The 112557-nt window shown below is 50.4% G+C and carries 125 protein-coding genes and 6 tRNA genes (1 of these 131 only partly in view); 47 read left to right on the top strand and 84 right to left on the bottom strand.

The window, feature by feature from the left end; genetic code table 11:
• The 11 genes from AB4876_RS09790 to AB4876_RS09740 form a co-directional block, all read right to left on the bottom strand.
• A protein-coding gene (locus AB4876_RS09790) for a DUF3369 domain-containing protein (protein ID WP_368381471.1) crosses the window boundary here: on the bottom strand, positions 1–507 show its 5' portion. It extends 474 nt beyond the left edge of the window; only the first 507 of its 981 coding nucleotides appear in the window; its start codon is at positions 505–507; the stop codon falls past the left edge of the window.
• Complete coding sequence (locus AB4876_RS09785; protein ID WP_368381470.1) at positions 494–2077, bottom strand: sensor histidine kinase; 1584 nt, start codon at positions 2075–2077, stop codon at positions 494–496. Before AB4876_RS09785 ends, AB4876_RS09790 begins: the two co-directional genes overlap by 14 nt.
• A gap of 233 nt (positions 2078–2310) precedes the next feature.
• On the bottom strand, positions 2311–3678 hold the full coding sequence (locus tag AB4876_RS09780; RefSeq protein WP_368381469.1) for an ABC1 kinase family protein: 1368 nt from the start codon (positions 3676–3678) through the stop codon (positions 2311–2313).
• Positions 3679–3993: 315 nt separating this feature from the next.
• Positions 3994–4659, bottom strand: a complete 666-nt coding sequence (locus AB4876_RS09775) for a MarC family protein (RefSeq protein ID WP_368381468.1) — start codon at positions 4657–4659, stop codon at positions 3994–3996.
• Positions 4659–5684: a quinone-dependent dihydroorotate dehydrogenase gene (locus AB4876_RS09770; RefSeq protein WP_368381467.1), complete on the bottom strand. Its 1026-nt coding sequence runs from the start codon at positions 5682–5684 to the stop codon at positions 4659–4661. Before AB4876_RS09770 ends, AB4876_RS09775 begins: the two co-directional genes overlap by 1 nt.
• A 90-nt stretch (positions 5685–5774) precedes the next feature.
• Entirely contained in the window at positions 5775–6404 is a 630-nt protein-coding gene (locus tag AB4876_RS09765) for a phosphoadenosine phosphosulfate reductase domain-containing protein (RefSeq protein WP_368381466.1), read from the bottom strand.
• Between the two features lie 124 nt (positions 6405–6528).
• Positions 6529–9198, bottom strand: a complete 2670-nt coding sequence (gene pepN, locus AB4876_RS09760; RefSeq protein WP_368381465.1) for an aminopeptidase N — start codon at positions 9196–9198, stop codon at positions 6529–6531.
• An 18-nt stretch (positions 9199–9216) separates the two neighbouring features.
• The gene (locus AB4876_RS09755; RefSeq protein ID WP_368381464.1) at positions 9217–10056 is read right to left on the bottom strand and encodes a DUF2797 domain-containing protein; all 840 of its coding nucleotides are present in this window, start codon (positions 10054–10056) and stop codon (positions 9217–9219) included.
• A 4-nt stretch (positions 10057–10060) separates the two neighbouring features.
• The gene (locus AB4876_RS09750) at positions 10061–10339 is read right to left on the bottom strand and encodes a YeaC family protein (protein ID WP_301030287.1); all 279 of its coding nucleotides are present in this window, start codon (positions 10337–10339) and stop codon (positions 10061–10063) included.
• Positions 10340–10377: 38 nt separating this feature from the next.
• On the bottom strand, positions 10378–11226 hold the full coding sequence (locus AB4876_RS09745) for a rhomboid family intramembrane serine protease (protein WP_368381463.1): 849 nt from the start codon (positions 11224–11226) through the stop codon (positions 10378–10380).
• Entirely contained in the window at positions 11219–12112 is an 894-nt protein-coding gene (locus AB4876_RS09740) for an NAD(+) kinase (RefSeq protein ID WP_368381462.1), read from the bottom strand. Before AB4876_RS09740 ends, AB4876_RS09745 begins: the two co-directional genes overlap by 8 nt.
• A gap of 166 nt (positions 12113–12278) precedes the next feature.
• Here AB4876_RS09740 and AB4876_RS09735 point away from each other — a divergent pair, with 166 nt between their 5' ends.
• Positions 12279–13169, top strand: coding sequence for a DUF1853 family protein (locus AB4876_RS09735; protein ID WP_368381564.1), 891 nt, complete (start codon positions 12279–12281; stop codon positions 13167–13169).
• Here AB4876_RS09735 and AB4876_RS09730 read toward each other — a convergent pair.
• The 5 genes from AB4876_RS09730 to AB4876_RS09710 form a co-directional block, all read right to left on the bottom strand.
• On the bottom strand, positions 13156–14061 hold the full coding sequence (locus AB4876_RS09730; RefSeq protein ID WP_368381461.1) for a 1-aminocyclopropane-1-carboxylate deaminase/D-cysteine desulfhydrase: 906 nt from the start codon (positions 14059–14061) through the stop codon (positions 13156–13158). The genes AB4876_RS09735 and AB4876_RS09730 overlap by 14 nt on opposite strands.
• Positions 14058–15422: a hypothetical protein gene (locus AB4876_RS09725; RefSeq protein ID WP_368381459.1), complete on the bottom strand. Its 1365-nt coding sequence runs from the start codon at positions 15420–15422 to the stop codon at positions 14058–14060. Before AB4876_RS09725 ends, AB4876_RS09730 begins: the two co-directional genes overlap by 4 nt.
• Positions 15423–15610: 188 nt before the next feature.
• Positions 15611–15687 (bottom strand) — tRNA-Asp (locus AB4876_RS09720).
• 80 nt (positions 15688–15767) lie between these two features.
• Positions 15768–15844: transfer RNA gene (locus AB4876_RS09715), tRNA-Asp, on the bottom strand.
• 19 nt (positions 15845–15863) lie between these two features.
• Positions 15864–15939 (bottom strand) — tRNA-Val (locus AB4876_RS09710).
• Between the two features lie 292 nt (positions 15940–16231).
• Here AB4876_RS09710 and queD point away from each other — a divergent pair.
• A complete protein-coding gene (gene queD, locus AB4876_RS09705; protein ID WP_438273408.1) occupies positions 16232–16588 on the top strand; it encodes a 6-carboxytetrahydropterin synthase QueD in 357 nt (118 codons plus the stop codon).
• Between the two features lie 827 nt (positions 16589–17415).
• Complete coding sequence (locus AB4876_RS09700) at positions 17416–18843, top strand: OprO/OprP family phosphate-selective porin (RefSeq protein ID WP_368381457.1); 1428 nt, start codon at positions 17416–17418, stop codon at positions 18841–18843.
• Between the two features lie 105 nt (positions 18844–18948).
• On the opposite strand, the gene AB4876_RS09695 is transcribed toward AB4876_RS09700, so the two are convergent.
• Both AB4876_RS09695 and AB4876_RS09690 read right to left on the bottom strand, forming a co-directional pair.
• Positions 18949–20592: a SulP family inorganic anion transporter gene (locus AB4876_RS09695; RefSeq protein WP_368381456.1), complete on the bottom strand. Its 1644-nt coding sequence runs from the start codon at positions 20590–20592 to the stop codon at positions 18949–18951.
• Positions 20589–21242 (bottom strand): carbonic anhydrase, encoded by a 654-nt coding sequence (locus AB4876_RS09690; protein WP_368381455.1) that lies wholly within the window; start codon positions 21240–21242, stop codon positions 20589–20591. The genes AB4876_RS09695 and AB4876_RS09690 overlap by 4 nt, the downstream gene beginning before the upstream one ends.
• A gap of 81 nt (positions 21243–21323) precedes the next feature.
• Between AB4876_RS09690 and AB4876_RS09685 the strand changes: the two genes are divergently transcribed.
• Entirely contained in the window at positions 21324–22307 is a 984-nt protein-coding gene (locus AB4876_RS09685) for a hydrogen peroxide-inducible genes activator (protein WP_368381454.1), read from the top strand.
• A gap of 50 nt (positions 22308–22357) precedes the next feature.
• On the opposite strand, the gene AB4876_RS09680 is transcribed toward AB4876_RS09685, so the two are convergent.
• The 7 genes from AB4876_RS09680 to AB4876_RS09650 form a co-directional block, all read right to left on the bottom strand.
• Positions 22358–24514 (bottom strand): PQQ-dependent dehydrogenase, methanol/ethanol family, encoded by a 2157-nt coding sequence (locus tag AB4876_RS09680; RefSeq protein ID WP_368381453.1) that lies wholly within the window; start codon positions 24512–24514, stop codon positions 22358–22360.
• 124 nt (positions 24515–24638) lie between these two features.
• The gene (locus AB4876_RS09675) at positions 24639–25220 is read right to left on the bottom strand and encodes a lysophospholipid acyltransferase family protein (RefSeq protein ID WP_301030331.1); all 582 of its coding nucleotides are present in this window, start codon (positions 25218–25220) and stop codon (positions 24639–24641) included.
• Positions 25221–25336: 116 nt separating this feature from the next.
• Positions 25337–26167: a crotonase/enoyl-CoA hydratase family protein gene (locus AB4876_RS09670; protein WP_368381452.1), complete on the bottom strand. Its 831-nt coding sequence runs from the start codon at positions 26165–26167 to the stop codon at positions 25337–25339.
• A 2-nt stretch (positions 26168–26169) separates the two neighbouring features.
• Positions 26170–26727 carry a nitroreductase family protein gene (locus tag AB4876_RS09665; RefSeq protein WP_368381451.1) on the bottom strand — a complete coding sequence of 186 codons (558 nt, stop codon included), beginning with the start codon at positions 26725–26727 and terminating at the stop codon, positions 26170–26172.
• On the bottom strand, positions 26727–27245 hold the full coding sequence (locus AB4876_RS09660; RefSeq protein ID WP_368381450.1) for an SRPBCC family protein: 519 nt from the start codon (positions 27243–27245) through the stop codon (positions 26727–26729). Before AB4876_RS09660 ends, AB4876_RS09665 begins: the two co-directional genes overlap by 1 nt.
• Before the next feature lie 123 nt (positions 27246–27368).
• Entirely contained in the window at positions 27369–27791 is a 423-nt protein-coding gene (locus AB4876_RS09655; protein ID WP_368381449.1) for a PilZ domain-containing protein, read from the bottom strand.
• 100 nt (positions 27792–27891) lie between these two features.
• Complete coding sequence (locus AB4876_RS09650) at positions 27892–29769, bottom strand: beta-ketoacyl synthase (RefSeq protein ID WP_368381448.1); 1878 nt, start codon at positions 29767–29769, stop codon at positions 27892–27894.
• A 106-nt stretch (positions 29770–29875) separates the two neighbouring features.
• Here AB4876_RS09650 and AB4876_RS09645 point away from each other — a divergent pair, with 106 nt between their 5' ends.
• The 3 genes from AB4876_RS09645 to AB4876_RS09635 all read left to right on the top strand — a co-directional run bounded on the left by AB4876_RS09645 (position 29876) and on the right by AB4876_RS09635 (position 32450).
• Positions 29876–30865: a GlxA family transcriptional regulator gene (locus AB4876_RS09645; protein WP_368381447.1), complete on the top strand. Its 990-nt coding sequence runs from the start codon at positions 29876–29878 to the stop codon at positions 30863–30865.
• Between the two features lie 305 nt (positions 30866–31170).
• The gene (locus AB4876_RS09640) at positions 31171–32001 is read left to right on the top strand and encodes a CvfB family protein (protein WP_368381446.1); all 831 of its coding nucleotides are present in this window, start codon (positions 31171–31173) and stop codon (positions 31999–32001) included.
• Between the two features lie 32 nt (positions 32002–32033).
• Positions 32034–32450 carry a hypothetical protein gene (locus AB4876_RS09635; protein ID WP_368381445.1) on the top strand — a complete coding sequence of 139 codons (417 nt, stop codon included), beginning with the start codon at positions 32034–32036 and terminating at the stop codon, positions 32448–32450.
• A 39-nt stretch (positions 32451–32489) separates the two neighbouring features.
• On the opposite strand, the gene AB4876_RS09630 is transcribed toward AB4876_RS09635, so the two are convergent.
• Both AB4876_RS09630 and AB4876_RS09625 read right to left on the bottom strand, forming a co-directional pair.
• A complete protein-coding gene (locus AB4876_RS09630) occupies positions 32490–35606 on the bottom strand; it encodes an efflux RND transporter permease subunit (protein ID WP_368381444.1) in 3117 nt (1038 codons plus the stop codon).
• On the bottom strand, positions 35603–36778 hold the full coding sequence (locus tag AB4876_RS09625) for an efflux RND transporter periplasmic adaptor subunit (RefSeq protein WP_368381443.1): 1176 nt from the start codon (positions 36776–36778) through the stop codon (positions 35603–35605). The genes AB4876_RS09630 and AB4876_RS09625 overlap by 4 nt, the downstream gene beginning before the upstream one ends.
• A 122-nt stretch (positions 36779–36900) precedes the next feature.
• Here AB4876_RS09625 and AB4876_RS09620 point away from each other — a divergent pair, with 122 nt between their 5' ends.
• A complete protein-coding gene (locus tag AB4876_RS09620; RefSeq protein WP_368381442.1) occupies positions 36901–37512 on the top strand; it encodes a TetR/AcrR family transcriptional regulator in 612 nt (203 codons plus the stop codon).
• A gap of 18 nt (positions 37513–37530) precedes the next feature.
• Here the strand turns inward: AB4876_RS09620 and AB4876_RS09615 are convergent, their stop codons facing one another.
• Positions 37531–39903 (bottom strand): CHASE domain-containing protein, encoded by a 2373-nt coding sequence (locus tag AB4876_RS09615; RefSeq protein ID WP_368381441.1) that lies wholly within the window; start codon positions 39901–39903, stop codon positions 37531–37533.
• 410 nt (positions 39904–40313) lie between these two features.
• Here AB4876_RS09615 and AB4876_RS09610 point away from each other — a divergent pair, with 410 nt between their 5' ends.
• The 3 genes from AB4876_RS09610 to AB4876_RS09600 are packed head-to-tail and all read left to right on the top strand — an operon-like array spanning position 40314 to position 43120.
• Entirely contained in the window at positions 40314–41447 is a 1134-nt protein-coding gene (locus AB4876_RS09610; protein WP_368381440.1) for an NAD(P) transhydrogenase subunit alpha, read from the top strand.
• Between the two features lie 9 nt (positions 41448–41456).
• Positions 41457–41747 carry an NAD(P) transhydrogenase subunit alpha part 2 gene (locus tag AB4876_RS09605; protein WP_344933101.1) on the top strand — a complete coding sequence of 97 codons (291 nt, stop codon included), beginning with the start codon at positions 41457–41459 and terminating at the stop codon, positions 41745–41747.
• Positions 41747–43120 (top strand): NAD(P)(+) transhydrogenase (Re/Si-specific) subunit beta, encoded by a 1374-nt coding sequence (locus AB4876_RS09600; protein ID WP_368381439.1) that lies wholly within the window; start codon positions 41747–41749, stop codon positions 43118–43120. The genes AB4876_RS09605 and AB4876_RS09600 overlap by 1 nt, the downstream gene beginning before the upstream one ends.
• 78 nt (positions 43121–43198) lie before the next feature.
• On the opposite strand, the gene AB4876_RS09595 is transcribed toward AB4876_RS09600, so the two are convergent.
• Together AB4876_RS09595 and AB4876_RS09590 are read right to left on the bottom strand one after the other, a co-directional pair.
• Positions 43199–43669 (bottom strand): MarR family winged helix-turn-helix transcriptional regulator, encoded by a 471-nt coding sequence (locus tag AB4876_RS09595; RefSeq protein ID WP_368381438.1) that lies wholly within the window; start codon positions 43667–43669, stop codon positions 43199–43201.
• A complete protein-coding gene (locus tag AB4876_RS09590; protein WP_368381437.1) occupies positions 43666–44148 on the bottom strand; it encodes a glutathione peroxidase in 483 nt (160 codons plus the stop codon). The genes AB4876_RS09595 and AB4876_RS09590 overlap by 4 nt, the downstream gene beginning before the upstream one ends.
• 205 nt (positions 44149–44353) lie before the next feature.
• Here AB4876_RS09590 and fliK point away from each other — a divergent pair, with 205 nt between their 5' ends.
• A complete protein-coding gene (gene fliK, locus AB4876_RS09585) occupies positions 44354–45688 on the top strand; it encodes a flagellar hook-length control protein FliK (protein WP_368381436.1) in 1335 nt (444 codons plus the stop codon).
• The gene (locus AB4876_RS09580; RefSeq protein ID WP_368381435.1) at positions 45685–46011 is read left to right on the top strand and encodes an EscU/YscU/HrcU family type III secretion system export apparatus switch protein; all 327 of its coding nucleotides are present in this window, start codon (positions 45685–45687) and stop codon (positions 46009–46011) included. Before fliK ends, AB4876_RS09580 begins: the two co-directional genes overlap by 4 nt.
• A gap of 23 nt (positions 46012–46034) precedes the next feature.
• Here the strand turns inward: AB4876_RS09580 and AB4876_RS09575 are convergent, their stop codons facing one another.
• The 3 genes from AB4876_RS09575 to AB4876_RS09565 are packed head-to-tail and all read right to left on the bottom strand — an operon-like array spanning position 46035 to position 49563.
• Positions 46035–46805, bottom strand: a complete 771-nt coding sequence (locus AB4876_RS09575) for an energy transducer TonB (RefSeq protein ID WP_368381563.1) — start codon at positions 46803–46805, stop codon at positions 46035–46037.
• A 33-nt stretch (positions 46806–46838) separates the two neighbouring features.
• On the bottom strand, positions 46839–47786 hold the full coding sequence (locus AB4876_RS09570; RefSeq protein ID WP_368381434.1) for a response regulator: 948 nt from the start codon (positions 47784–47786) through the stop codon (positions 46839–46841).
• A 1-nt stretch (position 47787) separates the two neighbouring features.
• Positions 47788–49563, bottom strand: a complete 1776-nt coding sequence (locus AB4876_RS09565; protein WP_368381433.1) for a DAHL domain-containing sensor histidine kinase — start codon at positions 49561–49563, stop codon at positions 47788–47790.
• Between the two features lie 303 nt (positions 49564–49866).
• On the opposite strand from AB4876_RS09565, the gene AB4876_RS09560 reads away from it, so the two are divergent.
• The 4 genes from AB4876_RS09560 (at position 49867) to AB4876_RS09545 (ending at position 52846) form a co-directional block, all read left to right on the top strand.
• Complete coding sequence (locus AB4876_RS09560) at positions 49867–50652, top strand: tyrosine-protein phosphatase (RefSeq protein ID WP_368381432.1); 786 nt, start codon at positions 49867–49869, stop codon at positions 50650–50652.
• Positions 50653–50854: 202 nt separating this feature from the next.
• Complete coding sequence (locus tag AB4876_RS09555; RefSeq protein ID WP_368381431.1) at positions 50855–51979, top strand: beta-ketoacyl-ACP synthase III; 1125 nt, start codon at positions 50855–50857, stop codon at positions 51977–51979.
• 321 nt (positions 51980–52300) lie between these two features.
• On the top strand, positions 52301–52636 hold the full coding sequence (locus tag AB4876_RS09550; protein ID WP_368381430.1) for a hypothetical protein: 336 nt from the start codon (positions 52301–52303) through the stop codon (positions 52634–52636).
• Between the two features lie 39 nt (positions 52637–52675).
• Entirely contained in the window at positions 52676–52846 is a 171-nt protein-coding gene (locus AB4876_RS09545; RefSeq protein WP_368381429.1) for a carbon storage regulator, read from the top strand.
• Positions 52847–52951: 105 nt separating this feature from the next.
• On the opposite strand, the gene AB4876_RS09540 is transcribed toward AB4876_RS09545, so the two are convergent.
• The 38 genes from AB4876_RS09540 to AB4876_RS09355 form a co-directional block, all read right to left on the bottom strand.
• Positions 52952–53659 carry a LamG-like jellyroll fold domain-containing protein gene (locus AB4876_RS09540; RefSeq protein WP_368381427.1) on the bottom strand — a complete coding sequence of 236 codons (708 nt, stop codon included), beginning with the start codon at positions 53657–53659 and terminating at the stop codon, positions 52952–52954.
• Positions 53656–55677: a sialate O-acetylesterase gene (locus AB4876_RS09535; RefSeq protein ID WP_368381426.1), complete on the bottom strand. Its 2022-nt coding sequence runs from the start codon at positions 55675–55677 to the stop codon at positions 53656–53658. Before AB4876_RS09535 ends, AB4876_RS09540 begins: the two co-directional genes overlap by 4 nt.
• Before the next feature lie 4 nt (positions 55678–55681).
• Complete coding sequence (locus AB4876_RS09530) at positions 55682–56143, bottom strand: hypothetical protein (RefSeq protein ID WP_368381425.1); 462 nt, start codon at positions 56141–56143, stop codon at positions 55682–55684.
• Positions 56143–58638, bottom strand: coding sequence for a host specificity factor TipJ family phage tail protein (locus AB4876_RS09525; RefSeq protein WP_368381424.1), 2496 nt, complete (start codon positions 58636–58638; stop codon positions 56143–56145). The genes AB4876_RS09530 and AB4876_RS09525 overlap by 1 nt, the downstream gene beginning before the upstream one ends.
• Positions 58638–59030, bottom strand: a complete 393-nt coding sequence (locus tag AB4876_RS09520; RefSeq protein ID WP_368381423.1) for a hypothetical protein — start codon at positions 59028–59030, stop codon at positions 58638–58640. The genes AB4876_RS09525 and AB4876_RS09520 overlap by 1 nt, the downstream gene beginning before the upstream one ends.
• Positions 59023–59526 (bottom strand): DUF1833 family protein, encoded by a 504-nt coding sequence (locus tag AB4876_RS09515; protein WP_368381422.1) that lies wholly within the window; start codon positions 59524–59526, stop codon positions 59023–59025. The genes AB4876_RS09520 and AB4876_RS09515 overlap by 8 nt, the downstream gene beginning before the upstream one ends.
• The gene (locus AB4876_RS09510) at positions 59526–61613 is read right to left on the bottom strand and encodes a phage tail length tape measure family protein (protein ID WP_368381420.1); all 2088 of its coding nucleotides are present in this window, start codon (positions 61611–61613) and stop codon (positions 59526–59528) included. Before AB4876_RS09510 ends, AB4876_RS09515 begins: the two co-directional genes overlap by 1 nt.
• A complete protein-coding gene (locus tag AB4876_RS09505; protein WP_438273409.1) occupies positions 61606–61857 on the bottom strand; it encodes a phage tail assembly protein T in 252 nt (83 codons plus the stop codon). Before AB4876_RS09505 ends, AB4876_RS09510 begins: the two co-directional genes overlap by 8 nt.
• A 29-nt stretch (positions 61858–61886) precedes the next feature.
• Positions 61887–62258 carry a hypothetical protein gene (locus tag AB4876_RS09500; protein WP_368381418.1) on the bottom strand — a complete coding sequence of 124 codons (372 nt, stop codon included), beginning with the start codon at positions 62256–62258 and terminating at the stop codon, positions 61887–61889.
• The gene (locus AB4876_RS09495; protein ID WP_368381417.1) at positions 62258–62698 is read right to left on the bottom strand and encodes a hypothetical protein; all 441 of its coding nucleotides are present in this window, start codon (positions 62696–62698) and stop codon (positions 62258–62260) included. Before AB4876_RS09495 ends, AB4876_RS09500 begins: the two co-directional genes overlap by 1 nt.
• A 3-nt stretch (positions 62699–62701) precedes the next feature.
• Positions 62702–63079 carry a hypothetical protein gene (locus tag AB4876_RS09490; protein WP_368381416.1) on the bottom strand — a complete coding sequence of 126 codons (378 nt, stop codon included), beginning with the start codon at positions 63077–63079 and terminating at the stop codon, positions 62702–62704.
• The gene (locus AB4876_RS09485; protein WP_368381415.1) at positions 63076–63546 is read right to left on the bottom strand and encodes an HK97-gp10 family putative phage morphogenesis protein; all 471 of its coding nucleotides are present in this window, start codon (positions 63544–63546) and stop codon (positions 63076–63078) included. The genes AB4876_RS09490 and AB4876_RS09485 overlap by 4 nt, the downstream gene beginning before the upstream one ends.
• Positions 63527–63853, bottom strand: a complete 327-nt coding sequence (locus tag AB4876_RS09480; protein ID WP_368381414.1) for a phage head completion protein — start codon at positions 63851–63853, stop codon at positions 63527–63529. Before AB4876_RS09480 ends, AB4876_RS09485 begins: the two co-directional genes overlap by 20 nt.
• Positions 63850–64185 carry a head-tail connector protein gene (locus AB4876_RS09475; RefSeq protein ID WP_368381413.1) on the bottom strand — a complete coding sequence of 112 codons (336 nt, stop codon included), beginning with the start codon at positions 64183–64185 and terminating at the stop codon, positions 63850–63852. Before AB4876_RS09475 ends, AB4876_RS09480 begins: the two co-directional genes overlap by 4 nt.
• Complete coding sequence (locus tag AB4876_RS09470) at positions 64175–64762, bottom strand: hypothetical protein (RefSeq protein WP_368381412.1); 588 nt, start codon at positions 64760–64762, stop codon at positions 64175–64177. The genes AB4876_RS09475 and AB4876_RS09470 overlap by 11 nt, the downstream gene beginning before the upstream one ends.
• The gene (locus AB4876_RS09465) at positions 64741–65310 is read right to left on the bottom strand and encodes a class I SAM-dependent methyltransferase (RefSeq protein WP_368381411.1); all 570 of its coding nucleotides are present in this window, start codon (positions 65308–65310) and stop codon (positions 64741–64743) included. Before AB4876_RS09465 ends, AB4876_RS09470 begins: the two co-directional genes overlap by 22 nt.
• Positions 65295–65882 carry a motility associated factor glycosyltransferase family protein gene (locus AB4876_RS09460; RefSeq protein ID WP_368381410.1) on the bottom strand — a complete coding sequence of 196 codons (588 nt, stop codon included), beginning with the start codon at positions 65880–65882 and terminating at the stop codon, positions 65295–65297. The genes AB4876_RS09465 and AB4876_RS09460 overlap by 16 nt, the downstream gene beginning before the upstream one ends.
• Positions 65870–66307: a hypothetical protein gene (locus tag AB4876_RS09455; protein WP_368381409.1), complete on the bottom strand. Its 438-nt coding sequence runs from the start codon at positions 66305–66307 to the stop codon at positions 65870–65872. Before AB4876_RS09455 ends, AB4876_RS09460 begins: the two co-directional genes overlap by 13 nt.
• 8 nt (positions 66308–66315) lie before the next feature.
• On the bottom strand, positions 66316–66600 hold the full coding sequence (locus tag AB4876_RS09450; protein ID WP_368381408.1) for a hypothetical protein: 285 nt from the start codon (positions 66598–66600) through the stop codon (positions 66316–66318).
• Between the two features lie 65 nt (positions 66601–66665).
• On the bottom strand, positions 66666–68039 hold the full coding sequence (locus AB4876_RS09445) for a phage major capsid protein (RefSeq protein ID WP_368381407.1): 1374 nt from the start codon (positions 68037–68039) through the stop codon (positions 66666–66668).
• Between the two features lie 3 nt (positions 68040–68042).
• The gene (locus tag AB4876_RS09440) at positions 68043–68750 is read right to left on the bottom strand and encodes an HK97 family phage prohead protease (RefSeq protein WP_368381406.1); all 708 of its coding nucleotides are present in this window, start codon (positions 68748–68750) and stop codon (positions 68043–68045) included.
• A complete protein-coding gene (locus tag AB4876_RS09435; RefSeq protein WP_368381405.1) occupies positions 68737–70023 on the bottom strand; it encodes a phage portal protein in 1287 nt (428 codons plus the stop codon). Before AB4876_RS09435 ends, AB4876_RS09440 begins: the two co-directional genes overlap by 14 nt.
• Positions 70020–71771 carry a terminase large subunit gene (locus AB4876_RS09430; RefSeq protein ID WP_368381404.1) on the bottom strand — a complete coding sequence of 584 codons (1752 nt, stop codon included), beginning with the start codon at positions 71769–71771 and terminating at the stop codon, positions 70020–70022. Before AB4876_RS09430 ends, AB4876_RS09435 begins: the two co-directional genes overlap by 4 nt.
• Positions 71749–72219, bottom strand: a complete 471-nt coding sequence (locus AB4876_RS09425) for a P27 family phage terminase small subunit (protein WP_368381403.1) — start codon at positions 72217–72219, stop codon at positions 71749–71751. The genes AB4876_RS09430 and AB4876_RS09425 overlap by 23 nt, the downstream gene beginning before the upstream one ends.
• A 91-nt stretch (positions 72220–72310) precedes the next feature.
• Complete coding sequence (locus tag AB4876_RS09420; protein ID WP_368381402.1) at positions 72311–72691, bottom strand: HNH endonuclease; 381 nt, start codon at positions 72689–72691, stop codon at positions 72311–72313.
• Positions 72691–72996, bottom strand: a complete 306-nt coding sequence (locus AB4876_RS09415) for a hypothetical protein (RefSeq protein ID WP_368381401.1) — start codon at positions 72994–72996, stop codon at positions 72691–72693. Before AB4876_RS09415 ends, AB4876_RS09420 begins: the two co-directional genes overlap by 1 nt.
• The gene (locus AB4876_RS09410; protein WP_368381400.1) at positions 72996–73358 is read right to left on the bottom strand and encodes a hypothetical protein; all 363 of its coding nucleotides are present in this window, start codon (positions 73356–73358) and stop codon (positions 72996–72998) included. The genes AB4876_RS09415 and AB4876_RS09410 overlap by 1 nt, the downstream gene beginning before the upstream one ends.
• A 29-nt stretch (positions 73359–73387) precedes the next feature.
• A complete protein-coding gene (locus AB4876_RS09405; protein WP_368381399.1) occupies positions 73388–73660 on the bottom strand; it encodes a hypothetical protein in 273 nt (90 codons plus the stop codon).
• Between the two features lie 32 nt (positions 73661–73692).
• Positions 73693–74160, bottom strand: a complete 468-nt coding sequence (locus AB4876_RS09400) for a hypothetical protein (RefSeq protein WP_368381398.1) — start codon at positions 74158–74160, stop codon at positions 73693–73695.
• A 257-nt stretch (positions 74161–74417) separates the two neighbouring features.
• Positions 74418–74933 (bottom strand): hypothetical protein, encoded by a 516-nt coding sequence (locus AB4876_RS09395; protein ID WP_368381397.1) that lies wholly within the window; start codon positions 74931–74933, stop codon positions 74418–74420.
• Positions 74930–75808, bottom strand: coding sequence for a DnaT-like ssDNA-binding domain-containing protein (locus AB4876_RS09390; protein ID WP_368381396.1), 879 nt, complete (start codon positions 75806–75808; stop codon positions 74930–74932). Before AB4876_RS09390 ends, AB4876_RS09395 begins: the two co-directional genes overlap by 4 nt.
• Complete coding sequence (locus AB4876_RS09385) at positions 75808–76155, bottom strand: hypothetical protein (RefSeq protein ID WP_368381395.1); 348 nt, start codon at positions 76153–76155, stop codon at positions 75808–75810. Before AB4876_RS09385 ends, AB4876_RS09390 begins: the two co-directional genes overlap by 1 nt.
• Positions 76152–76409, bottom strand: a complete 258-nt coding sequence (locus tag AB4876_RS09380) for a hypothetical protein (RefSeq protein WP_368381394.1) — start codon at positions 76407–76409, stop codon at positions 76152–76154. The genes AB4876_RS09385 and AB4876_RS09380 overlap by 4 nt, the downstream gene beginning before the upstream one ends.
• Before the next feature lie 28 nt (positions 76410–76437).
• Positions 76438–76659: a hypothetical protein gene (locus tag AB4876_RS09375; RefSeq protein WP_368381393.1), complete on the bottom strand. Its 222-nt coding sequence runs from the start codon at positions 76657–76659 to the stop codon at positions 76438–76440.
• Positions 76652–77089, bottom strand: a complete 438-nt coding sequence (locus AB4876_RS09370) for a hypothetical protein (RefSeq protein WP_368381391.1) — start codon at positions 77087–77089, stop codon at positions 76652–76654. The genes AB4876_RS09375 and AB4876_RS09370 overlap by 8 nt, the downstream gene beginning before the upstream one ends.
• A gap of 301 nt (positions 77090–77390) precedes the next feature.
• Entirely contained in the window at positions 77391–77636 is a 246-nt protein-coding gene (locus AB4876_RS09365) for a hypothetical protein (protein ID WP_368381390.1), read from the bottom strand.
• An 86-nt stretch (positions 77637–77722) separates the two neighbouring features.
• On the bottom strand, positions 77723–78022 hold the full coding sequence (locus AB4876_RS09360) for a hypothetical protein (protein ID WP_368381388.1): 300 nt from the start codon (positions 78020–78022) through the stop codon (positions 77723–77725).
• Positions 78023–78125: 103 nt separating this feature from the next.
• Positions 78126–78341, bottom strand: a complete 216-nt coding sequence (locus tag AB4876_RS09355) for a helix-turn-helix domain-containing protein (protein WP_368381387.1) — start codon at positions 78339–78341, stop codon at positions 78126–78128.
• A 103-nt stretch (positions 78342–78444) separates the two neighbouring features.
• Between AB4876_RS09355 and AB4876_RS09350 the strand changes: the two genes are divergently transcribed.
• The 21 genes from AB4876_RS09350 (at position 78445) to AB4876_RS09250 (ending at position 88516) form a co-directional block, all read left to right on the top strand.
• On the top strand, positions 78445–79131 hold the full coding sequence (locus AB4876_RS09350; RefSeq protein WP_368381386.1) for a helix-turn-helix domain-containing protein: 687 nt from the start codon (positions 78445–78447) through the stop codon (positions 79129–79131).
• Between the two features lie 19 nt (positions 79132–79150).
• Complete coding sequence (locus AB4876_RS09345; protein ID WP_368381385.1) at positions 79151–79729, top strand: hypothetical protein; 579 nt, start codon at positions 79151–79153, stop codon at positions 79727–79729.
• 204 nt (positions 79730–79933) lie between these two features.
• The gene (locus AB4876_RS09340) at positions 79934–80116 is read left to right on the top strand and encodes a hypothetical protein (protein ID WP_368381384.1); all 183 of its coding nucleotides are present in this window, start codon (positions 79934–79936) and stop codon (positions 80114–80116) included.
• Positions 80113–80589, top strand: coding sequence for a response regulator transcription factor (locus AB4876_RS09335; RefSeq protein ID WP_368381383.1), 477 nt, complete (start codon positions 80113–80115; stop codon positions 80587–80589). The genes AB4876_RS09340 and AB4876_RS09335 overlap by 4 nt, the downstream gene beginning before the upstream one ends.
• The gene (locus AB4876_RS09330; RefSeq protein ID WP_368381382.1) at positions 80586–80993 is read left to right on the top strand and encodes a hypothetical protein; all 408 of its coding nucleotides are present in this window, start codon (positions 80586–80588) and stop codon (positions 80991–80993) included. Before AB4876_RS09335 ends, AB4876_RS09330 begins: the two co-directional genes overlap by 4 nt.
• Positions 80993–81283, top strand: a complete 291-nt coding sequence (locus AB4876_RS09325; RefSeq protein WP_368381381.1) for a hypothetical protein — start codon at positions 80993–80995, stop codon at positions 81281–81283. Before AB4876_RS09330 ends, AB4876_RS09325 begins: the two co-directional genes overlap by 1 nt.
• Positions 81255–81560 carry a hypothetical protein gene (locus AB4876_RS09320; RefSeq protein WP_368381380.1) on the top strand — a complete coding sequence of 102 codons (306 nt, stop codon included), beginning with the start codon at positions 81255–81257 and terminating at the stop codon, positions 81558–81560. Before AB4876_RS09325 ends, AB4876_RS09320 begins: the two co-directional genes overlap by 29 nt.
• A complete protein-coding gene (locus AB4876_RS09315; RefSeq protein WP_368381379.1) occupies positions 81557–81748 on the top strand; it encodes a hypothetical protein in 192 nt (63 codons plus the stop codon). Before AB4876_RS09320 ends, AB4876_RS09315 begins: the two co-directional genes overlap by 4 nt.
• Positions 81749–81860: 112 nt before the next feature.
• Positions 81861–82625, top strand: a complete 765-nt coding sequence (locus tag AB4876_RS09310) for a hypothetical protein (protein WP_368381377.1) — start codon at positions 81861–81863, stop codon at positions 82623–82625.
• Positions 82622–82900, top strand: coding sequence for a hypothetical protein (locus tag AB4876_RS09305; RefSeq protein ID WP_368381376.1), 279 nt, complete (start codon positions 82622–82624; stop codon positions 82898–82900). Before AB4876_RS09310 ends, AB4876_RS09305 begins: the two co-directional genes overlap by 4 nt.
• A 94-nt stretch (positions 82901–82994) precedes the next feature.
• Positions 82995–83225 carry a hypothetical protein gene (locus tag AB4876_RS09300; RefSeq protein WP_368381375.1) on the top strand — a complete coding sequence of 77 codons (231 nt, stop codon included), beginning with the start codon at positions 82995–82997 and terminating at the stop codon, positions 83223–83225.
• The gene (locus AB4876_RS09295) at positions 83225–84019 is read left to right on the top strand and encodes an HNH endonuclease signature motif containing protein (protein WP_368381374.1); all 795 of its coding nucleotides are present in this window, start codon (positions 83225–83227) and stop codon (positions 84017–84019) included. Before AB4876_RS09300 ends, AB4876_RS09295 begins: the two co-directional genes overlap by 1 nt.
• A 2-nt stretch (positions 84020–84021) precedes the next feature.
• Entirely contained in the window at positions 84022–84273 is a 252-nt protein-coding gene (locus AB4876_RS09290) for a hypothetical protein (RefSeq protein WP_368381373.1), read from the top strand.
• Positions 84270–84695 (top strand): DUF7673 family protein, encoded by a 426-nt coding sequence (locus AB4876_RS09285; RefSeq protein ID WP_368381372.1) that lies wholly within the window; start codon positions 84270–84272, stop codon positions 84693–84695. The genes AB4876_RS09290 and AB4876_RS09285 overlap by 4 nt, the downstream gene beginning before the upstream one ends.
• A gap of 78 nt (positions 84696–84773) precedes the next feature.
• On the top strand, positions 84774–84956 hold the full coding sequence (locus tag AB4876_RS09280; RefSeq protein WP_368381370.1) for a hypothetical protein: 183 nt from the start codon (positions 84774–84776) through the stop codon (positions 84954–84956).
• A gap of 86 nt (positions 84957–85042) precedes the next feature.
• Positions 85043–85273, top strand: a complete 231-nt coding sequence (locus AB4876_RS09275) for a hypothetical protein (protein ID WP_368381369.1) — start codon at positions 85043–85045, stop codon at positions 85271–85273.
• Between the two features lie 80 nt (positions 85274–85353).
• On the top strand, positions 85354–85701 hold the full coding sequence (locus AB4876_RS09270; RefSeq protein WP_368381368.1) for a ParB N-terminal domain-containing protein: 348 nt from the start codon (positions 85354–85356) through the stop codon (positions 85699–85701).
• 379 nt (positions 85702–86080) lie between these two features.
• Positions 86081–86365 (top strand): hypothetical protein, encoded by a 285-nt coding sequence (locus AB4876_RS09265; protein WP_368381367.1) that lies wholly within the window; start codon positions 86081–86083, stop codon positions 86363–86365.
• 177 nt (positions 86366–86542) lie between these two features.
• On the top strand, positions 86543–86725 hold the full coding sequence (locus AB4876_RS09260) for a hypothetical protein (protein ID WP_368381366.1): 183 nt from the start codon (positions 86543–86545) through the stop codon (positions 86723–86725).
• A gap of 201 nt (positions 86726–86926) precedes the next feature.
• On the top strand, positions 86927–87226 hold the full coding sequence (locus AB4876_RS09255; RefSeq protein WP_368381365.1) for a hypothetical protein: 300 nt from the start codon (positions 86927–86929) through the stop codon (positions 87224–87226).
• 15 nt (positions 87227–87241) lie between these two features.
• Positions 87242–88516 carry a tyrosine-type recombinase/integrase gene (locus tag AB4876_RS09250; protein ID WP_368381363.1) on the top strand — a complete coding sequence of 425 codons (1275 nt, stop codon included), beginning with the start codon at positions 87242–87244 and terminating at the stop codon, positions 88514–88516.
• 145 nt (positions 88517–88661) lie between these two features.
• Here AB4876_RS09250 and AB4876_RS09245 read toward each other — a convergent pair.
• From AB4876_RS09245 to thrS, 9 genes are all read right to left on the bottom strand, one after another.
• Positions 88662–88738 (bottom strand) — tRNA-Pro (locus AB4876_RS09245).
• A 43-nt stretch (positions 88739–88781) separates the two neighbouring features.
• Positions 88782–89138: a MerR family transcriptional regulator gene (locus AB4876_RS09240; protein WP_008247201.1), complete on the bottom strand. Its 357-nt coding sequence runs from the start codon at positions 89136–89138 to the stop codon at positions 88782–88784.
• Positions 89119–89421 (bottom strand): integration host factor subunit alpha, encoded by a 303-nt coding sequence (gene ihfA / locus AB4876_RS09235; RefSeq protein WP_008247199.1) that lies wholly within the window; start codon positions 89419–89421, stop codon positions 89119–89121. The genes AB4876_RS09240 and ihfA overlap by 20 nt, the downstream gene beginning before the upstream one ends.
• Positions 89422–89425: 4 nt before the next feature.
• Positions 89426–91792, bottom strand: a complete 2367-nt coding sequence (gene pheT, locus AB4876_RS09230; protein ID WP_368381362.1) for a phenylalanine--tRNA ligase subunit beta — start codon at positions 91790–91792, stop codon at positions 89426–89428.
• 36 nt (positions 91793–91828) lie between these two features.
• A complete protein-coding gene (gene pheS / locus AB4876_RS09225) occupies positions 91829–92845 on the bottom strand; it encodes a phenylalanine--tRNA ligase subunit alpha (protein ID WP_301030302.1) in 1017 nt (338 codons plus the stop codon).
• A gap of 143 nt (positions 92846–92988) precedes the next feature.
• Positions 92989–93345, bottom strand: coding sequence for a 50S ribosomal protein L20 (rplT, locus tag AB4876_RS09220; protein WP_008247192.1), 357 nt, complete (start codon positions 93343–93345; stop codon positions 92989–92991).
• Positions 93346–93376: 31 nt separating this feature from the next.
• Positions 93377–93571, bottom strand: coding sequence for a 50S ribosomal protein L35 (gene rpmI / locus AB4876_RS09215; RefSeq protein ID WP_008247190.1), 195 nt, complete (start codon positions 93569–93571; stop codon positions 93377–93379).
• A gap of 56 nt (positions 93572–93627) precedes the next feature.
• The gene (infC, locus tag AB4876_RS09210) at positions 93628–94164 is read right to left on the bottom strand and encodes a translation initiation factor IF-3 (RefSeq protein ID WP_081482597.1); all 537 of its coding nucleotides are present in this window, start codon (positions 94162–94164) and stop codon (positions 93628–93630) included.
• A gap of 2 nt (positions 94165–94166) precedes the next feature.
• Complete coding sequence (thrS, locus tag AB4876_RS09205) at positions 94167–96092, bottom strand: threonine--tRNA ligase (protein ID WP_368381361.1); 1926 nt, start codon at positions 96090–96092, stop codon at positions 94167–94169.
• A gap of 279 nt (positions 96093–96371) precedes the next feature.
• On the opposite strand from thrS, the gene AB4876_RS09200 reads away from it, so the two are divergent.
• On the top strand, positions 96372–97049 hold the full coding sequence (locus tag AB4876_RS09200; RefSeq protein ID WP_368381360.1) for a DUF2780 domain-containing protein: 678 nt from the start codon (positions 96372–96374) through the stop codon (positions 97047–97049).
• A 360-nt stretch (positions 97050–97409) separates the two neighbouring features.
• On the opposite strand, the gene AB4876_RS09195 is transcribed toward AB4876_RS09200, so the two are convergent.
• Together AB4876_RS09195 and uvrB are read right to left on the bottom strand one after the other, a co-directional pair.
• Positions 97410–97486, bottom strand: a tRNA-Val gene (locus AB4876_RS09195).
• 56 nt (positions 97487–97542) lie between these two features.
• Positions 97543–99576 carry an excinuclease ABC subunit UvrB gene (uvrB, locus tag AB4876_RS09190; RefSeq protein ID WP_368381359.1) on the bottom strand — a complete coding sequence of 678 codons (2034 nt, stop codon included), beginning with the start codon at positions 99574–99576 and terminating at the stop codon, positions 97543–97545.
• Between the two features lie 199 nt (positions 99577–99775).
• Between uvrB and AB4876_RS09185 the strand changes: the two genes are divergently transcribed.
• From AB4876_RS09185 to AB4876_RS09150, 8 genes are all read left to right on the top strand, one after another.
• Positions 99776–99851, top strand: a tRNA-Asn gene (locus AB4876_RS09185).
• Between the two features lie 147 nt (positions 99852–99998).
• Entirely contained in the window at positions 99999–101075 is a 1077-nt protein-coding gene (locus tag AB4876_RS09180) for a tyrosine-type recombinase/integrase (RefSeq protein WP_368381358.1), read from the top strand.
• Positions 101068–101547, top strand: coding sequence for a hypothetical protein (locus tag AB4876_RS09175; RefSeq protein WP_368381357.1), 480 nt, complete (start codon positions 101068–101070; stop codon positions 101545–101547). The genes AB4876_RS09180 and AB4876_RS09175 overlap by 8 nt, the downstream gene beginning before the upstream one ends.
• 122 nt (positions 101548–101669) lie before the next feature.
• Entirely contained in the window at positions 101670–101927 is a 258-nt protein-coding gene (locus AB4876_RS09170; protein WP_368381355.1) for a hypothetical protein, read from the top strand.
• 65 nt (positions 101928–101992) lie between these two features.
• On the top strand, positions 101993–103492 hold the full coding sequence (locus AB4876_RS09165) for a hypothetical protein (protein WP_368381354.1): 1500 nt from the start codon (positions 101993–101995) through the stop codon (positions 103490–103492).
• An 888-nt stretch (positions 103493–104380) separates the two neighbouring features.
• On the top strand, positions 104381–104647 hold the full coding sequence (locus AB4876_RS09160; protein WP_368381353.1) for a hypothetical protein: 267 nt from the start codon (positions 104381–104383) through the stop codon (positions 104645–104647).
• Between the two features lie 167 nt (positions 104648–104814).
• A complete protein-coding gene (locus tag AB4876_RS09155; protein ID WP_368381352.1) occupies positions 104815–105306 on the top strand; it encodes a JAB domain-containing protein in 492 nt (163 codons plus the stop codon).
• 118 nt (positions 105307–105424) lie between these two features.
• Entirely contained in the window at positions 105425–105595 is a 171-nt protein-coding gene (locus AB4876_RS09150; protein WP_368381351.1) for a hypothetical protein, read from the top strand.
• A gap of 317 nt (positions 105596–105912) precedes the next feature.
• On the opposite strand, the gene AB4876_RS09145 is transcribed toward AB4876_RS09150, so the two are convergent.
• Together AB4876_RS09145 and AB4876_RS09140 are read right to left on the bottom strand one after the other, a co-directional pair.
• A complete protein-coding gene (locus AB4876_RS09145; RefSeq protein WP_368381350.1) occupies positions 105913–109248 on the bottom strand; it encodes a DEAD/DEAH box helicase family protein in 3336 nt (1111 codons plus the stop codon).
• 12 nt (positions 109249–109260) lie between these two features.
• Positions 109261–112359, bottom strand: a complete 3099-nt coding sequence (locus AB4876_RS09140) for a site-specific DNA-methyltransferase (RefSeq protein ID WP_368381349.1) — start codon at positions 112357–112359, stop codon at positions 109261–109263.
• Between the last annotated feature and the right edge of the window lie 198 nt (positions 112360–112557).

Genomic DNA, 112557 nt, shown 5'->3' with positions numbered 1-112557 from the left:
ATTCTCAAGGGCAATTAAATCTCGGTAAGAACACAAGCTGGTGTATACCGTTGAAAACAGCTTTTGCCGAGTTAACTCGGTTTTCTCTTTATAATCGTTAATATCATACTGGGTAATCACCTCCAACTCGGGCGCCTGCCCAGGTTGGCCGGTGCGCAACACAATACGAACAAATTTGTTCTTCAAGTCACGGCGAATATAGTGCACCAAATCTAAGCCCGCATGGTCGGTTTCCATCACTACGTCTAGTAAGATTAAGGCTATATCATCATGCTGACTAAGGTGTTGCCTAGCCTCCTCAGCCGAATAAGCATTGATAAAACTTAATCCGCGCCCGGCAAGTTCAAAACCGTCTAAAGCCAGCCGTGTTACCGCGTGCACAACTTTTTCATCGTCCACAACCAGCAATTTCCATGGCTTTAAACCAGGGATCAAGGCTTGGTTCGTCGGCTCTGCGGCCAAATTCAGACTGTCATTATCACTTGCGGGGCGATCAAACGTGCTCATAAAAACCTACCTTGGCAACATCCGGGGGAAAGTAAAGGTTGATTGATGTCCCCTTCCCTTCCTCACTGTCAATTTTTATTTTTCCACATAGCTGCTGTGTCACCAGATTATACACAATATGTAAGCCTAGACCGCTGCCGCCACGACCTCGCCGAGTTGTGAAAAACGGATCACACACTCTCGACAAATTCTCTAAGGGAATACCAACACCATCATCGCTAAATTGAAGATTGATTTCACCGCCAGCTAAAACCTGAATTTTCAAACTTAAGTGGCCGGTCTCTCCCTCAGGGTAAGCATGGTGTATCGCGTTCATCACCAAGTTTGTCACAATTTGTGACAGTGCACCGGGGTAAGAGCAAATAAATATGTCATCTTCGCATTCTAAGTGACACTCTAAGCCCGCTTTCCGAATTTGGGGGTTAACGCTGAGCAGCACTTCGTTGACATAGGCTTTAATATTAAAACGCCGGACGTCGCTACTACTTTGATCAACCGCTACTAGCTTAAAGCTCTGGATCAAGCCCGCTGCACGCTCCAAGTTACCCAAAATCATTTGACTTGCCGCGGCGGTCTGCTCCCAATACAACTGCAACGCAGACTGGGTTAGATCACCTTGCTGGTAGCGCTTTTGCACTTCGTCAGTATTTGCCTTTAAGGTCGACGCAGCTGTCACACCAACCCCTATCGGCGTATTTATCTCGTGGGCAACACCCGCAACTAAGGCGCCAAGAGAAGCCATTTTTTCAGTATTAATTAGCTGCTGCTGAGTTTGCTTTAATCTCTGCAAGGTGCCATTTAGCTCGCGATTACTGACATCGACCTCACAGACCCGAAGCTCTAATTCACGTCGCGCGCTCAGTACCTCGCGATCTCGGCGCTCGACATTCGCAATCATGTCGTTGAAGTTATCGTAAAGCTCGCCAAATTCATCATTTGCAAATTTCTCAGCGCGAATACTGTAATCTTGATTACGCCTAACCACGCCGATCACTTCAAGGAGACTATAAATAGGCATTAGTAACTGTTTGCGCACCCAAGACGAAAACAAAAAGGCGAGCAGCACACTCAGCAGTACAATCAAGCCTAGCACCCACCAGCTCGATTGCAGATAGAGATTAAGGCACTGGCTTGAACTGCGCATTACAATGTGCAGCGGCGCATGACCATCTCTATCAATACTGTAGATCAGATCCTCCTCCGCCAAGCTAGCCGCATTCGGGAGTGTCGACGAGCATTTAACGTCGCTGGGCTGTGCATGATATTCAAACATCAGAGTTGCGGTAGTCTCACCGGAGTAAGCACATACCCGACTTATATCACTGTCAACGCCTAGCCCTTGCCGCACAACAGCAACATTTTCGCTACTTGCATTTGCCAAAAACTGGGCCATTAGATTAGCAACCACAGCGTACTTTTGTTGTCGGCTCTTGTGCGCCGCGTTTACCGCGAGCATCGTGCACAAACTGATGCTCAGCACACCAATAAGCATACAGCTAGCGACCATAGACCAAGCGAGCTTGCGATCAAAAGCAATGGAGCTAAAATAGCCGCGCAACTTAGTTGCCATGCCTATAGAACCCCATTACTACCTCCTCAGACCCCGCGTTTGCCTGCGAAGAACCCACATATTAGCCGCCAAATGCCAGCCACTGACTCACTCTACTGGCAAACACCTTGCGTTGATAATAGTGTCATCTACCTACAGTTAAACGCATACTTTTAAAAGCGAAGTTATTGATTTACAAAGTAGTTATTATAATCCGTAAACCGTGATTAGATCGTCTAGTTAACGGCACGCCACTAGCGCAAATAAAAATCCACTCGATCATCTTGGAAAAGATCGGCGCCAGGCGCCAATAATTCCATATAGCGATCAAAATACAAGAACTGCTTTAGCAGCATGGTGAAGGCGCGGGGAAAGCGGATACCGTAGTTTCTCGCGATATCCCCTAGCTCGCTCAATAGTGAGTTAATACCGTCGCCTTGGCGATTTTCGAGCACATGCTGGGGGTCTAAGGCATTTAAGCCTTCGAATACTTTACGAATATCAGCCGTCAGCGCCGCCTCGTCCACCGCGTCGCGGGTAATCCCTACACTCACCATAGATTGTGCCATCAAGGTGTAGTTTTGCTCGCTTATCGCCATAAACAAGCTAAATATTGCCTGCCAGGCCTCGGGCTGGATACGCCCGACCATGCCAAAATCAATAAACCCGACTCGGCCATCTTTGAGCAATAGCAAATTACCGCTATGTAAATCCGCATGAAAAAATGGGCACTGGGTCAAACTGGCAAACCAAGTATTTAAGGCATTGAACAAGCTGCTTGCGGGGTCAAAAGCGCCGTCACGCATCGCCGTTTCATTAGTTAGAGCCGAGCCGTAGAGACGCTCCATGGTCAGTACCCGCGAGCCAGAGGCCTGGGTATAGGGCTTTGGTGCAACAACATGGTCATTGCCACTCTGGGCGAGAAAAGCCCGAAACTGGCGTAAATTTTCGGCTTCTTTATGGAAATCGCACTCGTCGATCATCGACTGATACATTTCTTCGACCAAGCCCGCCACAGCGTCTTTATCGGTATTAGGTAAGATCAGTTCAAATAGCCGAATGAATAAATAGACCGCGTTCATATCGGTGGTCAAAATTGCCTGCACACCTGGCTTTTGTACCTTTACAACCACATCTTCGCCGCTGATTAGCCGCGCAGCGTGTACTTGGGCAATAGATGCCGATGCCAAAGCGGTTTCGTCAATGTGAGCGAAAACCGCGCTCACTGCACAGCCAAGATCGGCCTCGATAATTTGCTTAATTTTGCTAAACGGCAAAGACGGGGTTTGATCTAAACAAAGCTGAAATTCATCAACGTAGGCCTTGGGGAAAATAGACGGCGAACTGGCAATAAACTGACCAAACTTAATATAGGTTGCACCCAAATCTTCAAACAGTTCTCGCAGCTCGCGCGGACTGGGCTTGCGCCGCTGCAAAAGGCACTTTAGTGCTCGCGGCGATATTGCCGTTGCCGTTTGCCAAACCCGCCACGAGCCCCTAAGACCGAACTCGGCCAAGCTAATGCGCCGCCCAGAGGTATCTGCTGCCGCACTCAAAATTCGAGCCTTTGAGGCCGCAAACATCACTTTATCTCTAACACTAGCAGACAATATCTTTGCCATATCCCTTATACCCTCAGCGAGTTATTGCCATGATAAACATTATGTGAAGCTGCTACGTTGGCACAGCACTGAAACCGTAGCAAAGAATGATACTTTTTGCAGAATACCCGAATTGTAGGCCTGTAACCTCCAATCTCAAGCCAGAATAGATATATTACCGAGCAACAGCAGTACTACTTATTGTGGTGATAATGGCATCCAAACCGATCGCGAATATTAATTCCCATGGTTAAAGACTAAAAGCAGCGGCGCCCGAGCCTTAAGCCAGATGGCAAAATACCGCACTTAAGAAGAGCAGGCTCGATTCGGCGCGGCCTAATTGGCTGCGGCTATGCCCGCCAGCAAGCCACTCTGGGCAATGCCATCAAACAAGAATTGCATTGCCAAGGCGCATAGCAACACACCAAATACCCGGCTAATCATATGCATACCAGTTACCCCCAGCCAGTTTTGGAGGCGACTGGCCAGCAGCAAGCAGCCTAGGGTCAGCGCCATAACCAACACTAAGGCAGTGACTACTGCCGTCTGCTCTAAAAAATTACCTTCGGCGTGAGCCATTAATAATATCACCGCACCAATGGCGCCAGGACCGGCTATCAGTGGCGTAGCCAGCGGAAATACCGCGATATCAGTTTTTTCCTCGGCCTCTAAATCTTCATCGCTGGTCGTCGTGGTCGCGCCACTGCCCTTCACCGTCACCAGGTCAATACCGATCAACAGCAACAAAACCCCACCTGCAGCCCGCAGCGCCGCCAAGGATATGCCAAGAGCGTTAAGAATCATCTCGCCCAATACCGCAAAGGCCAGTAAAATACCGCCGGCAATCAACACCCCGCGCATTGCAGTTTTAGCTCGTTTGCGCGCCGACAAGCTACCGGTAAGCGCGGCGAACATCGCCGCCACATCAATAGGTCCAATAGTGGCGAAAAAAGTGGTTAACGAAACACTAAACGCTTCAATAACAGCGCTGCTTAAGGCCATCAGCTTGCCTCGTATTGCGCTATTGCTGCCGCTGCCTCGGCAATTAAGACCGGGCCCTGATAGATAAAGCCGGTGTAAACCTGCACCAGCGCCGCGCCAGCCGCCATTTTCTCGGCCGCTGAGGCGCCATCGCTAATACCGCCCACGCCAATAATAGGTAGGCGTCCTTGCAGGGCGTCAGCCAGTATTCGTATCACCCGTGTTGAGCTTTCACGTACCGGGCCACCACTCAAGCCACCCATTTCGTCGCCGTGCTTAAGACCGGTAACGGCATCGCGAGCAATGGTAGTATTAGTGGCAATTACGCCATCAATACCCTGTTCAACAAATACCTCGGCTACATTGCGAATATCTTCTTCGGCCATGTCGGGGGCAATTTTTACCGCCATTGGCACGTATTTACCATGGCTCTGCGCCAAACTCAGCTGCTCCTTTTTCAATGCCGCAAGGAGCGCGACCAAGGGTTCGCCAAATTGTAAATCACGCAGGCCTGGCGTATTCGGCGACGACAAGTTCACGGTAATGTAACTGGCATGAGGGTAAACGCCGCGTAAACCCAGCAGATAATCATCCACTGCGCGCTCGGCGGGAGTGTCTTTGTTTTTACCAATATTAATGCCCAGCACGCCCTTAAAGCCGCTGCTCTTCACCTGCTCAATTAAATGCTCTAGCCCCAGATTATTAAAACCCATGCGGTTAATAATGGCCTGAGCCTCTGGCAGACGAAACAAACGCGGCTGAGGATTGCCCGGTTGGGGCAAAGGCGTGACGGTGCCCACCTCAATAAACCCAAAACCCAGCGCCGCTAGGCCGTTAATATGCTTGGCGTCTTTGTCTAAACCCGCAGCCAAACCCACGGGATTCGGAAACTCGATCCCCATTACCGTGCGAGGCTTATCTGGAATTGAAGGAGCGATTAAAAAACTCAAACCCACTTTCTCAAGTAGTGAGATTAACGCCAATGAAACGTGGTGAGCGCGCTCAGGGGACAAACAAAACAATAGCCGGCGGAGAACTGAATACATGGGTGCGGGACCTTTTTGCAGAAGGCGCAGAATACCGGAAACAGCGAAGCGGAGAAAGTCGGAAAGCGGCCTCTAATCCTTGATTAGCCGCTACGCCGAAGTATGTAAGCCGCACTCTCGGTTTTCAGCAACCTTGGTGGGGTCAAAGTAATGTTTGCAACTGGGCAGATTGTGCTCGCTCATATAGCGTTCCACATCAGTTTCATTCCAGTAAAAAATTGGCGCAACTTTGAGAATGCCGCGGCCATCCCAAGACAAAACATCTAGATTTTGGCGAAAGGCGGTTTCTTCTTTGCGAATGCCGGTCACCCAAATTTTTGGCGCTAACTCCGCAAACGCGCGATTAAAAGGCTCAAGTTTCACTTGGCGGGTAAACTCGCGATGTAACTCAAGGTTATCATCGGGGTGGGGAATCCCACCCATAATCGCATTGCGATGCTCCGCCGTCATCAAGGGCACATACGTCTTTAAATTGGGCTTTAGTAGCTTTATCAATTGCTCCGCCACGCGATAGGCGTCGGGCACATTGTAACCACTATCAGCCCAAACCACCGGCATCTCAGGAGCGACATCGGTCACCAGTTTTAGCATTACCGCCGCATTGGGCGAAAAACTGGTAGAGGCCATGATCGGCTCATTTAAAGACACCGCCCAGCGAATAATCTCCTCGGCAGAGGCATTTCGCAGTGTGGCATTTAAGGCGTCGAGATCAAGATCCATAATTTTGTCTATAAAACGTTAACTGGGTGGCGACTTTAGCACACTCAGCCCAATTACATGAATAAAAATCTTTAAAATCATGCACTTATAACATATGCGAATATGGTTATAACAAAAGTAATGCTTATTCCATATCGTAATCTTGCAGACTCTTCGACACCACCTCGTACACATCGCTGGACAAATCTGGTTCAGCGAGAATTCGCTGCAATTCCGCACACATTAACTGCTGGGCGGCAGGCAAATATTTGCGCCACTTGGTTAGCGGCACCAGTAAGCGCGAGGCTATCTGCGGGTTGCTGCGATTCAGGATAATGACCTGATCGCCCAAGAACCGATAACCCGCACCATCCTCGCGATGGAAATTGACACCATTCTGACCACAAAATGCACCAATCAAAGCCCTTACTTTATTTGGATTGCGAATATCAAAGGCAGGATGGTTCATTAAGCCCTGCACGGTTTCCAAACTGCCAGGCAGACGACACATTGCCTGCACTTGAAACCACTGATTTATGACTAACGGCTCGTGCTGCCAGTTTTGATAAAAACTTTGTAAGGCTTTAGCCTTATACGGCGCTGCGCTATTAACCAGTGCATTGAGCGCGGCAAGGCGGTCCGTCATATTCTCACTATTTTCAAACTGAGCGGTTGCGAGCTCTCGTGCCGACTCATTATCCAAAAGCATCAAATACGCCAAAGCGGTATTTTTTAAGCTGCGCTGAGCGATTTGCTCGGCATCCGCGGCATAAGGCGCATCGCTGCAGCAGCGATTGTAGCAGTCTAGCAGCTCAAGCTGTAAGGCTGTGGCGATAGCTAAACGCAGCGCCTCACGCGCGTGGTGAATTGCCAAAACATCGACCGGATGGAAGATTTCAGCCAAATACGCCTCAGATGGCAGTTGCAACATCATTGCCACCATTGCTCCGTCGAGGCTCCCATCGCTAAGTAAATCGCGACAAGCTGCTAGGTAAGCGGCATCGGGCGCCACGTTTTGCCCAGCAGCCACATCGGCAAGCGCGCGCTTAATCTCCGCCAGACCAAGTTGCTGACTGGCATCCCAGCGACAAAAGCCGTCGCTGTCACCGCGCATTAAGCGCAGCAATTGCTCACGACTGTAGTCAAAGTCCAGTTTTACCGGTGCAGAGAAGCCACGCAGCAAGCTCGGTACCGGCAGTTCATTAATGCCAGTGAAAGTAAAGCTCTGCGTTTGCTCCGTCACGTTTAATACCATTTCGGTATTATCGGCACTCTCGACATTGGCCGACTCGCCCAGTAATTGCAAAGGCAGCTGCCCCGCCTCACCCAGTAAAGCAACCTTAAGCGGGATATGAAATGGCGCCTTACTGCTCTGACCCGGCGTCGCAGGGCAGGACTGGCTAACATTCAGGGTATAGCTTTGTTGCTCGGCATCGTAATCACCGCTCACCGACAATTTGGGTGTACCGGCTTGCGAATACCAGTTGCGGAATTGGCTCAGGTCAACGCCACTCGCCGCTTCCATGGCCAACACAAAATCTTCGCAGGTAACGGCTTGGCCGTCGTGGCGTTCAAAATACAGATCGCTGCCTTTACGGAAGGCATCGGGACCCAATAAGGTGTGGATCATCCGCACCACTTCGGCGCCCTTTTCATACACAGTTACCGTGTAAAAATTGGAGATTTCAATAAAGGAATCTGGGCGAATGGGGTGGGCCATTGGGCCGGCGTCTTCGGCAAATTGCGCGGTGCGCAGCAGAGTAACGTCTTCTACCCGCTTCACTGTTGGCGAGCCCATATCGGCAGAAAACTCCGAGTCGCGAAATACCGTAAAGCCTTCCTTTAAACTTAGCTGAAACCAATCGCGGCAGGTAACTCGGTTACCCGACCAATTGTGAAAATACTCGTGAGCAACCACGCCTTCTACCCGCTGAAAGCCGGCATCGGTAGTGGTTTCTGGCTTAGCCAAAACACAGGAGGTATTGAAAATATTAAGGCTCTTATTCTCCATTGCCCCCATATTAAAATCGTCAACCGCGACGATATTAAAAATATCGAGATCGTATTCTCGGCCGTAAACTTCTTCATCCCAACGCATGGCATTTTTAAGCGAGGCCATGGCGTGATCACACTTATCGAGATCTTTGTCTTCAACATAGATTTTTAAATCTACATCGCGACCATTCATGGTGCGGAAACTGTCGCTTACGCACGACAATTTGCCTGCCACCAAGGCGAACAAATAAGCTGGCTTCGGGAAGGGATCTTGCCAAACGGTTTTATGACGACCGTCAGTTAGGGTCTCGGTAGCCACTAAGTTGCCGTTAGACAGCAATACGGGGTAGCGCTGGGCATCGGCAGTTATCTCAACAGTAAACACCGACATCACATCTGGGCGATCTAGATAGTAAGTGATTTTGCGAAAGCCTTCGGCTTCGCATTGGGTACAAAACATGCCGCTGGATTTATACAAACCTTCTAAGGAGGTGTTTTCCTGCGGACGAATACGGGTCTCGCAACGCAGCACGAAAGCCTCGGGCACGTCGGCAATCACCAATTGCTCACCGCTTTGGCTCCACTCGCTGGCGGTAAGCACGCGGCCATCAATCGCCAGCGACAACAACTCAAGCTCAGTGCCGTGTAAAACCAAGGCCGCGCCCAGCTGATTCGCAGCAGGGTTGCGACGAATATGCAGCAGGGAGGTGACCAAGCTGCTGTCTTCACCTAATTCAAACGCCAGCTCCGTGGTATCAATCAAATACGCTGGCACTTGGTAATCACTTAAATAAATCGTACTCGGCTGCGCGTCGCGCATGAAACAACTCCTGAGCCGCTAAGACTCGCTACTTAATTCAATATGGTAACCGGCGTATTTCCGGATATTTATTACCCCAGTATCAAAAATCAAGTACTGACCTTTGATACCCATCAAGGTGCCTTCTAACTCAGGCACCTTGTCTAAATTAAAGGATTTTACTTTAAGCGGATATTCGCTAACGGGGTAGTCAATGTTCTGCACCACCGCCGTATTGAGGGGTTGAATAGCTTGCAAACCAAAACGCTGCTGTAGTTCCGCGATCTCGTCGGCGCAAGCTTCGGCCAGTGCGTCGCGTCGCGCAAACAAATCCTGATCGTCCGGCGAGCCCTTTAGCATGGCCTGCCAGCTAGTTTTATCGGCAACATGATTTTTGTAAATGGTCTCAACCAAACCCGATTGCAAACGGGTACTAACGCGGTAAATTGGCAGCGCGCTCACTGCGCCCTGATCTATCCAGCGGGTAGGCACTTGGGTTCCGCGGGTGATACCCACCTTCAAGCCTGAGGAATTTGCCAAGTACACCACATGATCAATCATGCAGTGACTTTCGCCCCACTCCGGTTCACGGCAAGTGCCCGCCGCATAATGACATTTCTCGGGACTAACAATGCAAATATCGCACTGCGCCAAACGCTGAAAACAGGGGTAGCAATGGCCCTGATTAAAGCTTTTTTTGGTCAGCCGCCCACAGTGTACGCAGTTAATTTGCTGCTTAAACACCATCTGCAAGCGTTTGCCAATCAGCTCGTTCATTGGCAGTAACTGCTCGCCAATCGGCATGGTGTAACAGGCTAAATCCCCATCTAAATGGGTCTTCATTTTAGCCACGGCACCCGCCATTACAAACTCAGTCATGGGCCTATTCCGCCCACTTTAAAATTTGATCGGCATCATTGTCGCTGTGATCATGGTCGTCACCACAGACTTCGCCCTCGGCCTTTTTACCGCGATCAATATAGCCAACCCGCTCATTCTCAGCGCGGCTCTTTAAGTCGTAAGCAATCACCCCAGCCATACAGTGCTCGCGCTGCTCTTGCGTTAACACGCGGCCATCGGGCCACTTACCAATTTCTATCGCACGCTTAAGCCCTTCATAAATTGCCGGGCTAATATTGTCAATCAACTGCTCAAAATCCATCACTACACTCACTTAAATTAGTTTTCACCAACCACACATTATGCCGGCTTGCGATCTAGCAAGGCCGCCGCCAAGCCCAAGATCAAGCCTAAAACCAAGCCACTGAGATGGGCAGTATTGGCCACCGCGCCGAGCCCAAGCAGCTCGGTAAAACCAGCCATACACACCAGTAGCCAAACCACCATGACTACCGCCACTCCATTAACTAGGGGAAAAGGCGTTGCCGGCCGTAAGCGATTCCACACCACGATATAACCCAACAGGCCGTATATTACACCCGACATCCCCCCAAACAGTGACACCCCAGTCATTGCCTGGGCAATATTCGAGCCCGCGGCAATCAGCAGCACCAAGCCCAATATCCGCACCATGCCTTGGCGCCGCTCGATCATGCCGCCCAGCTCCCAAAGCCATAGACTGTTAAAAACAATATGCATCAAGCCAAAGTGCAAAAAAGCGGGGGTAATTAAACGCCACAATTGCCCCTTAGGCCAGTCGCCCTGCAACTCGCCACCTACGACATGCAGCTGATAAAAACTAAGCAGCGGTAAGATCTCAAACTGACGATCGAGATAAGGCAAAATACTGCCTGCCAAACTTAAGAGTAATAGCGCCACCACCACCGGCACCGTCGCTAAATTGCGATACCAGCCCCCGGTTTTTTTAACGGCGATCGGCTGGGGCGCCTCACTAAGTTGCAGCTCGCCAGACTCTAGGCGCTGATACAATTCTTTAACCTGCTCAACATGGGCGGTCGAGCCCACCCACAGCACCAGCATGCCCTTTTCTTCGGCAATGCGATGGGGGAGCGACAACTGCCACAACAAAGCTGAAAATTTTTCTAAATTTGCCGTCAACGGCAAGCGCAAACCAATATACTCAGACATCCTCATCCTCTTTACCAATCTGCCCACCCCAGCCCAATTTATCTCGGCAACTGGCGTAAAAGCTGTGGTCTAGAGGGTGTACCAAACGCATTTTATGGGGTTTTTTACGCACGTAAATACTGTCGCCCGGCTGCGAGGTAATACGCAATTGGCCATCGCAGGTCACCGGCGGCTGCACAACATTGTTTTTGCCCACCACCATTTTAATTTCACTTTTGCCGTCAATCACAATCGGCCGGCTACTTAAGGTATGGGGAAACATGGGCACGATAACGATGGCATCTAAGCGCGGATGCATTATTGGCCCACCGGCCGATAAGGAATACGCGGTGGAACCCGTCGGCGTGGCAATAATTAAGCCGTCAGAACGCTGGCGATAAACAAACTCGCCATCAACATAGAGTTCAAACTCCATCATATGGCCCGATGTGCCCGAGTTAAGCACGACATCATTGAGTGCATCGCCCTTGCCCACAGGCTGACCGTCGCGAATCACTTCAACATCAAGCAAGAAACGCTTTTCAAGACGGTAGTGTCCGTCCAATACCGCGCCGACTTGAAGCTCTATTTCGTCTGGAGAGATATCGGTCAAAAAACCGAGCCGGCCACGGTTTACACCCAATACCGGCGCATTGTGACGCGCCAGTGTACGGGCAGCCCCAAGCAAGCTGCCATCGCCCCCAACCACAATAATCAGGTCGCAAACTTCGCCGATCATTCGCCGCGAGCTCACCCGCAAATCATGCCCAGGCAATAATTCAGAAACCGCTTCATCGAGCACAACGCTGAGTTCTCGGAGCAACAGAAAGTCGAGTAAGCGACGCAGGGTATCCGCCACGCCATTGCCTTCCCGCCCTATCACACCTATATTGCGAAACTGTTCCATAATACCTACTGCTTATCTTGGGGCGCCTATTATACAGAAGCGCGCCAAATATGACCCCTGCAGTGGAGTTTGAGACACAACCGCGCCTAATCGCAAGTTAAACACCGCGTATTAACGCTAATGCCGCTATCAGCGCTCTTCGGCCTATCCCACAAGGAGGCACGCTATTATTTTTTCCGATTGCAGCAGTTTTAAGTCACCACTCGTATCAGCCCTAGCGTGGAGCTGTTTCAGCCCACCGCTATTAAATTCAATACAGAGCGGCGGCCGCAACATCACCACGCCCCAACTCTCACTAAATACAGCGCGCCGCGATTGGCTCAACACCCTAGACCACGACGACCAACCACTGCGCCGCTATTTACACGAACACTGCCACAGCAAGCGCCTCGGCCTCGTCTTTGAAAGCCTGTGGCATTTCTTTTTGCGCGAAGATCCCGCCACAGAGCTCATCGCCCACAACATTCCGGTGCGCGATGGCAATACAACCCTAGGTGAGTTTGACGTGCTGTATTACTGCCACCACACTGGCCAAGCAATACACTTAGAGCTCGCCGTAAAGTTTTTTCTCAACCTCAACATAAATCAGCAAGCCGCCTCACTCAAACATTGGTTTGGCCCCAATCGCGCCGACCGCCTAGACCGCAAACTCGCGCGTTTAACCGAGCATCAGCTGCCCCTCGCCAATACCGACGCTGGCCGCGACACCCTGCGCCAATACAATATTGAAAAACCAGCACAACAACTGCAAATTAGCGGTATGCTTTTCTATCCCCTCGGTACCGGCGACCAGCAACAAGCTCTGAACCCCCACCTCAATCCACTGCACCAGCGCGGCCACTGGCAAACCCTTAGCGAATTCATTGCAGCCAATCAGACCGAGCCCCAGCTATGGCGCTATCTTGCCAAACCAAGCTGGCTAGAAAACCACTTTTCCTCGGCCAGTGAACTAAGCGAAGAGCAACTCAACAGCGCCCAAGAGCGACCAATTATGATTATTAATGCCGCCGAGCAGCGCTGTTTCTTGGTGCCCGACCGCTGGCCTACGACGCCTTGAGCAAACTCGGAAAGCCGCGGCGCCCCTGCAAACCACCACTGTGAACAGCCAAGACGCGGCTACCTTCTGCAAACTCACCCTGCTGGAGCATATGCTCCAGCCCCCACATCATCTTGGCGGTATATACCGGATCGAGGACGACGCCGTGCTCGGCCTCAAAGCCCAGCATATAGTTGCGCAATTCATCCGATAAACGCGCGTAGGCACCACCGTGAAAGCGAAAATCTAAGCGCCAATTTCGGCGCTCGCTGCCCATGGTCGTCAGCAATTTACTGATATCACCGGCCATATAAGCCTCCGCTTTTAGCACGGGAATACCGATTAACTGAACCGAATCGACAACCTTCGCCGCCAATCCGGCCAAGGTTGTGCCGGTGCCGCAGGCAACAACTACGGCGCCGTAATCGCGCCCAAAATTTGGAATCAATTCGGCAATAGCAGCGCAGCCCTCAGCCCCCAAGGAATTGGCACCACCTTCGGGTATCAGAAAAGGCTGTTCATACTGCGCCAGAATTTCAGCAACAAACTGCGGATCATGGCGCCGCCGGTAGTCCGTGCGACTCAGGTAATGTAAGCGCATCCCCCATGCCTCGGCATCTTGTAAAGTTGGGCTTAACGCGACACCTTCATCGGCGCGCACGCAGCCTACGGTTGCCAGACCACAGGCCTTACCCACCGCCGCTAAAGCGTGAAGATGATTGGAATAAGCACCACCAAAACTCACTAGAGTCTCACAACCCATTTGCTGCGCCGCCGCCAAGTTAGGCGCCAACTTAAACCATTTATTGCCCGGCGCAAGAGCATCGAATTTATCGAGACGCAATATATCCACCGCCACACCGTCGCGGCAGTATAGCGGCTCGATCAAACTACCCGATGTGAAATCGCTCAACGCAGCGAGGCGCTGTGTTCATGGCAGCGATCGCTCTCACCAGGCCTAAACAACATTGGCCTCATAACCTTGGTGACTGGCTCGCCGCAATACTGACCGCTGTGATCACGCTGCCGGCAAATTGGCAAACGATAGTGAGCCAACCATTCATGATACTGCCCATCGGGCACTTCACAGCGCGAGGCAACGTAGGCCAGTGGGTTATTTAAGTACTCCGGCATCTCATCTTGGCTAATAACCAAATGCTCAACACCGGGATGATAAGCCACAAAAACCACGCCTTTTTCCGACATGTTCTGCAGCAGCTGATTATCACTACTCAACATAAGTCCGCGATTTTGCTCGCGCAACACACTAAGCTCACGACGTAAATCAACAATTTCCTTCGCCCGCAAATACAACTCGCGTTCGCGGCGGTGCAGCGGTTCACCCAGCTTGATTGCCTGCTCTTTTAGTTGGCGCTCAAGGCTCTCGGCGTGCTCTGCACGGAGCACGGCAATCTGCTGCTTGTGATCTTGACCGCCGCGCTCTAACAGTGCTTCTATCTCATCGGTTTTCTGGCTAATGAGACGGGTTTGCGCCTCGAGCAGACTCTGCAGCTCTTTATGCTGCTGATTCATTTCGGCAAGACGCTCTTTCTGCGCCTTAATCAGCGCCTCGCGCTCACGGAGCTGACGAGTTAAGTCCTCTGCCTGGCGATCAATGGTGCTTTGAAATGCCTCCGCTTGCGTAAGAAGGTTCAGCTTTTCTGCACTGCGCAAAGCCACTAATTTGGCACGATAACGACGATTAAATGCCGTGGCCGGCGGCGTGCTTGGCGATGGAGCGGGTTTCCCAGCGGCACGATCCACAGGCGCCGCTAGTGGCTCGTTGCCGGCTGCCGGCCTAAAAAAATCGGCGACATTACTCTGCGGCGCAGATCTGTCGCTGCGCTCACTGATAATGCCTAGGCGATTGCGCTCGGCGGCAATACTCATCCTTTGAAAGGTGCCGCCGCTATTCATATCGGGATCCCACAGCTGGCGGCGGTACCACGCAACTGGGCACGCACTGCGACAAGCCACCCGAATAGGCCCTGCACCGAGATCTGGCCCAAGGCTAGCGTGGTCTAATAAATGCCGTAGCGGGATATTCCAATTACCAGCGACTCGGCCTCTGGCATCGAAACTAATGGTAAAAAACACCGCGCCTAAAATTTTCAGACTACCTTCTATTTGAACAAAGGCCGCCTGCACTTCATCGCCAGCAAAGTCGGGGACGCCTACAACATCATCCAATACCGCTTCAAACTCGGCAAAAAACATTTCTTTAACAACATTACCGTCGTTAAAGAAAACAATGGCTTCAGATAGCGCCCCCAATTGAACCTCCCAAGCGAACTGCAATTCACCGCGGTGACCGCTAAAAAAGGCGGTCTATAACAAATCATTATAGGAAGACTAAGGGTGGGCTGATAGTAAAACTGTATTTAAATATGCGTGCAGAAAATAAGGTGTAGATTAAGAAGGCTTTAACAGAGACAAACTAAGGAGGATATAAACTGAATAGTTGGCGGACCGGACGGGACTCGAACCCGCGACCTCCGGCGTGACAGGCCGGCATTCTAACCAACTGAACTACCGGTCCAGAAACAGCATCAAACCTAATGCGATGCTAGCGCACCAATTAGGCAAGATAAAAAAACAGGGGAGGTCTAAATAAAAAGTTGGCGGACCGGACGGGACTCGAACCCGCGACCTCCGGCGTGACAGGCCGGCATTCTAACCAACTGAACTACCGGTCCGCATACTTTTACACGATAATGGTGGGTGATGACGGGATCGAACCGCCGACCCTCTGCTTGTAAGGCAGATGCTCTCCCAGCTGAGCTAATCACCCCTCTCATCGATCGAGTGAGGCGCATTCTACAGTAACCACTCCCCCTGTCAAACGCTCTGGCCGTTTTTTTTACATTTTCTTTAAAAAAAAGCTATAACACTGATTTTGCTCATTTTTTATACAGAAAAAACAGCCAAACCGGTAAAGAAGCCCCCTCCATAGCTCGCAAAATTAAAGCAAGCTGTACAGCACCCCCAGAGCTGATTACCATTGGCGCAAATTCGACCGGCCAATACACTAACACCTTATGCCAGTCGCACCACTAATTTCGAAACCACCCTTGGAGCCGCCCGTGGAAATTTACAAAGACTTCACTTTTGAGGCAGCGCACCTGCTCCCTAATGTACCCGCCGGCCACAAATGTGGCCGCCTACACGGCCACAGCTTTTTAGTGCGCCTATATATAGCTGGCGAAGTTGATCCACACACTGGCTGGTTTATGGACTTTTCCGAACTCAAGCAGATATTCAAGCCGATTTACGATCGACTTGATCACTACTACTTAAACGACATCCCCGGCCTCGAAAACCCAACTAGCGAAAATTTAGCTATCTGGATCTGGGATCAACTCAAACCAGGCTTGGGTGCACTAAGTAAGGTCGAGATCCGGGAAACATGCACCAGCGGATGCATATACCGAGGCGACTAAACAAGCAACTGCGCACTAAGCAGGGGCAAGTTGAAACGAAAAACGAAGCATAAGGGAAAATACGTAACACGTAACAATACTTAGCCCTTGACGTAACACTTATTCACAGATAGGGCTTGAGGGTCGAAGTTTCATAACTTAGCCATTAATAGTTAATTAAAATACTCTAAAAATCACATAACATATTGATTATTATAGGCTTTATTAAAATGACTATTTTTTGAACAATTTGTTAAAGCCCCGATACAGCCGCCCTCTCAAGGCACAATCGACAAGTTACCCACCAAGTTATCCACAGATACTGTGGACAACCTTAAACCACCCAGGTACTAAAAGACTGTTACCTAACAAATAGCGCTAGGAAATGACCCAACCAAAAGCCTCGCTTAAAAAAGCAAGCTTTTCCCACCGACATTTTGATTTCACGCGACTATATTTTTACAGCAAAGACCTGTAAGTCCAGCCAAGTACCCGCAACAGAAGCCTATTAGCCAACGTCGCTTTCAAGCCCTTAGACAGCACCTCATCACAGCAGCCCCTTACCCGCCCACTTTAATCTACGAGCCCCATTATATTTACCGGCCTAGATTTCAGAAGCGCGACATTTTCCAGCTGGCGGGCAGTAAAACTTAGGACACAAGCTATTTCGTCATATATATGCAATATCAATGAAGCATTACCGTCACAAATTACAGTGCTTGTAATATTTTTGTCATAAACTGCCCGCACAATAAGCCCAACCTAAAAAACGGCCGGCCGCGCGCTCGCCATCAACACCTATAAAGCCCAACCAAATACCTTATTATTGCTTTTACGGAGAGACATCAATGAAGCGCCTATTACTGCCAGCAAGCATCCTACTAGCCAGTGGTGCCCAGTTAGCATTAGCCGATCTTAGCGTTAATGGCAAAGCCTCTATTCAAAGCCCCCAACAGCAACAGCGGGAACTAAATCTTTATGTCGACCGTGAAACCAAACAAGTCTTCACTGAGCCAGGCGCCAACAGAATTCAGCTCGGTACGTTTGAGCCAGTAACAGAAGAAACTAAGCGCTCAAGCACGACATCCACTGCTGAGGTCGTTAATAAAGGCTTAGTGGTCTCCTCAGAAAATGGCGATTTCACCATGAATCTCGGTGGACGTATTCACGCAGACAGCACCACTCACATGAACGATGATCTGCAAAAGCGCAGTAACGGCGACCCAGCGCAAGCCGTCTCTGGCACCGAACTTCGCCGGGTGCGATTGGCACTACGAGGCAAATTCAACCGCGACTTTTCTTATAATATTGAAGCAGATTGGGGCGGCAACAGTGTCTCCCTAAAAGACGTGCTAGTTGCATATGACGCCACGCCCAATTTAGAAATAACCGTTGGTAATCAGAAACACTCCGTCAGCATGGAAGTCGAAGAAAGTTCAAACGACATTATGTTTAACGAGCGCTCACTGCTCTCAGCACTAACCCTGCCCCATTTTGACCGCGCGATGGGTATTAACGTCAAAACAATGGGACAGAACTGGTCGCTCAAAGGTGGCGTCTACGGCGACGCAGTTTCGGCCAGTGGCAACGGCGCCGATGAAGGCGGCGGCTTCGGGGTTAGAGCAACCTTTGCTCCCATTAACGAGTCAGGACAATTACTTCACCTCGGCGCCAGCCTTGGTCTACGCAAGGCCAATGACAATAACAGCCTGAGCAATGGTAAAACACCGCGCTTGCGCTACGAAACCACCAATATGTCTGACCTATATCTCAGTGATACCGGCAGTATTGCTGGCTTTGAGGAAATCCAACTATCAGGGCTTGAACTCGCCGCCATGCACGGCCGTTTCTCAGCACAAGCCGAATTGGGGCAAGCCGACATCCAGCGCGACGGCGGTTCTGACTTACGCTTTAACGCCCACTATCTCCAGCTTGGCTGGACATTAACAGGGGAAGCACGCAACTATAAAGGCTCAGACGGCGAATTCAAAATGCTCAAACCTCGCAATAATTTTGATCTATCGCAAAATCACTGGGGCGCATGGGAGCTTGCTTTACGACTTGATGAAGTAGACCTTGAAGATGCCGATATCCAAGGTGGCAGCCAGCAACGTGTTAGTCTCAATCTAAATTGGTACCTAAACGCCAACCTACGCATACTGTTCGGTTACAGCCGCGCCTACGAAGTAGAGTCAGGCCCACTGATTCAAAACGGCGGCAGCGAAGAAGCCGATAATGTCGATGTTGTAGCCTTCCGCGCACAAATGGCACTATAAAAAAAGGCGGCCTCATATGTGAGGCCGCCTTTTTAGTACTTCCACTTGAAACAAGTAATTCAACTGCCGCGGGCGAATAAACAAATCCACCCGCCGCAGAACCCCTCACTCCATAACAAGCGCACCAGTTACGGTACTATTGTTATTCACCTCACTCGACTTAACTAGGCTTTCAGCGGCTTTCAAAGCCTGCAAGCGCGTAGTATAAACACCGTCGCCAGGAACACCGCTGTTCATACCCGCAAGCACCTTCTGCACGTCAGCGTTCATGCCTGCTAAGTACAGAAATTTATTACTACTGGCAGCGTCACTAGCAATAGTTTCGACCGCCAATACGGCAGACACATCGAGAAATGGAACACGAGAGAAATCAAGAATAAGCACCCTTGCACCGACTTCACTGTGCTCCCGCACGTGATGACCAAGATCAGCCGCAGCACCAAAACTTAATGGGCCGCTAAACTCGAAGAGCGCAACGCGATCCCCGCACTCCGCCAAACACGCTTTTTCTACATCGGAATCAAGATGCTCAGGCGTATTTTTCAAGCTGGCAATCTGCAATTGACCGACTTGTTTCACAAATGCTAATGCCGCCAAAACCACACCAGCTGCCACCGCGGTAATCAAATCTACAAACACAGTTAACGACAGCACTAACAGCATTAAGGCAAGATCCCAGCGCGGGCCGTGATTTGCGCGCTTGATATAGCTCCAGTCGATAATATCTAAACCAACCTTTACCAAAATACCCGCTAACACCGCCAAAGGAATATTCGAGGCTAATGGCCCCAAACCAAGCACAATCGCTAAAAGTAGTAGCGCGTGAACCATTCCCGACACACGGGTACGACCACCAGAGCGAATATTCACCACCGTCCGCATGGTTGCACCAGCGCCCGCAATGCCACCGATCAAGCCTGCGACAGTATTACCGATACCTTGACCAATCAGCTCTCGATTACTGTCGTGGCGCTCACGGGTCATATTGTCTGCCACCAAAGAGGTCAGCAAACTGTCTATTGAACCTAGCACTGCCAAAATAAAAGCAGCCTCGAGGATCAGCAAGGCTTTACTTTGCTCAAAGACCGGCCAATGAATACTCGGTAGCCCTGACGGAATCTCGCCAAGAACCGGCACATCAAAAAGAAAAAAGGCAATTAAGGTACCCGCAATCAGCGCTGCTAGCGGTCCAGGTAAATATTTACCCGCCCGAGCCGGCCAAAAGAACACCAGCGCTAAAGTGCCCAAACCGAGCGCAAGATTAGCAAAATTGATATCCATCGCCGCATTCGGCAGCTTCGCCAAAGCACCTAAGGGATTTCCTGGGGAATCATGCCCCAATAGCGGACCCAGCTGCAGAATAATAATTATCGCGCCAATCCCCGTCATAAACCCCGAGATTACGGGATAGGGAACGAGACGGATATATTGGCCAACACCCAGAAAGCCAAAGACAATCTGCATTACTCCCGCCAACATTACCGTGGTAAAAATCAGCGCAGCGTCACCAGACAAGCTGGCAAACAGCCCCGCCAGCACCACCACCATTGGGCCCGTAGGACCGGAGATTTGCGAATTTGTACCGCCAAACAAGGCGGCAAAAAAGCCGACTGCAATGGCGCCATAGATACCCGCCATTGGCCCCAAACCCGACGCCACGCCTAGCGCCAAGGCGAGTGGCAGGGCCACCACCCCAGCGGTAATACCACCGGTAATATCGCCCCGGATGTTATCGCGAGCTAACTTCATACCGCCACTCCATGCTCGGCAAATAAATGGCTGTAAGCCGAGTCCATAAGCTCAAACTGTTGACGCTGGTCGTTGTAGCACTCCACCTCACCACTGGCAATATTGTAAATCCAGCCATGCAGACGAACTTTCCCACTCGCCAGCTTTGCTGCCACAGCAGCATGAGTGCGCAGATGCTGTAACTGCAGAAGGACATTCTCTTTCGACACTTCATCTAAGTGGCATTTATCAACATGGCCGTGACGCTCTTTTACAATCTCGCGCGCTGCACGGCAATGGCCCAGCCACTCCTTAACATGCGGAAGATCTTCTAAGCCACTGGGATCTATCGCACCCTTCATTGCACCACAATCACTGTGGCCACATACCACAATGTGCGATACCCCAAGAGCAGCAACAGCGAACTCGATTGACGCCGTCATGCCACCAGTCTGGTTGCTATGGGGCGGCACGACATTACCTGCATTACGGCAGATGAACAAATCGCCTGGTTGGGTTTGCGTTAGCATGCCAGGGTCGATCCGTGAATCGGCACAGGTGATAAACAAAACATCCGGATTTTGCCCATTCGCTAATTTGCGAAACGCAGTCTCCTTTCCCGGATAAACCTCATTTTGAAATTTAGCAACACCTTGAATAATATCTTCCACAGGTACTTCCTCGTTAATGAACAATCTAGGATCAATATGGATTCAATTATCCTTTGATAGTTTAATAATAAGGTATAGTATTTGCTGATATCTTTAAGTTATAAGAAAATAGGCACAATTGTGGCATCAAAAACAAGCTCACCAAGCATAAAGCAACTAAGTTATTTTGTTGCAGTAGCAAAACACGCAAACTACCGACGCGCCGCCGAAGAACTGGGAATGAGTCAACCCGCCCTCACAAATCAAATTGCGATTCTTGAGTCCACGATAAATACCTCTCTCTTTGAGCGCTCCCGAGCCGGCACCATACTCTCCCCTAGCGGGCGAGACTTACTTGACGGCGCACGCCAAGTTTTACTAAGTATGAAAGAATTTGAGGATATGGCCGCCGCCAAAAGTGACGGCCACCAAATAACTTATCGCTTAGGTGTACCACCCACTGTCGGCCCATATTTACTGCCCCATATACTACCTGACCTGCATGATCTCCACGCAAGTTTAAAACTATACGTTCGCGAAGCGACCCACCGCGAGTTGCAAAAAGATTTATTAGATGGCGTCTATGACGTAGCTATCGTTCCGTTACCTCTGACAATTACTCAACTAGCAATGACGCCATTATTTATTGAGCCACTAAAATTTGTGGTGCCAATAAACCATCCGCTTGCCGGGCAGAAAAGCATTACACCGAGCAAATTACGAGGCGAAAAAATATTAACACTAGAAGAAAAACACCACTTTCATTTACAGGTTCAGGAAATATGCGAGCGCTGGGGAGCCGACCTACAAAGAGATTACGAAGGCACAAGCTTGGATACCTTGCGCCAAATGGTAGTAATGGGAATGGGGGTCGCCTTCTTGCCAGGTTTGTATGTACACTCCGAAATGCACGACCCAGAAGCACTTTATGTTTGTGAGCTACACAATATTTCAATCCTTAGGAAACACGCTTTAGTTTGGCGACCCAACTCCCCGAACAGAGTATTCTATCGAGAGCTAGCCGCCGATATTCGCACCATCATAAACAAACGATTAAGTGGCATTATTACAACTACCGATAGCTGAGGCCCAAAGCAAAAGCCCCCAAACCAAACACCTCTCGGTAAGCAATATTTTTACATTAGCAAACTCATTACCGTTGCCACCAGGGAAAAAAGCCACGTCTTTAGCGTAGTCCACCACGACGATTGCGCCCGCAACTCGCGATCTACATTTGCTCGCTCTAAAATATAGGCGTGCAGCGCATAGGCATCATCCTCAGTTAAAACATCGCTAAAGCCAACCATACCCGCCTTGCTCATCATTCCGTCCAAAACAATAGCATTGAAACTGTTGTGAAATGCCGTGGGCAAATGACGCAAATCCGGTATTGCGCCATTGGAAATCACTTCGGTGCCATGACACGCGGCACAGTAGGCGTAGTAAAGATCGCGGCCTTTGGTCAAGACTGTTTCCTCTGAGGTCAGGCGTGCTGGCGGCTCGTGCAATTGCTTGAGGGGGTTCTCGGGCAAAACACCATTTGCACTTAGCCTGAAGGTCAATACTCGGCTCGGTGGCGGCGCCACATCGCGTTCTAAACCTGCCGTCAACCCAAATGTACCACCCCAGCCCGCTAACACCGTTACATACTGTTCACCATCAACCTCATAACTTACTGGCGGCGCCATCACCCCGGTGCGCGCGTCAAACGACCAGACTTTATCGCCATTATCAGCCCGAAAAGCCAATACCTCGCCCTCTGCCGAGCCCTGAAACACCAAACCGCCAGCGGTCGCGAGCAAACCGCCATTCCAAGTCAATTTATGAGGAACCTGCCAAGCCGCCTGCTGTTTGACAGGGTCCCACGCGAGAAGACTTCCCTGAACGAGTTTTTGGGTTAGTAATTGCGCCAGTATCGGATCGACAACCGAGCCCTGCTTTAAATAAACGCCGACATTCCACTGCCCCCACTGGTGCAAATACTCTTCCACTGAGTTGTATTCAAACAAACTACCAATAGCGGGAATATAAACCAAACCAGTCTGGGGGCTATAAGCCATTGCCTGCCAGTTATGAGCACCAAGCGCCGATGGTCGAATTACTTCAGCACCATCGCGATAGCGCGCTTTGTCGGCCTCTACCGGCCGCCCCGTTGCCAAGTCGTAATGGCTGGCCCAGTTCACCTCTGCATAAGGCTCAGCAGAAATTAATTCACCGGTATGGCGATCGATAACAAAGAAAAAGCCATTCTTCGGCGCGTGCCAAATAACCTTGCGCTGCTCACCGGCAACTGCCATGTCAGCCAGCATAATGTGCTGGGTTGCAGTGTAATCCCAAGATTCTGCAGGGGTTTCCTGATAGTGCCAAATATACTCGCCAGAGTCGGGGTTAAGCGCAACAATTGAGGACAGATATAGATTGTCACCACCCTCTGGGCTGCGAACTTTCGCATCCCACGGCGAGCCATTACCTACCCCAATATAGAGTTGATCTAGTTCGTCGTCGTAAACAATAGCATCCCATACCGTGCCACCACCGCCGTACTCCCACCATTTACCGGTCCATGTCTCTGCCGCGCGCGCCATTGCCTCGCTTTCAAAACCATCAGCAGGGTTGGCCGGCACCGTATAAAACCGCCAAAGCTGAGCGCCAGTATCGACGTCATAGGCGCTAACATAGCCACGCACGCCGTATTCGGCGCCGCCATTACCGATAAACACCTTGCCCTTGGCCACTCGCGGCGCACCGGTGATGGTATAGGGATAAGCGCTTAAATCTGCCGTGCTGGTTTCCCAAACCGGCTTGCCCGTAGTGGCGTCGAGAGCAATTAAGCGAGCATCAAGGGTGCCGAAAATGATCTTGCCTTCATAGACCGCAACCCCGCGATTAACCACATCGCAGCAGGCCATTTTCGCCCACTCTTTTGGCACCTTAGGGTCATATTTCCACAATAGTTGGCCATCTCTGGCATCTAGCGCATATACCACGCTCCAGTTGCCGGTCAGGTAGATAACCCCATCAACTACAATTGGCGTTGCCTCTAAGCCACGATTAAAATCGGTATCAAAGGACCAAGCCAAGCCCAGTTTGGCCACATTACCAACGTTAATTTGGTCTAACTCGCTGTAGCGCTGCTCTTTGTAGTCTTTGCCATAGGACAGCCAGTTAGCACTGTCGTTACGCACAATGCTCTCGGTGTTTATTGCGCCAATGGGCTCGGCACCCGCACTTAAAGAGACAATTAAAAGAAAAGCGGCAGCCAGCGAATTGGCTAAACCAAACAGCGTTTTCATATTGTTTTCCATTTATTATGTTTTTAACTGTCTGCCGCACAGTTAAGCGGCAACCGATTTTTATTTTAATATTGCTAAATATTTTCTAAACGCAGACCAATTCCTACAGCGGCGCAGCAATCACTTAATCGCTGTGCGGATTAAAGCCTCTTTTATCCGCGTAGAAAGCTCTGATTTCGAGAATATCTTTATCGAAATCCCCCGTGGGGTAAAACGCCGGCCCCATTCCCACATGCTTTAATTTGGTATCCACATAGGCCATATAAATCGGCACCCCAGCGCCAACCGCAATATGGTAAAAGCCGGCCTTCCAATAATTCACCTTGCTGCGTGTGCCCTCTGGCGTAATGATCACCACCAAATCTTCACGCTGATTAAAATTATCTACCATCTGCTCAACAGTATTATGGCTTTTGCGACGGTCGATACCGATACCACCAAACCAGCGCATAATCGCCCCCAGCGGCCCGGCTGGAAACAGGGTATGCTTGCCCATCCAGTGCACATCAAGCCGCAAGATAAACGAGGCTGCCATCATGGTAGGAAAATCCCAATTACTGGTGTGCGGCGCAGCAATTAATACGTATTTTTTATCAGTTGGCTTATCACCGATAATGCGCCACCCGCGCAGGCGAGTGAGGCCTATAAAAACCAACCGAAAAAAACCACTAAGTAATGGCGTTTTAAAAATAGTTCGAGCTTGCATAGAATAAAAACACCTTAACGCGGCGCGTTAAACCGCGCGCGATGTTGCTTAAGGGAGGTTGTGCACCAAGTAAAATCAAAACCCCATTTACTTAGTGCTTGGCAGTACAGCTGAGTTTAATCTTTATAATCTGCTGACTTGCCTTCACTGCTAGCGCCGATCGCCAGCATTACATCTTCAAAACTGAGCATGCCCGCATTCCAGGTGGCCTGGTAATTAAGGGCATCTGCCACGCTGTGATCGCGAGTATAAATCAGCATTTGCTTGGTACCGCGAATCGCCAAGGGCGATTTACGAGCAATGTCTTGCGCAAGCTCAGAGACCGCTTCAATCATTTCTTCATACGATGCATAGGCACGATTGACCAAACCAATTTTCTCGGCCTCTGCGGCGTATACATTGCGACCAGTATAGGCCAGTTCGCGCACGATTCCTTGCGGCACAATATGCGGCAAGCGCTGTAAAGTGCCAACATCGGCGACCATACCAATATCAATTTCTTTTATTGAAAACTTCACGCCTTCGCAGCAAAAACGCATATCGCAGGCACTGACAATATCAACGCCACCACCCACACAACTGCCCTGTATTGCAGCTATTACTGGTTTACGACAGCGCTCTATCGCGGTGAGATTACCCTGCAAACGCAGAATGACACTGCGAAACTGTTCCACAAAACGAGATTTTTCGACGCTTTCTGCACCCTGCCCCAAGCCAGCAAACATGGCCAGGTCGATACCCGCGCAAAAATGCCGCCCCTCTCCGCACAGCACAATCGCGCGGACACTTGGCTCGCTATCCAACCATTCAAAGCAGGTTTGAATCTCGTTCCACATAGGCTCATTCATGGCATTGGCTTTTTCGGGCCGATTTAAGGCAACCCAAGCGACATGTTCTTCTAAACGCACAGCTAAAGTGCTGTAGGTTGGGGGGCTGACAGTATTCATTATTATCTCCAGTCTTTTACGTAATCGGCCATTGCTATCTCAGGTAAGGGCTTAGCGCGCCCTTCTCGACTGCCAATATAAAGAAAACCACTTACCTCTTCATTGGCCGAAAGTCCCAAGCCAGCCATAACATGGGCATCGAATGCATTGGCACCGGTGCGCCAAATACCGGCATAGCCCAAGGCCTCAGCAGCGAGGAGCATACCGTGAGCGGCACAACCCGCCGACAACTGTTGTTCTATTAGCGGGATTTTTGGGTGGTTTTGCAGGCAGGCAACAACCACAATAATTAATGGCGCACGCAAAGGCTGTTGTCGAAAACGTGCAAGCTCAGGCTCGCCCAACGTCGGCTCCCGGCGCAACGCAGCCTCCGCAAACAAATCACCCAGTGCAGACAAACCATTATCGCGAATTAATAAAAACCGCCATGGCCGCAAGCGGCCATGGTCAGGCGCGCGGCTTGCCGCCGCAAACAACTCGGCCAATTCGCTATCGCTTGGTCCTGGTGCCGCCAATTTTGCTGCCGAATTTCGTGTTGTAAGTAGGCTTAGGGCTTCCATTAAACTTCTTGCCTCGCGCCAATGCGCAATTGCTTTAATTGATGACTATTCACTACTTCGCCAGATTCATAATATTGTTTCATGCCCAGCGCAATATCACTGATTATGCCGCGAAACACATAATGCAAAATGCGTTCGTATAGCAGTTGCCCAAAATAACCCCAGCGCATATCAAAAATGAGGCTAGTGGTTAGCGCAGTGCGGCTGTGACCAGCATCTTCAAGCCGATAGCGGAATGCGGCGCGTCGAAACGGCAGCGGTGCGCCTTTTTCGCCTTTATGTAGGCGAATAACAAAACCATGGCCCTCGTTCCACTCGGTTATTGTTTCATCAACACCTTTACCCGAGCGTTGATAAATCCGGCGACTAGCGCCTAAGCCATCTGGTTTATCGCTGGTGATTTCGGTGCGAACAGCCGCGGGAACATAATTATGGGCGAGCGAGAGATCCCTTAACAATGCCCACGCCTCTGCCTTTGGCAGATCGATGACTACGCGAGCCGTCGCCTCGTGTTTCATGGTGTATTTCCTTTACGCAAAAAAAATCCCCCGACATAGCGGGGGATATATTCAACCACGAAACTGACGCCCTGTCTTGAGCAACCGAACTGCTAGCGGCTAAAAAATTATCACTGAAAACATTTACTCGCCGGAAAACAGTCTATCAAAATCAGCGGCATAACGAGCAATCCACTCTTCAGCAGCCTCATCGCTGTCAAGAATACGCCCCTCCAGCTCCTCTACTTCACGGCGATAGTGTTCGATTTGGCATAGCTGCTCAACTATCCGCGCACGGAAGGCATCTTTACCAGGGTTAAACTGTATACCCAGCTGAAACTTCTCGCGTTTAGGCCTGCACCACATTACCGTGCCGCGACCGCTAGACTCTTCGGTAATAGATGGTACATAAAACTCTATTTTACTACCGGGTTTAATCTCTCGGGCAACTAAACAGGACAAGCCGGCCATACTCACATCATGCAAGTGGCCTCGGCGCGAGCCTGGCTCGCTAAGTACCTTGACATCCATATGAATGTCACTTGGATGGCGAACAAACTCTCTCATGACGGCGACTCCCACTCCTTCTAATTTCAGCACTAGTAGTAAGCCACAGGAGAACCACAGTCCATATCCGTAATTACCCTGAATTCAGCCCGTATTATCCTTATTTTTCGCTCTCAAGCCATGCCGAGAAGGGCGATTCGCGAGTCAGCTGTACTTTTGTTGCCCAACCTTTAATACCAATACCGTCACGACTCATGTCCAAATCATCGCCGTCCAATACGTTTTCACCAAATTTATACAGGGCGCTAAAGCCCGTTTCACAGGCCTTATCGTCATAGGCCGCCGCGCTGGCCCGAGTGCTTTCCTGACGTTCTAGGTAGCCCTGCCACGCTTTGCTACCGTGTCGGCCACGCAGTAATTTCTGACTTAACAGCGGCGACAATAAAGTTGCCGAGGCGTTATTACCGCCAAAACCTTTGGCATTCAAAATGGCGACATCTAAGCTGTCTGACTCGAACTCCATATGTTCTTTTTGCAAACGTAGATTGCTGCTGTGCACATCATCGGCGATATGATCAATAGTGCTAATTCCAGGAATGATATTGTCATTCCAAACGCCGAGACTCGCAATAAGTTGATCTCCTGATGAGGCGCCAATGCTATGACCGATATACGCTTTTATTGCAGCTACTGGCCACTTCTCAATACCAAAGGTTTTTGCTGTTTCATTCAGTATATGGGATTCAGTAACACGATTTTGCGGTGTACTAGTACCATGGGACTGCACAAAGCTGCGGTGTTTAATCGCGTCTTCGCCAATGATCCCCGCCGCTGAAGCCAAGGCTTTCGCCACCGTAAGGTAGTTGCCAACCCCTGGCGATGAAATGGACTTTTTGTAGCCATCTGCATTCACAAAAACATCTGGTACAGCGCCGTGAATTTGGGCCCCGAGCTCCATAGCAAGCTCATCGTCAAACAGCACTATAAATTGCGAGGCCTCAGAGATGGTAAAGCCACAATTACTACTAAAAGGTCGGCTCGCTCGACGGTGGTCCGGCTCGCTCAAGCCCTTGGCCGCATCCAGCTTCAGTAAATCTGCGTCAGAGGCCAATGCCCCCATAGTGTAGTAACCATCAATAATTCGGGGGTCAACACCCGACTCAGCTACGCCAACAACCGCCACCCGCACACTGCCACTGCGGATTTCATTAACCGCTTGACGCAAATTGTAAAAGAAGGTCGCACAGGCGCCCAAGCTCGGCCCGCTCGTGCCGACACTGCCCAAAACATAGGCGCTAACAAAATCGGCGGGCATATCTGCCAAGCCCAGCGCGAGGTTTTTAGAACTTACTCGCCCGCCATTGGCCCGGGCGCCAAGCAGACCACCAAAACCATTATCGTCTAGCTGAGCCATCGCTGAACTCGCATAAACCCCCATTTGGTCCGGTCTTATACGATCCATAACCGTTTGCCACTCTATACCCATTGAGTTCAATGCGTCGGAAACACCGCAAATCGCCAACTGCAAGCCACGAGGATGGCTGCGCGAAGCATATAGCGCTGCCGGATCAAAACCCGTTGGAAACTGACCTGCGGATGACACTTCAATTTTTCTAGTGGTCGGTAAGAGAATATTACAGGAGTCTGTAATATGGACAGACACATTGCCGTCACCCAAGGCTTGCACCCGCCACCCCGCAGGCAGCTGATCCGGTAAATCTCGCGACCGCGTAACAAACTGCAAGTCACCGCCCTGCCCACTCAGTGCCATGCGTTTATTCCATGGCACCTGATCGACATCAAAAATATTGCCTTCAATTTTACGAATTAAGGTGTGCTCGCGGATATAGCGACGCTGAGCTTCGTCGTCAGCCTGCGCCACAGGCAGCCCCATAATAGCAGCCAAACTGCGGTAGGTACGCGCCGCTTTCACTTCTGGCAATGCATCGACCACCATCCGTCGATAACCGTGATGAAAGGAGCTGCGACCCGCAGGATTAACGCCGCCAAAACCAACTACTACTGGGAGCTTACTCACACCAATTCCTTAATTTATTAGCAAAGATTACCGGTGCTCAGTCTATTCCTGTCAGCATAATTAAAATAGAATATTACTGCCAATAAACCAGTTGATTACGCCAACCATGAAACAAGTCGCCCTGCTCGCCTTTCACGATGCACTCGCCACCAGCATCAGCCTGCCAATGGAATTACTCACCGCCGCCAATAGTGTTTCGCGGCTCAATCAGCGCGCCCCCCTAATGAAAGCCCACATTGTTGGACTCGACCCGGCCCCCATTCGCGTCTCTGGGGGCATGCAAATACTGCCCAGCGCGGCGTTAACGACCGATGACCACTACGACCTAATCATCATCCCCAGCCGCTGGCGTCACCCCCATCGGGGCGCCCCAACTCGACCCGAAGTTATTCGCTGGTTGCGCGAGCACGAACAGCGCGGCGCCGATATTTGCGCTGTTGGCAACGGCAGCTATTTTTTGGCCGAGGCGGGGCTACTTAAGCAGCGGGTTGCCACTACGCACTGGCACTATTTTGACGATTTCGCCAGCCGCTACCCCGACGTAGCTTTACAGCGAGACTACCTGATCACCCAAGCTGACAACATTTACTGCACGGGTAGTGTTAACTCCGCTGCCGACCTTGTCATTCACTTGATCGATCGCTATTGGGGAGCGTGGGTGGCGCGCCGCGTTGCCCAGCAGTTTTCACCAGAAAGTCGCAGACCCTTTTCCCGCAATAGTTATCGGGTCGATCGCAGTGATTTGCACAGGGACGAGGTTATTGCCCTCGCCCAAAACTGGTTGGCTAGGCATTTACAAGAACCGCAAAACATTCGGGATTTAGCCAGCCAAAGCGGGCTTAGTGAGCGCAGTTTCCACCGGCGCTTCCGCCAAGCTACTGGCCTGCCTCCACTGCAATATATGCAAAAAATGCGCATTGAATTAGCCCAAGATTTACTCCAAAACAGCAATCTTACCGTTGAGGAAATCGGCCAGCAGTGTGGCTATACCGACAGCAGCTATTTTTGTCGATTGTTTAAAAACCACTGCACAAGCAGCCCCGGCGAATACCGCCGGGCCGTACGGCGTAAATTATTTGACGTAAACGAGCCCTAAAAGGCCCTACCGGGGGCCGCAACATACGGTATTTTCTTGAAAAAACGCCTATTTTATGGCTAAATCCACCGCTTGTTTGCAGCCCCATTTCCGCGCAAATCAAAATACTAGCCCACAGCAACTACGCCCAGCTGAGTACGCTAACAGGCTAGTTTATGCGCTGACTGTAAAGCCCCTGCGGCCACCATTGATCTAAGTTTTACAACACTGGCAGCCGACCCTAGTCGGTCGCGCAACCCCTAGTACTGCGCTATTCTATTAAGTTCACTGCATAGCCAATCACAAAGCCCCACAAGGAGTTTTCAATGCCCGACATCGGTCGTGTAAACCGGCTTACCGTTAGCCGCCAATCTCAGGCCGGTTTCTATCTTGACGGTGGCAGTCTCGGTGAAATTTTTCTGAGCCGCAAGAATGCTCCCGAAAACTGCCAAATTGGCGATGTCATTGACGGTTTTATCCATCACCACAGCGATGGCAGTTTAATCGCTAGCAATAAGACGCCACTAGCGCAGCTCGGCGATGTAGCCATGCTTAAAATCGCGCAGATCAATGACACTGGCGCATTTTTAGACTGGGGCTTAGACAAAGAATTACTCCTGCCCTACGCCGAACATATGGGTGAAATCACCGCCGGTAAAAAAGCCCTCGTCAAAATTTATCTAGATAAAAGCTATCGCATTGTGGCCTCGATGAAGCTTGACGAGTTTATTGAAGACACCGCACCGCACTTAGAACGCGGCCAACGTTTCGAGGTGATTGTTGCCGGGAAAACTGAGCTCGGCTTCAAAGCCGTTATTGATAATGAATACTGGGGACTGCTCTACGATAGCGACTTAGTAAGACCGCTACGCAAAGGTGAAACACTAACAGCCTATGTTAAAAAAGTACGCGATGACGGCCGCGTCGACCTCAGCATTCAACCCATCAATATTGGTGGCAACGATATAAGCGCGAAAATAATTGCCCAACTTGAGGCCAATGACGGTTTCATCGCCATGGGTGACAAAAGCCCACCAGAGGCAATTTACAGTGTATTTGGGGTCAGTAAAAAGATCTTTAAACAAGCCATTGGTCGGCTTTATAAGCAAAAACGTATTAGCATTGAAGGTCAAGGCATACGATTACTAAAGCCCTAACACCATGTTTAGCGCACCACAGGGGAAGTCATATGGATAGCATCCAGTTTTTAAATGACAGTGTCATTCCCGTGCGACTGGCCGCGATCGACAAAGACGGTTTCCCCCTGATCTGCTCCCTGTGGTTTATCTACCAAGATGGCGAATTGCTTTGCGCAAGCCATGCCTCGGCAAAAATCATCCGCGTATTAAAAGTGAACCCGAACTGCGCATTCGAAGTTTCTGTCAACGCGGTGCCCTATAAAGGGGTGCGCGGCAAGGCTATTGTCACGTTAAAAAGCGACGCAGACGGATTAGTGTTAAGCAGCTTAATAGCCCGCTATTTGGGTGATAGCCAACCGAGCTTGAGCAGCTGGCTGTTGAGTAGACGCAAGGATGAATACGCGATTCATTTAAAAATAGTTTCGCAATCAAATTGGGATTTTAGCGATCGAATGAAAGGCGCTTAGAAACCACTAAACATCGCCTTTCATCCAAGCTACGCACTATTATTTACTGCGCTTGAATTTTTCACCAAGGCTGGCAAATAACACAAAGAACAAGGGTACAAAAACTGTGGCCACAAAGGTCGCCAGCAACATACCACCAATAACACCAGTGCCCAATGACACTCGGCTAGCCGCCCCCGCACCGCTGGCCAAAGCCAAAGGCAAGCAACCCAGAGTAAAGGCCAGTGAGGTCATTACAATGGGACGGAAGCGCAGGCGAATCGCGTCTATAGCCGCATCAACAACAGACATCCCCTGCCGTTGCTTTTGCATAGCAAATTCAACAATCAAGATCGCATTTTTACTCGCCAAACCAATCAAACACACTAAGCCGATTTGGAAATAAATATCGTTTTCTAGGCCCCGCATCCACGTTGCGGCAATCGCGCCCAAGATGGCAAAAGGCACCGCTAATATTACCGCAGCGGGTACCATCCAGCGCTCGTATTGCGCCGCAAGAATAAGAAAAACCATTAACAGTGCTAAGACAAAAGCTTGCCCACCAGAACCGCCGGAGGCCTTTTCTTGGAAAGAGCTTCCCACCCACCCCAAAGTAAAGTTACGACTCAGCTCTTGCGCTGCGACCCGCTCCAGCGCGGCAATCGCATCGCCTGAGCTAAAGCCTGGCGCGGGATTACCTAATACTTTCGCTGCTGGAAATCCGTTAAACCGACTCACAGTATCGGGCCCAACGATACGCTCCACTCGCAGCAAGGTTCTTAACGACACCAAACTACCGCTTACCGAGCGCACAAAAACTTTACTCAAGTCGTCTGGACTACCGCGAAAATCTTCTTCAGATTGCAAATTCACCTGAAAACTACGACCAAACAAAGTAAAGTCGTTTACATAAAGACTGCCAAAAGTTGCCTGCATGGTGCTGAACACGTCCGCAATAGGCACCCCCAGACTCAGCGCTTTCTCCCTGTCTAGAAACAAACGATATTGCGGGGTATTTATATCGAAGGTACTGTAGACCCCACGCAGTTCCGGTTGGGCATTCGCTTTTTGCAGAAACCGCGTCAACTGCTCATCCATAACAGCCATATCACTGTCACCGCGATTTTGCATATACAGCTCAAAACCACCCGTGGTGCTTAAACCAATAATGGGCGGCGGATTAAACGCAAACATGACACCATCGAGCAAGTCTTTACCCAAAGCCGGCAAGCGCTGCGCTACCGCCACCGAGCTCTGCTCAGGCGCGGTGCGCTCAGACCAGTCTTTAAGCATCACGAAGGAAACCCCAGAATTGGTCTTCTGCGCCGAAGACAAAATATCAAAGCCTGCAAACGTCATCAGCCCATTAACTTCATCTTTCTTAAGAATACGTTGATTCATTACATCGGTTACCGCCACCGTGCGCGACAGCGAAGCCGCCGGCGGAGTTTTGTAGACCATAATCACATAGCCTTGGTCTTCTGCTGGCACCAAGCCTTTCGGTACCGTTTGAAACAAAAACCCCATTAAGCCCATCAGCGCCGCAAACATCAGCAAGCCCAAAGTGCGATGGCTAAGCACCCACGTCGTCGCCGCTACATAGCCATTGCGAAGGCCGTTAAATCCGCGATTAAAGCCACCTAAAAATCCACGCTCAGCCGGTTTGTGATTTTTAGTTGTCAACATCATTGAGCACAAGGCTGGGGTCAGTGTTAGGGCGACAATACCCGACAAAATAACCGAAACCGAGATCGATACTGCAAACTGCCGATACATCTCACCCGTTAGGCCGGCCATAAAGATAACCGGAAGGAACACTGCGCACAGCACTAATACAATTGCAATTAAGGGGCCCGACACCTCCTCCATTGCCCGCTTAACCGCGGTATTTGCATCCACATGCTGCTCTTCCATGATGCGTTCGACGTTCTCAATCACAATAATCGCGTCGTCGACCACGATCCCGATAGCCAAAATAAGCCCAAATAAGGTCAACAGGTTTATGGAAAAACCGACAATATACAGCCCCGCAAAGGTGCCTATGATCGAAACCGGAATAGCTAATAACGGAATAATGGTTGCCCGCACGTTTTGCAAAAACAAAAACATAACCAACACAACCAGTAGCAGCGCCTCAAAGAAGGTCGCCACCACTTCTTTAATTGAATGTTCTACAAACACGGTAGTATCAAATGCGAGATCGAGATGAATCCCCTCTGGCAGCTTAGCCCGCACGGCGGCGATTACCGCTTGCGCCTCGGCGCCAGTCTCTAGGGCATTGGCGCCAGGCTGTAAATACATGGCCACTGGCACCGCTGGCCGGCCATTAAATGCCCCCTGAAAAGCATAATCTTTGGCGCCCAGTTCGACCCGCGCCACATCACCAAGGCGCAGCGTGGCACCGGAGTTACTCGAGCGCAAAATAATGTGTTCAAACTCCGCCACCGTCGCTAAGCGGCCCTGAGTGGTTACGGTATAGGTGAATGGCGCATCTTTCACCATTGGCTCCGCCGCAAATTTACCTGCGGCAAAATTAGCATTTTGCTCACTCACCGCGCGCGCCACATCTGCCGGTGTTAAGGAAAATTCAGCAAGACGATCCGGCTGCAACCAAATGCGCATTGAATAATCTTTGGCGCCCAAGAGCCGCGCATCACCAATTCCGGGCAGACGGCGCAGCTCGTCGACAATATTTAACAGCGCGTAGTTACTCAGGTAAATCGCGTCGTACTGGGGATTGTCTGAGGTCAGCGCGTAAATCATCAAAATGCTGGTCGATCGCTTGCTCACCTGAATACCGAGGCGCTTCACCGCCTCAGGTAAACGGTTCTCCGCAACCGCCACTCGGTTACTGACGTTAATCGCAGCCTGATCAGGGTCTGTACCGGTGGCAAACACAACACTGATACTTACCACGCCCGAGCTAGATGCTTGGGTAGACATATACAGCATGCCGTCTACACCATTTATTTGCTGTTCTAGTGGCGCAGCGACGGTCTCGGCAATCGTTTCAGCATTCGCACCAGGGTAACTGGCAGTAACGACAATTTCTGGCGGTAAAAACTCAGGGTACAAGGCAATAGGCAATCGCCCCATTGCGGTTGCACCAGCCAATAAAATCATTAGGGATAGAACGATCGACAGTACCGGGCGGTCGATAAAAAAGCGGGCGCTCACTTGGCTTCGCCCTCCGCAATCGAGTCTTTAGAAGCTGGCTGCTTGGAAACGTCCGTTGGCGCCAACAAGGCACCGGCCTGCACCCGCGACACGCCGTCAATAACAACCAAATCGCCAACATTCAGGCCCGATTCAATGATCACACCCTCTTCTGACTCCAAGCCCAAGCTTACATTCACAATTTCAGCGTGATTATCTTTGTCAACTCGGAACACATAAATACCCTGCGCACTTTGCATAATTGCCCGCGCTGGTACTACCATCGAATCTAAACTAACCAAACCATGCAAACGCACGCGTAAAAACTGGCCAGGCAAAATAAAGCCATCGGGGTTTGGTACTGTTGCACGCAGCTGCACAGTACCAGTCAACTTGTCGATTGCGCTTTCGGTAAAGTCGACCTGCGCGAGGTGAGGATAGGTGTCATCAGGCCCGAGGATGATTTCTACCTCACGCTTACCATCCTGAAATTCAATTTCACCGCTGCTAACCATACGACGAATATTCAACACTAATTTATCCGGCAGCGAGACATTGACTAAAATAGGGTCTAGCTGGGTAATTTCCGTCAACAAGCTATTGCTCGGGCCAACCAAACTGCCCTCCGAAAGCTGCTCTCGACTGGTAATACCAGCAATAGGCGCCCTTACTTGGGTGTAATCCAAATTAATCTGCGCGGCTTCAACTTCGGCTTTTGCGAGCTGCACTGCCGCTTTTGCAAAATCTAAATCAGATTCAGCATCGTCGCGCTCACGGCGGCTAATAGCATTAGTTTTAATCAGTTCGCCGGCGCGCTCCCAGCGTCGAGAGGCTGAAGCCAAGCCAGCATTGGCTTGCGCCAACTGGGCTTTGGCGCGGTTTAGCGCAACCTGAAAAGGCGCGGCATCAATCTGAAACAGCAGCTGGCCGGCTTTCACGGTCTGGCCTTCGGTATACGTTCTGCGCAATAAAATACCTTCTACTCGCGCTCTAATTTGCACTTCTTTTGAGCCCATAGCGCGACCGGGATACTGACCGCCAATAGGCACCGCATGGGCCTCCATGCGCTGTACGTTGACCGCGACAGGATTACTGCTGACGGCTGCCGGCGGCGCATCATCGCAGGCACTTAAGACCAATAAAGACATCGGCACGAGGAAGAAGAACTTAAAAAACGGAAGAGAAAATCGCACACCAAGAACCATCTGCTACCTCTGACGGAGAATTCGCATAATTCACACACTTTACATACATACCTGCATGTATGTAAAGTGTGTGAATTGAAATAAATAAACGATGACGACACCACGCCATTATGAGACGTTCAAAAGCCGACGCTGAGATAACCCGCTGCCGTATTCTAGAAGCCGCAGCAGACCAATTTGCCAAACAGGGCATTAACCGCACCCGTTTAAGCGACATCGCCACTGCCGCAGGAGTAACTCGCGGCGCGATTTACTGGCATTTTTGTGACAAAGAAGCTCTAATTACCGCGATGATCGACAGTGTGAGCGCACCGACTGAAGCGGCGATGATGGCGCTAAACAGCACCGACAACGAAGAGCTATCCTTAGAAACATTAAAAAAAGTCGTTGTCGACGCATTTACTCGTGTCTACGACATCCCCGCCTCGGCCCAAATCACCCGATTTATACTGCGTTACGCCCTGAGCGAGGAAGCCGAGTCATTAAAAACTCGAATCAATAACGATCGCAACATAGCAGTCAGTCGCATTAGCCAATTTATTGATAACGCTCAGCAAGCCGGACTGGTGAAACCAGAACTGTCAGCAGCCTGTATCGCCAATCATATTCGCGCCCACATCATCGGGCTTTTTCACCATCATCTCAGCATCCCCGCGCCCGGCCTTAAGCCCCAAGATGTCGCCGCATCAATGGATTTACTACTTAGCGGGCTCCGCAACTAAAAGCAGTCTTAACAAAAACTAAGCGCGCCCATCTGACACAACAAATTTATTAATTGCCAAAGGTAGCAATATTTCAAATGCCGCACCGCTGCCAAGCACACTACTCACCTTAATTTGGCCTTGTAGCTGCTGCCGAACAATATTATAGACCAAGTGCAAACCTAAGCCGGTGCCGCCGCCGCCTCGCCGAGTGGTAAAGAACGGCTCAAAAACTTTATTAACCGCATCTGCTGGGATACCCACGCCATTATCACTAAACAACAATACTATCTCTGAATCGCGCTTGGTGACAGTCAAGGTAATACGCCCGCTCTCCCCCTCAGGAAAAGCGTGAATCAAACTATTATTTAATAAATTAATAACAACCTGCGCCAAACCGCCTGGCACAGTGCGCAGACCAACCCCTTTAGGGCACTCCAACACAACTTCATGACCACTGCGTCGATAACTTGGCGACAAATGCGTAAGCACATCACTAAGGTATTCATGCAAATTTATGTCGCGGGTTTCAGCGGTAGCCTGATCAACAGAAACTTGTTTAAAGCTGCTAATCAAGCCACCGGCACGCTGAATATTTGCCAATACGATTCGTGATGCTTCCTGCAAACGCTGCAACAAGGGCCGCAAATCATCGGAATCCGCAAACATTTCATCTAAGCGCCGCAAATCAGCCTGCAAGGTCGACTCGGCAGTGATGGCAATACCAAGCGGTGTATTTAACTCATGGGCAAAACCCGCAACCAAACCACCGAGTGAGGCCATTTTCTCGGCTTCGACCAAGTGATCCTGAGTCTCCTGCAAACACTCCAGCATGACCTTAAGCTCTTCGCTGGCCACTTCTGAGCGATGCTTCTGGCCAGTAAGCACTAAAAACGACATACCTAATAGACCTGTAAACAATAAACCCGCCGCCAGCAGCCCCCAAGCCACTATCGAGCGCGTTCCCACTAAAAATGCCTGACTGGCTTCCACCTGAAATTGCCATTGCTGATCAGCCACCTGCAGTACTTTGTGGTACTGAAATAACGAAGCCCCTGTCGCGCCGCGACCACTCGCATCAGCACTGCGGTATAAGGTCGTGCCATTTGCGTCAGCAACCGATACCAAAACACCGTCTAAACTCTGGGGCGACAACAAAAAGCCCATTAAGTCATCCACCCGAAACACACCCGAAACATAGCCAGCCAAAATGCGTTTTTGATCACTGACGTGACCAAGCACAGGTAAATAAATAACGACGCCTTTCTGGTTTGCACTCTCCTGCACCAAACGAATAGGGTCTGTCACTGCCGGCTCGCCCGTAGCTGCAGCGCGCAACAATGCCTTGCGCGGGCGCTCTGCAGACGAAATATCATAGCCCAACGCGGCGACATTTTTAGCTAACGGCTCAATGTAGCGAATAACCACATACTCATCTTTGGGGTTTTGCAGAACCAATACACCGTTCTGATCGCGCCGAGTCACATACACCGCCGCCTGTAGATCCGCGCTGAGTTTAGCCTCCAAGGCCTGCCGATCACTGCCAGCAACCCGCGCATTCCAAGCTATAGCTTGAAAACCCGCATTCCTAGCCAATAGTCCTTGCGAGAAAAGTTTAAAATCTTGCTGGGTAACCTCGGTCGAAGCATCAAAAAAAGCTTGCACCGAGTATAGGGTTGCCAAATGAGCACTTATCATCGACTGGCTGTGCTGAAATACCTGCTCAGCGCGACTTTCAAAATCGGACTGCTGACGATTTAATTCCCAGCGACTCGCAGCGACATAGATCGCCACAATAACGCATGACGCTCCAATTAAAACAACCGACAGAATCTTTTGGCGGCTCCGCCAAACTTCACGAGGTTCCGCGAAAAACACAAATATTAGAGTGGCGAAGATCATCACCCCTAAGCCGTCGCCCACCCACCACGTAAACCAATTAAACAAAAAATTCTCAGCAGGTAATTTACCAGCCAGCCACAGAGCGCTCGCCCCTACGCTAGCGCCAACCAGGCAACTTACACCGCAAACAAAAACAATGAATCGCCACACTGAACGGGTATCATCAAGGGCGAGTGGGTAACCCACATAGCGGCGCAACAACCACGCTCCCGCCAAAGCCTGCACACTGGAACCCAAACCAATAGCAAAAGGGAGTAATAACGCGAAAAACGCTTCACCAAAGGCCAGCCCACGGAGTCCAGCCAGATCCAAATTTACCAATATTGAACCGAGCAATACCCCAGGCCACAGCCTATAGCCGTTTAACAGTATCAGCGCTAAGGCAATACCTGCTGCGGGCCAAATTGCCGTTGCATAACCAGGTGGAATAGCCAGTAACAAGGCGAGTTTACCGGCCACAAAATAGAGCACGATAGTCGCTACAAGCGCAGTGTGGTAGCGCTTAAACATTAGCAAACCATCGACGATTTACATAGTTATATGGGGATTTTTCGACCATCCTGGCGCACTCGTCAGTACTAGAAAAATAAAAGAAGCTTTAAGACACTATTGAAGAGTCTAACGGTTCACTACGCACTGCCACCATCAGTAGAACCCCCTAAACAACGCTACACTGACTCTAGCCTTGCTAAAATATAGCCATTCTAGTAAAAAACCGGCTCAGTAATGCACCGGTTTCAGCTTAACCTCAACCCCGTCATCATCGCCACAAATGGCGCTATCACCTTAATTTATGAGCGAATTACTAGTATCTACCCACCTTAGGTAACGCACACTTTTATCGCTTATTGAGGCCAGTTGTAATATCCTAGGCCGTTTTATCCCATAACAAAATTGTTAACCACAATGGATCTACAAAGATGCTCATAGGAATCCCAAAAGAACTCGCGAGCGGCGAAAACCGCGTAGCGATTATTCCGACAGATGCCAAAAAGCTCATTAGAGCCGGCGCCACGATGCAAATCGAAGCAGGCTTGGGCTTGGGTAGCGGCTTCAGTGATCAGGAATACATTGATGCTGGCGCTACTGTTAGCAGCGATCGCAACGCTATCCTCGCCTCTGCAGAAATTATTCTGCGGATCAGTAAACCGAGTATAGATGAAATCAGCCAAATGAAAGCCGGCTGCATCCATATTAGCTATTTAGACCCATTTAACGAGCACTCACTGATCAAAGCTTTCCGCGATCAAGGTGTGAGCGCGATCAGCATGGAAATGATTCCACGCTCTACTCGCTCTCAAAAAATGGATGCTCTAAGCTCACAGGCAAGCTTGGCTGGCTATGTGATGGTATTGCTAGCGACCACCAGACTGCCCCGCATTCTGCCCATGATGATGACCCCTGCCGGCACCTTAAAGCCGTCTACGGTGTTCATCATCGGCGCCGGTGTAGCGGGCCTGCAAGCGATTGCAACCGCCAAGCGTCTCGGCGCTAAGGTTGTCGCCTTTGATACCCGCTCCGTCGTTGCGGAGCAAGTGCGCTCACTGGGTGGCAAGTTCCTCGAGATTGATCTCGGCGAAACCGGCCAGACCAAAGATGGCTACGCTCTTGCACTGACTGACGAGCAGCTAAAGCTTCAGCTCGAAGGCCAGAAAAAGCAAATTGCAGAATCTGACATCGTGATCACCACGGCGCAGCTATTCGGCCGCAAACCCCCAGTACTGGTCACCAGCGACATGATTAAAGGCATGAAGCCAGGCTCAGTAATTGTCGACATGGCAGCCGAGAGCGGCGGCAACGTTGAAGGCTCAGTAGCCGGTGAAACCGTTGTTGTCGACGGCGTAACGATTATCGGCGACGGCAACTGGTCCAATTTCGTCAGCCGCGACGCCAGCCAAATGTACTCATCCAACCTGTTTAATCTGGTTGATGAAGGCTGGAACGGCGATGACAAGAAAATGGTTATCGACATGGAAAACGATATTCTGCAGGGCTGTGTGATTACCCACGGCGGCGAGATCGTCAACGAAACCATTCAAAAACTGATTAACTAGGAGTAGATGATGGAAATAGCAGTTTATCTTGCTTTCATCTTAATGCTGTCAATATTTTTAGGCTTTGAGCTGATCAATAAAGTACCCGCAACCTTGCACACACCGCTAATGTCGGGCTCTAACGCGATCTCGGGTATTACCTTAGTTGGCGCATTGACCTCAGCCGGCGCTGAGCATTCTGGCCTTGCCACCATTCTTGGCACTATCGCTGTTGCGATGGCGACTATCAATGTAATCGGCGGCTATATGGTTACCGACCGCATGCTAGCTATGTTTAAGAAAAAAGGGAGCGCTAAGTAATGGGTATTGAATTACTGGTGAACCTGTCCTATGTGGCAGCTGCCGTTCTGTTTATTTTTGGCTTAAAAATGCTGGGCTCTCCAGCAACAGCGCGCAAAGGCAACCTAGTATCAGCGATCGGTATGTTTATCGCTGTAGTAGTGACCTTACTTGACCAAAGCATCATTGATTTCAAATGGATTGTCGCTGGCATCGTTGTTGGCGGTGCAATCGGCGCACTGGTTGCGCGTAGAGTAGAAATGACCGGCATGCCGGAAATGGTTGCCCTATTCAACGGTTTTGGCGGTGTCGCCAGCTTATTCGTGGGCTGGGCTGCTCTCTATGGCTTTGAAGCAACCACCTTTGAACTGATCACCATCGTATTGTCGATTCTGATCGGTGGCGTTACCTTCTCAGGAAGTATGGTTGCCTGGGGCAAGCTCAGCGAACGCATCTCCGGTAAGGCTATCGTGTTCGGCGGTCAGCGCGTGTTTAACATTATGCTGATCCTCGCAATTCTTGCGTCGGCAGTCATGTTCACGTTAAGCACTGGACCAGCCACTTCGATTTACTTGTACTTGGTAATTGGCCTGTCACTGCTGCTGGGTATCATGCTGGTTATTCCAATCGGCGGTGCCGATATGCCCGTGGTTATCTCACTGCTAAACAGCTACTCAGGCCTCGCGGCTTGTGCGGCGGGTATCGCCATTAACAACATTATTCTGATCGTGGCCGGCGCCCTTGTTGGTGCCAGCGGTATCATCCTCACTCAGATCATGTGTAAGGCAATGAACCGTTCACTGAGCAATGTTCTGTTTAGCGGATTTAGCGCTGTGTCTGCCGGTGGCGCCGCCGCCAAGATTGAAGGCGAAGCTAAGGCGATGACCGCAGAAGATGCCTACTACGTACTTGAAGCCGCAGCGAGCGTTGTTATTGTACCTGGTTACGGTATGGCGGTAGCACAAGCTCAACACGTGGTTAAAGAACTGCAAGAGCTGCTGGAGAAGAATGGCGCCGAAGTCGTTTACGCTATCCACCCGGTTGCTGGTCGCATGCCTGGCCACATGAACGTACTGCTTGCCGAAGCGGATGTATCCTATGACCTATTGCTGGAAATGGATGCGATTAACCCGCGCATGGAAACCTTCGACGTGGCGATTGTTATCGGTGCTAACGATGTAGTTAACCCTGCCGCGCGTGAAATGGAAGGCAGCCCGATTTACGGCATGCCAGTCATTAACGTGGACATGGCCCGCAACGTGTTTGTGATGAAGCGCTCTATGGCTTCTGGCTTCGCCGGTATCGACAACCCTCTGTTCTTTAAAGAGAACACGCGGATGCTGTTTGGTGATGCAAAAGAAATGCTAGGCAATATTATTAAAGCATTTAGCTAAGCTAAAACTACGGCATAAAAAACGGGCTCCTATGAGCCCGTTTTCATTTCCACATTATTACGAAACTATAAAAGCAAGTCAGTCATCTAGCCTTTGAGACAGCGCGGGCAAAATATCGTCCAACAACTGTTTCAAATTACGCAAAGACTCAGCATTAACACCCAATTTAGCCGCTAACGTTGTCGGTATCTCACTGCAATGCTGCTGGAGTGCTAAACCCGCCTCGCTGAGGTAAACAAGCACCACTCGCTCATCCTGCTCAGCCCGCCGCCGGTGAATGTAGCCCTGCTGCTCCAGACGCTTTAGCAATGGCGTTAGCGTATTGGTATTAAGAAGAGCCCTATCACCCACGACCTTTATTGAGCACGGCGCATGCTCCCACAAAATCATCATCACAATGTATTGTGGGTACGTGAGCCCCAGCGGTGACAAATGCTCTTGATACAAGCGCGTGATCAGCCGCGAGCTTGCATACAAGGGAAAGCACAGCTGATTATCCAACTGCAACTGCGGTAGTACCTGCCTGCCCTCCGCCACTACATCACTCATGCCGCCAGCGCTGCCTCAATATCTGCCGCTATGTTTTCGGGCTTGGTGGTTGGCGCAAAACGCTTTATCGCTTGACCATCTTTACCAACTAGGAATTTAGTGAAATTCCATTTCACCGCATTACTCAAAGTACCCGGCGCAGCCTTTTTCAAATAGGCAAACAGCGGGTGAGCATTTTTGCCATTAACATCAATTTTTTCGGTGATGGGAAAACTAACGCCGTAATTCATCAAGCAACTGCCTTCAATCGCGCCGGCATCACCGGGCTCTTGATTGGCAAATTGATTACAGGGCGCACCCAATATAACCAAGCCGCTATCTTTATACTTTTCGTAAAGGGCCTGCAAACCTTCGTACTGTGGCGTTAAGCCGCATTTACTAGCGGTATTCACTACCAGCACAACCTTGCCCTTGTAGCTAGATAGATCAAGCTCCTTACCCTGCAAACTGCGTATTTCAAAATCGTAAAATGTGCTCATAGTGGGCTCCGTGATAGAAATATTGGTTCAGGTAGAAGTGCCTAACTTAAATTAGCTAGGGTAATCAAAACCAATGACATAGCCATTAAACCAGTATTTTGTATCGCGCACAAGTAAATCGCACACGATACAAAATAAGTTTAGACTCAAGCTTTTCAGATTTACGCCGCTATAATGGGGTACATGCAACGTCACTGAAGCCTATATGGTCATTATCAACCCAAGCAATGCCACCCAACCGGCCGCGTTTAATCGCCCCGCTGGACCGGCGCCGATACTGCCCACTGACAAGGTACTTAACGCCGTGGTCATGGGGCAGCGTGCCGAGCACCTCTATGAGCTCGCCTCGGGCAATCTTCGACTGATGGCCGAAAGCCAAACCGCCCTGCGCCGCGGCGAGCAATTACTGCTGCAAGTTACCGGTAAAGACAGTCAGCAGCGACCCACCTTACAGGTTCTTGGTGGCGCGAACACCGCAGCAATAACGCCCCTGTTAAAAACCATGATTCCACAACAACAGAGTATCAACCATCTGTTGGCGAGTAGCGCTCAGCTGAGCACTGCCACAGCACCACCACAGCTCAAAGCTATAAGCCAAGCGATAATGGATATTTTGCCGCTGCGCCAGCAAGTAAGCGACCCTACAGGGCTTCGAGAGGCTATTGCCCAAAGCGGTTTCTTTATGGAAAACCAATTAGCTGCGGGCACCGCGCCACCCGGCGATTTAAAAAGTGCCTTGCTGCGAATGGCGCAACGCCTCGAAAACCTCCGCCTAAGCAGTGCGGCAAAACCCGCAGTAACTACCGGCGAACATAAAAAGCTTCTGCAAGATTACAGCGAGCTCGCGCGTAGCTCTGGCGCCAAGCCCGCTTCTGCGGGAGCGGAGTTAGCAACGGCTTTACTCAATAACAGCGGAAAACCCGCTACAAGCCTAAGCACCAGCTACGGCCAGATGCCGAAACCTAGCGACTTACCAGGCGAGCTGCGCGCCCAAGGTCGCCTTGCCGCAGAGCTACCAGATATAAAAATTGGTCAGGAGGCTGCTTTAAAACAGCTATTGCAAGAAGCCCGCGGCGCCATTGCCAGACTAGAGTCACATCAATTACTGCACCTCCAACAAAAAGACCCCCAGCAAGCCCAATATATAATTGAACTACCAGTTCGCAACGACGATGGCGTGGATGTTTGGCAAATGCAATTACAGTGGCAAGCCGCCCGCGACCACCCTGAAGAGAACGAGCAGCATAAGTCTGACGAAAGCGACGAAAATCTGCGCCGCTGGTTAATTAACTTAAACTTCGATCTACCCGGCCTCGGTCCAATAAATGCCCGCGTGCAGCAGCAAGGCAGCACGCTTGCCATCACCTTTAACTCCGAACACAGCAAGACCCACGAGCTTATTGCTGCTCGCCAACACGAGCTTAACCTGCGCTTAGAGGAACAGGGAATTACCGCCACCGAAATACAATCTCACACCGGCATCAGCAATGCGGCAAACTCACCACTAAGCAATCAATCCCTGCTGGAAGATCAAGCATGAGTGATAAAGCAGGCGAAGTAGCGGTATCTCTACATTATGATGGTGACAAAGCGCCGGTGGTCAGCGCCAAAGGTGAAGGCGAGCTCGCCCGCCAAATACTAATGATAGCCACCGAACACGACATACCTATATACCGCAATAAACAGCTAATTCAGCTATTGGCTCAGGTTGAGCTAGACAGTGAAATTCCTAGAGAGCTGTATATCGCAGTGGCCGAAATTATTGCCTTTGCCTATAGGCTAAAAAACAAAGAGCCTACGCCAAAACCAAGCCCCGCCCCCACAGGCGAGGCTGCACACCAAGACAATACCGACGAACAATAGCTGAAAGCCCCTTAGCCTAACAATTAACGGGTAAGCTTCCAGGTAAAGCGCAATTGAGTTGTCGCCGCAACCGCCTCGCCATTCAGTAATTCTGGCTCAAACTGACACTTGGATAAAGCCGACAAGGCTCGGTAATCGAGACGACGGGTACCACTGCTTTCAACAATGTGGCCGTCCTGCACAATTCCCTGCTCATCAAGCAAAAACTCCATAGTTACCGTGCCCTGCTGCCCTAAGCGCACCGATTCATCTGGATACTGAGGCCGCGAACAACTATCCCAATCGATACTCGCCGCACGCTTAACAGGTGCGGCCGGTGACACAGGCGCTGCCGCAGCTTGCTGTGGCTTAGCCTTTTCCTGCACTGCTGCCACCGCTTGCGTACGCGCCTTTTCAGCACTTCGCGCCCGAATTTCAGCTGCCTCTGCAGCGCGAGACGCCGCCTCTGCCGCCGCTTGCGCCATAGCTAGTGCCGCAGACTGCTCCTGCAATGTTGCCAACTGTTGCTGCTGAAGTTTACTTTGCTCGTGCTGGCTAAACTCACCGTCCAAACGCCGCTGCCACTGCGCCAACACCGCTTGCTCTTCAGACTGCAGCGCATCATCGTTTTGCGCGACGGACAGCTCAAACGTCGCCAACTTCGAAGATGGCATTGCAACACTCTGCTCGCCGCCCGGCGACAGCCACGCCGTCAACCCAGCAGCAGCGCAAACACCCAGTAGCGAAATCGCTATAACCGACTCCGCCGACTGCCCAAACCCTGTTTTTCTTGGTGCGACCACCGCGTCCATCATTTCACTCACTAGCAATCTCCACTATCTGTACAGCTACGCTGTCAAACCAAATAATCGCCCGATTCGCTTAAATACCCCGCGACTATCATTCGCGGCTGGTGGCGCAGCCTCGGCAGCAAGACGCAAGGTTTGCGCGGGGTTTTTTTGTAGTATTTCAAAACGGCGCATTGCTAAATTCACACTGCCGCGCAATAAGCCTTCGCTGATTGGTTTATTTAGAAAACGATAAATTTGCCCACGATTGATGAGATCAATCCCCTGCTCCGCATCTGACTGGCCAGTCAATACAATCGCAACCAAACTCGGGTGGTGCTGGCGCAAGGCGCTAAGTAGATCAATAACCCGTTCGCCACCAACAGTTAGCTCGGTGATAATCACCCCAATCTTATGTTTCTCTAACACCTCGAGCCCCTCGTCGAGGTTCTTCGCAGAATACACCGCGCGCTCGCGACCTAACACCCGCTGCAAGGTATTACGGGTGGCCTCGTCGTCATCAAGAATCAGGGTGCCAATATCGTCTACGCCTGGCACATACACTTTTTCGGTGGGATCTTCTTCTGCGGCTAATTCAACATGATCAACGCTTGACGCCTTAACCGCAGCAGCAATGGTTTGGCGAAGATCAACATTCGACCAGGGCTTATTGATAAAGCGAAAAATTTCGCCGTCATTAATTGCTGCCAAAATGGCACTGAGATCAGAATAGCCCGTTAACAACACCCGAATTGCACGGGGCCGAAGACTCTTCGCTGAACGCAGCACCTCTACCCCTGTCATTTCTGGCATGCGCTGGTCGCTGACCACTACATCAACATCGCCGTCGCGCAAAATCTCTAGGGCTGCCTCACCCGAGCCCGCAGTGAGCACATCGTAATCGCGACGAAACAATGCTTTTAATGCCACCAGAATTCTCGGCTCGTCATCAACAAATAGGATCCGCGGCTTGGCTGCCGCCGCTTCCGTATTGGCTAAGTCATCCATATTATTCTCCAAGCAAAACTACGTCATCTGCAGGCGTAACATCCGCCACTTTAGCGAGATTTTTAATAGGAAGGCGCACCACAAACTCAGTGCCCATACCAAGTTCTGATTCAACGGTGATAGTGCCGCCGTGATCTTCAATAATGCGGAACACAATCGACAAACCTAAGCCCGTGCCCTTGCCTACCGCCTTGGTAGTAAAGAACGGCTCAAAAATATGGGCTTGGGTATCCTGATCCATACCACTGCCATTATCGCGAATAGCGACCTCAACATTTTCACCGACTTGGCGAGTCGTAATCTGAATAAGGCCGCGACCATCCATCGCTTGGGCGGCGTTGTTAATCAGATTGAGAAACACTTGGTTCAATTGCGATGGCGCACAGCTAATCTCGGGCAAATCTGCGAAATTGCGATCAACGTTAATACCGTCTTTAAGCTGGCTATTACAAATTTTAAGAGCGGTATCAATACCCGCATTTAAGTCGAAGAGCTGGGATTGGGAGCGATCTACGCGGCTGAAATCTTTAAGACTCATCACCAATTCAGAAATTTGATTTAGGCCATATTCAACATCGGCCAGCAGCACATCAAACTCCTCTAGACTTTCAGCATCGACCTCCTGCCCCATGCCTTGCATCGATTCACGAATGATTTCGACATTACTGCTGGCATAACCGAGGGGGGTGTTAATCTCGTGAGCCACACCCGCCACCATCTGCCCCAGCGACGCCATTTTTTCAGACTGGATAAGCTGTCCTTGCTGCATTTTAAGATCATCAAGGGCCCTGCTTAACGCTTGGGTCCGCTTATCTACAATCTGCTCGAGATTGCTATTGGTGTCCTGCAGTTCATTATTGGCACTATCGAGTGCCGAGAAGCTTGACCGCAAGCGCACCGCAATTAAACCAAAGGCAAGCAATAGTGCCACCGCGTATACCGCGAGGGTTTGCCGGTAGCGGCTTGCAGTATTCTGCAGACCTTGGAAATGATTTTCGTAGGTGTACTGCAGAGTCTGTAAGGATGGCCCCGTTGCAATTTGATCGAACTGGCTAATCAATTTTTGCAAATCATCACGACTCTGGCGCAATAAAGTAACCGTTTCTAACAAATGTCCCAGCGCACCTCGCGCTGCATCACTAGCAAGCTGCTCGGTTGCCGCACTTACCTCGGCGTATAACTCATCTAAGAGATAAGCATTATCCGGAGCTGATTGAATACTGTATGCCGTCGCCCCTTGGAGCATGGCCATAATATTCTTACGAAGCCGCTCAGAACTATTTACCTCCGGCACATTAAGAACGGAGATGCCCGCCACCCGCATTACTGAGAAATATTGGGCCAGGCGCGCCAAACGCGCGGAATACTCGTTAAGCAAGCTTAATTTTTCAGAAGCTTGTTCGCCGTAGTGCGCCAGGGCCTCATCAATATCTGCGTTCAAACCACCTAAGCCCGCTTGGCCACTGCGCAGAGAGTTTTGGGTTACATCGAAACGCTCTCTTGCCAGCTCAAGTTCCCTAGCGCCAGACTCCAGCGCCAATCGCGCCCGCAGAATTTGTTGGTTCAGCTCAATATCGGCCTTAGCCGCGCTATCAATCTGCTCTAAGCGAATAACGTGTAAACCCGTTTCCAAGGGATTGCGCAGCATTTTCCACAACAAAAACACAATCAAGCCCAATGCCAAAGATATGGCTAGCAATACCAGCATGCGCTGCATACTAAAGCCCTTTGGCGCCGACAATTTCCGGTGGTAAATGTTTTGTGTAGACCCAGTCATTTTTCTTCTTATTGTTTTAATCGCCGGCACAATATCTCCTTCAAGTCAGTTTCTTGAGAATGTCAGCAGCACTAATGAATATTTTAATACTAGAAAATTTGAGTAATCTAATCTCTCGAGGATCTTCGTAACGTTATTATTAGAATGTGTAATAGAAACGCAGAATAAAAGGTAGCCACTTAAAAGTCTAGAGGCAATAACTACCAAGCAGGCCAACTAAAAGTAAATTCGAGCCTAGCTGTCTAGCTATCCACTTCGCTAAGGAGCTAAAATTAATGCAAATCGCAATGGACGCACCGTAAAATGAACACTCAAAACAGCACACAACACACTCGACGACTCCCCCTTAATGGCGCGCCCAACATCCGTGACCTAGGTGGATATCAAACCGACGATGGTGGCACTACACGCTGGCAAAAACTACTTAGAGGTGGTCGCCTTTCAAACCTTAGCAATAGTGATCAGCTCATTCTGGCGCAATTCGACGTCCGCGTTGTGTGCGATTTTCGCAATCCCAGCGAATACCAGCAGGATATTAGCAAGCTAAATAACATGCCTAAAGCGGTTATTCACAACCTCAGTATCAGCCCTGGGAATCACCAAAACATTATCGACATCAGCAGTATTGGCGCAGACCAAATGTCCGCCTGGATGCAACAAATAAATCGGGAATTCGTGCTGAACCACAGTCATACCTATCGTCATATGTTCGAGTTACTGCTAGACAATGACGACGGCGCATTCCTTTTTCACTGCTCCGCCGGCAAAGATCGCACCGGTTTTGCGGCCGCCCTAGTTCTTTCGGCGCTGAATGTATCCCGCGAGACAATAATGGACGACTACCTACTAACCGCCCAATACTACCCTCCCGCTGGCGAAATGGAGTATCTCGCCCAGAAATACACTCGCAACAACCCCAATATCGACATGGACTTATTTGCAACGCTCACATCAACGCGCCCAGAATTTCTCCAGGCCGCATTTACCGCCATCGATGAGCAGTACAGCTCTACAGACGAATATTTAGAGCAGGCGCTCGGACTGTGCGCGAAGAAACGGGAACTGCTAAAACAGCGCTATGTAGAGTAAGCTAAGTCACCCACAAGCAGCCACCAACGTAATAGCGGGCACCCCAACGGGCGATAGTTAATTTCGGTATCTAACTAACCCACCCCCTGCATAGCCAGTTTGCATGTCATTTCCCTTTTGTTATTTCAACATATGGACTGTATGCGCCATGTCGGTCACACTTTGACCAATACACTAAATGAAATACATAAGGATCAATCAAATGAACTCCTCTGTCGTCATTAGCGGGGTGGGCCTGTGGACTCCAACACATAGTATTAGCAATGAAGAGCTCGTGAGCAGCTACAACGCTTGGGCGGAACATTTCAATCTTGAGAATCAAAATGCCATCGCCGCAGGAGAGCTTGAAGAAAAGCCGCTTTCCAGCGCCGATTTCATCGAAAAAGTGTCCGGCATTAAAAGTCGCTATATTTATTCTAAAGAAGGTACCTTAGACATAAATCGCATGCGTCCGCTGCTAGATGCCCGCCGCGACGATGAAGTCTCCCACCAAGCAGAAATGGCTATTTCTGCCGCCAAGGCAGCATTACTGGCCGCAAATAAAACCGCCGCCGACATTGATATGGTGATCGTGTCCTGCGCCTACACACAGCGCGCATATCCGGCCATCGCCATCGAAGTACAAGCGGCGCTGGGAATCGACGGCTTTGGCTTTGACATGCTCGTTGCCTGCTCCGCTGCCACCTTTGGCTTACAAAGAGCGGTTGACGCAGTTAAAGCAGGAACATCAAAGGGCGTGCTCGTCATCAACCCAGAGCTCACCTCCCCCCAAGTTAATTATATGGACAGAGACTCACACTTCATCTTTGGTGATGTCGCGACCGCCATTGTGGTCGAAAGCAGCGAAACGTGCGTGTCTAACCACGCATTCGATGTGCTTAGCACAAAAAGTGTCACGTCTTACTCCAATAACATTCGCTCCAACTTTGGCTACGTAACGCGGACCACAGACGAAGACCCCTACTCAGCAGATAAGCTATTTCACCAAAATGGCCGCAAAGTATTTAAAGAAGTTTGCCCAATGGCAGCCGATCACATCGAAAGTCATTTGCAGAGTCAAGGCATTCAAGTGTCGGAATTAAAACGCTGGTGGTTGCATCAAGCCAATATCAATATGAACCTGCTAATCAGCAAGCGCTTATTAGGCCGGGACGCGACACTTGAAGAAGCGCCAATTGTTTTAGACGAATATGCAAATACTGCTTCAGCGGGATCTATTATTGCGTTTGCCAAACACCACGAAGATTTAACTACTGGTGATATTGGCGTAATTTGCTCGTTTGGAGCCGGTTATTCTATTGGCAGTTTGATTCTTAAAAAGCGATAAGACCCACAACTGGGTAGTCCAGCGTATTGCAGGGGGCGCTAGCAAACTCATGTGCTAACGCCCCCTGCAATTATCGGCAACACATCGCAGCTTTGTTTAGGTAAAAAAAAACAGCCACCTAAGTGACTGTTTTTTTCAAATATGGTCGGAACGGCAGGATTCGAACCTGCGACCCCCACACCCCCAGAGTGCCGTGAACAAAGCTATAACCACATGATAAATATGCAATACAGCCCTAAAACGCACTTCCCCACATTGCCAAACCGGCAGCAATATCACCCTATTTTCACGTATTAAAAATAGCTGTATATTCGTACAGCCATGATTCAACTCAGATACCGATACAACGCCGTATTCAAATCGGTGCGCGAAGGCGACGCGCCGAATCACGAGGTATTGCCCGTACTAACTAGGGACGGCGATTTCGAGCGCGTGAAGTGGCTTGGCTTTATAGACCTTGAAGATGCGAAGGCAATGGCGAACGCCAAGCCCGTGAAGTTCGATATTCACCAATACAGCACGTCCGTCGGCGCGATGCCGAGATGGCGATATATGCCCGAGGGTATGGCAGTGCAGGGCTGCTTAACTAATTTGGGAGTTTACGCGGTGGCTGAAGATGGCCGCCCGAGAATGGTAGAGACGACGAAGCCAGGCTAAATTGTTATATTTAGCCTGGCAACGATCAAGGAGGATCACATGCTAGTCATATCACTCAAAGTCGGCGAAAGCATCCGCATCAATGACGACACCATCATTACGCTAATCGAAAAATGGACTGGTGAGGTCGCGCTAAGAGTCGAGACTGATCAGGTTATTATCATCGATGACACTAAACCGCAGTTCCAGAACCTGTACGGCCATGCCTAAGCAATACCGCACAAGCCCTAAGCCGTTGATTCTGCGCACAACATGCCACGGCAGGCTGGAGCAATATAGGGTCGGTGTGGTGGAAAGTGTGGGGCTCAACTGTTCCTAAACGTCGATACTCGCCAACGCGCTCAATTTAGCCTGCACATACTCGTAATGCTCATCCATTTCCCCAACGCTTAACGCACGACTCCACACCGCAGCGTGAGCTTGCTTAATTTGCCCTACAAATGCGGCCGCGCCATCTTTACCAGCGTTGATCTTGCTTTCTATTATTTTGCGCGGGCCAGTATATGACGCCGTAAGGTTTATCGATTGGGCAGGTATATATAGTCGTATCTGGCCCGCAACGTCATCAACGCTCGCAAAAAGCATATTCCAGTTAGTGTTCCCACTAAATGCAGGACTAGTTGTGACGCCTACTAAGGAATTAGCCGCATCATAGATTCGATAAATCAATTTATCGAGATTACTTATGTAGACCAAATTCATAGGCACGTTAACCGTTCTTGCTCCGACAACGACCGGCTTGTCCGCCCATGTTGATTCGCCTCGAAAAGCCACCGCCATTGTCATTGACGCAGTATCAATCATATCTAAATCTAAGCCGCCTGCTGGGCCAAAGGTTGCGTATCCAGCGCTGTATGACGGAGCCCCATTAATAACACCCACACCCACCTCAGAAAAGTCCTTGGCGGTTTTCGATGAGTTATCACCGATCCAATGAAAGCCCTTAAGACCATCAAGCACGGGGCCAGAAAAACCAACCGCCGAACCAACAACGTCGCTCTCTACCTTAATTACGGGATTCATACGATTTCCTCATCAAAAAATACACACCAGCGATGCAGTGGCTTATTTATGCCAGCGGTGTCGAAAATAATACTATCACCCAGGCTGTCCCGCAGATTCGTTCTTGCGCCCGTGACTGGGCCTGACAAATTGCCGGGGGTGCCATTAAATCCCGCTCGAATATGACCGCCAGAAGGGAAGTCGGTCGCAAACGTAAATTTAACTTTGTCGTTACCCACGACTGAAACGCTTGATATAGCCAGCGGATCACCAACCTCATCTACGGCATCAAATCCATAATCATCAGCAGCAGAAACCAACGTGGTATCGAGTACGAGCTGGGTGTCAGTTGCAAACTTAGCAATGACATACTTGCCCTGAATTACCCAGCTAAGTGGACGCAAGCACTCCCAGCCTATGCGGTCAAAAAACACGCGCTTATAAGATAACCCGTAATACGCCCCCATCCACTTATAACTTTCAGCGGTGAGATGCAATCCGTCTACAGCATAATCAAATATGTAAGAAGGTGTGGCTATAAAGAACCCATCTTTAGCCTTGTGAGCAGCCAAATGCGCCAATGCGATTTTTGGATCTTGCTCATCATAGTAATTGTGAGAAGATACTTGGTAACCAATCATTCCTCGCTGATAGGTCAAGCCTGTATAAGTAGCCGCATCAATATCAATTTGTGCGCGCAATGCCGACAAGCTAGCAAGGTAGCTTTCGATAGTCGTGGAGCCATTATCATCAGCTTCACCCTGAGTCCAAAGCACAGCGGGTAAATCGAAAGCTAGCCCCAGCTCGTCAGCTCGCTGCGCCCCATAATCCAACGAATCCACAATACGCTGATAATATTCACCATCCGGTGAAAGCCCCGCAATACTTGTGCCCCCTCTGCCATTTGCCGCCGCCAAGAATTTAAAACCTTTATTTCCATATGTCCGGCCATCTTCAGCGACTAGCAGCTCAATAACGCATTCAGCAGCACCTGAGCACGGAGTCTCGCCATAGTTTGCATTCACATTTTCTGTCAAGGCGACCAACGTGGCGTGAGAATCCTCAACTGACAGCCCCCCCATCTCAGGCCGTATACCAACATTAAAGCGCAGGCTATCAAAACGCTGAGTCGTTGTGATTGCCGGAAAGCCCTCCGCCCCAATACTCAATGATTGCCCGTAGCTAATCAGCGCGAGTAAATCAGAATAAATTAGGGGCGGGGAATATTCGCTATCTTCTTCACCACCGCCTCCCTCAGTAATATCTACACCAGCAACACTTAAAGCAGTTAATTTTAGCCTGCCCTGCTGATCAAGAATCGCTATTTTTTGCCCGTATTGGTTCTCTATAACTAGCGCATTATCATCGGACTGACGCCCGTACACAGCCTCTATCTCAGATACCGCAACCCCATCAATTAGCGTCAAATCTGTAAATGTAGCAACCGGCCCCGTTTCTACTACGTAAATATCCAACGCCCCATTCGCAACGCCGCTAGGAATAGTAAAATACTCTCCCACACCTCGGTTCGCCGCAATTGCAATAGATACGGTCGCGCCAGTGGTACCCGCCGCCGAATCAATATCAGCAACAGCGGTGCCGGTGTAGTCCTTACCAGGCACAAGAATTGACGCCTCGGTTAATTCGCCGCCAGAAATAACAACTAATATTTTGCCGTTGCTGCCGGTTGAACCAGTAACATCGACAACATACGTCGCATCAGTGCCGCCAGACCCTGCGCCGGTAATAGCTACCGTTTTTAGGCCATTGCTCAGCGCGTCAGCTGTGCTGTCGTATTGGTTAGCCACTCCAGCCGCAGCGCCAGCAGACCCAATCGCGCTCTCAGCTGCCGCCTCAGCTGCCGCAGTCAAATCAACAATGTTGCCGTAGTCATCTACGATCTGCTTAAACCGCTTATCAATACTCGGTTTAGTCGTTTCGTCATACGTTACGTCTGTGTCTTCGTCGGCAATAAAAAGCTGTTCCATTGCCTCGGTAACCGCCGCGAGTTTCTGGGAGTTTTCGTATTCTGTGGCCATTGATTTACTCCGTGTACCAGTTGTCCCAGGCATCATCTAAGTTGCCCAGATATTCATCGATTGTGTGTGGGTAGAGGTAGGCGGCCAGCAGGCCGTATTCATCAAACTGACGGTCTTGCACTTCTATGTTTGCGCTTACGTTGTAGAGGTTTGCGTTGCTCATTTGCGAAACGCGATAAGTGCCATTTACAAAGCGCACCACACCATCTTTAAGGCCTTCGCCGTCGTGGTAGCTGCCGTTAAACCAATCTACTTTGTTGCAGCGCACGTTGATAAAGTGCTCAAAAATGACGAGCTGGCGAGGTTCTAGAATAAAGCTGCAATCAAATACGTCGTCCCTAACATCTGCAACAAGGCGCTGGCGAGCGCGGCCAGTGCTGGATTCGCTGCGCAGCACGCCGCCATTGTTTGGTGTGAACGAGTAACCGCGCTGCCACGTTGGCAGTATTGATGGCCACGTTTCCATTAACTGATCTCCGGTGGCGTGTTGTCGTCGTCAGCGTAAATTTCGGCTATGTATTCTTCGGCTACTACCGCAACGCGAGGCTTACCGTCAGCAAATCCGTTGGGGTTTATTTCGCGCACGATGGCGCGGGTGCCCCATTCGTTTTCTTCGCCAAGGCTAAATAACGTGGGTTCTTTGCTGCGATCTAGCTCAAAATCAAAGTCGAGGTTTGACGGCTCAAGCAACACCATGTCGTAGGCCGTGGCGCCCGCCTCAACTTCAAACAGGTCAGACATGCGGCCAGTGTTTTTGCGAAAGGCGGCGTAGTATGTGCCGCTGCCAAACTCTAATGGGCGCTCGGTGGTTACTGTGTCTATGCCATCAAAGCCGCGCACCACGCCATATTGCTCAGCGTCTAAATCACTTGCGATGGCAATAGCGTCACCGGGTAAACTATTCAGCGCATCTAGTTCGGTTTCAAAATTGAGTGTTGCGGGCTTGTAGTAAAGGCGGCGGCGCTCACGCATACCAATGCGCCATGCTTGAGTGGCGGCTGTTACGCCAATGATTTGCAGGCGCTTAGGGTTAAGACCCAAATCACCAGGCAGGCGGCATTCAATAACCGCCGGCTTGCCGGTGTCTGGCTCAACATATTCAACGTCTATGCCGTCTGGCTCAGCGTCGTTATACCAGCCCTCATTCCACACCAAGCCCTCATTCATCATTACGTCTGGCGTATACATGTGCTTAAAGTCATCGCCGGCGGCAACACGTATGGCAGTGACTTTGCCCTCGCGCGGGATCGGCTCTGCAAAGCCCGGCGCGAGCATAATTTTCAACGCTTCCCACAATGTGGTTTCGTCGGTGAACTCGCCGTTAAGCTCATCACCGCGACCCGCCCACAGGGTTTCTAGCTCACCGAAACGATCCCAATCAACCGCGGTTAAGGCATCATCGCCAATCATTTCGTAGAGCGTCCACGCAACAAATCGGCTTATGCTGCTAGTAGCGGAATAAGCGAGCGCGGCGTCGTTTTCAATATGGTCTTTTAGGTTTGCTAAGGTCGGCAGCATGCGACTATCGCCGCGAATGTTAATTTGGTTCTCGCCGCTCGCTGCTAGCGTGTCGGTGCCTACAAGCCGCAAGGTCATTGCAGTTACGTCGGCATAGCTGTCGTTTTGTTCAAGGCGCGATTTGACGCGCACGATAGTTAGATCCTGCCCAATGTTTCTGTCTATTTCTCGGTTACGACGACGGAAACGTATTTTCGGGTTATATACCGGCGAACCAAAATCATCGCGGTAGGTGTAGCGCAGCGGCGACTGATCTTTAGCGGTGGTTACAATCAACTCAGAAATTGTGCCGCTGTCGTGCTCTAATTCAAAATCCCAATACATCGACAGAGTAGTAATTTTGCTACCACTACCAGACACACCCCACAAGCCACGCGGATATTCATAATCTACTTCTACCGCATAAACGGCCTCGCCCTCTGGCGCCATTTGATACCAGTTTGACCACGGCCCCGCATCGACGCTAGGCACCAACGCTATCGACGCATCTACATCAAAATAACCCTCACTACCAAAACCCACCCAGTCAGGATCAATATCAGACGGGCTTGAAGACAACAGCCTTTCAACAGTAATGCCGTAAGGTATGCTTGGATCTATTGCCGTTATTAGGTAATAGCCTATAACAGCCTCAGGACCAGAGCCGGCATAAATCACATCGTCTACGTCAAAATCTGCACTAGATGCCGCGCCTTCCTCAGTTTGAAATATTTCAGCATCAACAAAGTCGTACAAATACGCTGGGTCTTCCGCTGGGTATTTAAGATCTAAGCCCGCAGTCCCGCGACTACCGCCAATCTCTTTACTGGTAAACCAATTTTGAGCGGCATCGTCTGCGCTTAAATCTGCATTGGGCGCGTAAAAACCCAGCACAGCATCATCACTGTATTGGCTTATCGGCGTCTCGCTGATATAGACATGCTCCGCGACGGTGTTATAGCGACCCACCCCCAAGCTGTACATGAGGTAGAGCACTTCTTTACCGTCAACAAAAGCGCGCCGAATACCGCTCAATAAATCGGGGAAGCGCGGAAAGCTACCAGCTATGTGTGGAATAATTCCATTCACCCGCGCGCGGTTTGCCCGCACGCTTAGGTTGTAGCTGCTCGCACCCGCCGGCGTGTTGTCTTGATAGCCCTCAAGATTACTCACTACATAAAGCGAGTAACCAACCGCCAATGCAATAAAACCGTAATAAATATAAGGCAGCGCGGCATAACGCGCCCGTATTGTTAGCGCCACTACATCGCCGTCTTGCAGCACATAAACGCCATGCTCCGCGTAGGGCCAAGGCTGACTATTTAACTCTGCGGAATAAGGCGGCGCCGGCAAGTCTACGTAACTTGGCACATTCGATTGCAGCCATGACTTTAGCGTTTCGCCGACAACAGAACGCCTGCCCAGCGAGTTACCAAGCTGGTCGTATATAATGAGTTGCGCCATTAAATTAGCTTCTTATGTATCCAGAATTGCGTACCGCCAGCGCATTGCTGGCCTCGCCGTTTGAAGTGCTCAATACTTTCTACTACAGTTCCGGTGTTGCCACTGGTGTGCCACACCATGCCGCCGTAAACCACGCCCACATGCACAAACACCTTGCCCACGTACTGACACGCCAGCGCAAAGTCGCGCGGCTTAGTCGGTGCAAACAAGGTTACTACGCGGTTATGCGCCTTGGCCTTAGCCAGCGTATTGTCGGCAGTGACAACACCCACCGGATAATCATCAGCTGTTAACGGCGTAAGCGCCGCCAAAAACTCTGCGACAAAATCAGAACAGTTACGACCCGGATCGCGGTACTGCCACAATCTAAAACGGCGCAGCGGATCAGACATACTTAAGACCCAAATATTCTCGCGAGTAATAGCGCTTTTTAGGGTAGGTAATATCAATCATTAAATGAAACGAGCCCTTAATGCTGGCCACGTTACGATCAACCGTGGTATCAGTCACCAAGGCTTTATAGATGCCGCCCGCTGGCGCGGAATAATCGCTAGGCAAATATTGGCGCAATTCAATTTGTACGCTTTCACCTGTGGCTCTGTAGTGCTGCTTAGCGGCTTTAATCTCACGCCGCGCACGCTGGCTTACGTTTTCTAGTTTTATATTTAAATCTTCTGCACCCTCTACGCCCGCCTTGGGCCAGTCGATAGCCGCGCCGCTGGCCTCGAATAACACCTGAGTTATGCCGTCTTCAAGCGTGGCTTCAATGTCGTAGTAGCCCTGCACAAACGCTATAGCACCATCTGCCAAACCGGCAGATCGCAAAATAACCGTGAGCACCGGCGTTTGCGTCGCGCTGGCAAATGCCATTTCCAATGCATCAGACATTAATAATTACCCTTTGGCTTAACATTGGTTTGGCTTTGCAGGGCGCGCATGGTTTTGGTTGACTTGCTAGATACTTCATTAAGAATGACGCGGCGAATATTACCGTCCACTTCATCGCGATCTGGCTGAGAAGCCACACCATTTATAAATATACTTACCGGAGCGCCACCGGCAACACTCTCGCCACCGCTAACCGCAGAACCACGCTGATCAAGAAATCGTGTTAGATCGGAGTTTTGGGACGGGCTTAAAACACGCTCACCCTTGTCGAGTAAATACGTGGACTCAGACGGTACATAATCTAAACCGCCGTGAGCGATACCAGCAACGGCCTGCCCGGCAACAATACCAACCGAGGCATAACCTAAAGCCCTTGTAGCAGCAGATAGGGCCAAGCCAACAGGCCCAGGGAATGCCGCAAGGGCGCCTGTTGCCGCCTGCTCTGTAGACACTATCATCGACGGTATCGCAGCCGCTTTCTGAACTAAAAATAGCGCCTTATATAAAGCTGAATTCTCTTTACCAGACTGAGCCAGCATATCTGTAGTAATCGACAATTGCTGCGCGGTAAAACCCAATATCATTTGAGCCGTTTGCTGCTGAAAATCCTTGCGCTTTAACGCCTCTTCTTCTAATTTTTTGGTTTTCTCATCTTCTATGTCTGCTAAATTAAGCTGGTGCGCACGCTCGGCTTCGTATAGCGCCTGATTTTGTTCGTTAGTTATCTGCTGAGTAACCGCGCCTTTGCTGCGCAACAATTCGTATTCTTCTTCCAGCCTTGTCTTTTGGCGCTCAAAGCGAAGATTCTCAAGCTCCACATCCATGCCGTCAGCGCGCAACGCCTCTTCATGAATCTGGGCATAATAGTCACGCTGCTTATCGATAAGCCCTTGCAGATCAGATGAAATCCCCATTGCCACTTCTGGATTTTTCTTTGCAACGCCAGAACCACCAACCTCAGTAGACGGCATTACAGGAGCATCATTCTTATACGAGCCAACCAAATCATTGGCGACCTTCAGCTTTTGATTCAATACATCCATTTCTTCTTGAGCTTTTTTGAGCTCAAAGGCAGCGCCAACGCCACCACTATTTTCCACTCGCGCACGCCACTGATCAATTTTCTGCTGCTGTTTATCAACTTGCTGCTGAATTCGATTAACGTCATCCATTGCAGGCCCATGCACCAGTGCGGCAATTTCTTCGCCAGCCCACTTGGCCATTTTCACAGCACCAGCAATCATTTCGCCGGCTTTTGCAAACCCTTTTATTAATGCAGATGCTAGCGCATTAGCAACCGCTACTGTTTCTGGGTCTTGCAGTATTGCAGTCAACCCCTCAATACTTTCCTTTGTATCGTCTAAGCCATCACCCGCTTCAAAAAGATCGGCAAACGCGTTAGACAAACCTTTAATAGCGCCGCCAAAGGTATCGCGCGCTGCCGCAGCACTGCCGCCAAACTGGGTTTCTAGTTCGGCCAAAATAATCTCTTGGGCTTTGGCTTTTTCGCCTGTTTCTACCAGCGATTTAATAACGTCTTTTTGCGCATCGCTAAACTGGATACCAGATCGCGTAAGCGCAGTTAAGCCCGCCACCGGATCATTTAACGCCTTACCAATTTGCAACACTGAACTGTTTAAATCGGTACCCATGCGGCTAGACAAATCCAATGCCGCCACCGTCGCCTTTTTAAATTGCTCGCCTGCAATATTGGTAAAGGTAACAAGCTTGGCTTGCGCATCAATGATTTGCTCGTCACCAAACAAGCTTACTTTTTGCAGGTCTGCAGCATGCCTAGTCATTTCAGCAACCGTTAATCCTACGGTGCCGCCGGTCGACTTCCAACCCTGCTCAAGCTGTTTAACCGCTGCCTCTTGGGCCGCAGTCGCATCAATGACTTTTTTGGTAAGCAGGGCAATACCCGCTGCAGCTGCTAAGTTGCGAAAGACCTTGCCAACATCGCTAACATCGCGCTCAGCTTGCTTACGCCACCTGCTGGTTTCCTTGCGCGACTTATCTAAATCACGCTGATAGCGAGCCGTTTCGGCCTCCATCCTTACGAGTACTTTACGGAGCTCGTCAGACATTCTTCTTCACCGTGGATTTAAGATAATTTCGGAGATCAGTCAACTTCTTGCCGCCGTCCACAGTCGTTTTTGTGGTGAGCATATAGTCAGACATTCTTGGCCTGCGCTTACCTTTCGGCGTATGGGCACTGGCATAGATCATGGCCAACATGGCCGCGTGCGCGTTGTCGCGGTTTGCACCCCAAGGCTCAACGGCATACAGGGCTTGCATTGCCGCAAAGTCAGACGATGGCCAGCGCCTAATTACATCGGGCTCAATACCCGTGGTGGCAACTAAGTGCCAGAAGAATCGGTCTCGGGCGCTGGTTCTGACTTTTTTTCTAGTGACTCCTGCGCACGAGCGGTAAGCCCAGAGACATCCATCACCTCTGCGCCCAGCTTAACCAACTGAATAGGCGACAAACGATTACTCAGCTGCACCGGCGTAAGTCCAAAATACTCCACCACGCACTCGCAACCGAGCCACGCCCACAGCGATAGCTTGTCTGCAAAATCAGACTCACTAATGCCACCGGCGATGAAATACATTTGGGTAGACATTGGCACTACATTCACGGCGCCAATGCCTTCGACCGTACGCCCTACCGGATTTACAAAGCCTTGCTTAAGGCGGCGATTACGCCGCCAGCGTCGCCACCAAGCCATTACGATGAAGACTCAGTAACATCATGGTCGTCATTGCGCTTGATGTTGAAGGTCTGCATATTAAGATCGCCGTCACCGTTCGGGTCGGTTACCGTTGTGGGCGCAGACACCACCAAATACGGCGCCTCATAGGTTTCTGTCACCGTGCCATCGGTAAGAACGTGCTGGCAGTTAATCGGCGTTTTAGCACGGTGCGCTGCACGCAGCAGATCCTGTGCCGCATCCTCGTAGTCCTTCTTCACTTTTAACGCGATGGTTTCACCATCTTCAAAGCCAAGACGATACTTTTTGGTGTTGCCGGTGTCAGCGGTAGTGCGATCGGCAATTTGCGCCGCCTCAGAACCATCTAGATCCGGCACCTCCATTAGCGCCATGGCCGTAAATACTTCCGGCTCCTCACCGTCACCCACTTTAAATGTATAACCTTGTGCAAATTCCATTGTTTAAACCTCTTGGTAGGTAAGAAGGAGCGTAAAACTCCGGGCAAATTGCGCCGCCTCGCCATCACGCGAGTCGAAGCTGTTAAAAAAACGAGAGAACATAATTTGATAACCGCCAAAGTTGCCCACGTAATCTCTGAATACAGATTTAATTTGGTCGGCCAATTCAGCCGCGGATGCAGGTGTAGCCGCCCAGCAATCAACGGTTAGCTCTAACTGCTTTGAATTAAGGGTAACGCCGGTAGTGCGCGTCTCTTCATCGTCATCGGTGGTTAGCAAAACAAAGGGCAAGGCCAGCGAAGGATCTGCCGACGTACGGACAACCGTGGTGCCAGGTAATTGCGCGATGATGTAAGCGCGAACCGCATTTTCGATTGTCATTTCTTCCTCGTCTTTTGCAGCGCTTTATCTAAATACTTACCTATGGCGTCATAGAACCGATTGATCGCTTCATCTTTTTTAGAGTCGAATGCATCCGCCAGAAAGTCATCCGTCGGAAAACTACGCGATCCGTTTTTGGTCTTTAATGGCTTTGAAACAGCACTAGAAAACAGAGCGCCATACCACGCCTCACCAGCCGGCCGAACCGATGCACTAGCAAAGTTTTTAGACTTACTAAGAAAAGACTTTTTACCTATATTGCGACTCAAAAAGCCGGGGCCAACAAGACGCCCTTTATACGTTCTGTGCGCATCGTCACCTTGTGGCGCATTAGCACGCGCCTCTTTAACAATAGGCGTAACCGCAAACGTAACAGATTGACGCAGAGCTTTACCGCTCGCAGCTGCACCCAACTCCTTAAACATTTTATCGAGCTCATCAAAGCCCTCAGTTTGCTTGCCGGTCACGGACGGTCACCAATAGCTGCTGATTCAGGTCGCGCACATTTTCAATACCCACAATCGTCATTACGCGACCTTCAAAACTCCTAAGCGCTTTTGTTCTATCTAGGTCAGATCGGTAACGCATGCGGTAAGTCACCGTGTCATAACCAAACTCACCAGCCGCCGCCTTGCGCGTACCTGATGATTCAGTGAGCTTTTCAGCCCATATCTTTGGCTTGACCACCTCAGACCAAACACCATTGATATTGCCGCCGGAATCTCTACCTTGTTCAAGTAAAAATAATCGATGCCGAAGCGGGCCCAATCTCATATACCCAACCCCACGCGATAAAAGTGCAACAAACGCGACACCGTTGGTAGCTCGGCTATAGAGGCGCCGACAACAAACTGTTCGCGGTTTTGATCAAACTCAGAAATTAATATTAAAATTGCTTGGCGCACCGACTTGGGAAATATCTCTGATGAGGATTCCTCACTGCTGCTGTCGGCCTCGCCAACCCACGGAATAGGCCGACCAAGGTAGTTGCTGGCGTAGTCCACGGCGGCATCTAGCAAGCCCTCTAAATAAGGGTCTAGCTCAGAATCAGCGTCCAGATCCGCTATGCGTAGGTGACGCTTTATGTCTTGTAATTCAATCAGCATAATTTAGCTCAACTTGCCAAGGACGCGGTTTGCCATGGAAATAAACGCAGCGGGTACCGGCTGGCACTTGCTGCTTACAATGTACTTTGTAAGATCTGTACTCAGCGCCAAATACTGACGGCCGCAGCCCTAGGTGGTCGCGGATAAATGCCTGATCGCCCCACATATTGCGCGTGCGATACCGACGCATAAAATAGTGCGGCCGCTTGGCAAAGGTGTCGTACACATGGCGCGGCGCGCTTTGCCACGACATAACGCCGCTGCCAAAATCACCTTGGCGATAAACATCGCGGAGCATAGAAAAGCGCGTGCCGATTTCTGGCAACTTGCCAACAACCACGGTATCAAGGTCTAGGTACAGCGTTGGTGAATCGCACTGCTTGAACAGTTCTAATTTGCTCCACCACCCTTCCCAGCCATGCTCCAACGGAATACGCGTCACACGAACATGATCAATGTCGACATCGCTCAAACACACAATGGGTAGATCGTTATAGGCGAGTATGGTGTCAGCCAAAGCCGCCACATGCTCAGGGCCGTATTCTGGCCCCTGCTTTAAAACGCAAGCGATTTGCATACAAACACATGGTGCTTAGGATTAGCCACCGCCTCTATAACGTTAAAGTATTGCTGCAGTTCTTCCGCCCACCACGCTAGCGGCTTGACAGTGAGATGCAGATGCTCACCAATCTTGTCACCCTCATGGCATACAAAATTAGCGATCTGAAAATACACTAGCTCGACATGCTCACTAATCTTTTGCAGGGTTAGCGGTATGCGATCTGTCGGCACATGCTCAAGCACATCGGCACAAAATCCGTATTCAAAACGGCCTAGATCAACCGGCAGCTCCCACAAGCAAGACGCAACAAAGCGGCCGTCAAATTCGCTGCAGGCATTATGCGCAATATCAACAGCAGTCACATTAAACCCCATGCCCTGCAGGGCCGCAGAAACACGCCCCGTACCACAACCCAGATCGACAACACTAGCACCAGGCATCGGCTTTAAACGCGCCAGCGCGTCGGTCAAATGGCGCATGCCAGGTGATCTTTCGCGATAGCTCTCGCAACCCCACATTTTTTGATACTTGGCTTTTTCTTCTGCCGCTATTGCGTCAACCATTCCATACCCTCAGCAATACTCATGGCTGGTAATTTACTTACCATGGCACCGCAATTGATTACGTCGATCTGCGACAAGGCAGACTCAAACAGCAATGGCAAGTGAGACAGGTCATTGGGCCAGCCACGCCCTACCCGCTCTTCAGCACTTGCATCGACACCTACCAGCGCGACCCGCTCAGCGCCCAAGTGATACGCCAAACCCAGCGCACCGTAAGCACTGTTGCCGGTGTTAATTTGCCCCGCCTCTTTATTCAGCCCAAGGACTGCACTCCACCGCCACAACCACCACTCAGGCGTACTACGCGCAGGCGCTTCACCACGCCTAGCAATGCGCTTGTATCGGTCTATACCTGCAGGCAATACGATGTAGTCGCTGACAGCGGCGCAATACTTAACGCCATGGCGACGCCGTTTCATACGCCGCATATTGTCGGCCGACGGATCTAGGGTGAACCAGTAATCTGCACGCGCCAGCCATTCGATAGCGCCATTAACAGCAATAACCGTGACACCGGCAGGCGGCACAAAGCCTTCAGCAGATGGCCCACTGGCCACAATCACGCATCGCATAGGGCTTGCTCCAAAGGGATTCGCGGCCACAGGTTTAGGGCGGTGTCGCGGCTTGCGTTTATAACTTCTACACCAGCAAGGTACTCAACCGATGCTTTATACTGACCTAGCCATCGCGGCATTGAGCCTGCGTTACCTAAACCTTTAGGATGGTCGCCATGAAAATGCACGACACCGCTGTTGCTTTTTTGGCAGTCGTAACCCACCAGCACTATCCGCTCGGCGCCTAAATGCGCAGCTAATTTAATGGCTGCTGCGCCGCTATTGCCCGCGCCACCAAGATCTATAGTGGCGGCACCCTTAACATTTTTAGAGCTGGTGTATCGCTCGCCTGCAAAGCAGCCAGCAACATCTTTTACATGCATACGCCACCATGCGCGATCCATCGCAAATAAAGCATCCGCCCAATTTACGAACTTAAACATGGTGTTTGTTACAATAACTTTTCTGTCTGCGGCTCTTTCGCGCCAGAGCCTGATTGCCTCGATATCTTCTTTCGTGACGCTGGGGCCACTGGCGATGCAGACAACGTTGCGCCAGCGGCCACCTTGGGGCCCGCCTTGGTTTCGCGAGAAACGTTTATTGCGATCTCGCGCACCAAACCACCCCGAGATAATTCGTTTATGTAGCCATTTTCGGCTTCTATTTTTCGGCCAACTTTTACCTTTTCTTTGGTGTCTGAGCGCATAAATGGCCTTAACACTACCGCCACTTTCATAATGATTACTCCTAATAAAAAAGGGCTGGAATTTACCCCAGCCCTTTTTATTATTGCGCTACAACTTATGACGCGCCGCTTAAGTTACCGTGAACAAATGCCAACGGACGCTTAACCGCCAACGCTAGACGCTCCTCAAACAAGATCGAGACCATGTTATTGATGAAGTCGTCTTCGTTCTCTGTAGACATATACACAGCAGCTTGCATGCGGTCGTAAATAGCAGCCGCCGTTGAGAAGGCACCTACCATAAATTCACCCGCATCAATCGCATCACTTTCAACGACTGGCAAACCCCATAAGCGAGCAGGAGCACCCGTGGTGACAGCGCTGAATAAGTAGCGGTTCTCGCCATCTTTCAATAGCTCAATTGCTGCCCAGTCAGCAGGGTTCATTACAATGCCGGTCGCGCCGTAGAAGGACTGACGAACCTGCAGAATAGCGCGACGAATAACGTCGACCTGCTGATCACCACTTTGAGTACTGCCAACATTGTAGGCAGTAGCCTGCGGAACAAGACCCAGCAAGTTAATACCAGTACCGTCACCCTGCATTAGCTGGTCTTCTTCAACTTGACGCAGCATCTCAAACCCTTCGTTGTCGATCTCTGCACGAAGACGCGCAAAATCGCTTAACACTTCGGTAGAGGTTTTGAAGTAATGCGCAATCTTGCGAACGGGCGTTTCTTTGCGGTCGTAGGTAATATTAGATTTTGGCTTTAGACCGGTTTCAGAAACCATATCGGCATTATTAGTGCGCACATTTGTTTGCACCCACTCAACCAAATTTGAACCAACCGGCACAGTAGGGATAAGGCTACGCAACATGCGAGGACGGTATGGATCTGACACTATTTCTGGGTCGCGGAAAGACCAAATACCATCGCCGGCAGAAGAAGAACCACTGGTGATATCTTTAAGCTCTAGCAAAGGCGACTGGCCTTTATGCTTTTGCTTACCAGCAAACTCTTTGAAGCCGTCGAAGTCGACAAACATTTGACCTAGCGTTTTTTTCTCTTCGGCATCGCTGCCATCACCACGCACAGAGCGCTGCTCTAACTCACCAAGGCGAGCCTCAAGATCAGAACCTTTCTCTGACAATACAACGATTTCATTCTTGGTAGACTCAAGCACTTGGCCATGCTCTTTTATGTCTGTTTCGGTTTTGGCAATTGCTCGCGTTAGCTCATCGGAGTGACCCTTAATCGCGTCGAGCACCTGTTTTTTTACATCGCCAGGCTCACCCACTTCACCACGCTGCATTGAGGTGTGCGGCCCAACATAACCAGCAGGAGCGCGCTCGGCCAAAAAGCCAGCGAATACGATAATAAACGCAGCAGCTGCAATAGTATTGAGCGCCACACCAAACGTCACCGGGACCATAGCGGCCACCGCGATCGACAACAGCACGAAAGGTGCTGACAATTTAAACTTAAACATAAATTACTCCTGTGCGCCCCCACGTGGGGCAGATCTGATAGCAGACAGAATGTCGGCCAATTCATCGTTCGCCTGCGCACCGGACTCACTCCGAAGCAAATGCGACAAGCCCTTGCCGGCGACAGCAGTGGCTTGCGTTTTTGAAAAGCCTGCCTCACGCAGGAACCGTTCAAATTCTTTTAGTGACGGCAAGTCGCCATCTTTAACCAGCTCTTTAACATCGGTTACACGAGCCGCCTCATTGGCAGGGAAAGTGACTAAAGAGACTTCCCACAAATCTAATGTCTTAAGAGTGCGAACGCCTGTTACCGTGTCATAACTGTCTTCACGAGTATTGAAACCAATCGACAACCCAGAGATTGCGCCCATCTTTAAAAGTGCATGCGCCTCTTGACCACGAACCGTGTCCAGCGCCAACTTACCTTCCACATAAAGACCGATGGCATCTTCTTTAACCAAGGTGTAAATCCCTATTGGTTCGCTGGCGCGATGCTGCCACAGCAGCGATGGAAGCCTATTACCAAGACTCTCTTCAAACGCCCCAGCAATAACAATCTCGCCGTAGGAGTCTTCAACACCGAACACAGACCCATATCCGGAAAATGTGCCGTCGTCGCTAATGGCCTTGACTTCAAACGATACGTCTTTAGTAAGAAGACCAGCTTTAGACTTAACTTCAACAGGCCCAAAGCCCTTCTTAGCTCGCTTCATTTTCTTCGTCTCCTAGCCAATGACGTAAGGCAGCGCGAACCACTTGAGACTGATCACCAGACCCAAGCTGATCCAACGGCACTAAATTTGATTGCACGGTATAAATATGACCACCGGGCACGTCTGGGAAATTCTCTAAGCGCGCCACGGTACTTCTGTTGATGTAGCCGTTCTGCAACGCAGAGGCGTAAAAATCCTTTCTTGCTGTGGTGTCGCCACGCAGCAAACCCTCTACCGTGAACTCTGCGTAATACCGCCGCTGTTCGGCAGGGGATAACAGACGATCATATATTGATTGCTCTATGCGCTTTAGTAGCGGCGTTAATCCGTACTTTAAAAACCAAAGGTTTAATTGCTCAGACGAGCTTGCCCAGCTCGATGATTTATCAGAGGCACCCACCATCACAGGTGGCACACCAAACCAGCGGCATATCTCTTCAACACTGTATGACCGGGACTCAAGTAACTGAGCGTCGCTAGGGTTAATGCCCAGGGTTTTGGCTGTCATGCCACCCTCTAATAGAGGCGACTTACCCGCATTCAGCGACCCCGATACCTCTTTAAGATTTTCTCTAAACTCATTCCGTTGATCCGGCTTTAGGGTTTTCTCCATCGAGAAATAGACGGCCTGCATGAGCCCGTTTTTAAACGTGCTATTAGCGACGTTGTTGGCAGCCAAGCCCGCCCCAAAAACCTCGGCGCCGTACTTGATAACGCTCATACCAAAGCGGCCATCACGGGTAAACCCCGGCACGTGAAACACGTCATCCTCTTGGAGCACTCTCCGCTTGCCATCAGATGCGGTATAGACAAACTCATACGCACCGCTTTGCAATCGGCGCCACGTCACTCTGTCCGCAGGCATCAATTCCAGCGCAACAACGCGGTCGCCAATACGCCGCTTTTCAGCAAAACCGTTGCCCTGTAAAAGCACGTTTACGACGAAGGCTTCCCAGAACACCACCGAGGTCATATCTGCATTTGGCTTGGTGTGTATCAATCGCGCTATGGGAAGTGAGTCTGCCTGCACACGGCTGCCGTCGGCCTTACGCTCATACATACCCAAAGGCAGCGTTGCAATGGTTTGAGAAACTAACCGAGCGCACGCCCACACCGCAGATAAGCCAAGCGCTTTCTCAGTAGACACCACCTCACCAGAAGCCGAGGTAACGCCATAGTAATCAGCCCAGTTCTCAGCATCACCAAGGCCAAACCCCAGCCAGTTGAGTACTGCCGATTTGATGCGACCCGGCTTTTGCGCCTTGCTCTTCATATAATTATCGGGTCCCTTAAAAAGTCGTCGAAGTCTTGGTCATCATCACTCGGCTCAAAGGCGCCGATAAATGCGAGCAACGCAGCCACGGCCCCGTCGATCTTGCTCTCGCGGCTTTCTTTCACCGGACGCATCATCTTGCCGTCTTCGGTTTCTTTGGCCACCACGTTGCCGAACATCCACGCTAGGCATGGATTGCCGTCATGGTGTATGCGGCCCGCTTTAAGCAGCCGTTCAAATTCGCGCATGGGCGCTGAGAAATTGGTGTAGGTTTGGCCGACTTTGACTGGCTCTATGTCGTGCAATTGGCTAAGGCGCTGCGCTAAGTGCGCGGCACCGTGCGGATCGTAGAAGCATTGCGGAATGCTGAATTGCTCCGCGTCTTCTTCGATGTTTTCTTCTACTTGGGTGTAGTCGATGGTTTCGCCGTCGCACTCAAGTAGGTGACCAGTGCGAACCCATTCGCCGTAGTGGTCGTGCTCTCTTACCTTGGCCTCGGTGGTGTAATACCGGCCAAAGAAGTAGTAATGATCTTGCCCGTCTATCTCGCGCCGAAAGCATTTAACGTCTGCGGTTAGGTCGTCGGTTTCGGACAAGTCCAAACCTAAGCAAGCTTTCTCGCTTATAAAGTCGTCGACGCTTAGCGTTTGATCCGCAGCGCGGTTCCAGTCGAGCATGTTGAGCCAAGCATTCTTAGCGGTTACCCAAACATTGAAATGCTTGGTTAAAACAATGCTGCGCTTGCGCGGGCTGCGCATGGCGTCTTTTACGCGGGCGCGGAGGTAGTCCCAACCCACAGATATACCCACATTAGGATTGGCTTTTTCTATGCCAATGTCGGTCATCCATTCGGTTTCGGGATCGTCTACGGTGTAGATCATGCCGTAGAGTTCGTCGTTTTCTTCACCCTCTAACATGCGCTCTACTTCGCGCTGCGAGGAAAAACAAGGGCCAGCAATGTTAGAGCCAGCCGTGGTAATCATTAGCAATAGCGGTTGCTCGCGAGCACCCATGCCAGTGATCATTGTGTCGTACAGCGTGTCGTCTGGATGCTCGTGAACCTCATCCAGTATTGCGCAGCTGGGCGAGGCACCGTCGCCGGGCTTGCCGATCACCGGCTCAAAGCGCCCGCCATCGGGCTGGCACACAACGCGGCCATTGCCGTCGCGCCCTACCTGATCACACTCAAGGCGTTTGGCATGACTGCTTACACCATAGCGGCGTCGATAGCTGGCTTTTTTTGCCGCCATTTTCTGCGCGGGACGAAACACTTCCCACGCTTGCCGCTCAGTGGTAGCGCCGCAATACACCTCGGCACAGTATTCACCGTCTTCTACCAGCATATACAAGCCGACAATGCTGGCCTTTACGGACTTTGCGTTTTTACGCGGCACGCATAAATACACTATGCGAAAGCGCCGCAAGCCGCTCTGCGCATGCACCCAGCCAAAGATCATGGCAAAGTTAAACTTCTGCCACGGCTCCAATTTTATGCGATTAGCAGCACCGACTTGCGCCGCCCACTTGCCCTTTACGTGTGGGAACAACTCGCCAAAATTGATAATGCGTTGCGCCTTATCCAGGTCAAACACATACGGGAAGCCGTCTGTATTCTGACGCTGCAGGTCGTTAAGGTGACGCTCTACCGCTAGCCGCTCCCACTTACACGCGGGGCGCGTGCCACTGATCACAGACTGACAATAAAGATCGATGTCAGATAAGTGATCAGATGCCGCCGAATTCGTCATTACCATCAAACAATGTGCCCTGCCGGTCGTTAAACCTCAGCTCAGTGGCAGGAGATAAACCAAGCTGTGCAACAAGTGAATTCCACTTGCGCCAATCGTCGTTTAGCTGCGCCACTTCTGGGCGGCTTTTCCACTGAATGCCGTGGCGGCCAGTGGTCATATACACCCACTGCTCTTGATCTAAATCAATCCGCGCCGCATCCATCCGCGCTTTAACGATGCAGTACTCAGCAATGAAATCGACATAGTGCGCACGAAGCCGACTCAAGCGGCTAAGCTCAGGCGCAATGCGATTCCACACCAGCAACTCACTCTCACTCAAACCCGCAGGCCTAAGCTCTTGGGCGCGCTCAATATGCGCCGCTTCATTCTCGGCGGCTTTCTCGACGCCCTCATCGAAGGCAGGATGTTTAGCCACCTGATTTTCGTTGGGATATCTACCCGCCATAACCACCTCACTTCACCCCATGACATTTAGCCAAAAGTGGTGAATCTCCTTTCAATTCCCCTCACATAAAAATCTCACTGGGGGTGCGGTGTCAGTCGAACGCGCCCCGAGGTTTCGACCCACCCCTCCCCCTTTGGGCCTCGGCGTTGGTCTTGGCCTTGTCGCATGACTGACAGATTGTTTGCAGATTTGAATCACTCTCAGTGCCACCCTCTGCAATGGGTATGATGTGATCGCACACGCCATGGCGCGCCCCATGCAATGCAACAGGCTCTAACTCACCGCGTTCTAAATGGATTTGACAAAGATAATTATCACGCTCAAAGATTCGCTGACGTTTTGAACGCCACTTGCTACCACCACGACCAGACGTTGCGCCTACTCGCTTACGCTCAAACGCTTTGTTCTGAGGGCATGCACCCTGATGTATCGCCTTGCAGCGCCCACACCAGCGCGGGTTCTTAGCAGGCATTAATCCGCTGGATCATCCAGGTATCGGACTACTACCGGATCATCAGAATATTCATCGTCAGCCGCCATCGCCGCAATCAGCGCTTGATTGCTTTCAACAAGCTTCCGCACAGACTCTGTCTGAGCATTGATCGCAGCAAGCAAGGCCGACAGATCATGATGAACACCAACCCTAAGGCCACCATCAGCAATCACCAGACCAAAACCCATACGCTCTACAGCAGGCCGTAAGCACTCACCCAGCTTATCAACACGCTCAGCGCTCAAGACCGTATCAGTAGACAGCACCAACAAAGACTTACTCATCACTTACGTCTCGCCTTATCTGCCGACGGATTAAACGCCAAGCGATCAAGCCACCGCTGCACCTTCACAACAACACGAAAGGCTTCGTTTACATACTCATCGTCACGCGTGCCTGGTGTGATGCCGGTGATCTTTGCAATACCCTGCAACAGCAAAGACGCAGCACCCACACCCGTTACCGCATAGCCGATATACACACCTACCGAGCCAAGCAAACCAGCAGAGCCCGCCGCGCTTATCGCAGCAATAGCCGCATCTGAACCAGCATCAGCAAGCGCAGGCAATGACACCAACGCAAGCACACCAGGCAAAAAACACATCACCGCCGTGATAACGATCGACAGCGTAGAACGCGATTTCATTTTCATAAGCCACCTCACCCAACAACCAATTAATTGCGCAGCTCGCGCAACACCTGCTGCATATCCCCGCGCATTTGCTTAACTTCATCGCGCAGCTCTTTCATTTGATCCGACTGGTTTGCCTGATTTGTTTTAATTGTTGCCACGTCAACCTTGATCTCTTGAACGTCCTTGGTCATGGCCGCCGTCTTAACCTGCAGCGCTTCTGTCGCCTTCTGCTGGGTATCATCTGCAGACGTGAGCGTTGCAAAGCTAACCCCAACCATAAAGATCGCCACAACAAAGCTCGATATAAACTGCATATTAAAAAACTCGCCCCTCGCCGCCCCAACCGTCACAGGCTTGGCTCGACCAAACGCTTAAAATTCTGCACATACTCATGCACAGTGGCTTTGCCCAGCGGCGTGTTGTAATAGATTTTGTAGTATTTGGCCTGTCCATCCAGATCAGACGGCAGCGCCTCTTTCACGCGCAAGTAATGCACCCGAGCGAATGCACAGGCGTAAGAAACATTCTTAAGTAAATTGTTTGCTTCAAAGCCCGCGCAACCAGACGCACGAAAAACCGCAGCCGCCATCTCTGGCTTGCGATTTAAATAATTACTCACAATATCGTTATGCGTTGCCGGCTCCATTTGCCACAAGCCAAGCGCAGGGCCACCACCAATTTGGTGGATATATTCAAACCGACTTTCTTGCGCAGCCGTGCCCAACATCAACCGCTCGGCTGCCTCGCTATGCGCATCAAGCTCACGCAACACAGGGCGCACCACGTAATCGCGCAATTGCTTTACGTTGAGCATGGCAACCCCCAAAAACAAAAAAGCCCTCAGAACGAGGGCAAACCCAGATGGTGTTTTGCAGAAACGAAAAAGCCCAGCGCGATGGCTGGGCTTATTTGGCAGTCACGTATTGCGACTGTAACATAAACATAGTGGGTATTTTCTCAAAATTCAACAAGACAAAATGTCCATGCCTGTGGGTAACTCAATAAACCAAATACAATTCAAATAATTACGCACTAAAAAATAATTTAAAAAATCGCCAATTAGCGACTTGATTACGCCGAAAGTGCCAACATCAAACGCTCTAACTCAAGCGCATTCAAGCGCGCGTCCTCACGCAAAACCGCATTAGGCCTAAAATACCGATCAATCACCAAGTGCAATTCATCAAGCCGCCGATACATCACACACACCGCAAAACCCAACACGCCCGCCTTTTCTGCCGCCGTGTGAAACACATCCACATAAAACACCTCTAGCAAGCGTTTATCAGCCTCGCTTAACTGCGCAGACATAAACCGGTCTAGCCTTTCGATGTCGCCGCGCATGGGCGCCCTATTTGCCACCCGACTAGCCCGCGTTGCCACACCATGCGCCGTAGCACCCGCAGACAAACCAGCGCGCAAAACCACCGCTGTGCGCTTGTCTGCACCACTGCGCCGCGCCCTGCTTAACTCTGCAACTGCTACCGGCCCAAAACCAGACGGATAGCCAAGCCCCGCCAAATCGGTATCACCCAAGCGCACACACTCAGCCCACTGGCCCAATAAACGATCTATCCATGCAATCATTCGTCACCCCCAACGCCATCAGCCCAACTACGATCAAGATGCTTGTCGATAAATCCTTTTTGACCCTGTTCAGCACTTGCAGCAGCCCGCCAAACATGGCCAAACATGCGCCACTGCTGAACACAATGGCTAATGAAATGCGAATCCCAAGAAACCTTCTCAGCGCCGCGATCTCGCCAATAAATTTGATACTCGCCCAGCTTCTCCTGCGCATAGACCGGATCAACACCGCGCATTTTCAGCATTGCCCACACTTCAGACGATGGCACCCACTGATCAACCTTGTTTTGATAACTCGACTCCCGTGGCCGAAAATCGATCACCGCCGCGCTAGTAGTTATTATGTTATTTACCGGAAGTACGGAGGTATGACGCTTAGTGCTATTTTCAATATGCTTCTGCTCTATGTCGATGCCACCCTTTGCAACATCGCTATCATGCTGATTTAAAATACTATTATGTGGTTTTTCTTGTGTCGCTTGCTGTGTCGCTTGCCCTATGACGCTTGTATGACGCTGCTCACCAAGACGGATTTTTGCATCATAGTCCGCAAGCGGCAATTTAAACACCATGGGATCAATACGCCGCCGCTGCTCAAGCTTTTCAACAAGCCCATGCCGCTCAAGCAATTGCAGCAAGGCCCGCAACGCAGACTTAGTGGGCGACTGAACAGCCCCAATTGCACTACCCCTATCTGGCGTCACCTCCAAAAGCTCTTTAAAGCCTTGATAGCTAACACGGCGCTTAACACCCACCAAGCCAGTCTTAAAATCCATAAATGGCCGCAAACCGCAAATATAGAGCACCCTTGCCTCGGCCCTTAAGCCCCTCAAGGCCACCTCTTCGTCATCAGAGATTCTTGCAACAAATGCCATTACCGCACCGCCTTCGCGAAGGGCAATCTAAAAACAAGCTCATACTTAGACTGCGTCGTTTTAACGATCAACTCCGCAGCCTTTAACTGATCCAACATATGCCGAATTTGCCCCTTACCATAAATATCTGGTGCGCGGGTAGAGCCACGCCTAGGGACATACTCCAACGACTTTGCCAAGCTATTCATAGTGATAATTTTACTTCTGCCAACCACAACAGCAGGCATACCACCAACAGCATCGCCATAGTCCGCACGTTGCAAAATCTCTATATAGAGCCATCGCGCTGCCGCAGGCACCTGATCTAACGCCTCAAGCTCATCTTCATTCAAAAATATTCCACTCACCCAACACCCCCATCGCGCTCAATTAATAACAGCGACGTCTCAAGGCTGCCCAGCAACGCCCTACACTGCACCGCCGTCATACCGTCGCACGTCGCTGCTTGAGCGATTAAATTATGAGTGACCATTAGCCGATTATTTGCCACCGTTTTATACAGCTGAGTCAGCATACGCTGGCGATCTAGCTCAGCATGCAAAGCCTCAGCCGCGTTTAGCGCGCCATGTAAAACGCGCGGGTCAAAATCACTACAACTCATACCGCAACGCCCCCAAAACCATGTGATATCACCCACATGATTTTTCAGCTAAAAGAACAGTTTCCGGAGTTCTGAATAAAACCTCTTTCAGCCCAGCAACCTCACTTTCTAAGCACCGAAAATAAGCATCAAGCATCACTCCAGACAACTTCACGTCGTGCCGCTGATGCTTAACCATCCACTCAAGCTTACTAACCCGCTCAGCCACACTAGGAGCCAGCACGCAGCCAACCACCGATTCATCAATCATCACAACCCCCAATCTGCTTGCCGTCTGGTGTGGTCATTTTAGACCAATGCACCGGACCGCTTTTACACCAAAAAAACCAATCTTTACGCCAGCGCGGCCCTGTTATAAACAGCGTCCACGCAGGGCCATCTAACAAAATAATGCGGTGCTTAAACGTAGCCCCACGAAACACCGGCCAACCGCGAGGAATTACCCGCAACGTCTCGTAATCGATTTTCTTGCCCAACGCCGTCCAAATATGCGTTTCATAAAACTCACTAATTCGGCCCTTAAGCAAAAAACTCACACTTGGCCAAGGGTGATCATGCAGCGCGCGGTCATCGTCTGAGCCGCTGTATTTATGCAACCAAACATTAAAAATAGGGTTTTTAGGGATCACATGCCAGCGCTCAAGGTAATTCTCGCCAATCGTTTTTCTGGGTTTAATCACAAAAATACCTCGTCAAAAATTTGTGCCGAACAGCCCCGACAGCCTCACCACTACCCAGGTGACGGGCTTTCTTCTATGCTAGAGGCGCCAACCAACCAACACGGAAGAACTTACTATGAACAACCAACAGCTAAGCGAAGCACTGCAGGCACAAAATCAAAAACTACTCAACCTAACGTCGCAACATAACGCGCTGATCTACATTTTCACGCAAACCCTAACAATGACCCTGAGACAACACCCAAACCCCGCCAGCGCACTGCTAGATATGCAGACCCACTTTGCCGAAAAAGCCGCAAAATCAGGCGTAACCGCAGACGCGCCGGACAAAGGCTTTGAGCTTGCCGAGCGCATTTTTACCGCCGTTAAAGCCAGCCTTTAACTCAGGGCTCAAAACCCGCTCACCATAAGCAAGCAAATAAGGGCTTTCGGGCGGCAGCCCTTCTAGCGCGCGCATGGCCTCGCTAGACTTGCGCGCAACCTCAGCAACCACAACCTTTTGCATAACGCTACGCATTTCATCTACATCAAAACCCGCGTCAGGCATGGTGCGTATCGTTACAGTAATTAATGGCCTTTTTTTACTGCCAAATCGCCGCGCGCACTTGCGCAGCCGGCAAAACCTACCTGCGCTCATTGCGGCACCCGCGCTGCATACAAATCACTCATACCCACATCACGCGCCATGCGCTCTGGGTTACACGTAGTGCCCGCCACCACCACCAAGCCGCGATCGATCAAATTGCGCAAACTATTGCGAATCGTGCCTTGGTGAACCGCCTGCCCCACAATCTTGCGAATCTCATAAATAGAACCGCCGCTGTCGCCATAACGAAACAAAGCCTTATGCACCTTGCGCTCAATGGGCGAAAAATACTTAATGGCTTGAGGTGCCGGAACCGGCTGAGGAACTACTGCTGCCTGAGTTTGCATACTGCCTCCTAACGATCAACGCGGTCTAACACCGCCAATTAGCGACTTATTGAAAAACCCAATATGGGTTAAGCTGACTTCAAAGTGATCTTGCATGCCGGTATTAAGCGGCAACATTTTCGTTTAAAAATAGAACTTCGAAATTCACGTTTTTATCGAACTGAACTAAAACGGCGAGGATTTTCTTTATGTCAGAAGCGTCCGGCGTACGAGCCCCAGTCTCATACGAAGACCAACGGCTTTGCCCCCAACCCGCCAACTTAGCCGCTTGCAGCTGGGTAAGCCCAACCTGCTTTCTATGCTCCGCAATTCTATTCATTGGTAGCTCCTAAATGCTTACCACTAGAATAATCGCGAACCGTGATAATTGTCAACACATTGCGCGTTATGCAAATATCACGCTTAGTGGTAAAAATACAGGCATGAACATACCGAGCAGAATCAAAGAACTACGAAAAATCAAAAAGCTTTCGCAGGCGGCGCTAGCTCACGCCTGCGAGTGGGACCACCAAAGCCGGATATCTGGCTACGAAACAGGAGAACGAGAGCCATCACTGACTGACCTAGAAGCGATGTGCGCCGCATTTGGAATCGATATGAGCGAGTTTTTCAACGATGGCACTGCCGAACCAAAAGCAAGCTACCAAACCGGATGGACACCAAAAGACCAAGCGAACAAAGAAAATGACGTCTCCCAAGGCCCAGAGAATAGAGGCTTTGTACCTGTAATTTCATGGGTGCAAGCAGGGCAATGGCATGAAGCCGACGACCCATTTCAACCAGGATACGCAGAAGAATTGATACCTTGCCCAAAACCCCACAGCCTGCAAACCTACGCACTAAGAGTGCAAGGCGACTCAATGACTGCCCCAATAGGCCGCAGCTACCCCGAAGGTGCAATAATTTACGTTGATCCAGAGCTACGCGGCGGCGCGATAGTTGGCGACCGAGTGATCGCCAAACTAAAAAACGAAGACCGCGTAACATTCAAACAACTTGCAAGGGATGGCGATAAAATGTATTTAAAAGCGCTAAACCCGAACCACCCGCCAATATTTGACGAATTCAGAATACTAGGAAAAATAATTGGATCATGGATTGATGGCTAAATATAGCCAAGGAGGCCTCATGAAAAAGCTAATACCAACAATACCGCTATTGTTTATTTCAGCATGCGTAGCGCCATCAATAGACCCTAACCTACCGCCATTCACTACACTTACTACCCCAGACCAAAGCAACGGCTATCAATACATCAAATCATTTGAATTCAGCCAACCAAGCTCCGCCAACGCAAAACAAAACGCCACATACTGCATCACCAAACACGTATCATACCAACAAATAACACAAGGCCAGTCGGCCGCAAGCATGTGGAACGGCCTAGCAACAAGCAACCATAAAAACCACAGCTTAGACGGCGGAACCGTCATTAAATACGACGATGGAAACGGGAACCTCCTCGCGCAAGGCAGAGAAAGAACACAATTCAACTCCGGCATGGTAACAATACCCATCAACATTGAATTTCAGCTCGAAGTAAAGATCACAGACACCACCACCCTCATCTTCGACAAACCAACATCCACACTAGGCAGCGACCTGACACTAAAACCCATAGGCAGCTGGCCTGGCGCGCAAGGAATAACCATAAGCCGCCAAATAGAGTCACTTGCAGATAAAATATACGACTGCCTCCAGCAATAAACCGCAACCCCAATAGAAAAGCCCACACAACCCAAAACAAACCTCTAAAAAAAACCAAAAGGCCCGCAGAAAGCGGGCTTTTTTTTGTCTGCAAAAAAATAACTTCTAAAATATCGCGCTACGTGTTGACAACATAATCACATTAAGCGATATTTCAACCATCGCACAACGCGTTTTCTCAAAACCACGAAACCGGAGCCGATCATGAAAACCACCAAATCACTCCCAGAGCTGTTTTTCGAGTTCCACGGCCTTTGCCATTGCAGCGCACCGTTTGAAGCCCTGCTTTTGCAGCGCCTGCGCGCCACCGGCAAACCTGCCAACGACCTAACCATTGGTGAAGTGCGCAACATCACCCTAAAAGCCCAGGGCGCGGTGGCAGCATGAACACCCAAGAGCATCTTAAATATCGCCCCGGCATGGAGCTATGCCCGCGCGAAGGCGAAGCCCTAGTGCTTGCCGCCCTAGGCCACAGCACCAAAGAGAGCGCACGCATTATGGGCGTAGCCGCCTGCACGGTTAAAGCCTACTTAGACCGCGCCCGCGAAAAGCTCAATGCCCGCAACATTGCCCACGCCGTGAGCATTGCATGGGAACACGGCTTGTTGGCCAGCAAATACCTTTGCGTAGTGCTTTTAATTATTTGCTCACTCAACGCAGGCAATCAAAACAATATCGACCTGCGCACCAACGGCCGCATGGTGCGCACCCGCAGTGGCGGCCGCAAACGGGACACTGAGCTAGCGTTTTTACCGCCAGACCTCAACAGCCAAGGCGCAGAGCCACCCCAAGAATACCGCTACTTAAAAGCCCAGCAATGGTGGGCATTAATCAAATTTGCACGGAGCGCCGACGCATGAACGTTAACCAAGTGATCGACGCCGCCCGCACTGCCATTGTCGCCACCGGCATGGACGTAAAAACCAGCAGCCGATCAAGCACAGAACTGCTTTTAGGCGTGCGCGGCAACCACCGCCACCGCGTGTTTGGCCCCGCCACACCACTAGTGTGCTGGACACAAGCCTTTGAATACGCCACAGGCAAACCGTGGTGGAAGCTGCTCACCCAATGGCACCCCCAGTCGCCCCCTATTTTTAAACCGCAGCGCAATAACCGCGGTGAATTAAAAATGCTCGCCGGCACCCCGCTAGAAGTTGAAAAACAACTCGCCGAGCTCGAGCAAAGCAACCGTCTGCTAAGCGCCACGTATTCGCCCCGCCGTCGCGGCCAAGTGGTCACCATTACCCATGCCGAGGTGCTGTAGTGAGCCTAGAACAACAAATTGCCGACCTGCAAAGCACAGCAAACACGCTTACGCGGCTAATGACCCAGCTCAACAATCGGCAAATAAAAACCGAAAACCGCGTATCCGCAATGCAACGGCGCATTACCCGCACCAGCGAAATGCGCCACGACATGAACACCACTCGCCAGCAAGTCGCCACGCTCAGCGAGCTAACCGAAAACCTCAATCGGCAAGTGCACGAAGCCGTAGAGAGATTTGCGCCAAAAGAGGCCAAAGACAATGTTACGCACATTAAAAGAAACGTGTGAATTGTACGGCCTGCGCCACCGCGCCGTAAGCAATCGCCTCAAACAGCTGGGCTACATCAAAACCAGCAACAGCGGCGACGGCTTAGTGCCCGACTACACCCGCAAGGCCACCGCCGATCTTTTTAAATCGCGATACCAAAATTTTTACATACCCGCACCCAGCGGCCGAATAAACAAACAACGCACCGTCGTCGCCGTAACCGACGCCGGTGCCGAACTGGTCTGCAAGCTATGCCCAGACTTAGCAAAACCCGTAGAGCAGGAGCGCGCAGGATGATCACAACAGACGCCATCAAAAATATCGCCGTGCTGTACGCCATGTTTAGCGTGTTTATCAGCCTGTGCTTAATACAAACCACACTCTACCGCAACACCAAAAAGCACCCCATTGGCATCATCGCAATCGTATTCCTGGTCATGATTGTTACATGGCCTCACTTTGCAAAAAAGCTCATTAAACAATGATTTTTAAAATCGCCACCATCACCGCAATCGCCCTAGTTTGGCTGTTTGCATGGCAATGCTGCCGCATGGCTAAAGATTAAAAAAAGCCCCACCAACCCCAGAGGAAGTAAAAATGACTGATAACACCACCGAAGCCACACCAATCACCGCCATTTTTAAAATGGTGTACTTAGCCGCTTTAGAAGTATTTATGGCGCGCAACGATGTGCGCTATTACCTGAACGGTATATGCGTAAAACCCTGCTCGGAAGGCGGTGTATTACTCACCGCAACCGATGGCGCGCACCTGCTAATGATTAGAGACAAAAGCGGATTTGCATCACGTGAATTCATCATACCGAATATGTCGCACGTGCTAAAAATCTGCAAACCTGCACAATCTAAAAAATCAAAAATCCTTAGCGATACACCGTCCGCTATCGTAATTGACGACAACCGCCTAAATATTGTTACCGAATCATTTTGTAAAATTGAACGCGCTGAGAACGAGCTAGGCGAGTATCAAGACCACCTGCACAGCGCTTGGCCATTCAAGGAGATCGATGGAAAATATCCAGATATCGAACGCATACTGCCACGCGAAACACCCAATATCAAAAAAGCAACACCAGATCCAGCGGTGCAGATCAACAGCAAATACCTTGCCGACATTCATAAAGCTATGTCGCGCCTATGCCCCAAAACGAAGTACGTCACCACCATTGCTCAACGCGGAAAATACGACCCCCTTGTGGTGGTTATTGGCGCCCCAGACATAGAGGCCTTCGCGATCATCATGCCAATGCGCTACGACGAAACAGAAAACTGTGCCGTGCCGAACTGGGCATACAACTCGCCATCACCAGAAGCCACCAAAGAAACGGCAGCAGCCGCATGAAACCCTTTGCCGTATTTGAAGGCACCACCGACGAAGACGGCAAGTTTTCAAAATTCGACATACCAGGCAAACGCCGCCACCGGTTTCGCGTGGTGATGTGGATCAAAGCAAAAGACGGCACCAAGTTAGAAAACGATTTTTCAACCAAGCAAGCCTGCCGCTTTACAGATTTTATGGCTCAGATCGTGCGGCCAGCGGTAGACGAAATTATAAGCGAAGCCGCCCAGCACGGTGGCACCAGTCGCTACGGCTTTAGCTGTTACAAATGGGGCTGAACATGAAAACAGCATTAATCATTTTTGTAGTGGCCATTACATGGGCCTTTGCTTATAGCGCTTGCAAAATGGCAGCAGACGGAGACAACCAGCAATGAAAAACAGCCTACTAGACTTAAACAACCACCTATTTTGCGCCCTAGAACGCCTTAACGACGAAAAATTAAAAGGCGACAAACTAACCGAAGAACTCAACCGCAGCAAAGCCATTACCGGCATTGCCCGCGAGGCCGTGGCCAACGCCAAAGTCATGCTAGAAGCACAAATAGCACTCGGTGGCGGTAACCGTCCGCTGCCAACCGTATTTGGTTTGGAACACAAATAATGCGCTTCACCTACAGCCAACAACACATCGAATTTTTGCGCAAAACCTACCGCAAAATGGGCAAGGCCGACACCACCGCTGCATTCAACGCTGAATTTGGCCTATCACTCACGCTGTCGCAAATTAGCGCCGCCCTCAAAAACCACAAAATTACCTGTGGCCGCAAAAAAGGCGAACTACTAAAAGGCCAGTTGCGCGTCCACACTCAAGCGCAATTTGAGTGGATCAAAAAAGAGTATCGCCAAAAATCACTAGCCGAGCTCACCGCCGCGTATAACGAAAAATTCAACGCCACCAAAACGCAAAAGCAGATCCGCAGTACCCTGCGTAACCACCGCATAAACAGCGGCCGCACCGGTCAATTTGTAAAAAATCAACAACCATGGAACACCGGCACCAAAGGCGTTATGAAACCCAACAGCGGCAACTTTAAAAAAGGCCAGCGCGCACACAACTGGCGCCCGCTGGGTAGCGAACGCATTAACGCCGAAGGCTACACGGAAGTAAAAGTAGCCGAGGCAGACCCACACACCGGCGCGCCAACCCGCTTTAAATTAAAGCACCAACTCGTTTACGAAAAGCACTTTGGCCTTATACCAAAAGGTCACAACGTGCGCTTTAAAGACGGCGACCGCACCAACTGGGACCCAAGCAACCTAGAACTATTCAGCCGCGCCGAACACGCCATGCTCAACAAAATGCAATACACCACCGCGCCGCAAGAAATAAAGCCCACGCTCAAACTTATTGCCAAATTGCACCACGCCGGCAACCAAAGATTAAAGGTAGCGTAACCATGAAACTCACACCCGCTCGCCGCTGGATAAAAGAAACATTTGAGGCCGGAGTCACCGTCGACACCGTGTGCGCGTGGGTAGAAAAACAGATCATTCCCGGCGTCATCATCGATGGTAAAGCCTTTGTCGACGCCGACCGCGCTGCCGTATTACTAGACACCTGCACGCGCATACAAGCACAAACCACACAAACAACCAGCACCGGCAACAGCACCATAGCCAGCATCATGCAAGGAGCAATGACCAGATGAACACAAACGCACTCATACAACTTTGGAATCTAACCCAAGAGCACCCAGGCACATCTGGCGCCCTCGCCGCCGCAGGCGTACTGCTAGGCCTTTACAACGGCAGCCGCTTTCCCTGCGACCTAACCGAACTGCGAGCGCTCGACGGCAACAACCTCAGCGCCGCAATAACCGTCATTAGCAACGACGCCCAGCGCTGCCAAATGGAAGTGCACGAATGGCTAAACCGCATCACCGGCCGCAACGACTTTGGCCCCCGCTTTGAGCACCTCGCACACCAATACAAAGAATTTAAACGCGGCCGCTGCAAAGTGAACCAGCTAGAACCAATCACACCCCAGAGCCTAAAAATAATACCCAGCCAAAAGGCACGCAGCGCAGAGTCACAGCAAACACAAGACCGCCTAAGTGCAATGACCAATTAACCTTTTTATTAAATGGCGGCGACCTCTGCCGTCCGGTTTGAATTTTTTGTTAGTTTTCGACTAACTACAGGGTGATATATGAACGCCAATTTAGAAATGATATTCATGAAGCAAAAGCTTGCTGACTTTGAGGCGGCGGCAAGTATGCAGCGTAGCCGAACAATTAATACTCTTATCGACTTACGGGTAATGCTCCAGGATGGCGACTATGACGAAGCGTTGGAAATGCTCGATGAATTAGTAGATGGCGAAGAAAACTAACCCACACGTTCACGCGGCATCGCGTGCAACTGATTGTTATATTTTTGGAGTTTGATATGTGCGAAAGAGCAAGACGAAAAGAAGATATGTCTCCTAATGGGTTTCTTGAGGTTTTCATAGACACCGACAACAACGACATTCATGTGTCGGTATTCAGCGAAGACCACGGCGGCGAAATGGTATTTGCATCCGTTGAGTTTTGCTGCGTAGGCATGGGCGGTGGACAAAGTCCCAGAACGCGAGAGGCGTTAAGGAATCTTGCCGAAGCGATAAAGCTAGACAATGAGGAAAAGCCCGGACGAGCAGTAAAAATATAACCTTGCGATAAAACGCAAGTGAAGCAAAGCGTAACGCAGTCGTTTTTGATTGCGTTGTTATAAACCGATTGGTGCACACTATGACCATTAAGCATTTTGTAAATCATAAAGAGCAGATGAGCCAACTTGGAAAACATAAGTGGCATGTGCCGAGGCTGATAGAACTTGCGAAAGATTTAGAGGTAATGGACATTCCTCTTGAGCACATGAATATGTATTACAAGTACGAAAATTTAACGCTCAGAGAAATGGTCGGCCACATGAAAGCGGTTAATGACGCCGATTTAAAGTACCCAATAATTATTGATGAAGACGGTGAAATAATGGATGGAAGGCACCGACTTATGAAAGCAATTCTTGAGGGGGAAAGCTCTATTAAGGCTGTGAGATTTAAAGAAAATCCATCGCCTTGCGAGGTGGCAGATTAGGTTTATAACCCAGAGTGAAGGGGCTGCGCTTTATGCAGTCCCGAGCGAAGCGGACTTACACGGCATGTTATGTGCCGACACGGAGAAAATGATGAAGCGATTTTTAACAAACAAATACCCCGTTAACTACAACGGCAAAGACACGCTCCCAACAGGGACGATTTTCACAATTGGAGCCATTAACGGGACTATGTTTGAGCTGGTGCCAGCAAAGAAGGTAGCCGACTTGGATTACCCAATTATGGTTGACTGCCAAATGCTTGATCGAGGCTTTACTGAGCAGGACCACATAGGCACATAACCCCATAAGCAGGCGAGGCGCGCTGTTTGCGCCGTCGCCCTGCCTTTGATTGTTATACACAAACGAACGGAGACGATTATGACCGGCGATGAAGTTAAAAAAGAAACAATGTGCGGCGCGAAGTACAGTGATATAGAGGTAGCTAGCATGGTGCGGATGCTGATGCGCAATCAGCTCAATCATGAGGCTGTGTGCACGATGGGGCGCGACAGAATCATGTATCTCAGCCAACGGATTGAGAAGCTGCAGGCGGCGTGGGATGACCTGATTGGGAATACCGAGGAAGCAGACGCATTCGGGAACGTAACAGTATCAGCATGCGACTATGACGCATTTCATCGCCTGCTGAAACAAGGTGTATAACCTTTTTGTTTTGCGGCTGGCGGTTAGCCAGTCCGAAACAACTGGTTGTTATGCCTATTTTGCACTATTTACTAAAATAGTTTGAATTAATGCTTGAAACACTTAAATAGTTTTAGTATTATATCACCATGCACTGAGGGAATGACCCCAAAGGCAGGAAACTAAAAGGTGACTAACATGAGCAATTTTGCAAACTACAAAAATGGCGAAGTAACTATTAACACTTACCGCTTCCCAGATGCACAAGTAACAGACGTAGCCGACATTTTGAATGCAGTAGAAACTGAGTCAGAAGAAATACTGGTAGCAAGCATTGATACTGACGAAGAGTTGGCGGCGATTGAAGCATTAAAAAAGTAACCCCGTCTCAACAGTGCAAACAGGCAGGGCTTAAAAGCCTTGCCGAACTTGTTGAGGCGACTGCTACGAGCGAGCAGACATTGATTAATTGGCAGCGCAACAAGCCGAAATTATTTGCGGTGGTTGTTGCCGGAGCCGTTGCTTTGAGAGAGGCATAACACAGCATTATAAAGACCACACAAGGTAGGAGGCCTTAAATCAATGACTTACAGAGCATCGAAAAAAGCAAGGAAGCTATGGTCAGAACGCAGCCACGCAGCAAAAGAGCGCAAGCGACTAGCCCAAGCAATTGAGCCATTGCCACTACTGGAAGACGATCACATCACAATCGAGGTGCGCCGCAAACTCACCGGCGAAGTCGCCCTATTTGAACTGCTACCCGGCAATCGATCAGACAACTACAGCGTGTACTGCAACAACAAGCACCTAGGCGTTATGGGAATCACAAAAGTCTGCGCAGGCATACGCAAAGCCCTGCCCCGAATTTGCCCCTATATTTGACACCAGAGGCCCAGCATGCCCAAACTAATTACCCAACCGGCACACCCGAGCACCGCAGACATGGGCAAAATTCGCATTGTAGACGGCCACGCACTGCCGCCCAACCTATACCAAAACCAGCGCAAAGAGCCGGGCAAGTGGCGCTACAAACGCCCAGACGGCAGCTACTACGCCTTTGCCGCAAGCATTAGCGAGGCCATCGAGGCCGCAAAAGGCCTCAACGCCCAATTTGCAGCAGGCAGCAACGTAACGCCTGCAGCCAACCCACAATATGGCCGCCTCTCCATTCGCCGCCACGCCGAAGACTTTATAAGCGAGCGCGAAAAACGCGAGCCCACGCTAGCCAGCAAAACCAGCTGGGACAACCGCAAAGCCTACTTGCGCTCATTCGCCGCGCTCAATGCCGGTAAATCGGTGTCGCAACTGACCCTACTCGACATACAGCAGTGGTGGGACAAACTCACCGGCAACGCCCAGCGCAGCCGCCGCGCCGAATTCAGACGCTTTTTTAACCACCTAATTGCCCGCAACCTCTGCCCCAAAATGGACGCAAACCCGTTCAGCAGCAGCGATGCCGTGCCACGCGTCGAAATGTCTGCCCGCCCCGCCAAAATGCGCTTACGCCTCACCCTTGAGAACTACTGGCACATCTACAACAAAGCTGGCGAGCTGGGCTATGAATTTGTTCAAATCGCGATGGGTATCGCCCTGGTCACAACCTTGCGCCGTGGCGATATTTGCGACCTAACGTGGGATAACAACATAACCGGCACCCTGCTGCGCAAGCAGATCAACAAAAGCCACGCGCAACTATCAGGCAATTATGAATTCACAGGCGGCAAGGCAGCCCCCGCCAACCTATGTTGGAACATGGACCAACACCAACTGCTGCGCAAACTCATTAACCGCGCCCGCGAGCTCGCCATGAAAAATGGTCGCTGCACCCACGTCATCAGCCACAAACTAGAAAAACGCTACAAGCGCAAAAAAGTAGAACGCGAACACCACTACCAAATCCTGCCCGACTATCTCACCCGCGCGTTTGCCGAGGCCCGCGACGCAACCGAGATATACAACGGAATACCCACCGCAGCACGCCCAGGACTCCACGAAGTGCGAGCACTAAGCAGCGACCTCTATCGCAAAGCAGGCTACACCACCGGCGAGATCCAACAGCTAATGGCACACACAGACGAGAAAATCACAGAAGGGTATTTGGCAGGACACGAAACCCAATGGACCGACATAGCCATAGCCATGCCAGATCAAGTAATTGGCGGCGCATTCTAACCATCAAACCTACCAACCCAAAAAACCAAAAGGGCAGCCCCAAAAAGCTGCCCTTTTTTAGTTTTGTCCAAAAGTCAGAAAGTTTTGTCCACTTTTGTCCAAGCAAAAAAAACAGCCACCTAAGCGACTGTTTTTAATATAGTTTTGGTCGGAACGGCAGGATTCGAACCTGCGACCCCCACACCCCCAGTGTGGTGCGCTACCAGACTGCGCTACGCCCCGATTTGAGGGGTGGCATGATACCCCAACGTATTGATTTAGTGAACTATCTTTTGAGAAGTTTTGCGACTTCTTCTAATTCACCGAGCATTTGCCGAATAACTTGTCGCGCCTGTGAGGATTCTTCTTTAGCAACTTCACCAGACATGCGCTGCCGAGCGCCACCAATGGTGTAGCCCTCTTCGTATAAGAAGCTGCGAATCTGGCGAATCATCAACACATCTTGATGCTGATAATAGCGACGATTGCCGCGCCGTTTTACCGGTGTTAGCTGGGGAAATTCCTGTTCCCAATAACGGAGAACATGAGGTTTTACGCAGCACAGCTCACTGACTTCACCAATAGTAAAGTAGCGTTTGCCTGGTATGGGCGGTAATTCGTCGTTATGACTTGGTTCCAGCATAGTCCTCTACCCTGGATTTTAATTTTTGGCCGGGCCTAAATGTCACCACGCGACGAGCAGAGATTGGAATCTCCTCTCCCGTTTTGGGGTTACGCCCGGGGCGCTGACTTTTGTCACGGAGGTCAAAATTACCGAAACCGGAAATCTTCACCTGCTCGTTATTCTCCAAACAGAGGCGAATCTGCTCAAAAAACAACTCCACGAGCTCCTTCGCCTCACGCTTATTAAAGCCTAGCTCTTCGTATAACCGTTCGGCCATTTCTGCTTTAGTGAGGGACGTCATCACACTAGTTCCTTAAACTTGCGCCAAATGCCTCCTGCAAGGTTTGCACAACTGCCGCAACAGATTGATTAACCTCTTCCTCATTCAGAGTGCGTGATGAATGCCTGAACGTCAAGCCCACAGCCAAACTTTTTCTTTCAGGATCAATGCCTTTACCTTGATAGAGGTCAAACAGCTTCAAGTCACTGAGGCAATCCCCTGCCGCGCCTCTAATTGCCTGCAACACGTCAGCTGCAGGTAATTCGCGAGCAACGATCAAGGCCAAGTCCCGGCGCACCTCCGGGAATTTAGACAATTCACTGAATTTAGGCACATCGCGAGCCAATACTGGCTGTTGATCAATCTCAAACAAATACACCGGATTGACCATATCCCACTGGGCTTGCAAGCTGGGGTGCAAGGCGCCAATACGGCCAATTAGCACGTTATCGCAAAACACATCGGCGCACTGACCTGGGTGCAGGGCCGCATAACTGCCCGGCGCGAAGGTAATTTCACCAGCAGCAACAGACAGCAAGCTCTCTAAATCGCCTTTGAGATCATAAAAATCGACTAATTCGCCGTTTTCATTCCAACTTTCAGCAGTGCGTCGACCAGTAATAAGTGCCGCTAGCGTTGGAATTTGCTGCAAGCCGTTATCGCCCTTCACAAAACGCTGACCCGCTTCAAAGATGCGAATACGCGGCTGCTGGCGTTTGGCATTGTGCATGGCGGTTTTTATCAAACCGGGCAATAAACTGGTGCGCATAACCGACATATCGGCAGAAATTGGGTTGAGTAGCTCAACACCTTCCACACCCTCGGCCATCGCCTTATGCATTGCGGGATCAATAAAACTGTAAGTCACCGCCTCTTGATAGCCACGGGCAACCAATTGCTGGCGAAGCGCACTCAGACTGCGCTTGCTTTCAGTTGCCGGGCGGATAGTCAGCGCATCTTGAATCGGCCGCACCGGCAGGCGGTTATAGCCGTAAATCCGCGCCAGTTCTTCGAGTAAATCCACTTCAATAGTGATATCAAAACGCCAGCTCGGCGCCGTAACGTCCCAACCACCCTCTACACGCGCTACGGTGAGACCCAAGCCCACAAGAATAGACTCTACGTCGCTGGCAGCCATATCCATGCCCAGCACTTTGGCAATGCGCTTTTCACGAAGCAGAATCGGCTTGCGCTCAGGCATGGCCGCTGAGTCGACAACCGATACCGGCCCTGGCTCACCGCCACATATAGCAACTATCAGCGCTGTAGCGCGCTCTATGGCCCGTGCAGGCAGCTCAAAGTCGACGCCGCGCTCAAAGCGATGCGAGGAATCGGTATGCAAACCGTAAGACCGCGCCCGTCCCGCCAAAAGATCTGGCGTAAAAAAGGCGGCTTCTAAAAAGAGGTGCTGCGTGGATGGCGTCACTGAGGACACTTCGCCGCCCATAATACCGGCAAGCGCTAGCGGCTGCTGTTCGTCGGCGATCAGCAAACTGCCTTCACGCAAGGTCATTGTTTGGCCGTCAAGCAATTCCAAAGACTCATTAGCCTTTGAGTGCCGCACTACCATCCCACCGCTGAGTTTATCTAAGTCAAAGGCGTGCATGGGCTGCCCCAATTCCAACAATATGAAATTGGTAACATCAACAACTGCGTCGATACTACGTAAACCACAGCGGCGCAGCTTCTCTTGCAGCCACAATGGACTGGGCTTGGAAACATCAACATTGCGAATAATGCGACCCGCATAGCGAGGGCAATCTGCACCCGCCTCGACCCGAATTGGTAGCTGACTGTCGTTAACTGCCGTCACCGAAGCAATTTCTATATCAGAAAACGGCATTTCATTGAGTACGGCTGCTTCACGGGCAATACCGCGAACACTCAGGCAGTCGGCGCGATTCGGGGTTAAGCCTAGCTCGAAGATTGAGTCGTCTAAACCCAAAAATACGCGAATATCCTCACCGACGGGCGCGTCTAGAGGCAATTCCATCAGGCCATCGGACTTCTCCGCCAAACCTAGCTCTTCTTCAGCGCAGAGCATGCCGAAGGACTCAACGCCCCGCAGCTTGGCTTTCTTGATTTTGAAATCGCCAGGCAATACCGCGCCCAAGGTCGCCAGCGGTACTTTTATACCGGGGCGGGCATTGGCGGCACCGCAAACAATCTGCACTTCTTCGCTGCCGGCATTCACGCGGCAAACCTGCAATTTTTCAGCGTCGGGGTGCGGCGCTGTTGCCAAAATCTCAGCCACAACAACGCCAGAGAATACACCGGCTACCGGATCAATGGCGTCCACTTCTAGGCCGGCCATGGTAATTTGCGCCGCTAACTCGTCGGTGCCAACGGTGGGGTTAACCCACTCGCGCAACCATTGTTCACTAAATTTCATATGCTATCCGTTTTGAATATTGTCGCTGGGGCCGAATTATCTGAATTGACCAAGGAAACGTAGGTCATTCTCAAAAAACAGACGCAAATCGTTAACGCCGTAACGCAACATCGCTAAGCGCTCAACGCCCATACCAAAGGCAAAACCGGTAAAGCGCTCGGTGTCGATATTCACGTGCTCAAACACCTGAGGATGAACCATGCCGCAACCCATAATTTCCAGCCAACCGGTTTGGCTGCATACGCGGCAACCCTCGCCATTACACATCACGCATTCAATATCCACTTCCGCCGACGGCTCAGTAAAGGGGAAGTAAGACGGACGGAAACGCACATTTAATTCTTTTTCAAAGAAGCTACGTAAAAAGGCTTCGACCAAGCCTTTAAGATCGGCAAAGCTGGACTCTTCGCTGATCAACAGCCCTTCAACCTGATGAAACATAGGGGTATGGGTCAAATCAGAGTCGCAGCGGTATACACGGCCCGGACAAATCACTTTTAGCGGCGGCTCGCTGCTTTCCATCACGCGCACCTGTACCGGCGAGGTGTGGGTACGCAAGACCGTGGACTCGTCTACGTAGAAGGTATCGTGCATCGCCCGCGCAGGATGATGAGCGGGAATATTGAGGGCTTCAAAATTGTGATAATCATCTTCAATCTCGGGGCCTTCAACCACCTCAAAGCCGATGCTTTCGAAAAAGGCACTGATCCGCTCAATGGTGCGAGTTACAGGATGCAATCCACCAGCTTGCTGACCGCGCCCAGACAGGGTCACGTCAATTTTCTCAGCTTCAAGCCGTGCATTCACCGCGGCCAGATCCAACAGCTGCTTAGCGTCGGCAATCTGCGTTGACAACGCTTCTTTCACGCGGTTGATCTCGGCACCTGCAGCCGGACGCTCTTCAGCAGACAGCTTGCCAAGGCCCTTCAGTAGCGCCGTAATATGGCCTTTCTTACCAAGGTACTCAACCCGCACCTGATCCAAGGTCGACGCGTCTGTGGCGGCACTGATTTTTGCCGCAGCTTCAGCCGCCAGCCCTTCTAGATTATCCATGCTGCGCTCCCAATCTCCGCGCTAACGCCCCGCCGCAGCGTGGCTAAATTTACTGTGTCAGAAACAAAATAGGGAAAGGGCACAAGCCCTTTCCCTATAGTAAAACAAAGCTATATGGCCGCTACGCAACGGCCTATCGCTTCTTAAGCTAAGGCTGTTTTCGCGCGTTCTACGATAACAGCAAAGGCTTCTTTGTCATGTACGGCCAAATCGGCCAATACGCGACGGTCTAAAGCGATATCTGCTTTTTTCAAACCAGCGATCAAACGGCTATAGCTCAGGCCATTAGCACGTGATCCAGCGTTAATACGCGTGATCCACAAAGCGCGGAAAACACGTTTCTTGGCACGACGGTCACGATAAGCGTATTGACCCGCTTTAATTACCGCTTGTTTTGCAACACGGTAAATACGTGAACGGGCACCATAGTAACCCTTGGCTTGTTTCAGAATCTTTTTATGACGACGGTGTGCGGTCACACCACGTTTTACGCGGGGCATAGAATATTCCTCTTAATCTTGATGACGTTAATCAGATGGCGCGCAACATGCGGTCAACCAGAACTTTGTCCGACTTATGGACAGCACTAGTGCCACGTAGCTGACGCTTACGTTTGGTGGTCATCTTGGTCAAGATGTGGCTTTTATGAGCGCTTTTGCGCTTATAACCGCTACCGGTTTTCTTGAAGCGTTTTGCCGCCCCGCTGTGTACTTTCTGTTTTGGCATCGTTAGATACTCCGCATTCTTAATGTAAATTAAATCAAGTAGGCCCTAAGAGCTCACTACTTTTTCTTTTTCGGAGCAATGACCATGGTCAATTGACGACCTTCCATTTTCGGAAATTGTTCTACAGAACCGAATTCAGCAAGGTCTTCTTCAACCCGCTTCAACAGCTGCATACCCAATTCCTGGTGGGCCATCTCACGACCGCGGTAACGCAAGGTTACCTTGGCTTTATCTCCGTGTTCCAAGAAACGTGTCAGGTTGCGCAGTTTTACCTGATAGTCTCCATCTTCCGTACCCGGGCGGAATTTTACTTCCTTAACCTGAGTTCGAACTTGGTTTTTCCGGGCCGCAGCTTGCTGCTTTTTGGCCTCGAAAACATGTTTGCCGTAGTCCATGATCTTACAGACAATTGGGTCTGAATCAGTGATCTGAACTAAGTCCAATGTCGCTTCTTGCGCGGCTTTCAATGCCTCCGCCAGCGGGACAACACCAACCTGGTTGCCCTCTGCGTCAATTAAGCGAACTTCATTGGCTTCAATTTCTTCGTTTATCGGCGCTCTTTTGCTGCGCCCTTTTGCGTTATCGCGTTTAATTGCTAGTTCTCCGAATTTGCGCGGCTGCGTTTAGCTACGCTGTCTGCGAGGAGTTTACTGAGGTCATTTATGGACACTGACCCCAAATCTTCGCCACTACGTGCACGTACCGAAACAGTCTGGGTTTCTACCTCTTTGTCACCAACGACAAAAAGAAAGGGAACCTTCTGAATTGTGTGCTCGCGGATTTTAAAGCCGATCTTCTCATTTCTCAAGTCCGCATCGACCCTAAAGCCACAATCTCTCAATAAATCTTGCACATTAGTCACATATTCGGCCTGATTGTCCGTAATATTACAGACCACCGCCTGAACCGGCGCCAACCAGACCGGAAATGCGCCTTCGTAGTGTTCGATCAAAATACCAATAAATCGTTCAAAAGAACCCAAAATTGCCCGATGTAACATTACTGGTGTTTGACGCTGACCCGCTTCGTCAACGTATTGAGCACCGAGACGACCCGGCATTGAGAAATCGACCTGAATTGTGCCCAACTGCCAAACTCGACCGATACAATCTTTTAGTGAGAACTCAATTTTAGGACCATAGAAAGCACCTTCGCCAGGCAACAACTCCCAAGGCAAACCCTTACTGTCGAGCGCCAAGGCCAAGGCCTTCTCTGCACGATCCCAATCCTCTTCACTACCCACCCGCTGTTCTGGGCGAGTTGAAAGACGATAAATCACTTCGGTAAAGCCAAAGTCGGCATACACCTCGTGAAGAAAATCGATAAACGAGGCAACTTCTGGCTGAATTTGATTTTCAGTACAGAAGATATGCGCATCGTCTTGGGTAAAGCCCCGAACCCGCATAATGCCGTGCAGTGAGCCCGATGGCTCATTGCGGTGACATGAGCCAAATTCCGCCAAACGCAGTGGCAAATCACGATAGCTACGCAAACCCTGATTAAACACCTGCACATGACATGGGCAGTTCATGGGCTTGACCGCAAAAGTGCGCTCATCTGCACTTAGGGTAAACATGCCATCGCTGAATTTATCGGCGTGACCTGACTTTTCCCACAGGGAAATATCCACTACCTGCGGGGTGCGAATTTCTTGGTAGTCATTTTTGCGCTGCTTGTCGCGCATGTACTGCTCAATCGCCTGATAAACACTCCAGCCCTTGGGGTGCCAAAACACCATGCCCGGCGCCTCTTCCTGCATATGAAAGAGGTCGAGCTTTTTCGCCACTTTACGGTGATCGCGCTTTTCGGCTTCGGCAATGCGGTTTAAATAGGCTTTCAGCGCTTTCTTATTACCCCAGGCGGTGCCGTAAATACGCTGCAACATGGCATTAGCCTGATCACCACGCCAGTAGGCGCCAGCAACCTTGGTCAATTTAAAGGCATTTAATTTGCCCGTGCTTGGCACGTGAGGGCCACGACACAAATCCATCCAGTCGCCCTGCGCATAAACAGATATATCTTCATTTCCCGGCAGGTCTTTAATGATTTCGACTTTGTACTCTTCACCCAAATCGCTAAACGCCTTGACCGCCTCTTCGCGACTCATCACCTTGCGCGACACAGTCAAATCCGCAGAGGACAATTCAGTCATCCGTGCTTCGATTTTTTCTAGGTCTTCTGGGGTAAAGGCGCGCTCGTAAGCAAAATCATAGTAGAAGCCATCTTCGATAACGGGGCCAATAGTCACTTGCGCACCGGGAAATAGATCCTGCACTGCCATCGCCAGCAAATGCGCGGTCGAGTGGCGGATAATATCCACACCGTCCTCATCGCGCTCAGTAATAATACCCAGCTCGGCGTCATCAGAAATCAAATAACTGGTATCAACCAACGTGCCGTTCACTCGACCAGCAAGTGCAGCCTTGGCAAGGCCCGCGCCGATATCCATAGCAACGTCTGCAACAGAAACAGGGTGATCGAAAACGCGCTGACTCGCGTCGGGAAGCGTAATAACAGGCATTAGACTATCCTTTCAGTGGTGGCCCCTACCAAAGGTCACGTGATTTATAAATACAGCATATAACTGCAGAGGGTTTAAGCCCGCTATTATGGCCATAGCCTCAGCCCTAAGCAAGCCAAAACCCACCGCAAATCAAGCACTCAGCAAGCAAAATAAAACCACAACTGCGCGTCAAGCAGGAACAATACCTACCCGGAGTAAGTGGCGAGTTTTATAGCGCTCAACTATGCTTTGCAACACTTAAATCAGCGCACCACTTCCTCAAAGAGAGAAACCCCAATGAATAAAGCCCTTTGCATAGCCATCATTTGCACTTTCAGCCTACAAGCCAACGCAGGATTTTGGGACAGCATAAGCAGTATTTTCAGCTCACCCGAACCCACACCAAGCGAAGAAAACCAAGCAGCACAAAAAGCAACGGCGGACACAGCTACTACCACATCAATGTCATCCAGCACTGAGATTAATACAAACAGCGACATATCACTCGACGCTAACGCTGCAGCAGCGACTTCGTCGAGCAGCCAGACATCAAGCAATAGCATGATTCAAACTGGAATCCAGCTACTCCCCCTATTAACGCAAACATTGGGAATTAGCACTGCGCAAGCGACCGGAGGCATGGGCGCCCTACTGCAAACTGCACAGAGCCTTCTGTCCGGCGGTGATTTCAGTGTAATTGCAAACGCCATCCCCGGCGCTAGCGGTCTACTTGGCGCAGCCCCAGCAGCTAGCGCCTCGGCCGACGGCGGCTTACTCGGCGGTGCAATGAAAATGGCAACTGACTCCAACCCTTCTTTAAAAGCAGGAGCCCAGCTGGTTTCCCAATTTAAATCATTGGGTATGGGTGCAGAGATGATTCCTAAGTTTACTGATGTGGGTAGCAATTACCTGAAGCAAAACGGTAATCCAGAGGCGAGTATTTTGTTGGATGCCGCGATTTCCGGGACGATGTGATTTCGGGAAAGGCTTGACGGGAGATGGGAGACGCTAAGGGCGAAAAAAACGTAAGCTCCATGATTCGTCGCTTTTGCGTTTTCCGTCTCCCGTCTAGCGTTTTGCTTTCTCCGTTTGGCCGAGGCTATACAGCATTGAGCTGCGCCTGAAGGCTGGATTACTTTTGACCCTACGGGCGACCTAAAGGTCGTCCAAATTGCTGGCGCAATGAGTGATCAAAACTGGCTAGGGCCACTTCTGACCCTACGGGCGACCTAAAGGTCGTCCAAATTGCTGGCGCAATTTGTCGAAAAGGCTCCTTCCGCACATAACCTACCAAACACAAAAAAGGCCCACTATTTAGCGGGCCTTTTTTGTGTTTGGTAGGACTACCCAGATTCGAACTGGGGACCTCTACCATGTCAAGGTAGCGCTCTAACCAACTGAGCTATAGTCCTATAAAGGACGCGCATTATAGTCACGGTGTTTGCGTAGTTCAATAGTTAAAACTGATTTACTGGGCAGTAAAAAATCGCTGTTTAATTTCAGATAATTTATCACGAACATTAGCCGCCGCTTCAAATTCCAGATTTTTAGCGTGTTGCTGCATTTCCTGCTCGAGCTTCTTAAGGAGCTTACCGAGTTCGGCAGTCGACATCACCGCCGCATCCTGCAAGTAGTCTCCGGAAGGCTCAGCTACTTTGCGATTATCTTGGCGATTGTGCTTTTTGCCTTTTGAGCCAGGGATCGCGCCAGCGTCGAGAATATCTTCTACTGACTTTTTAACACCAACAGGCGTGATATTGTGTTTTAAGTTGTGAGCGATTTGCTTCTCGCGGCGACGTTCGGTTTCACCAATGGCACGCTCCATTGAGCCAGTGATGCGGTCGCCATAGAGAATTGCCTTGCCGTTGAGGTTACGTGCAGCGCGACCAATAGTTTGAATTAATGAACGCTCGGAGCGCAGAAAGCCTTCTTTGTCGGCATCCAAAATTGCCACCAAAGAGACTTCAGGCATATCCAAACCTTCTCGCAACAGGTTGATCCCCACCAGCACATCGAATTTACCCAAACGCAAATCGCGGATAATCTCTACCCGCTCTACCGTATCAATATCGGAGTGAAGGTAGCGAACGCGAATACCGTGCTCATCTAAATACTCAGCCAAATCCTCGGCCATGCGCTTGGTCAGAGTGGTGACCAATACCCGCTCACCCACATCGGTGCGCTTGGTGATTTCTGAAAGCAAGTCGTCGACCTGTGTGGTCGCAGGGCGCACTTCAATTTGCGGATCAATCAACCCCGTTGGCCGCACCACCTGCTCAACGGTACGCGCTGAGTGCTCAGCTTCGTAGTTGCCCGGCGTGGCCGACACCATAATCATTTGCGGCACCAAGCGCTCCCACTCCTCAAAGCGCATGGGCCTATTATCCAAAGCCGACGGCAAACGAAAACCGTATTGCACCAAGGTTTCTTTACGCGAGCGGTCACCCTTATACATAGCGCCAATCTGAGGAATGGTAACGTGTGATTCATCAACCACGACCAAAGCGTCTTTAGGCAAATAATCAAACAAGGTCGGTGGCGCGGCGCCGGGCTCACGTCCAGAGAGATAGCGCGAGTAGTTCTCTATACCATTGCAGTAGCCCAGCTCACGAATCATTTCAATATCGTAACGAGTGCGCTGCTCTAGGCGCTGCGCCTCCACCAGCAGATCGTTCTCGCGAAGATGCTTCAATCGCTCAAGCATCTCCTCTTCGATAAAGTCCACCGCCTTAAGCAAGGTATCTCGTGGGGTTACATAATGGCTTTTAGGATAAATGGTGACGCGCGGAAACTTTCCAAAAGACTCCCCCGTTAAGGGGTCAAAACCAGTAATAGAGTCGATTTCGTCATCGAACAACTCTACCCGCACCGCGTCTTTTTCGCTGTCGGCAGGGAAAATATCGATCACGTCGCCACGAACACGGTAGGTACCGCGCTGAAAGGCAATATCATTGCGCGTGTATTGCAGCTCTGCCAAACGACGCAGCAACTGACGCTGGTCGATTCGCTCGCCCCGCACCAAATGCAAAATCATTTTGAAATACAGCTCGGGGTCACCCAAACCATATATCGCCGACACCGAGGCAACAATGATCGCATCAGAGCGCTCCATTAGCGCCTTAGTCGCCGATAAGCGCATTTGCTCAATGTGATCATTGATTGAGGCGTCTTTCTCAATAAAGGTGTCAGAAGCAGCTACATAAGCCTCTGGCTGGTAGTAATCGTAGTAAGAGACGAAATATTCAACCGCATTGTTAGGGAAGAATTCTTTGAACTCGCCGTAGAGCTGCGCGGCTAGCGTTTTATTCGGCGCCATTACAATGGTTGGCCGCTGCAGCGACTCAATCACATTGGCAATGGTAAAGGTCTTGCCCGAGCCAGTTACCCCTAACAAAGTCTGCGCGTGGAGCCCCGCATTCACCCCCTCTATCAAGCCGGCAATCGCCGCAGGCTGATCACCCGCAGGGGCGAATTTAGACACTACTTGAAAAGGTTTAGACATCCACCATGCACTCGCTGCAGAAAACCACCCATAGTACCCCTCTACCTCCCCGCCCGCAAAGGTGCTAGAAGCTGGTTGCCACATCGCGCTAAGCACCCGAAATTGTTCATAAAACCACCAATACAATATTTTCTTCCACAAAGGGTTGACGCACTTAGGAAACCTCCTTAATATGCGCGTCCTCAGCTGTTGAAGCTGATCCGCCTTAGCTCAGTTGGTAGAGCAAATGACTGTTAATCATTGGGTCGCTGGTTCGAGCCCAGCAGGCGGAGCCAAATACTAAAGCCCTGATTTATCAGGGCTTTTTTATCTCCTAGCCTTCAGTTTGATAGTTGGTCAGCACCTAACCTATCAACTGACGAGCACACTGTGAGCACAGTAGGTCTCTACAATGCTTATAAGTGCCTGAGGAGAGAGCCTTCATGGCCACCATCCGTAAACTGCCTAGCGGCAAGTATCAAGCTATCGTTCGCCTGAAAAACCTCAAGCCGATATACGCAAGCTTCCCAACGAGAACCAAGGCCAAGCAATGGACACAATCCGTTGAATCCGACACCGCATTAGCGCGCAAGCTCGCCAGTGGCGGCAACATGTCCCTGCAGCAAGCAGTCCAGATTGAAACCAGTAACGGCTCCTACAAGTGCCTCATACCGTATTTCAATGATTGGATTGATCAATATATCGCCGACACCGCGATTCTCGACCTATCCTCCATTGGCCGCTTAAAATTCTGGAAGAAGAAGTTCAACGGCCGCTTGGTCACCGACATCAACCCGGAAGACATAGACGACGTGCTCCTTGATATTGCCGACAATCGAACAGGCTCTACCGTCAATCGCTACAAGAGCAACTTGTCGAGCGTCTTCCTCGCATTTAACAAAGACCGCCTTTACAAGCGACTCAAATTTCCAAACCCAGTTCGTAGCGAGTTTGTCTCCAGCTTCCCTGAGAACCCGCCAAAGAACCGCTTCCTGTCGCCGGGAGAGCAAAAGACATTGCTCGGCTTCGCCAGCGAGTCTCACTGGGACAGGCTTTACCTACTTGTGCTCATGGCCTTAACCACCGGTGCGCGCCGTGGAGAGCTAACTGGGTTGACCTGGAGAGACATCGACTTCACCCAAAAAACGGCAAAGCTAAGTAAAACCAAAAATGGCGAGCCTCGCCTTCTGCCCCTACTAGCACCAGTCATAGAAGAACTAATGCGATTTCGCCTAAATAACGACCATCGCATATTCCCCTCAACAGTAGACCCACACCGTGACTTCGACTTCAAGAAGGCATGGCACCTAACCCTACGGCAAAGCAACTTAGTCGGACTTCGCTTTCATGACTTACGGCATACGGCGGCATCCAATATGGTCAGCGCTAACCGTACGCTGTTTGAAACCGGCACCTTACTCGGCCACAAGCAAAGCAATACCACCATGCGCTATGCACACCTAGCCCACCACCACACTTCAAAAATGGCGGAAGACGTCTGGAAGCAATTACATGGATAAGAACCCCAGCACACTACTGAAAGATTTAGCATTGGACGCCTCGGTACTAGTACAACAAGCCGAGGGCGGCGATCATATCGCCGCGCGAGAACTCATCGTCCGCGCAGCTAAAGAAATAGACGAAGGTCGACTCAATGATCCCGACTTACGCCGCTTTATCGCGCAAAGTTTAACAGCAGTATTAGCCGGCAAAACCGCAAAAAGATCCTTTCGCCTAACAGAGAAGCCTGGGGCGAAGCCAAAACACTCTGCCGAATTTGAGGAACTCATAGTTCAAGCGATAATCGACGAAGGTATTTCCAGAAGCAAAGCCGAATCAAAGAATGGCAACACAGGGGGGTATTTAAGGGTCGCAAAGAAAATAGGCACTTCTGCCAGTACTGTCGAAAAATACTATAAAAAATTTGCATCTAAGATAGAAGAAGCCCAACGCATTCAAGACGAGTTTCGCCAAGAGGATTACCGCGAATAAGACAATCTGACGTATCCCAGTATTAAACCGTTTAATACTGGGATATTTTATCAAACTCATTCGAAACACACTGTTCCTCGCTGACCAGCTATCAAGCTAAACCAACTCTGAGGAACTCCAGCATGCACGAAAATCAAAACCACCCTACCCACTCCACAGGCACACCTGAGCAAACCGCCGCAGCAACCATCAAAGATTGGGTCACCATTAACCAATTCTGCGTTGAATTCCCTAACATCCCAGAGCCAACCGTGCGCTGGCAGCTCACCACCCGCAAAACAAATGGCCTCGCGCCACATGTAAAGGTGCTGGGCAAGCAACGCTTTATCAGCATATTGGGTTATGCAGCATGGCTGTCTGCAAGCTCACCAACTTACTAAACCCCCCGCACGCCCGCCCTCCAAAACGCCCTGCAAGGGGCGCCTACAATTGCAAAGGCAATACCATGACAGCATCAACATTGACAATAGAAGAAACCAGTGAAATAGATTCATTGACTGCGCCGGAAACCAGCGAGACTGTTGCCGCACCGAGCACTGTCACGGCCCTCCTCTCACCAATCAAACAACCACCCCAGACTATCTCTGCTGCCGTATTCGATAGCCAGCACAATCAAGTAGAAGTATTAAGCCTTTGCCCTGAGCTTGCTCAGCAAACACTCGACACCACCGCGCTGCCGCCGTTGAGCTACCTTAAAATTGGTAACGGCGATACGATACTCTTTACCACCGACCTTAACGATGCAGCCTGCCTACACAGCCTTGACCAAGGTCAAACCACAACGATTGCACCGGCGCATTCAGCTGAGTCTATTGAAGTGGCACAGAACATTAAGGCTAGCTTGCCAGACGGTAAATTCGTTCTCTTCTCACAACTTCAACACCGCCCCATGGTTCAGACAATCCGAGATACATTAGAAGCCGCGATTTTCTACCCTTCAAGTAATTTTGATAACTGGGCCACCGCAATCGCCACTAGAGGAGCAGACGAGATAAGCATTACTTTAAGCAACCGCATGACCGCCTCAGCCACCTCCGGACAATTTGCCGTTACAAACCAACATGTGCAAAACATCGAAGCTCAATGGTCAATATTCGACAACCTAATCATCAATCAACATATTGCCGTGATATGCGCCGCGCCCAACGCCGGAAAAACCACCATAATGAATTGGATCTGCGCACAGGTAAGTGACTTAGTCGACATCCAATATGTCAATGTCGACTGCTCTGGATCAGACCTCAAGGCCTACTTTAAATATGCCGAAGAAGGCGGGTTTCGAATGATAAACTTCGATGTCGCAGGTAGCACCAAAGAAGAGTTCTTTACTGCACTTATTGAAAGCCCATCACTGCATGGCCAGTTGTTTGTATTAGATACCTTCAAGCAGTTTGCTGACCTAATGAACAAGGCTTCCGTCAAGGCTTTTATGAGGCTCCTACGCCAGCTATGCAACAAAGGCGCTACCTTCGTTGTGCTCGCCCATACCAACAAACATTTAGGCAAAGATGGCCTACCTATATTCGAAGGTGTTGGCGACGTACGCTCAGACTGTGATGAGATGATCTACCTTATTGCTGACAATCAAGCCGACGGCTCCAAAATCGTATCTACATCGCCCGATAAAACACGCGGCGCCATCGCACCACTGACTTTTTCTATCAAAGCCAACAGGGAAGTATCGCTAACCGACTATGTAAATATCCAAGAAGAAAAACAAAAGCAGGCTGATCAATTAGCCATCACCGAAATTCAAAAAGCACTGGCCAACGGCCCAGTAAACCAAAGTGAACTAACGAATATCTGCAAGCTCACTGGACTGGGAAAGAACAGTGTCCGCCGCGTCCTCACGCAATATCTCTCTGGAGACAAGCCACTTTGGCTATCTGAACGCGGGGCGAAGAATGCATGGCTATACCGCCTAAACGACGGCACAACACCCTAGTACTACCTGAACGCTGACACTCAACAGGAACAACTGGATAGCATGGGAAAACGTGATAACGGGGAAAACAGGATTACTAGATTGGCCTGCTTCCCCTGTTATACCCGTTTTCCCTGTTTTCTTGTTTTTCACTGCTACCCATCCTCCTCAGTTATGCAGCCAAACTATAACTGAGGAGGGTCATGACTCAGACAACACCAATAGTATATTACTCGCTAGGGATTCAGCGCGACGTGGTGTAGACCTTTGTCCCGATACCCCAATCATGCACCACATCAAACCGATATAGTACCGATATGCTAACGCAACACATCTGCCGCTTAAGCGATGACTGGCCTCAAACTACGCTAGTAGTCAGAGATACTTCTATTTCAAGCTCAGAGAAGTACCCTGTATCGCTTCGCAGCCAGTTATACCAATGAACCAACAACACCCCCCACCTCCCAGCCCTTTACCCGACCGGGACAAGGTGTGGAGACCGTCGCGCAGCGGCGGAGGGTCCGCACCGCCAGTTCCGGTCGGGTATAGGGCGGCTAAAAACCCATTTTAAAATCATTTTTTAGAAGTCTCTCACGGCAGCTCAAATACCTAAGGCAAGTCTATTTAGCCATGCGTGCTGCTCAGTGACTACCTCGGATCACGCAAGGAAACCAGCTGACTAACCCCTTAGCTTTATTGGTTTCCAACATGTTGAATAGAAGTATCAAGACTCAAGCCATACTTCTAAACCTATATTCTAACTACTACTAAGCCAGTAAAACTGACGATACTCAGCCGATAAGCTATCTGCTTTCCGATCACGGGTTTCCTCAAAATTTGGCGCTTGCCTACGGAGGTGGCACTAGAGAGTCATTGACCTATCTGAAGAGGTACCCCCCCGGTCGGTTTATGCCACCCCTGAGTTCAAACACCCGCTACGCGGAAGTGGTGGATACATCATTCAATAAGCAGCGGAGTACCACCATGATTCAAATGTTCAGCAATCTATTCAGCATGATTGCCACCTTGTTCGGCGCAGCAGAGCGGGGCGCCAATGCCATCGATTCCCTAGCGAAATGGGCAGAAGAAGAAACAGCCGACTTTGAAAAGACGGCAGCCGTTCAACGTCAGGCCAAGCTAATTGCGATTAAGGCAGAGCTTAAGCAGGTTTCATAACTCACCCTCGCGGTGAGTTTTTTAAACCGCTACACATTACACATATAGTCAGTTCAGGCAGACAGTGTGTACTTGGCTTGTGCTGATAATCGAAGACAGAACGCTACGCGGAAGTGATGGATAAGGCGCTAGACAATCGAACGCCATCACTCATCGTAGGTACTACTATGCTCACAGATATTGGAATGACACCACACCCGCCGTACTACGCAGACCTACCACTTAATCAACAGCAAACCATAATAGATGCCATCGCCATACTCGAAGCCAGACTTCAAAACGGCGACTCGCTAACGTCAGCTATAGCAGTGAAGCAGTTCTGCCAACTTCATGTATCAGCGGAGAAGGACGAGTTCTTCTGTGCCTTATTTCTAGACAATCAACATCGGCTCATTGCCTTCGAGCGTCTGTTCAGGGGCACCATTGATGGCGCTAGCGTTCATCCAAGAGTCGTTGTGCGACGGGCACTAGAGCTAAACGCCGCCGCTATCATCTTTGCCCACAACCACCCATCTGGCATTACCACGCCTAGTCAACAAGACATCTCAATTACTAAGCGACTAAAGGAGTCGCTCGCCTTAATTGACGTGCGAGTACTAGACCACATCGTTGTCGCTGGCTGCGTGTCGACATCGATTGCTGAAGCCGGACTGATGTAGCGACTCGGCCTGCATTCACCAACTACTTAACCACCATCAAGCAAGCAGTTCATTAAGTTTAAGCCAATGGTTTAAGACTTAGCGGCACTGCATTGCTCAATCACCGGAGACACAACACATGGACATACGCGACAAGAAGGCCTTTGCAATAAGCTCACTAGTATTACTCATTGGACTATCAGGCATGATGAGCGGCGAAGGAGCCTTCGTATTCCTGCTACTCGGCATAGTGCTTTACTGGCTATACCGCTACTTGAACAAGGACATTAGCTTTATTAACAAACCATAACTACAAGGCTCACCCACTCGGGTGTGCCTTGATTTTTTACACAAGCAAGTCAGCACTTCGCCGCAAGTACAGAATGAAATCTGGGCAATGGCGCCCACCGAATAAAGAACTTTATAAAAGGGTTTTTCTGCTATACGTCGACTTGCCCGCCTCCGTGCTCCCGGCACTGCGGTTCACCTCACTCACCGGTCTAGTCCTTCGCTGCGACTCCGGCTGCGCCGTATCGTCGCAGGCTCAGGCCGTCAACCGATTCATTCGGCTCATCCTCGCTTGGGGCACTACGCGGGCCGCATCGACTAATGGGTGAGGGAGCGGTACTAGGCCGCCTCCACCTTATTCAATAATTTCTTAATGTAGGTATCCGGCCCTTGTTCAGGGAACAGGATATTCCAGCTTTCCATATCGCTAACCGTAGCTGCGCTACCGTCCGGCATTTTCCAACTAGCTTCGAGCACCGCTGAGTGCGTTTCTGAAACTAAGAAAGCATGCAGCTCTACACTACTGTTAGCCGGATTCTGCTCGCGGAGATCGGCTTCCATTTCTTTAATGGTTTCAAAGAAACGTACCTTGCGGTCGGATGGTTTATGGTTACGTAGGCCTTTAGGGTCGATGAAGATCACCTTCTGCTGACCACCCTTTACCAGCCACAGAATGAAATCTGGTTTAAAGCCACCGTCAATGAATACCCCAACCGAACCTTGGCCGGTCTGGTTTCTCAACAAGTAGGTATCGTAGTCAGCGAACAAGCCACTCTTGCATGCGACCTGCAGGTCTTTAACAAAATTGGCTTCACCTTTGTTTAGCGCCACCGGCGACACTTGAAACTCCAAGCCTTGTGTTGCAGCCAACAAAGGTTGGTATACGTGACGCTCGCACCACAGGAACTCAAGGCCGTCTTCGATCTTACCGTCCCAACTGATCACGTCGTTGTTCACTATGCGTTCACGGAGTTTATCCAAGCGCGTAATCAATGAATCATGGCGTACCCTGTCTAGCGTCAGCAGGTAGCTACCATGCGGTGTACTTTCACTTACGCCGGGCAGGTATTTGCTGTTTTCGTTGATTGCCCTGTATTCCAGTTTATCCGCTTCCCACTGTTTGCGACGAAAGCCGTAGAACATCTCACAGTACTTACGAAGCAAGGCAATAGCCATGTCATGCCATAGAGCTAAGCGTTCAAGATGGCCAGTGTCCATGGCTTCGTCTGGCGCGTATAAGGTATACCAGCCACTATCGGCCAGCAGTTGCGTTACGACCTCAGGCGTAATAGTGAGGTTCGACCAGCGCTTGTCTTGTTTGAAAGCCAGCAACTGAAAATACAACTTCTGCGTATCCAACAAGGCAAGGTGGACTACCTCTAAACGTTGCTGAAGCTGTCCTGCTGTGCGCGTAAGTGCCTTGTCAGTAGCAAACATACCAACATGAGGATAGAAGTCGAGAACGACCCGTGGCGGATTACAGAAGTACTCCCGCTCAGTTGGTGCTAATTGGCTTGGCGCCTTTAGTACGACTTGCTCTGCCAGCTCAAGAAAGGCCGTGCCAGAACCGCCAATGGCTTTGCCTGCAACGCCTTCTTTCAGTCTAAGTACATTGAGATCGTTCGGCATATCAACCATTGGCTGCAAGGGAATAACGAACTCCTCTAAGCCTTCATTGACGGGTATCTCCTCATCTTCCAGCTCTTTCCGAAACTGGGCAATGTAGTCTGCCTTCACCCCAAAGATATTAAGTGTCTCAAGAATGCCAATGTGGCGAGGGCGTTCAATGCCCGCCGCTTTCAACCCGGTTGTCAGTTCGGCAGACCGCTTCAAACTGGTTTGCCAACCTTGCAAGCGCACACCCCGACCAAACAACTGGATGATCTGCGCGCCTTCGTTCTTGCCGACGTTCATCAAGGTCATATTCGATACGCGCCAACTACTCCAACCCTCGGTGAATTTCTTAGAACCAAGCAGCAGGTTTACCGTTGAACCGGGCTTGTTAATACGATGGAACAAGGACTCACTGAACCGCGCGTCTTGGGTATGCAGCCCCGCCTTATCACACAGGCTAACCAGCTTGCTGTCGTCACCAACATTGATTACCCCAAACGGGACATCTGCAGTGCCCGCCATCAAGGCTATCTCACCGGCCACACCGCTTATATTCTCAATGTGAAGCCGCCCACCGCTGGAATGAAATACCCGCTCCAGAATATCCCGGTACAACACCGACGGGCTTTCATCGAGTTCCTTTAGGTAGTTGAGGCGATTGTGCAAAAGGTCACTGCCACCCTTGGCGACCATGCCGACATTTAGCAAAGTCTCAATAGCCGCAATACACTCAGCTTCTTTGTGTAGTACCGCATCAATGAACTGCAATACCTGCACGGTATCAGAGGCTTCACCTGTAGATAACGTAGCGGTAACCTTGGAACTCACAAACACCCAAAGCGGTCGCTGTAAGTTGAAATGCTTTAACGCGCTCTCTTGATCATCAAACAGCCTTAGCTGCTGGTAGTAGCTCAACAGGCTAGCAATTAAGTAACGAAACTCATCGTCGGCATTGGGGTTCTGCTGCAAGTTCAGTATTTGCGACTGCTTGCCGTAGCCATCACTGTAGAAGTGGCGATAGGAATAGTCGAACAATATAGCCTTGGTATAGGTCTGACGAAGGTTCTCGTGCTTAGCTCCCGCTTGAGCAAATGTCGCTGAGTATTCAAAAGAGAAACCAGATGAACAGAGCTTCTGCCGGTAGTCATACCAACTACCACCACCACTGGCGGTACCACGGTGCCCTTCATCGACCAGTAGTAAGTTACGCGAACCAAACGAGTCCACCGCCACGGTCTTAGTACTATCGCTGTCACGGAGCTTATTGATGTCGATGACGATAACGTCTTGCGCGAACAAGTCACCACCCCGAGCAGAGAACTCACTGGCCCGAATACCGGACAAGGCAAGGTCGCCCATGTGCTGACGGCTTAAACCTTCATTGGGTGTCAGCAAGATGATCTTGTTGATGTCACCCGCCTTGCCGTACTCACGCAGGTAATAGCGGTACTGCAAGATATTGGCATGCATGATCAGCGTCTTACCAGAGCCGGTGGCGCTCCAGTACGCCAGCATATTCAATTGCGGCCACAGGTCATCGTCAGGATTCATCAACTCCAATGGCTTGTGTTTAAAGCCCTGCTCCGCGATCCAGCATTCGTTCCAGCGCGTAATCTGTTGGTTTACACCTTCCAACAATTTCTCTGGTTTGGTAAACAGGTAATCCAAATACACTTCCGTAAACAGCAAGCTGAGGTACTGAAAGTACTTCCACTCAATTGGCTCATGAGCAGCTGCAAGGCGAGCATCGTTGATACGATCCGTCACCGTCTTAATGCGACGATCGTACTCCAGCAATTGCTCATCGCTGAGCAGCACACCTTCAGTTAAGTTATCCCGTATACGCTGCAGCAGCTGGTGTTCGCCACTGGCTGTGCGACCACTGGTTTCGCCCATAAGTTGAAAGCGATCCCGAAAGGCCTCCAGGGTTGGCGCCTCACGCTTGCCAATATCGTACTGCCCGCTAAGCGAATCAAAGCCAAATAATGAGAACAGCCACTGGTTCAGTACCAAGTGATGGCGGAACGGCAGCGTTTTAGGCTGTGCTTTTACCTTTGCCATATAATGCGCTCCCTACTGCACTGACTCTGAGCCCGCAAACATTAGGCGATGAAAGGTCTCTTCAATCAGCTGCAAGCGCGCTTGCTCCATAGCTTGGCCTTTGCGGTCGCGAGGTATAGCAATATTGTGGTCGCCGTTTACGTAGAGAATATCGATCTCATCGTCGGCGCTCTCGGTTAATCGGATCTTCAGCTTCTCAATCAGCACTGCATCCAGCACAGCATTGTCCCGCTGCATGCCATCGTCACCGCCAGCAATTACAGAGGGTAGGTTTCGCCACACCACCAGCACCGATTGACCATTGGCATTCTTGCCATACACAGTGCGGAACCACCATTTGCCTTCGGGTGAACGATTCACTTTAGCCTGCAAACGGCCATACTCGCCTTGGCTAAACTCAGCATCAAAGTGCAGTGGCGCGGCGATGTGCTCAACCCGCAAACCGAGCAAGTAGTTAAAGGTCTCTAACAGGTCGACGTTAACAGCCTTGGTTTCATCACCACCGGCAGAGCGAACATTTAATTGGTAACGTGTAGGGTCTAGGAACTGAGCAGTATTTAGTAGTGACGCAGAGCCGCGGCTTTCCACCTCCAGCATGTAATTCATTACATAGGCTTGGCGGGCTTGCTTGAGCGGTGACTCATCGCTGGCGTCAAGCAAAGACTGCTGGCCGCTGGGACGATTAAGCGCTAGGTTGCCTAGGGTGTCTTCATATGACTCCAAAAAAATATACTTAAAACTGTGGCTAGCTGCTGTATCTCTGACAGAACTGGAGCTGGGTTTACCCTGCTCCCAGATTTTGCAATATGCTGATTTAATAACACGCGGCTTGAGCACATTATGAAAGTAGCTTTCGGCTTCTATTAACAAGTAACCTCTGTTGCCCTGATCTTTTCGATTCGCATCAATAACAGACTGCCCAGTTGTACCGGAACCTGCAAAGAAATCCATTACAACGCCTGAACCCCTGACAACTTGCCTTAATAAACGCTCTATTAAAGCCGGGGGCTTGGGGTTCGATACCAGCCCCTTCTTTCCAAAATATCGTTCCAAATACGGCTCACCGTCTGCATACTGGTTAACGATGGAGGTTGCAACGACCAACCCCACTTCATGTAAAAAATACTTTTGTTGCGGTATACCTGATAAACCAAACCAAATTCGATCATCACAAACGTAACTTTCAAATGAAGGTCTATTCCCCACAGTTTTCTTAGGAAATACCCAACCACGTTTAGGCGCAGGATATTCTTTACCCGTAACTGGATCTTGAACTGAGTAATACCTGTAATTATCCGACTCTGATTCTTTTGTAGTTTGGGATTGCTTGCCAGATGGCATGGAAGGCTCTACCTTCCTCCAAACCCACGGGTTCGCACCCAATTCTTTCGCTTGACTAACTTCAACCTTTGATCCAGAAGAAGTTCTGTACTCGACATTGCAGTACGGATATATGCCTTTCCAGGGATCAGATTTTTCCGCAGCTGGTTTTTCAATTCCTCTTTCTTGCTCAGACGCGATATGCTCCTCTTTGTGACGCTTATAGAGTCTTTTTAATTCGTCTTCAATTTGACTAGGCTCTGCATAACTCTCACCCATTGCCTCCGCCAGCTCTGAGACTTCTTTATATCCTGCTCGTATCTCACGGAACGCTAATTTATCCGCAAGCAAAGCGTCCTTATTTTTAGCAAAAACTTGTATATATTCGTGGTTCGTTGAGTAAGCCGGTGCATTATTACTTACCGTATCCTGTACCCAGATTAGTTCCTCAACTCTATTACAATCGCCGAAGACTGAAGCCAACGCCCGCTCTAGCTGGCTCCTTTCAATTTCATTAATACTTGTAAAAATCACTCCAAGCTCTGACAACATTTTGCTACTTAACGCTAATCGACTTTCCATCATCGTCATCCACGACGATGACTTGTATGAGTCCTTATAAGCAAAGCCATCACTTCCGGTGTTATACGGCGGATCAATATAAATACACTGCACCTGCCCCCTGTACCGGTCCTGCAGTAAATTCAATGCTTGATAGTTCTCTGAATGCACCAGTAAGCCATCGCACTGCTCATCCAAGTCCTCGATAGTACTGAGCATATTGGCTAAAAAAGCCTCATCAAAGTTGGCAGTATCAAGCATCAGATAACGGTACTTGGGCTCAGCCAGCAGGGCGCTGTAGCCTCCGCACTTTTGTGCCGTTGCCAAATCTTTTTCCAACTGCGTTAGATCCAGCTTGTAGAGATCGGTCCAATCCTGCTTTTGGCGATCATTATTGAAGACTTCTTCAAGCATTGCGGGATGCTGTTCAATCCGGTCCAAGGTGAGGCAGTAGTGGGTGCCGGTAACAAACTTTTTCTTGAGCCAGAGCTTCTTCTGGAAATTCTCTAGCTGCGCTAGAAAGCTAATAATTTTTTCACCAAGGTTACGGATAACCTCGATTTTACTAAGCAAGGGCGCCAGTCGTGCCGGATCATGTTTCAGCGCTGCAATATCTGACCAGTCCATTAGTTCGTTCTTAACGTAGAAATCCAGCTCCCGCGTCAGAAAACCACCGAGGTCTTTATGAATAAAGTAGTCGAAGGTGTTCTTCTTGGTGTAGTTGTTAAGCTGTCCTTGCAGCGTACTATAGTCAGCGCGCTCACCATTGGCCTTGGTATATAGCCGGCCGAGTGCGACGTTCCATGGCGCTGGCAACTGGCCTAATTCGCCAAGCAGGCGCTCTTCAGCGATAGCGCGCAAGTGTTCTTGCGTCGGCGGCTTTTTCTGCGCTGCAGCACTGGCCTTGCTCTTAGCTTTATCACTCCAATCTGCTGAGGTCGCAGGTCGAAAGAAGAAACGCAACTGAAGTTCTTGGTGACGTTCACCATCTTCATTTGGTTCACCATCTATCAGTTCAAAGGGCGTATCTGCATCTAATACAAATACGCGTTTGTTATCGTCAGACTCTTTGTTGTTATCTTTGGCACCGGCGTCAGCATCTACCAGTTTAAAATGAACCCGCATTGGGTCTTGGCACAGACCTGCTTGCGGGTTCAAGCGAAAGCTGTAGTCTCGCAGGGTTTCGCTGCTTTTAATGTAGTACTGGTCTTTATTCGCCCAGTGCAGCACTACCTCTTCCCCTTGATAGGGAATTGCGTAGGTGCCGTCTTTGTAGACCCGGCGGGAGAGGAAATCACCTTCGCTGTCCCCCTGTGTCAGGCTAGTTGTCGCTTCTAATTTTCAGTTAGAGGCAGTAAATGATGAAAGCAAGATTTACCCAATCGTTCAAAATTCAAGCAGTGAAGAAGGCCTTCAGTCGCAGCAGCG

Source organism: Zhongshania guokunii (assembly GCF_040892635.1).
Lineage (GTDB): Bacteria > Pseudomonadota > Gammaproteobacteria > Pseudomonadales > Spongiibacteraceae > Spongiibacter > Spongiibacter guokunii.
This window is presented reverse-complemented; position numbering and strand designations above follow the sequence as displayed.

What these genes read in the sequence shown, in the direction of transcription:
- AB4876_RS09785 (WP_368381470.1), bottom strand. Translation starts at nt 2,077, where the DNA reads ATGGCAACTAAGTTGCGCGGCTATTTTAGCTCCATTGCTTTTGATCGC.
- AB4876_RS09780 (WP_368381469.1), bottom strand. Translation starts at nt 3,678, where the DNA reads ATGGCAAAGATATTGTCTGCTAGTGTTAGAGATAAAGTGATGTTTGCG.
- AB4876_RS09775 (WP_368381468.1), bottom strand. Translation starts at nt 4,659, where the DNA reads ATGGCCTTAAGCAGCGCTGTTATTGAAGCGTTTAGTGTTTCGTTAACC.
- AB4876_RS09770 (WP_368381467.1), bottom strand. Translation starts at nt 5,684, where the DNA reads ATGTATTCAGTTCTCCGCCGGCTATTGTTTTGTTTGTCCCCTGAGCGC.
- AB4876_RS09765 (WP_368381466.1), bottom strand. Translation starts at nt 6,404, where the DNA reads ATGGATCTTGATCTCGACGCCTTAAATGCCACACTGCGAAATGCCTCT.
- pepN (WP_368381465.1), bottom strand. Translation starts at nt 9,198, where the DNA reads ATGCGCGACGCGCAGCCGAGTACGATTTATTTAAGTGATTACCAAGTG.
- AB4876_RS09755 (WP_368381464.1), bottom strand. Translation starts at nt 10,056, where the DNA reads ATGACTGAGTTTGTAATGGCGGGTGCCGTGGCTAAAATGAAGACCCAT.
- AB4876_RS09750 (WP_301030287.1), bottom strand. Translation starts at nt 10,339, where the DNA reads ATGGATTTTGAGCAGTTGATTGACAATATTAGCCCGGCAATTTATGAA.
- AB4876_RS09745 (WP_368381463.1), bottom strand. Translation starts at nt 11,226, where the DNA reads ATGTCTGAGTATATTGGTTTGCGCTTGCCGTTGACGGCAAATTTAGAA.
- AB4876_RS09740 (WP_368381462.1), bottom strand. Translation starts at nt 12,112, where the DNA reads ATGGAACAGTTTCGCAATATAGGTGTGATAGGGCGGGAAGGCAATGGC.
- AB4876_RS09700 (WP_368381457.1), top strand. Translation starts at nt 17,416, where the DNA reads ATGAAGCGCCTATTACTGCCAGCAAGCATCCTACTAGCCAGTGGTGCC.
- AB4876_RS09695 (WP_368381456.1), bottom strand. Translation starts at nt 20,592, where the DNA reads ATGAAGTTAGCTCGCGATAACATCCGGGGCGATATTACCGGTGGTATT.
- AB4876_RS09680 (WP_368381453.1), bottom strand. Translation starts at nt 24,514, where the DNA reads ATGAAAACGCTGTTTGGTTTAGCCAATTCGCTGGCTGCCGCTTTTCTT.
- AB4876_RS09675 (WP_301030331.1), bottom strand. Translation starts at nt 25,220, where the DNA reads ATGCAAGCTCGAACTATTTTTAAAACGCCATTACTTAGTGGTTTTTTT.
- AB4876_RS09670 (WP_368381452.1), bottom strand. Translation starts at nt 26,167, where the DNA reads ATGAATACTGTCAGCCCCCCAACCTACAGCACTTTAGCTGTGCGTTTA.
- AB4876_RS09665 (WP_368381451.1), bottom strand. Translation starts at nt 26,727, where the DNA reads ATGGAAGCCCTAAGCCTACTTACAACACGAAATTCGGCAGCAAAATTG.
- AB4876_RS09660 (WP_368381450.1), bottom strand. Translation starts at nt 27,245, where the DNA reads ATGAAACACGAGGCGACGGCTCGCGTAGTCATCGATCTGCCAAAGGCA.
- AB4876_RS09655 (WP_368381449.1), bottom strand. Translation starts at nt 27,791, where the DNA reads ATGAGAGAGTTTGTTCGCCATCCAAGTGACATTCATATGGATGTCAAG.
- AB4876_RS09645 (WP_368381447.1), top strand. Translation starts at nt 29,876, where the DNA reads ATGAAACAAGTCGCCCTGCTCGCCTTTCACGATGCACTCGCCACCAGC.
- AB4876_RS09640 (WP_368381446.1), top strand. Translation starts at nt 31,171, where the DNA reads ATGCCCGACATCGGTCGTGTAAACCGGCTTACCGTTAGCCGCCAATCT.
- AB4876_RS09635 (WP_368381445.1), top strand. Translation starts at nt 32,034, where the DNA reads ATGGATAGCATCCAGTTTTTAAATGACAGTGTCATTCCCGTGCGACTG.
- AB4876_RS09620 (WP_368381442.1), top strand. Translation starts at nt 36,901, where the DNA reads ATGAGACGTTCAAAAGCCGACGCTGAGATAACCCGCTGCCGTATTCTA.
- AB4876_RS09615 (WP_368381441.1), bottom strand. Translation starts at nt 39,903, where the DNA reads ATGTTTAAGCGCTACCACACTGCGCTTGTAGCGACTATCGTGCTCTAT.
- AB4876_RS09610 (WP_368381440.1), top strand. Translation starts at nt 40,314, where the DNA reads ATGCTCATAGGAATCCCAAAAGAACTCGCGAGCGGCGAAAACCGCGTA.
- AB4876_RS09605 (WP_344933101.1), top strand. Translation starts at nt 41,457, where the DNA reads ATGGAAATAGCAGTTTATCTTGCTTTCATCTTAATGCTGTCAATATTT.
- AB4876_RS09600 (WP_368381439.1), top strand. Translation starts at nt 41,747, where the DNA reads ATGGGTATTGAATTACTGGTGAACCTGTCCTATGTGGCAGCTGCCGTT.
- AB4876_RS09595 (WP_368381438.1), bottom strand. Translation starts at nt 43,669, where the DNA reads ATGAGTGATGTAGTGGCGGAGGGCAGGCAGGTACTACCGCAGTTGCAG.
- AB4876_RS09590 (WP_368381437.1), bottom strand. Translation starts at nt 44,148, where the DNA reads ATGAGCACATTTTACGATTTTGAAATACGCAGTTTGCAGGGTAAGGAG.
- fliK (WP_368381436.1), top strand. Translation starts at nt 44,354, where the DNA reads ATGGTCATTATCAACCCAAGCAATGCCACCCAACCGGCCGCGTTTAAT.
- AB4876_RS09580 (WP_368381435.1), top strand. Translation starts at nt 45,685, where the DNA reads ATGAGTGATAAAGCAGGCGAAGTAGCGGTATCTCTACATTATGATGGT.
- AB4876_RS09575 (WP_368381563.1), bottom strand. Translation starts at nt 46,805, where the DNA reads ATGATGGACGCGGTGGTCGCACCAAGAAAAACAGGGTTTGGGCAGTCG.
- AB4876_RS09570 (WP_368381434.1), bottom strand. Translation starts at nt 47,786, where the DNA reads ATGGATGACTTAGCCAATACGGAAGCGGCGGCAGCCAAGCCGCGGATC.
- AB4876_RS09565 (WP_368381433.1), bottom strand. Translation starts at nt 49,563, where the DNA reads ATGACTGGGTCTACACAAAACATTTACCACCGGAAATTGTCGGCGCCA.
- AB4876_RS09560 (WP_368381432.1), top strand. Translation starts at nt 49,867, where the DNA reads ATGAACACTCAAAACAGCACACAACACACTCGACGACTCCCCCTTAAT.
- AB4876_RS09555 (WP_368381431.1), top strand. Translation starts at nt 50,855, where the DNA reads ATGAACTCCTCTGTCGTCATTAGCGGGGTGGGCCTGTGGACTCCAACA.
- AB4876_RS09550 (WP_368381430.1), top strand. Translation starts at nt 52,301, where the DNA reads ATGATTCAACTCAGATACCGATACAACGCCGTATTCAAATCGGTGCGC.
- AB4876_RS09545 (WP_368381429.1), top strand. Translation starts at nt 52,676, where the DNA reads ATGCTAGTCATATCACTCAAAGTCGGCGAAAGCATCCGCATCAATGAC.
- AB4876_RS09540 (WP_368381427.1), bottom strand. Translation starts at nt 53,659, where the DNA reads ATGAATCCCGTAATTAAGGTAGAGAGCGACGTTGTTGGTTCGGCGGTT.
- AB4876_RS09535 (WP_368381426.1), bottom strand. Translation starts at nt 55,677, where the DNA reads ATGGCCACAGAATACGAAAACTCCCAGAAACTCGCGGCGGTTACCGAG.
- AB4876_RS09530 (WP_368381425.1), bottom strand. Translation starts at nt 56,143, where the DNA reads ATGGAAACGTGGCCATCAATACTGCCAACGTGGCAGCGCGGTTACTCG.
- AB4876_RS09525 (WP_368381424.1), bottom strand. Translation starts at nt 58,638, where the DNA reads ATGGCGCAACTCATTATATACGACCAGCTTGGTAACTCGCTGGGCAGG.
- AB4876_RS09520 (WP_368381423.1), bottom strand. Translation starts at nt 59,030, where the DNA reads ATGTCTGATCCGCTGCGCCGTTTTAGATTGTGGCAGTACCGCGATCCG.
- AB4876_RS09515 (WP_368381422.1), bottom strand. Translation starts at nt 59,526, where the DNA reads ATGTCTGATGCATTGGAAATGGCATTTGCCAGCGCGACGCAAACGCCG.
- AB4876_RS09510 (WP_368381420.1), bottom strand. Translation starts at nt 61,613, where the DNA reads ATGTCTGACGAGCTCCGTAAAGTACTCGTAAGGATGGAGGCCGAAACG.
- AB4876_RS09500 (WP_368381418.1), bottom strand. Translation starts at nt 62,258, where the DNA reads ATGGCTTGGTGGCGACGCTGGCGGCGTAATCGCCGCCTTAAGCAAGGC.
- AB4876_RS09495 (WP_368381417.1), bottom strand. Translation starts at nt 62,698, where the DNA reads ATGGAATTTGCACAAGGTTATACATTTAAAGTGGGTGACGGTGAGGAG.
- AB4876_RS09490 (WP_368381416.1), bottom strand. Translation starts at nt 63,079, where the DNA reads ATGACAATCGAAAATGCGGTTCGCGCTTACATCATCGCGCAATTACCT.
- AB4876_RS09480 (WP_368381414.1), bottom strand. Translation starts at nt 63,853, where the DNA reads ATGAGATTGGGCCCGCTTCGGCATCGATTATTTTTACTTGAACAAGGT.
- AB4876_RS09475 (WP_368381413.1), bottom strand. Translation starts at nt 64,185, where the DNA reads ATGCTGATTGAATTACAAGACATAAAGCGTCACCTACGCATAGCGGAT.
- AB4876_RS09470 (WP_368381412.1), bottom strand. Translation starts at nt 64,762, where the DNA reads ATGCAAATCGCTTGCGTTTTAAAGCAGGGGCCAGAATACGGCCCTGAG.
- AB4876_RS09465 (WP_368381411.1), bottom strand. Translation starts at nt 65,310, where the DNA reads ATGGTTGACGCAATAGCGGCAGAAGAAAAAGCCAAGTATCAAAAAATG.
- AB4876_RS09460 (WP_368381410.1), bottom strand. Translation starts at nt 65,882, where the DNA reads ATGCGATGCGTGATTGTGGCCAGTGGGCCATCTGCTGAAGGCTTTGTG.
- AB4876_RS09455 (WP_368381409.1), bottom strand. Translation starts at nt 66,307, where the DNA reads ATGTTTAAGTTCGTAAATTGGGCGGATGCTTTATTTGCGATGGATCGC.
- AB4876_RS09450 (WP_368381408.1), bottom strand. Translation starts at nt 66,600, where the DNA reads ATGAAAGTGGCGGTAGTGTTAAGGCCATTTATGCGCTCAGACACCAAA.
- AB4876_RS09445 (WP_368381407.1), bottom strand. Translation starts at nt 68,039, where the DNA reads ATGTTTAAGTTTAAATTGTCAGCACCTTTCGTGCTGTTGTCGATCGCG.
- AB4876_RS09440 (WP_368381406.1), bottom strand. Translation starts at nt 68,750, where the DNA reads ATGAAGCGAGCTAAGAAGGGCTTTGGGCCTGTTGAAGTTAAGTCTAAA.
- AB4876_RS09435 (WP_368381405.1), bottom strand. Translation starts at nt 70,023, where the DNA reads ATGAAGAGCAAGGCGCAAAAGCCGGGTCGCATCAAATCGGCAGTACTC.
- AB4876_RS09430 (WP_368381404.1), bottom strand. Translation starts at nt 71,771, where the DNA reads ATGACGAATTCGGCGGCATCTGATCACTTATCTGACATCGATCTTTAT.
- AB4876_RS09425 (WP_368381403.1), bottom strand. Translation starts at nt 72,219, where the DNA reads ATGGCGGGTAGATATCCCAACGAAAATCAGGTGGCTAAACATCCTGCC.
- AB4876_RS09420 (WP_368381402.1), bottom strand. Translation starts at nt 72,691, where the DNA reads ATGCCTGCTAAGAACCCGCGCTGGTGTGGGCGCTGCAAGGCGATACAT.
- AB4876_RS09415 (WP_368381401.1), bottom strand. Translation starts at nt 72,996, where the DNA reads ATGAGTAAGTCTTTGTTGGTGCTGTCTACTGATACGGTCTTGAGCGCT.
- AB4876_RS09410 (WP_368381400.1), bottom strand. Translation starts at nt 73,358, where the DNA reads ATGAAATCGCGTTCTACGCTGTCGATCGTTATCACGGCGGTGATGTGT.
- AB4876_RS09405 (WP_368381399.1), bottom strand. Translation starts at nt 73,660, where the DNA reads ATGCAGTTTATATCGAGCTTTGTTGTGGCGATCTTTATGGTTGGGGTT.
- AB4876_RS09400 (WP_368381398.1), bottom strand. Translation starts at nt 74,160, where the DNA reads ATGCTCAACGTAAAGCAATTGCGCGATTACGTGGTGCGCCCTGTGTTG.
- AB4876_RS09395 (WP_368381397.1), bottom strand. Translation starts at nt 74,933, where the DNA reads ATGATTGCATGGATAGATCGTTTATTGGGCCAGTGGGCTGAGTGTGTG.
- AB4876_RS09390 (WP_368381396.1), bottom strand. Translation starts at nt 75,808, where the DNA reads ATGGCATTTGTTGCAAGAATCTCTGATGACGAAGAGGTGGCCTTGAGG.
- AB4876_RS09380 (WP_368381394.1), bottom strand. Translation starts at nt 76,409, where the DNA reads ATGAGTTGTAGTGATTTTGACCCGCGCGTTTTACATGGCGCGCTAAAC.
- AB4876_RS09375 (WP_368381393.1), bottom strand. Translation starts at nt 76,659, where the DNA reads ATGATTGATGAATCGGTGGTTGGCTGCGTGCTGGCTCCTAGTGTGGCT.
- AB4876_RS09365 (WP_368381390.1), bottom strand. Translation starts at nt 77,636, where the DNA reads ATGCCTGACGCGGGTTTTGATGTAGATGAAATGCGTAGCGTTATGCAA.
- AB4876_RS09360 (WP_368381388.1), bottom strand. Translation starts at nt 78,022, where the DNA reads ATGCAAACTCAGGCAGCAGTAGTTCCTCAGCCGGTTCCGGCACCTCAA.
- AB4876_RS09355 (WP_368381387.1), bottom strand. Translation starts at nt 78,341, where the DNA reads ATGAATAGAATTGCGGAGCATAGAAAGCAGGTTGGGCTTACCCAGCTG.
- AB4876_RS09350 (WP_368381386.1), top strand. Translation starts at nt 78,445, where the DNA reads ATGAACATACCGAGCAGAATCAAAGAACTACGAAAAATCAAAAAGCTT.
- AB4876_RS09345 (WP_368381385.1), top strand. Translation starts at nt 79,151, where the DNA reads ATGAAAAAGCTAATACCAACAATACCGCTATTGTTTATTTCAGCATGC.
- AB4876_RS09340 (WP_368381384.1), top strand. Translation starts at nt 79,934, where the DNA reads ATGAAAACCACCAAATCACTCCCAGAGCTGTTTTTCGAGTTCCACGGC.
- AB4876_RS09335 (WP_368381383.1), top strand. Translation starts at nt 80,113, where the DNA reads ATGAACACCCAAGAGCATCTTAAATATCGCCCCGGCATGGAGCTATGC.
- AB4876_RS09330 (WP_368381382.1), top strand. Translation starts at nt 80,586, where the DNA reads ATGAACGTTAACCAAGTGATCGACGCCGCCCGCACTGCCATTGTCGCC.
- AB4876_RS09320 (WP_368381380.1), top strand. Translation starts at nt 81,255, where the DNA reads ATGTTACGCACATTAAAAGAAACGTGTGAATTGTACGGCCTGCGCCAC.
- AB4876_RS09315 (WP_368381379.1), top strand. Translation starts at nt 81,557, where the DNA reads ATGATCACAACAGACGCCATCAAAAATATCGCCGTGCTGTACGCCATG.
- AB4876_RS09310 (WP_368381377.1), top strand. Translation starts at nt 81,861, where the DNA reads ATGACTGATAACACCACCGAAGCCACACCAATCACCGCCATTTTTAAA.
- AB4876_RS09305 (WP_368381376.1), top strand. Translation starts at nt 82,622, where the DNA reads ATGAAACCCTTTGCCGTATTTGAAGGCACCACCGACGAAGACGGCAAG.
- AB4876_RS09300 (WP_368381375.1), top strand. Translation starts at nt 82,995, where the DNA reads ATGAAAAACAGCCTACTAGACTTAAACAACCACCTATTTTGCGCCCTA.
- AB4876_RS09295 (WP_368381374.1), top strand. Translation starts at nt 83,225, where the DNA reads ATGCGCTTCACCTACAGCCAACAACACATCGAATTTTTGCGCAAAACC.
- AB4876_RS09290 (WP_368381373.1), top strand. Translation starts at nt 84,022, where the DNA reads ATGAAACTCACACCCGCTCGCCGCTGGATAAAAGAAACATTTGAGGCC.
- AB4876_RS09285 (WP_368381372.1), top strand. Translation starts at nt 84,270, where the DNA reads ATGAACACAAACGCACTCATACAACTTTGGAATCTAACCCAAGAGCAC.
- AB4876_RS09280 (WP_368381370.1), top strand. Translation starts at nt 84,774, where the DNA reads ATGAACGCCAATTTAGAAATGATATTCATGAAGCAAAAGCTTGCTGAC.
- AB4876_RS09275 (WP_368381369.1), top strand. Translation starts at nt 85,043, where the DNA reads ATGTCTCCTAATGGGTTTCTTGAGGTTTTCATAGACACCGACAACAAC.
- AB4876_RS09270 (WP_368381368.1), top strand. Translation starts at nt 85,354, where the DNA reads ATGACCATTAAGCATTTTGTAAATCATAAAGAGCAGATGAGCCAACTT.
- AB4876_RS09265 (WP_368381367.1), top strand. Translation starts at nt 86,081, where the DNA reads ATGACCGGCGATGAAGTTAAAAAAGAAACAATGTGCGGCGCGAAGTAC.
- AB4876_RS09260 (WP_368381366.1), top strand. Translation starts at nt 86,543, where the DNA reads ATGAGCAATTTTGCAAACTACAAAAATGGCGAAGTAACTATTAACACT.
- AB4876_RS09255 (WP_368381365.1), top strand. Translation starts at nt 86,927, where the DNA reads ATGACTTACAGAGCATCGAAAAAAGCAAGGAAGCTATGGTCAGAACGC.
- AB4876_RS09250 (WP_368381363.1), top strand. Translation starts at nt 87,242, where the DNA reads ATGCCCAAACTAATTACCCAACCGGCACACCCGAGCACCGCAGACATG.
- AB4876_RS09240 (WP_008247201.1), bottom strand. Translation starts at nt 89,138, where the DNA reads ATGCTGGAACCAAGTCATAACGACGAATTACCGCCCATACCAGGCAAA.
- ihfA (WP_008247199.1), bottom strand. Translation starts at nt 89,421, where the DNA reads ATGACGTCCCTCACTAAAGCAGAAATGGCCGAACGGTTATACGAAGAG.
- pheT (WP_368381362.1), bottom strand. Translation starts at nt 91,792, where the DNA reads ATGAAATTTAGTGAACAATGGTTGCGCGAGTGGGTTAACCCCACCGTT.
- pheS (WP_301030302.1), bottom strand. Translation starts at nt 92,845, where the DNA reads ATGGATAATCTAGAAGGGCTGGCGGCTGAAGCTGCGGCAAAAATCAGT.
- rplT (WP_008247192.1), bottom strand. Translation starts at nt 93,345, where the DNA reads ATGCCCCGCGTAAAACGTGGTGTGACCGCACACCGTCGTCATAAAAAG.
- rpmI (WP_008247190.1), bottom strand. Translation starts at nt 93,571, where the DNA reads ATGCCAAAACAGAAAGTACACAGCGGGGCGGCAAAACGCTTCAAGAAA.
- thrS (WP_368381361.1), bottom strand. Translation starts at nt 96,092, where the DNA reads ATGCCTGTTATTACGCTTCCCGACGCGAGTCAGCGCGTTTTCGATCAC.
- AB4876_RS09200 (WP_368381360.1), top strand. Translation starts at nt 96,372, where the DNA reads ATGAATAAAGCCCTTTGCATAGCCATCATTTGCACTTTCAGCCTACAA.
- uvrB (WP_368381359.1), bottom strand. Translation starts at nt 99,576, where the DNA reads ATGTCTAAACCTTTTCAAGTAGTGTCTAAATTCGCCCCTGCGGGTGAT.
- AB4876_RS09180 (WP_368381358.1), top strand. Translation starts at nt 99,999, where the DNA reads ATGGCCACCATCCGTAAACTGCCTAGCGGCAAGTATCAAGCTATCGTT.
- AB4876_RS09175 (WP_368381357.1), top strand. Translation starts at nt 101,068, where the DNA reads ATGGATAAGAACCCCAGCACACTACTGAAAGATTTAGCATTGGACGCC.
- AB4876_RS09170 (WP_368381355.1), top strand. Translation starts at nt 101,670, where the DNA reads ATGCACGAAAATCAAAACCACCCTACCCACTCCACAGGCACACCTGAG.
- AB4876_RS09165 (WP_368381354.1), top strand. Translation starts at nt 101,993, where the DNA reads ATGACAGCATCAACATTGACAATAGAAGAAACCAGTGAAATAGATTCA.
- AB4876_RS09160 (WP_368381353.1), top strand. Translation starts at nt 104,381, where the DNA reads ATGCCACCCCTGAGTTCAAACACCCGCTACGCGGAAGTGGTGGATACA.
- AB4876_RS09155 (WP_368381352.1), top strand. Translation starts at nt 104,815, where the DNA reads ATGCTCACAGATATTGGAATGACACCACACCCGCCGTACTACGCAGAC.
- AB4876_RS09150 (WP_368381351.1), top strand. Translation starts at nt 105,425, where the DNA reads ATGGACATACGCGACAAGAAGGCCTTTGCAATAAGCTCACTAGTATTA.
- AB4876_RS09145 (WP_368381350.1), bottom strand. Translation starts at nt 109,248, where the DNA reads ATGGCAAAGGTAAAAGCACAGCCTAAAACGCTGCCGTTCCGCCATCAC.